The following is a 115,049-nucleotide window of genomic DNA, read 5'->3' on the forward strand; positions in this document are numbered from 1 at the left end:
AGCCGTCCAAGTATTCGTTGACCAGGTTCATTTTGAATTCTTCGCTATATTTTGACATAGAAAAACACCCCAAAAGTTAGTTTTTAACTCTAACTTTTGGGGTGCAGCACCAATAATGTCTTTTTTAGTACCAGCAAAATAGATGGTATTCTCTTATAATCTGTTTGAAAAATAATTAACTATGATATGGATAATTAGAATTGTTATCTCTCTAAACTAGCTTAGTCCGTTTTTGGTCTAAATATCAGCACTTATCGGAAGACAAGAAATTCTAGTAGGAGTTTCTTGTCTTTTTAATTTGCATAATTTTTTGGATCGATAACACCAAACATAGATTTAACCGTTCCTATTCTTTAGCAGCAATAAAAAAGCTATAATTAAATTAACAATATTTTGAAACTTGAATTAAAGTGGTTAGTTAAATGAAAAAGAAGGAATGGGGATATGGCTATGGATGTAGCAATCAGAAGAACGAAAGAAACCGAAGCCCTGCAGTTATTGGAGATACAAAAGGAAGCCTTTTTAGAGGATTTAAAACGCTATGAAGATCATGAGACCAATCCAGTAAATGAACCGATCGAAATACTGCTGCGGAAAATCGAGGTCTTCCTTCATTACACAATTTGGTTGGAAGATGAAATTATCGGAGGAGTGGATATTCGCAGCTTAGACGGAAACAGATACCGTTTGAATCGAATTTTCCTATCGAACAAGTTCCAGAACCAGGGGTTAGGAAGTGAAATTATGCAACTGATCGAGAAGGAGTTTCCTTCAGCAGCCGAATGGCATCTGGATACCCCTCATTTGAATAAACGAAATCACCACTTCTATGAGAAACTGGGCTACCGGAAAGTTGGCCAGCACCAATTGACCGATAAGCTCTTTCTCTATGACTACGTGAAGAAAATGGGAGCCAATTAAGGGGGGAAAAGAACGATGTGGCGTTAACCGCATTATTCAACGCGATGTTTTGACTCCCGCATGATCCTAATCTACAAACTGTGCGTTATTGAAAGCGGACATTGAGAAAATGAAAAAATCAAAGAAAGCAGGAAGAGCTTTTGAGAAAAGTTGTAGTTTCGCCATACGATGAACAATGGGTTTTATTATTCACTAAAGAAGCGGATGAATTAAAGATGATTCTGGGCGAAGAAATGGTTTCGATCCATCACTTTGGCAGCACGTCGATTCCAGGATTAGAAGCTAAGCCGATTATTGACATATTGGCCGTTGCGAAAGACATCACCTTGGTAGATGGATATAACCCGGTATTAGAAGCATTCGGTTACGAAGGAAAAGGCGAAAACGGCATACCGGGACGCAGGTATTTTCAAAAAGGCGAGGATGATCGGACGCATCATCTCCATATTTATCAAATCGACAGTCCCGAAATTGAACGACATTTGGCGTTCAGGGATTATCTGCGCACTCATTCGGATGTTGCGAAAGAGTATGGAGGGTTAAAAAGACGGTTGAGCCGGCAATTCCCGTATGATATCGAGTCTTATATTAGGGAGAAAGAGGAACTGGCCTTAAAAATTCAAGAAGAAGCTTTAGCATGGTATCGAAAAGCCGGAAATAAGAATGCTTTGTTTTAATTGAATGTCGCTTATGTGCATTTAAATTACATTCGGTTCCAGAGAATTCCGAAGGGAGAGTTTTTGTGAGTACAAAAATCGCCGTAATCACAGATGTACACGGGAATAGTACTGCTTTGCTTGCCGCATTAAATGAGATAGATAAGGATTCCGAAATTCATCATATTTATTGTATCGGAGACATGGTTGGAATCGGGTACGAAACCAATGAAGTGCTTGAAATTCTTTTTTCTAGAGATGATGTATCCTTTGTAATGGGGAATCATGAGGAAGAAATTCTAGCGATTTTAGAAGGCGAAGAAAGTAGCAGCCAAGGGAGAGAAAAAATTCATCACGAATGGCTTGCAAATCGGTTAGAGAAGAGATTCATTCCACACATCAGTGGTATGCCTAAAGAATTAAGTGTGGTGTACGAAAGGCAGAAGCTCTTGTTTACGCACTATCATTTAGATGCTGAGAATCAATTTATCCCCATTGACACCGAACCTTCTATCGAAAAGCTGGATGACTTATACAAGCAGTCTCCATTTGATTTAATTTGCTTTGGTCATCATCATCCGATGCACTATTATTCATCAGAAGAAAGAATCTATTTAAACCCTGGATCGCTAGGATGTTACGACAAGCCCTTTGCAAGATACGCCACCATTTTAATAACGACTGATGATATCAAAGTTGAATTAGAAGAAGCGGCTTATAACAACCAAGATTTTTTAAAGGGATACGAAGTGTTGGAAGTGCCGGAAAAAGATTTTATTTTAAACATTTTTCATGGAAATCAGCATCAGAAATAAAAAATAATCTGTATCTTGATAATAAAAATCTTAATTTGAATGTGACTTATTGGTAATTAAGTTACATTCAAAACGCTAGAATCTAAAAGCTTAAGGAGGGATGAAACATGAGCTTAGCACATGAATTTTTCTTAGTACCTAATACAGTTTCTTATCAAGAGTTGATGGGGAGCAATGAGAAAAACCCAGACATTATAGACTCCATTGATCTCCCCGATAATTTGATTCAATACATAGCCGATTCAATGAACTGGATTCCATGTAAAAATCCAGCGGTATCAATGACAAGAGAAGTAAAAGGAATACATTATCATGGCGTCACTCTTTTTGATCAAACGTCAGCAGCAACTATGAAAAGTATCTTTACGGCTTGGCACTCTTTATTTTCAAACTCCCTTGAAAAGCTGGAGCTGACTGGGGAATTTGTGCATTCTTCCAACAAAAAAGTGCTATGCGGGCGTGAACGTCTATTATTTTGTAGAAATGATGTACTCGAATTATTGGAAAGGTTACTGTCTATGATTGAGAGATTGAAAGAAAAGAATCTCTATCTTTACCATTTGGGAATATGAAAAACGAATGTAACTTATTGTGAGGTAAATTACATTCAAAAGCTGATAAACTAGAAATTTAATTTTGAGAAGGGGATTTTTATGAATTATTCTGACCTACTTCAATACCAAGGCTATCTTTATTTGAATTCATTGCTCGAACCTGAGGACAACGCCTTGATCGTCGATATTGACCGTTGTAAAATACCTGGAACTCCAATTGGTGAGAATGATGCTTTTTCGTCTTATGACGCCTTCAATGTGGATGAAACCCTCCCCATTCTACGATTTGAATTTGATTGGTACATTGCTTATTCGGTTCTAAACGAGAGTTTTACTGCTTTGGACAAGTACGAGGTTTATGAAGGGCGGGGGTTTTCACTTTATTCAAAATCCCGATACCTGGACTTTATTGAGATCGGGACCACAGCTGACGAGGTGCATCCTGGGCCATACAAACACTATGGGATAAATGCTTTAAATCACACAATTGATGTGATCTCGACGGAACCTCCAAGGATTTCCGTCATACAAAGAGATGTTCCACAAAAGTAATTTGTCTAGATTTATATGAGGGTTTTGAATGTAACTTAATCTAAATTAAGATACATTCGAAATCTTCATTCTAGTGAACTTTGAAGAGGAAAAGATAAAGTGAATTTCCTAGAAAAAATGTTACATTCAATTGGTTGTTCTTTATGACCTGTAGGGAAGAGACTTCGTGGAAGGTTTCTTCCTTTTTGGGTTCGTGTAAGTGTACGTTTACGAACGGATTCATTTCCAAAATTATTTAGATATTATTTTAAGTTCTGATTATACTTAATTTGTAAGCTGAAAAAGATGTGTAAATAGCTTTGTAAGCATGCATTTGTCCCTTTCTCTAAAATTCAGGAAAAATACGGAGGATTACATGAAAAAAGTACTTTTAGTTTTTGGAACTCTTATTCTTGCTCTTGTTCTTACATATATCCTTATTGGCTATTCGACGGGGTGGGACAGCTCAGAAGACCGGGAGCTGGTTTATACTTATCTGATTCCTGAAGATTTTACGGGATGTGCTTGGATACGGTACGGTCAACCAGGAGCAAAACCATTGGAAATTACAAACAATGAAGTCATATTCGAAATTCCTGAAAACGGCATATTGCATACCAGTACAGATTATGATTCTGTGGCGTACGTGTATACCACCAAGGTTTTTTCTGTAAACGAGCAAGGTGAACCGATAAAACAATTGATAAATGAATATGATCTTCCCCCTTCTACAGGCTATCAATTTGATGATCAAAATCCCGGGGATGTGACCTCTATCAATTTTGATTCAAGCGAAGAAGGTTGTCGGTTCATAGAAGGTGTCAGCAATTAGCTGCAACTTTCTGCCAGCTCTTTAGTCTTTAATCAAAAATTAAAAGGGGTTTCCAATAGTTCTAAATATTACATGTGAAATGAATTTTTTGAAGTTCGAATTTATAAGAGTCCAGGTATATATCAGCAGTTATCGGTAGCTTTTTAGGAATGACCTAAAATTTGAAAGGAAGTACGGGCAATGCCAACTATAAAGACTGACAGATTGACGTTAATTACTTTTACTGCGGACATGATGAAAGCAGCCATTTCAAATAAAGGGGATTTGGAAAAAATATCGACGTATCGAGTTGCCGATGAATACCCGTCGGAAGTGTATAAAGAAATCCTTCCTTATAAAGTTCAACGGTTCAGCCAATATCCTGACGAAAACGACTGGGAAGGGATCATCATACACACTGAAGATCATACCATCATGGGGGACATGGGTTTCAGACGCAGTACTGAGGATCCAAAAGAGCTGGAGTTGGGTTATAGCATCGTTCCCCGCTACCAGGGTCATGGATATGCGACCGAAATGGCAAAAGCGATGGTGAAGTGGGGGCTGAAACAACCCGGTATAGAGAGGATTATCGCCGGGTGTGATAACGATAACTTCGCTTCGATTCGAGTGTTGGAAAAAGCCGGGTTAAAACGGTTTGAAGAAAAAGAGAATAAAATTCACTGGTCTTCGTAAAGGGGATGAATTGCAGAAAATTCGATTTTACATATGAGGGGTTTATCGGAAGAGAAGAACTTAATATCAAGTGGGTGCTTTTCTCTTTTAATGGTATGATACCTTTTTACATAGTGGAAAATATACAGACAATTAAATATAAGGAAAAGGCGACTCTAGTGGAATCAAATGCTCGATCTTAAAAAAACGGGCAGTTTAACATCAGTTTCTTCAGCAGGAAGAAGATATAAGGAGCCGAATCCATGGTCTTTAAAAAAAATCGAATTAATTTGATGACACAAATTACGCTTTTGCTCGCTTTTGTTGTTATTCTTAGCACCTTTCTAATCAGCATACTTTTTACAACAATGATTGATGAACTAGTCGAATCCTATATGGGTGACCAAGCGATGACGGTAGCAAAACTGGCTGCTCAACAGGAAGAAATTAGAACAGCGTTTGAAGAAGACAATCCATCGATACAGGTGCAGCCAATCGCAGAGAAGATCCGTAAAACTTCAGAAGCCAGTTACGTTACGATTGCAAATATGGAAGGAATCCGCTATTCGCATCCTAATCCCGAATTTATTGGAAAGCATACAGCGACCAGCAACGAAGCCTCTTTGGAAAGAGGGGAGTCGGTAATCTATAAGGATGTGGGCATCTCAGGTCCGGCAATCAAAGCGAAGACGCCCGTCTGGAATAGTCAGGGAGAAGTCATTGGGGTGTCTTCGGTAGGGTTTTTGCTTAATGACATCGAGGAACAAGTCTTTTTATACCGAAAAAAAATCATTGGGCTTTCTGCTATTCCTCTTTCGTTAGGCATTATCGGCGCCATTGTCATTGCGCGAAGAGTACGGAAAATCATATGGGGTCTTGAACCTGAGGAAATTTCCCTTTTATTTAAAGAAAAAGAAGCTACACTCGAATCCATCCATGATGCAACAATTTCCATAGATTCTTCAAATAAAATTACATCCATGAACAAAAAAGCACGGTTGCTTTTCGGAAGTCAGGGCTTAAAAAAAGGTTCTTTAATCAAAGATTCCCAGTTGAAAAAGCTATTGAAGGATGTTTTCGAATTTAATAAAGAACAAGTGAATCAAACGATTCTTATAGAAAACCAGCTCCTTATTGCTGATATTGCACCGATTCTGCAGAATATGGAAGCAGAAGGCGCCGTATTGACGGTTCGTCCCATTTCAGAAGTGGAAAAGCTAAATGAAAAATTATCGCGGATGAAAGAGTTCTCTGAAAATATGCGAGCTCAGAATCACGAATTTCTAAATAAGCTGAATACACTTTACGGTTTGCTTCGTCTGGGACATTACGAACGAGCCATCAGTTTGATTTCGAAAGAGGTGACAGAACGGCAGAATGTGATTTCTTTTCTCGTTTCTTCGGTATCTGACCCGATTATTGCGGCATGTCTTCTTGGAAAACTCAATCGATCCAAAGAACTTGGGGTCTCGCTGGAAATCGAAGAAGAAAGCAGCCTTTCTGTTGCGTTGACTTCAGAAGAGTCACAAGAACTGGTTTCTATTATAGGAAATATTATTGAAAATGCTTTAGAAGCTGCTCATCAAAACAGGGGGGATCAAGGCAAGGTATCCGTTTCATTTACTGATTTGGGAAAAGATATTTTATTTGATATTGAAGACAATGGACCCGGCATTTCTCCTGAAATGGAAGTACTTATTTTTAAAGAAGGTTATACTTCAAAAAAGGAAGAAAACCATGGTCTCGGCTTGACGATTGTCCGTCATGCTCTTCAATTGCTCAAAGGAAATATTTATCTTACTGAAAGCGAAATGGGAGGCGCGCGATTCACTATTGTGGTCCCTAAAAGAAAGGAGGCAGAATATGCCAGAGACCATTAAAGTAATTATTGTGGAAGACAATCAAGAAGCTGCTTCCATTTATAAGCAGTTCACTGATCAGCTCGATCATTTTGAAGTGATTGCAACCGCGGGGTCCGGAAAACAAACCATCGATTTGCTGGAAGTGGTTCAGCCTCATCTTATGCTATTGGATGTGTATTTGCCGGACACAAACGGCATCGATCTGCTTAAAAAAATCAGAACGCATTACTGGGGAATCGATGTTATTTTAATTACTGCCGCTAATGATACGGAAACGGTAAGCCAAGCGATCCGCGGAGGAGCATTTGGTTACTTGATCAAGCCAATCATCATTGATAAGTTCATTTCCACACTTCAGGAATACGATTTGATGAGAACTCAACTCCACCAGCGAGAAGTCGTCGATCAGGAGAAAGTGGATTCGATGTTTCGGTCCTCTCCAAGCGACAAGCAGCCTGCAGAACCGGTGCAGGCACAATTGCCAAAAGGGATTGATAAGCATACATTGAAATTAGTCAGGGACAAAGTAAACGTGATTGAAGAAAGCTTGAATGCCGATACTTATAGTCAGTTGCTGGGTATCAGTTATTCGACTACCCGAAGATACTTGGAGTACCTTGTCTCTCGCGATGAAATGGAAGTCGAAGTAGTTTATGGCAGTATTGGACGTCCTGAAAGAAAATACAAACCGCTCTAAAACCGTGAATGTTTGATATTCACGGTTTTTTTCGTAAATAATATGAAAAAAACGATTTTTATACCGAAAAGTCTTTTAACTGTTTTTAACTGTTAAGAAAAAATAAGAAGTGCTACTATTTCCTAAAGAAAGCGCTACCATATAGTGCGGACGAAGGAGATGGTCGTATGTTGGCATTACTAGGATTCACAATGGTTGCAGTATTTATGTACTTAATCATGTCAAAGAAATTATCTGCGTTAGTTGCAATTATGCTTGTACCTATTGTATTTGGAATTATCGGAGGCTTCCTTACAGAGCTTGGCCCAATGATGCAGGCGGGCGTTGAAGGCATCGCGTCTACAGCTATCATGATTTTATTCGCTATTTTATACTTCGGTATTATGATTGATTCCGGGTTATTTGATCCGCTAATTGCTAAAATTTTAAAAATCGTGAAAGGCGATCCGTTAAAGATTGTCCTTGGTACAGCTATCCTTTCGATGACAGTTGCACTCGACGGCGATGGCACCACGACCTACATCATTACCGTGTCAGCCTTGCTTCCATTGTACAAGCGTATTGGCATGAACCCGTTGATTCTTGCTACGGTTGCGATGCTGTCGATGGGGGTTATGAACATGACTCCCTGGGGGGGCGCCTCAGCCATGGCGATGGCATCATTAGGGTTAGATGCTTCGGAAATCTTTATCCCGATGATTCCTGTAATGGGATTCGGCTTGGTGTGGGTTTTGGTAGCGGCATTCATCCTAGGGAAAAAGGAAAGAAAAAGACTGGGAGTCGTGGAGTTGAATTCTACACATCCATCCGGGGAGCATGCTGAACTAGCAGCGACCGCAATGATGTCAGCGGATCATAAACGTCCCAAGCTGGTATGGTTCAACTTTTTATTGACAGTTGTCTTAATGGCTTCACTGATTATCGATTTCATGTCACTTACGATCTTATTTATGATTGCTTTCGGAATCGCTTTGCTGGTCAACTATCCAAATCTGAAAGATCAGCAGGAACGCATGGCAGCGCACTCTAAAAATGCTTTGGCCGTTGTATCAATTGTTATCGCGGCCGGTATTTTTACAGGAATCATGTCAGGAACCAAAATGATAGATGCGATGGCGATTTCACTAGTGTCTATTATTCCGGAATCTATGGGACCTTTATTGCCGGTAATTGTCGCATTTATAAGTGCACCATTTACATTCTTCATGTCTAACAATGCATTCTATTTTGGTGTATTGCCTATAATTGCTCAAGCAGCAGAAGCCCATGGTATTAGTGCAGTGGAAATTGGAAGAGCTTCTTTGATGGGTCAACCCATTCATGTATTAAGCCCACTTGTCGCAGCGGCTCATTTATTAATTGGTTTAGTAGGAATTGAATTTGGCGAATTGCAGCGCTTTGCGGTAAAGTGGGCACTGGGGACAACTACTGTTATGGTAATTGCGGCTGTCCTATTAGGAGTCATTTCAATTTAAGGGCTCAGTACTATTTTAATATCGGATAGGAGATAGGAGAATTTGTGTTTACAAATCCTCACTCTGCCAGAACTAATGAATTTCAAACTACAAAAGAAGGGGAGATAGCTTACTATGGGTTATCTTCTTTATCTTTATTTTTTATTTGTTCGCAAAATCTCAATTTAACGAATAAGTTATAATCTAATTAAGTTTATATATGAGGGATTAACAGAAGTAATTATTTTAATAGAAAAATACAAAGAGGAAAGCAGGGCTGATCAGCCCTGCTTTCCTCTTTGTTTGTATATGGGTACTTTTACGAACGCTTTTTCTTGCTTCTCATACTTATTTAAAAGGGTGTATACTAAAAATTAGGCTAGAGGAATAAATTTACATAATAATGTTAAAGTTCTTAGAAAAGAACCGAAATAAAAGATAAGCAGCAAGGCCTCTTACGACGTACACAAGGTATTGATCTTTCATGTCGTATCAAAGTTCCAAACGTTAAGGAAGGCAATATATGGTTCTGGCTTTTCTGTATTTAAATGAGAGAAAGAAGCAAGTGGTTTTCCTTGTAGTGCAATTGAATTTGAAAAAGTCTCAAATCTTAAAGCTAAAGGAGGTTGTTGAATGAAACAAAATATTCAAAGCAAATTGATGGAGATGAAGAGCTTGCGTTCTTTTTTTGAAAGCACCCAGCAAGACAACCTGGATTTTGTGGGGGAAAATAACCATGTGATCTTTTGGTCGTATGAGTTAAGCACAGGGGAAATGACCGTGACGGAAGGGCTGGAAAAGTTGTTTGGTTATTCTCCGGACGAATTGCCACAGTCCGGTCTTTCGAACAGCTTCTTCTGCCCGGAGAGCGAAAGCATGGAAGAAAACCCGGATGACTATATTTCCAGACAGGTCCCGTTTGACCTGGAGTATAAAGCGGTACGAAAAGATCGCTCAACCATCTGGGTAAAAGTAAAAGGAAATCCCGTTTTCGACTCCAACAAGGAAGTCATCCGCTATAACGGCGTTTCCCGGGATATTACGGCCAAGGTCAAGAAAGAAGAGGAGCTGGCAGAAGCGGCAGCTCAGTACCGGACCTTGCTGGAACAGAGCGCACAAGCGGTGTATATCTCGCAGGACGGGAAGTTTCAATACGCCACCCCGCAGATGGCGGAAATCACCGGGTACCGTATGGACGAATTGATCGGCATGGATTTCGACCAGATCCTCGATGAAGAAAGCATCCAATTGGTCTTGAAAAGAGTGGAATCCTACTTAAACGGGAAAGAGCCTGGAAGCCAGGAACTCACCGTTGTCAAAAAAGACCAGACAAAACGCATTGTGAAACTCCGCTCTTCTATCATCAACTACAAGGGCAAACTGGCACTGATGGGAACGCTGCTGGATATCACCGAGAAAAAGCAGGCGCTGGAATTGGCCAACCGCTTGGCCTATTACGATGTGCTGACGGGTCTTCCAAACCGCAACTTGCTTCATAAAAAGATGGATTCGTTCCTGGAAGCGGCGCAAGAAGCGGGGGTGATGGTAGCTTTGCTGTTTGTGAACTTGGACCACTTCAAGACCATAACGGATTCATTTGGCCACCAGGCTGGAGACGAAGCCATCAAAGAAGCCGGCAGTAAAATAGAAGAAGTGATGCCTGAAACCGGATTTATCGCAAGGTATGGAGATAACGAGTTTGTGGCGTTGCTTTCATACGCTGACATAGCTGAAATCGAAGAATTGGCGGAAAAAATGATACGAGACGTTCCATTAGCGCTTTCCGGAGAAATAAAGGATGCGCCCACCATCGGCATCAGCCTTTTTCCGAAACATACGGACAGCGCCGAGTCGCTGCTGCACTTCGCCGATATTGCGGTGTATCAGTCGAGACGCGATGAAAACCGGCAGCAACACTACCGGTTCTTTAGCCCGTGCATGGAGGCGGATGTCCTGAGAACCAATAAATTGGCCAATGACCTGAAAAGGGGCGTGGAATTGAAGCAATTCCACCTGGTGTACCAGCCGAAGGTGCGGCTGGATTCGGAAAAACTGGAGGGAATCGAGGCACTCATCCGCTGGGAGCATCCCGAGTATGGCCCTATCTCCCCGATGGAGTTCATTCCCCTGGCAGAAAAAAGTGACCATATCATCGGAATCGGCGACTGGGTACTGGAAACCGCCATTCAGGATATGCAGAAAGTGGACTTGCCGCTCATACTGAATGTCAATGTCTCCATGAAGCAGTTGCTGCAAGCTTCATTTGTCCAGAAAATAAAAGACCTGATCGAAAGAACCGGTTTTCCGGCAGAACGCTTAAATCTGGAAATCACGGAAAGTGTAGTCGCTTACAATATCGAGGAAACGATAGAGAAACTGGAGCAAATCAAGGAACTGGGAACCAAGATTTCCTTGGACGATTTTGGCACTGGTTACTCTTCGTTGAGTTATCTGACCAGGTTGCCGATCGACTGCTTAAAAATAGATCGTTCTTTCGTAAGTGAACTGGAAGTGGATGACGCGAAGAAGACGCTGATCCAGGACATGATTCGGGGAGCCCATGGTTTGAACATGGAAGTCATCGCGGAAGGCATTGAGACGCGGGAACAGGCAGAGTTGTTAAAAAGCTACAATTGTGAAAAGGGGCAAGGCTATTACTTCAGTAAGCCTCTGCTTTTCTCAGATCTTCTAAACTACATTCATTCTCAGAAATAATCTCTTTGCATACCAACTGTGAATTGCTTTTCCTAAGGAAATGAGTCATTCAGTTGCTTCTTCCTTAGCTTCTTTTATTCGTTTAAGTATATGTTTACGGACGCTTTAAAAAACGAAAATATCGGAAATTTAGCAAATAAAAAGCGGATCCCTTACTGATTGTAAGGGATCCGCTTCATTGTTTCTTCAGTTAGTTCAGTAAATCATTCAAATCTTCCAGTAAGCCAATTAAATCAAGCAGGTCATCAAGTAATATTAAGAAACCATTGGCATCCAGTAACCTGGTACGGCTAGCTAGGCTCCGTACAAGGAATTCGGAATGTTTAGGGCGAAAGGGAATGCGGGTAAATAATCACTATTCACTTACGACAAGATCGATTACGAAAAGGAGGACGATACGATGGCTCGAAAAGAAAATACGTTTATCGGCGTATTCAATTCGCAGCGGGAAGTAGTAAGCAAGGTGAGGGAACTGAAAGCGCAAGGCTACCAGGAAAGCGATATGTACGTGGTCGGACAGGACCGGGACGCCTTCTCGACGGTGCAAAACCAGACAGACGTGCATGTCGATGCAGCCGGCCAGCAGCAAGACCAAGGATTCATGGGGAAATTCATGTCCGCCCTTTCCGGTGAATCCTCTTCAATGGATGCATTCAGCGGCATGGGGTTGAACCGGGCAGAATCCGAAGAATACTACCGCCAAGTCCAGAACGGCAAACTGGTGCTCTATGTGGACAGCGATTATGGCGATTCCTACGATCGATACCGCCGTTCAACGGGAAGTGATCCGGCTACCGGAACGGGAGCCGCGCTTGGATCAGGCAGCACGGTGGACTCGACTTCTCAGCGGGACAGCACTTTCGGTTCGACTCCAGAGACCAACCGCACCTCCCCTCGGAATGACGAGGAACGCCTTCGCCTTCATGAAGAACAGTTGAACGTGGGCAAAGAACGGGTGCAGACGGGGGAAGTAAACGTCGGCAAGCGCGTAGTCGAAGAGAATAAAACCCTCGAAGTACCGGTAGAACGTGAAGAAGTGTACGTAGAGCGCCATCCAGTGAACGAGGAAGCCTCCGGCACTAAAGCTTTCAATGAAAACGAAACAATCAATGTGCCGCTTTCCGAAGAACGGGTAAACGTCTCAAAGCAAGATGTGGTCACAGAAGAGATCGTAGTCGGCAAACAGAAAGTCCAGGATACGGAACGAGTGGACGAGACGGTTCGCCGGGAAGTGGCGGATGTTGACGAGGATGACAATAATCTCACGAACAAGAATAACCGCAAACCGCTTTAAGGCTTTAAGGGATCAGACACATAAAAAAGGAGGCCTGATGGGCCTCCTTTTGCTTTGAAATCTCGTTTTTTGATTCCTTCCTTGAAAAAGTCCCTTGAAAAGTCTGGGACATTGACTGATACATATGCCGGTTTATCGGAAGGAAAGAGGCTAGTAGAACTTCTTCTCTTTTTTCTAGGTAGGTGTTTTTAAAACGATTTGAAGGTGAAATGAGTTTAACAGTTTTTATATAGTATGGGAACTTAAAGTTAGCATTCAAATGCAAATGAGCGAATTTAATGAATGATACAGGTGAATCAAATTACTTGTGCGGAGTTTTAAACCCATCAATGTAAAATAATGAACCGCCCTTTGTGGAATAGAGAGCCACTAATTAAAATTATTATAGGAGTGCTGAAATGAAAAAGAACTATTTAATCATCCTTTTAACGGCCATCTTTCTGGCTGGTTGTACCGACGTCGAAGAGGCAGCCGTTACCGATGTAGAAACCGATACACAAGAAGTCGCCTCAGTCGAAACCGGTAAAAGCAGCGGAAAAGAAGAACCGGTCCCTACCGCTGGCGAGGAACCCACAGCAGAGGAAACGCCAACCCAATCCAATGATGAACGGTTCGCAGGATACGAACTGATTGAAGTGGATGGCGGAGATTTGTCTGGAACTCGTGAACCGAACGTCGTCGTGGACATTGGGTATGGGGACCGTGAATATTGGGCCTTTACGAATGAGCACGGGCAGCTGGTGCGTGTCATTGCAGACGAAATCGTTCTACAAGATGAAAGCAACGAACCTGTAGAATCGTCTGGCCGGTACTATGCGGATGAGGCAAAAGTTCCGGGTGTCGGACGCGACGAATTAGATGAAGGGCATGTCATTGCAGATTCCCTCGGTGGGGTAGCGAATGCTTATAATATTACCCCACAGGATGGCACACTCAACCGCCATGGCGATCAGGCCTATCTGGAAGAGGTCATTCGCAGCGCAGGCGGGGCGACAAATTTTGAAGCCATCATCACTTATCCGGATACGGAAACGCAGATCCCTTCCAGATATCAATATACCTATACGTTAAAGGGAACCGAGATTGTGGAAACGTTTGACAACGTGAACCCGGATGAAGTAAATGCTGAACTTGATTTAACCGACAGCGAGCCTTCTAAATCCACCGCTTCAAAAACCAACGATGATGTAAAGAGTGTCGATACAGATAACAATGGACAGGTGACGATTAAAGAAGCCAAAGCAGCAGGTTTTAACATGCCGATCACGAATGATCATTGGTTATACCCCTATATGCAAGACAGCGATAACGACGGCCTGGTAGGAGAGTAAGCCTCTAGAACTTTGAAGTAAAATAAATGGACAGTTTCCTCGTTGGACGAATTAAACAATTTGCGAGTGAGTGTCTGTGCAGGAACAACTCATCTCAAGGTAAACTATGAAAAGGCACAACCAAGCGTCTCGTAGCTTCAAATGAAATTAAAACATACTCAAATTTCAAAGGTGGAGAAATGACAAAAATGAAGTGGATCAGCAGGCAGGAAGAAGCCAAATTGCCGCTATTTAAAAGCCATGAAGAAGCGAGCGATTATTTTGAAGAGAAGTATGGAGAGAAATTCGTATTTGAAGAGTCTTCAGATGTCGGTAATGGAATTTGTTTCTTCTATCGATTAATTACAGATGAAGAGGCCTATATAAAAGGGGTAACGGATTTAAATGCTAATGGATCTGTAAAAATGGAATTCATAAAGAGTTATCAGCCGATTCAAATTATGGAGGACGGAAGCGTCCATATCGTTTATCAAGAAAAATGAAAGTCGAAGCTCGCTCAGATTAAAGACACGAGGGTTATCGAAGCGATCGTACATATGCCGATGACTCTGGTGTTTTTTGACATTCTCTTAATGTAGGACCTCGGAGTTGCAATTTCGATCATTTTTAGATGGAAGTTCACTCTTTGAAGCTAGAGAAGATTCCACTCCAAAATTCTTTAATAAAGTGTTATATTACAGCATAGGAGTTACATGTAAAACCGCGCTCATTTAAGTGGAAATCTGCTATAATTTATTCAATATCTGTACTTTTAATAAATTGAAATTTGGTGAATCCCATGAAGGAAAAAGATAGACGAAGCAGCGATAACACTGCTTTAAAGAAAACCTTATTGCGATATAAAGAAGAAGCAAATGAGGATCGTTTGCCGCAACAGGCTTATATAATTATTCAAAAAGCGATCCGAAATTTACAGCTTCACCCTAATGAGGCTTTTTTGGAACGTGAAATTATCGAAATGTTGGAAATGAGCCGTACGCCTGTTCGTGAAGCATTAATTCGATTGGAGATGGACCGCTGGATTAGGTTAATCCCTCGAAAAGGGTTTAGTGTTGAACCCATCATTAAAGAAAATATTGAGCAAATTTGCCAAATAGCCGAAGCGCTAGATGGAGTGGCAGCTGAGTTAGCCACATTAAATATTGACGAAGAGCATCTCGAAATTCTGGATGCCCTTATTGCGCGTCAAGAAAATCATCTGAATGAAAATAATTTAAAGGCTTATTTAGATGTCGATAATCAATTTCATAATTTAATCGTTGAGTACTCCCAGAATGAACGGCTGAAAAATATAATGGATAGTCATTCTGATCAATTGTATCGGGCTAGGTTGTTTACCATTAATGAGCGAAAGCTTCCTGTTCGGTCCATTAAGGAACATCGGGCAATAGTAGCTGCCATGCGGGCCCAAGATAGCAAAGCAGCTCAACTCCTGATGCATTCCCACAGGCATCGTGGAGGACAAGAAATCTTAGGGATTATCGAAAGCAAGCCAACGAATAAGATGAAAAAATAGTGTAAGACGTTTCTTAACAAGAAGCGTCTTTTTTATTTGTATAGAAATTTAAAAAATTTATTATTTAGCTATTTACGTTATTTTGATTAATTTAAAGCTTTATATTGACATTAATAAATTTATTAATTATGCTGTAGACAAATGAAATATACGAAATGGGAGGTTTTAAGATGAAAATAATTGATATCAAAGAAAAAGCGGTACCTATTAAATCGAGTATCAGCAATGCTTATATTGATTTCTCGAAAATGAATGTTTCTGTCGTAGCAATCGTCACAGATGTGTTTAAAAACGGCAAACGGGTGGTAGGGTATGGGTTCAATTCAAATGGGCGGTATGCTCCAAGTGGGCTGCTTCACGAACGGTTTATCCCTCGTTTATTAGAAGCGGAAACAAATGACATTCTAAATGATGAGGGATCAAATTTTGATCCGCATAAAATTTGGGATATTTTAATGACAGGTGAAAAACCAGGCGGACACGGGGAAAGGTCGGTTGCGGTAGGAACTCTTGATATGGCAATTTGGGATGCCGTAGCAAAAATAGAAGAGAAGCCCCTTTATCAACTGCTGGCTGAACGCTACGGGGATGGAAAGCCGGACGATAAAGTATTTGTATACGCTGCAGGCGGCTATTATCAGCCAGGAAAAGACGATAAAATGCTTCAAGAAGAAATGAAAGGCTATCTGGACTTAGGCTATTCAGTTGTGAAAATGAAAATCGGGAACGGTTTAGAAGAAGATCTTCGTAGAATCGAAGCCGTACTGGAAGTGGTGCCATCTGGCCAATCTCTGGCGGTGGACGTAAACGGCCGATTCGATTTGGAGACAGCGATTCGGTATGCAGAAAAGTTAGAGCCCTATAATTTGTTTTGGTATGAAGAAGTAGGAGATCCGTTGGATTATGAGCTTCAAGCGGAGCTTTCCAAGCATTATAAAAACCCGATGGCAACTGGCGAAAATCTGTTTTCCATGCAGGATGCCCGAAACCTCATTCGCTACGGGGGAATGCGGCCGGATCGGGATTATCTGCAATTTGACTGTGCATTGAGTTATGGACTTGTGGAGTATATGAGAATATTGGACATGTTAAAAGAACATGGTTGGTCTTCACGCCGCTGCATTCCGCATGGTGGGCATCAATTGTCGCTGAATATTGCAGCGGGATTGGGTCTAGGAGGGAATGAATCTTATCCCGGAATTTTTGAACCATTCGGTGGATTTGCCGATGATATTCCGGTTGAAAATGGGTATGTTGGTTTGCCTGACGTTCCAGGAATCGGTTTTGAAACAAAAGCACCGTTAATTAAATTGCTTCGCTCGGTAGCTGAATAATACATTAAAAACAATGGTTTTTTTTAATGAGCACTAACTCTCAGGCAATTTCAAGAAAAAAGGCCACTGAAGCTTTTTTCCAATGCGATGACATCGACACGGTGGTTTTCCACGGTGCCAGTGTCATCGTTTTTTAGTTTCACAGCTTTCGTGTTATAAAGGAACTGTAATCATCTAATTCATACCGGACAATTCTCTTTTTGTCTTTAAACGTTTACTTTTACGGACTCTTATTAATTTTTTATTTCGCCCTCTCTTTGATTAGAATTGAAAAGGGAAAAAGAAAAATGGAAACTTGTAGAAAAACAAGTTTCCATTTATATTGAAATCAGCGTGTTTATAGGACAGCGGTTTTCTGTTGCAAGAAATCCTCGGTCGATGTTACTTCAGCATACATACCTTGAAGTGCGCCGACAAACGCATAATGAACCTGTTCTGCTGGAACGACTTTATCTTGATAAGCCAATTCTCTAGTCGCACAAGCATCTTCGATCAATGTCGTTTCGTATCCCAGATCAACAGCCGCTCGCACAGTGGCATCAATGCACATATGTGTCATCATACCTACCACTACTAACTTGGTTATTCCTTTTTCTTTTAATTGGCTTTCTAATTCCGTTTGTAAAAAGCTGTTTGCGAAATGTTTAACGATGAGGCTTTCGTTTTCTAATGGCAAAACCGCTTCATGTATTTCAGCACCTTCCGTGTCTGGAAGAAAGAATCCCATTGCGGGGTTGCTTGCAATATGCTGAACATGAAAAATATTTTCTTTGTGATTTTGTCTGAACCATTCAAGAACTTTAGCTGCATTGGCAGATGCGCTTTCAGGATTGCTTAACTCCATCTTTCCATTTGGAAAATAGTCTTTTTGAATATCGACAATGATCAAAGCTGTGCTCATTTTTCCACCTCATTCATAAATTTTTCGTACAAAGTAATGATATACAAGTTCCCGGTTTTTATCGATAGGCTGATGAAGCATTTTTGCGTTAAATCATTTCACCATGAAAGGAATGCATTATGGAACTTAACAATATTGATTTTCAAATCCTTCACTTGCTGTCGGAAAACTCGCGTATTCAATGGAAAGACTTAGGGGAACAAATCCATATGACCGGACAGGCCGTTGGCAATCGCATCAAAAAACTGGAGGACAGCGGCGTCATCAAAGCTTATTCCTTAATCGTGGACGACATGAAGTTGGGGCTTTCTTATACTGCGTTTGTCATCATTTACATGAAAACTGCCAACCACGAGCAGTTCATCGATTTTCTTAATGGACGACAAGAAGTGATTGAAGCGCATCGGGTGTCGGGAGAAGGCTGTTACCATTTGAAGATCAAGGTGGCTTCCCAAGAACAATTAAATCTTTTTTTGAATGCCATTCTTGATTACGGGAATTATGCCTTGTACCTCTCCATAAAAGAAATCAAACAACGCAGCTCATTGATTGACAGCATTTAACTCCATGTGTTTTATTCAGAGGATTGGGCTTGGAAACCCTCACTTCGATTTCTTCTTTACACGATTTCCTTATAGGGGGCATTTTTTAGTAAATACAAATTCCAAATTGAGCATTTTTTGCATAACCTTGCGATGTGTACCAAGGCAGCTGAAAAATCCTGTTCGGCTGCCTTTTTAAAGTTAGCCATTTCCGAATAAAAATTACTGACTGACACTATTAAAAAAGGCTGAGATTCTTGATCAAACAAGAATTTCAGCCTTTTATATTTTCAGTAGCTCCCCAAAATTCATGCAGTTTCAATGCTTGCAGATGCTTAGTGAGTCGATATTAATTTTTTATTTTTCTTTATTGAACTCTCCCCATCGGCACATCTCTTGAATGATCGGCCAGAGCGTTTTCCCTTTCTCCGTAAGGCTGTATTCAACCTTTGGAGGGATTTGCGGATATTCCTCACGATGTACTAAACCATCACTTTCCATTTCCTTCAATGTCGAACTAAGCGTCCTGTAAGTGATCTTGCCGATCATACGCTGCAGTTCGTTATAACGCACTGCATTGTTTTGCGACAAGTAATAAATAACCAGCAGTTTCCATTTTCCGTTGATGATGGAAAGTGTATAGCCAAAGAAGGTTTCCTGGTTATCAGCCACATTGATTTTGGATGTTTTCATGTTTACACTATCCTTTCTGATAGTATATGCGAAAAAAGTGCATACTTGTTTATAGATTTGTACTCACTATATAATACATTTAACTTCGAGTAAAGCGTTGCAGCATTTTTAGACATGAAATTTCAGGCAGTCTGCATCTTGCAATTTCTTTTTAACATTCAACGGCGTCGAAAAAGGGATTAAATCGAAGTTCTATCGAGATTGAGGAGCCAGACAAGGAGGATAGGGAAAATGAGTTGACGCAACACTGCAAAGCTTTTATAGACATATTACTGGGAAATTGAAAAAGCTAATGCGGCTCCAGCTGACTGGCTTTAAATTATGACTGCTTCTTCAATCGCTGAAGAACAGTTGGCATACGTTCACAAATATTCGCCGTATACAAGGTTATACCACTAAAGAAACTGGAAAAGTGGTGCCATGACGACAGAAGAGTCAACTCGTATCATTCTGTTGTCAATCTTAATGAAAAAAGGCTATTAAATTTTAGAAAAGAGGATTTATCAATTATGAAGAAATTCAAAAAAACATCTATGCTGACAATGACAATGCTTTTGGCGAGTAGCATATTAGCTGCTTGTGGCAGCCCTCAGAATACTGAGCCAGTAGATAAGCAAAAAAACGTTTCTCAACAACAAGATATGACGATCCAGCAAATACGAAATGCTACAGTAACGGTAGAATATGGTGGTCAAAAGTTCTTGATCGATCCTATGTTTTCCAAAAAGGGTGCGTTTGAATCTTTCGGTCCTGCCGAGCGTGATGACCGGAATCCAATAGTTGAATTGCCGATGACGGTTGAAGAAATTCTTGAAGGTGTAGACGCAGTTATTGTAACTCATACACACGAGGATCATTTTGATGACGCAGCAAAAGAACAGCTGCCTAAAGACATGAAGCTGTTTATGCAGGATGAAGCGGATGCTGAAATGGCCAAGGAATCAGGGTTCACGAATGTCGAAGTCATGGAAGAAGGAGTGGGCATAGGCTTTAATGATATTGAACTGACTGAAGTGGATGGCCGTCATGGATATGGAGAAATGGCAAAGGCCATGGGAAATGTGATGGGGCTTGTCTTCCAACATCCGGAAGAAAAAACTTTGTATCTAGCTGGTGATACTGTCTGGTATGAAGAAGTGCAAGAGAACATCGATGTCTATAAACCGGAAGTTATAATTCTAAACGGTGGCCAAAACCAATTTCTTGAAGGGGGCCCTCTGATTATGGGCAAAGAAGACATATACGAAGTATTTAAGGCTGCACCGGAAGCTGACATCGTTGTGAGCCATATGGAAGCAGTGAACCACTGGGGATTGTCCAGAGAAGAATTGAAGAACTTTATCAACGAAAAAGAAATGGAGTCTAATGTAGTGGTGCCGGATGACGGAGAAGCTTACTCCTATTAAGGTGAAATAGAAAACGTGTAAGAGATTTTAATTTTTATAGCAAGAGCCCCTCTTAAGGGTCTCTTTTATCAGAATTAAAATCAATCGGACTCAAATGATGGCACAAAAGAGTAATCAAAAGGAGACGACGGTATGTATTTAAAACTAGAACCGCTAACAAAAAACTCTAATGAATTCGCTAAGGTAACAGAATTGTATGATGGGTCATTCCCTAAAAATGAACGGATACCTATGAACCTTTTATTGTGGAAAGCAAAAAAGGATTTTGTAGATTTTCTTGTTATTTATGATGAGGAAATATTTGTTGGCTTTACTTATTTAATCACCCGTGAAGATTTGACATACGTCCTGTATATAGCAATAGATAGCAGAGTGAGGTCAAAAGGTTATGGCGGCCAGGCACTTGCTGAAATTAAAAAGAAATACCCGGACAACCGGATCGTACTCAATATAGAAGTTGTTGATGAATCTGCAAGCAATTATGAGCAACGGGTAACGAGAAGGAAGTTCTATACCCGGAATGGTTATGAAGGCTCTGCTTATTTATATCAGGACCGTTGGGGCTTGTACGAGGTCATGATTAATGGAGGCAAAGTCGATGCGGAAGAATTTCATGCTTTATTAAAAAGGTTTGCAGGAGTTTTGCTATTTTCAGTTTTCAAACCTCAAATCACACCATCCGCAGAATTGTAAAACAAGCTCTTAAACAAGTGGCTAAGAACTAAAAAAGGTAAAAGGTAAAGTGTCTGAACGCTGACGAAACTGCCTCCACAGACGGAAAGAAGGCAGGCAATCAGTACAATATCGAAACGAATAATAAATTTTAGAGGTGAAATGATGAAGAAATTTGATGTATCTGTTTTATCTGTTGCTCCATTAAGGAAAGGGGAAACCATGAAACAAGGGATTGATTCTGCAGTATCGTTAGCGAAAGCGGTCGATAAGATGGGCTATAAACGAATTTGGTTTGCGGAACACCATAACCACGATGCCTATGCAAGTGCCGCTACCGTATCAATCGTGCAACATATATTGGCCAATACAGAAAACATTCGGGTAGGTTCCGGCGGGATTATGTTGCCGAACCATTCCCCGGTAGTCGTTGCGGAGCAATTTGGGACGCTAGAAACCTTGTACCCGAACCGTGTGGATCTCGCAATGGGCCGGGCGCCGGGAACGGATCAAAAAACTGCCGACGTGATTCGGCGTTCGAATCATAATGGCGTATTTTTCTTTGAACGGGAAGTGCGGGATATTTTGCGTTATTTGGGGGATACAGAAAACCAAGGAGAGGTGCGGGCTTTTCCGGGCCTCGGGACGAACGTTCCGGTCCTGATTTTAGGATCGTCAACCGGCTCGGCGAAAATCGCTGCAAATCTAGGACTGCCATATGCTTTTGGTGCGCAATTTTCACCTGAGGTGATGGAGGAAGCGCTCGCGATTTACCGGGAAAACTTCCAGCCGTCTGCTTATTTACAAGAGCCTTATGTGATCGCTGCCATTAATGTGATTGCAGCCGATTCCATGGAAGAGGCAGCTTTTATTTCCGCCAGCCATTTGCAGGTGTACATCGATATTTACACAAATAATTTAAGCCAATTGATCCCGCCGACCCAGGACTTTCTTGAATCGTTATCACAAGGTGAATTGGAAATTCTTCACCATCGATTGGGGTATACCATCATGGGGGATGCCGAAACGATTCGCCGTGAAGTGGTTAACTTCCAACAGGTCTATCAAGTGGATGAAATCATTGCTTTGTCCAATATCTATGATCTCAAAAAGGAAATTCGTTCCTATGAAATTTTTAAACAGGTTAGCGATGCCTTATTTGAATAAAAGCTAATACTTCTATTGATAGCTTACTAGAAGTAGAATCCATTACCACTATAAAGTAAGAGAGGGGAAGAGCAATGCTGAATTAGCATTGCTCTTTCTCTTTACGTCAAATTCATTGATGGTCGCAATTACCTGGAATACGAAGGCTAAAGTGGTCAGCATGCTTGTAACCGCTGGTTCACCCAAGCATTATTTGATTGCCGAACAGCAGTTAAAGCCGATTCTGGCGTATATGAAAGCCCAAATTGTCCAGACGTATGTCTTTATCGAAGAAAAAGATTTTCACCGGAAAGAAATTGTCAACGATGATGTGCTGTTCCGCATTGAACGGTTAGCGGAAGATACCGTGATGTTGACCGAGACTTACACCAAACTTCGTCTGGAAAAAGAAGCAAGTTATAATTTTTAATAAAGGAAAGGATCTCGTGGAGGTCCTTTTTCTTTTTAAATTTATGAATGAAATCTAGCTTAAGTGTTTGGCAGGCATAAAGAAGTTAAAGTATAGCTGGATTGGGAATTTATATACTATGACGTTATCAGAGGTAAAATGTAAGAATCCGAAGCAATAAATCTTAAATTTTGAGCTGTGTTATTGATATTCGGCACAGCTCTTTTTATCTTTCTGGATCTGTTCACAGGATTTTTTAAAAATCGTCATCTCTTTAAAGTCCGGCTTGTTTGCCGATGACAGAAATCTTTGAACCGAAATGGAGTTGTAACCGGCTTAGTGATTAATAAATAAGATTAATGTTACCACAATAATAAAAAGTATAATCCATAAATAAGAAATGCACCCAGTTAGTAGGTAAAAGAAGATAAATTAGATGCTATAACAATAATGAAGTTGATAATCCTTGGACCATTTTGAGGATAAACCGATGCAGTATCTAACTTATAAAAGTTTAAATATCGTGGTTTGGGGGAAGAGAAGAAGCTGAAGCTGCTTCTTTTCTTTTTTCACTTGATTCTTATGTTTCTGCGAATACTGTAAATAAAGCAGAAAATCCGCTTTGCATCTGAACCATCTTTTGGTCAGGGAAAGGGAAAACGTAAATTAAAAGCACTGTATGTCAATAATCTCAAGGCTTATGTGTGAATATAAAATCAATATATTGTTATAATGAATTGCTGTAAGGAAGCAGATACAAAATTTGTCGAAGGAGAGAATATATTTATGAAAATTAAAGCTGCAGTCACACCCGAAACAGGACAAGCTTTTGAAATCAAGGACGTTGAATTGCCTGAACTTGGTTCGAAAGATGTTTTAATAAAAGTAACAGCATCCGGGATTTGCCATACGGATGTTTCAGGGAGAGACACAGGCATGGTTAATCCACCCGCAGTTCTTGGTCATGAAGGCGCTGGAATTGTTGAAGAGATCGGGTCTGAAGTTACGGAACTTCAAAAAGGAGACCATGTGGTTGTGTCATTTGCAAGCTGTGGAGAATGCGATAATTGTTTAGCCAATCACCCTGCACATTGCCGGTATTATGGCGACCTTAATTTAAATAGCCATATCGATCAAGAAACCAATCAATTGGTTGCCAGATTCTTTGGGCAATCTTCCTTTGCGACATACTCACTTGTTAACCAACGGAATGTGGTGAAAATTGATAAGGACATGGACTTGGCTTTAGCGGCTCCGCTAGGTTGCGGCTTGCAAACAGGAGCCAGCTCTGTGTTAAATGTGCTGAAGCCTGAAGCCGGCAGTTCGATTGCGGTATTTGGCGTCGGGGCTGTTGGATTAAGTGCCATTATGGCTGCTAAAATTGCAGGCTGCAAAAACATTATTGCAATTGATCTCCATGAGAACCGCTTGGAACTGGCTGAAGAGCTGGGTGCCACAGCGACGATAAAAAGTGGCAAAGGTGTAGATGTTGCCGAAAAGATAAAAGAAATCACTGGGACAGGCGTGCAGAGTGTACTTGATACTACTGGCGTAGATGTGGTAATCGAACAAGCCATCCTATCATTGGATACTTTTGGGAAAATAGTTACGGTCGTTACTGATTTTAATCTTTCTATACCGTTGGAAGCTTTAGCCTTAAAAGGCGGCAGTATTACAGGAACCAGTCAAGGCGATGCAACTCCACAAAAATTCATTCCGGAAATGATTTCTTACTATAAAAACGGACAATTTCCATATGACCGGATGGTAAAATTCTTTGAATTTGATGAAATCAATAAGGCTTTTGAAGAATCAGAGAATGGATCCGTTATTAAACCGGTTCTAAAAATTAATTATTAAATTCTAAATGTAAGTAATTGAAATGCACCTTTTGAGCAGTTTTAAGCTGTTCGAAAGGTGCTTTTTTAGGTATCTGATCCTAACTCTTGCTTGGAAATCAGAAAGGATATCGATATGCACTTGAACATATAAGCATATGCTGATATGATATTATTGGTTTCGGGAACAGCAAGTAAATAATCCTGATAAATAGTAAATCGGCAGGTCTAAATGGAGCGAGGTGAAAAACAAATGGAAGTGAAAGCGAAGGAAATCGAAATCGAGAAAGCCAGCATGGTGCTCAAGCTCTTGGGGGACAAGACCCGGCTTGCGATGATGAAGCTCTTGGAAAAGAACGAGTGCTGTGTCTGCGAGTTTGTGGCGATTTTCAATATCAGCCAGTCGGCCATCAGCCAGCATCTGCGGAAACTCCGCGACGTCGGGTTGGTGAAGGAAAACCGGAAAGGCCAATGGATTTTCTATTCATTGAATAAAAACAGTGATATGTACGTAATGGTCCTGCATATCCTGGCATTCATTCCAAGCCAGGAGGAGCGCATCAAGGAACTCGAGAAACAAGGACTGCGAATCAGTTGTGAATAGTGGAGGGAATTAAATGGTACAAGGAATTTTAGCATCACTGATTTTCCTCCTCACACTGGTGCTCGTCATTTGGCAGCCGCGCAATCTGTCGATTGGGTGGTCAGCTATTGGCGGGGCCGTGCTTGCCTTACTGGTTGGAGTCGTGGATTTTCAAGATGTAGTAGATGTATTTGGAATTGTATGGAACGCCACACTGGCCTTTATCGCCATCATCATCATTTCGTTGATTTTGGATGAAATCGGACTCTTTGAGTGGTCGGCGCTTCACATGGCGCGGATCGCCAAAGGGAACGGCGTGCGCATGTTTGTCTTTGTCAGCTTACTCGGGGCCTTTGTGGCGGCGTTGTTTGCGAATGACGGGGCGGCGCTAATTTTGACACCGATTGTGCTGGCGATGGTCCGGAACTTGAATTTTTCGGAAAAGATGATTTTTCCGTTTATCATGGCCAGCGGATTCATTGCCGACACTACGTCGCTGCCGTTCGTCGTCAGCAACTTGGTAAACATCGTCTCGGCTGACTTTTTCGGCATCGGATTTGCGGAATACGCTTCCCGGATGATCGTGCCGAACCTGTTTGCCCTCGTGGCCAGCATCTTGGTGCTGTATTTGTTTTTCCGCAAGGATATCCCGAAAAATTACGAAGTGGCGAACTTGAAGAAACCGAATGACGCCATCCGGGACCACAAGATGTTCCGTTTGTCGTGGTTCGTGCTCGTGATTTTGCTTGTCGGGTATTTCTCCAGTGACTTTATGGGCGTCCCGGTGTCCTTTGTCGCCGGCACCATCGCCATCTTCTTTTTGCTGATGGCGCGAAAAAGCCCAGCTGTCCGCACGCGGATCATTTTGCGCGGCGCACCGTGGAACATCGTCTTCTTTTCGCTTGGCATGTATGTCGTGGTCTACGGACTCCGCAATGTTGGCTTGACCGGCGTCTTGGCGGATGTGATCCAGGTCGCGGCCGAGCAGGGCTTGTTTGTTGCCACGATTTCGATGGGCTTCATTGCAGCAATCCTGTCGTCGGTGATGAACAACATGCCGACGGTGATGATCAACGCCCTTGCCATTTCCGAGACGCAAACATCGGGAACCATCCGCGAAGCGCTGATTTATGCGAACATCATCGGCTCGGATCTGGGTCCAAAGATCACGCCGATCGGCTCACTCGCCACGCTATTGTGGCTCCACGTCCTGTCTTTGAAAGGCGTGAAAATCTCCTGGGGGACGTATTTCAAAGTCGGTATCATCCTGACGGTTCCAACGCTTCTGGCAACCCTCATCGGGCTGTATCTCTGGTTATTAATAATTTGAAAAATAGATTTCATTCAAAAAGGAGTTTACCATCATGACGAAAAAAACATTGTATTTTTTATGCACAGGCAACTCATGTCGCAGCCAGATCGCGGAAGGCTGGGGGAAAGAAATTTTGGGGGATGAATGGCAGGTATTGAGCGCGGGCATTGAAGCGCACGGGCTGAACCCGAATGCGGTCAAAGCGATGAACGAAGTGGATATTGACATTTCCAAGCAAACATCCGACATCATTGACACCGACATCCTGAACAATGCCGACTTTGTCGTCACACTTTGCGGCGATGCCGCAGACAAATGCCCGATGACGCCGCCGCATGTCAAACGCGACCACTGGGGCTTTATCGACCCGGCAAAAGCGGAAGGCACAGAAGAAGAGAAATGGACCGTGTTCCAAAACGTCCGCGACGAAATCGGCGCACGCATCCGTGAGTTTGCAAAAACAGGAAAGTAACAAAAGAGCCGTGATCTAGTATCGCGGCTTTCTTTCTCTACAGAACATGAGCATATTCTAGTATTGTAATGGAGGAATTCATCATGAAAAAAATTGAAATCTTCGACCCGGCGATGTGCTGTTCCACAGGTGTCTGCGGACCCGTCGTGGATCCGGACTTAACAAGAATCGCGTCAGCCGTCTATTCCTTAGAGAAGAAAGGCTTTGAGATTGCGCGCTATAACTTAGCCAATGATCCAAGTGCATTTGTAGAAAATCAAATCGTCAATCAAGTATTGACCGAAAAAGGACCGGAAGCGCTGCCGTTGGTTCTGATTGATAACGAAGTCGTTAAAGTGGCCGAGTATCCGACAAACAATGAACTGGCCCACTGGTTTGAAATTACGCCGGCCGAATTGCAGGAAAAGCCGCGGGTTCGCGTGTCTGTCAATTTTGGCAAGTAAAGGAGCACATGATATGTATTCGCTATTCAATCCGAAAAAGATGCCCTTGACGCCGTTCCTGTTCTTCACCGGAAAAGGTGGGGTCGGCAAAACGTCCACGGCTTGTGCCACGGCTGTCGCATTAGCCGACCAGGGAAAAAAGGTCTTGTTGGTCAGTACCGACCCGGCCTCCAACCTTCAGGATGTGCTGGAAGTGGGCTTGACGAATGAACCAATAGCCATTTCAAGCGTTCCTAACCTCTCTGCGTGCAACATCGATCCTGAAGAATCGGCACGGGCTTACAAGGAAAACATGGTCGGCCCGTACCGCGGCAAACTGCCGGATGCGGTGTTAGCCACAATGGAAGAGCAGCTATCAGGCGCCTGTACGGTGGAGATTGCCGCCTTCGATGAATTTTCACATTTGTTGGCCGATGAAAACATCTTAGATCGGTTTGATCATGTCTTGTTTGATACGGCACCGACCGGCCATACTCTGCGGCTGTTGCAGCTGCCGATGGCATGGAGCGGATTTCTGGAAGAAAGCACACACGGCGCTTCCTGTTTGGGACCACTGGCCGGCTTGGAAGGAAAAAAAGAGATGTATGCCAAGGCGGTTACGTCCCTGTCCGACTGGGAAAAGACAACGCTGCTGTTGATTGCGCGTCCCGACAACTCGTCATTGCTTGAAGCTGACCGGGCATCTTTGGAACTGAAAGAAATCGGTATTCGGAACCAATTGCTCATCATCAACGGCCTGCTGCAGACGCATCAGCCGGAAGACGCAGTATCGACCGCGTTTTACAGCCGCCAGCGACTCGCTTTAAAAGAAACGCCGGAAGCCTTAAAACAAGTGATGACATATGCACTGCCGTTCGTCTCGTATTCGCTGACGGGTGTGGAGAACCTGCGGCATTTGTTCAGCTCCTATTCCATCATCACATTTGAAGCGGAAGAGGCAACTCCGGAAGTATTGAATCTTCCAGGCTTGAATCAAGTGATTGAGGATTTCTCGGCAAAAAATACAAGGGTTATCTTTACGATGGGCAAAGGCGGAGTCGGCAAAACGTCGATTGCGTCGGCCATTGCGGTGGGCTTGTCCGAAAAAGGACACCGCGTCCATTTGACCACCACGGACCCGGCCGCGCATCTGGCGTATACGTTTGCGGGCAGCGAAACACGCGACAGCCTGTCTATCAGCAGCATCAATCCGGAAATTGAAGTTGGGCGCTACAAACAGACGGTTCTCCAAAATGCAGGAAATGGACTGACCGAAGAAGAGCTGGCCTATCTGCAGGAAGACTTGGAATCACCGTGCACGGAAGAAATCGCGCTATTCCAGGCATTTGCGGCTGTAGTGGAAAAGTCAGAAAACGAAATTGTCGTGATCGATACGGCGCCAACGGGCCATACGTTGCTGTTGCTGGATTCGACGGAAGCCTACCACAAAGAGATGAGCCGTTCGACCGGGGACGTGCCGGAAAGCGTCAAGAAACTCCTGCCGCGTTTGCGCAATCCGGAAGAAACTGGCGTGGTCATTGTGACGCTGGCGGAAGCGACACCCGTATTAGAAGCGGCGAGGCTTCAGGATGATTTGAAACGTGCCGAGATTGAGCCGAAATGGTGGGTCATCAACCAAAGCCTATACGCCACGGACACCGCGGATCCGGTGTTGCGAGGCCGGGCGAGTTCTGAGAAAAAATGGATCAAGAAAGTGGACGAAGAGCTGGCTCCTAAGTGCGCCTTGATTCCTTGGCTGCAGGAGGAAAAGATCGGCTATCACCAATTAAAAGAATTCATATTGTAAGGATGCTTAGTTTACAAAGTCTTTTTTAAGAACTGGGACTTGCGGGCATGGACATTTCAGGTAAAGGAAGGTGGAATTGATATGAACAAAGACTATCAGGAATTGGTAAAAGACCGCATTTTCATTGGCGGCGCGGCGGATGCTAAAAACGCAGCAGAGACGGAACGGATTGATGTCGTCGTGGATTTGCGTGCAGAAGTGACCGAAGGCGAGTACGAGTATTTGCGAGTCCACAGCCCAATTGTCGATAATTCCGATGAACAGCAGGATGATTCGGTCAAAAAAGCGATTGACCAAGTTGTGGATGCCTACAATGACGGCAAGAAAATTTATTTCCACTGTGCAGGCGGCAGCAACCGGACCGGCACTGTGGCGATCGGCACGCTGTTGGCTTTGGGGAAAGCCGACAGCATCGAAGAGGCGGAAGCCCAGGCAAAGTCCGTACGCGAGAAGATCAACGTGAAACCGCCATTGAAAGAATCCCTTCAGCGAATTTTTCCGAACGCCTAACAAATGGTGATATCAAAACGAAAGTAAACCAAAAAGGAGAGATACAACCTATGATGATTACAAATGAAGCCAAACAATACATCCAATCCATTCTGGAAGAGCAAAAAGCGGAAGGTCTGCGGATTTATGCAATAGCTGGCTGCTGCGGACCGCAAATCGGCTTGTCGCTGGATGCACCGGAAGCAACAGATGAAGTAGCGGACATCAACGGCATCCGGATGGCGATTGCCTCGGATGCGAAAGATGCCACAGGCAGTTTGACATTGGATTTTGAAACAGATGGGGAGCAATCGGGCCTGGTGATGGTCGGAGCACCGAATTGCTGCTGAACGAAAAGAGCTCATTTGGGCTCTTTTTTTTTGTACAAATATACTTTTCCGAACGCTTTCTAATAAACTGTTTTTAAGTTATTCTTTCATATTAAAAAGCTGATATTAGTGGATAAAATAATATTTCTATTTGATATTGTTACGATTAAGTTGAGTAAAACCAAAAGGCCATCTATGTGCTATTAGAACGTGAATAGGGAACGAGTATTAGAATTGATTTATACAATTTTCTTATTTGTAATTGCAGGAATAGATGGAATTGTTGGAGTCGATTTGATTTGGCTGTTGCTGCGGGAAGGAAAGTCGTTGCGTTTGGGTATTTTTGGCGTCATCGAATTAGCCTTATATGGTGTCATTGCCACTTTCCAATCATTCGCTTCATTCGACCGGATTTACGCCGCCTATGGCAGGGCGTTCATTATCCTCACGATTTTATGGGGATGGGAAATGGACAACAAGATTCCGGATCTGTATGGCTGGATCGGGGCAACAAGGCTGAAGAACTCTTATTAGTTTGCATAAGATGAAATTATAGGAAGAGAAGGAACTTAGCCGTTTGAACAGAACCGTCTCTTCCTTTTATTCAGTAATGAATTCATTTAATTGGCATCAATTTACTTTTTGTTAACGGAGGATATTTTCTCATTGTTGTGAACTTCCAGAATCGAAGCACTCAAATGGTTCATCTCTTCTTCCAGATTAATGGAAAGTAAGGGAGAAAAGTAAGCATCGGGGTTTAGGCAAATCAATTATTCGAAGTTTAGAATCTTGTTTCAACTATGTCCGTTTCTAGTTTGGGGAAGTATGCTGCTCCGAAAGGCGAAAAATTTAAAGCAGATGTAAATCGCTGAATCGGTCCATGCCAATTATCTTTTCGGATTTCTGAATAATTGTTGTTCGTATATGCAGAAATAACTTTTCGCCAAAATTTTTGTGCGGGAAGATTGGCCTCAAGTTCCGCCACTTCCCATTCTCCAGGGAAGAGATCGAACAAATAAAATGCCGCTTGTTTGCCAATGCCTTCCTTCCGGTATTTTTTCAGGATGAAAAACTCGCTTATTTTGAAATAGGAGTCACACTGTAGATCTGCCGAGTTGATTTCTCTTACCAAGGCAAATCCTGCAAGATTCCCATTAACTTTGATCAGAAATGGAAAGTGCCCGGGAACTGCCCAATAGTAGTCCAAGTATTTGTATCCATATACGCCTTCTTCATTTACATCTTCAGTTTCGAATTCAGAGAAATCGTACTGGTACAACTCCAGCAAGTTTTGCAAAACATTTCTTTGTTCGATAGTTGGCTGCAAGATTTCAATTTTCATCATTCATCCTCCGTTCTGATTGTCCACTGTTTTTGTTACGGTGCTTTAAGCAGTTCTGTTACCTTAACCTACCTTGACTCTATAGGAAGAAAGTGAAATATAGATGAAAATTAGGGTAATGAAGAAATTTATCAGATAAGAAAACATTTCTGGTTGTGTGAAGATTGCGTTAGTTTATATTGAAATTACATACACTGAATTTTGTATAAAGTCGGTGAAAGTAAAGCGGCCATATCAGCAGATTTAAAGGGAAGAAATGTTAAGGAGACAGTAAATTGTCAAAAACTGTTGAAACAGATACGATTTCTGCATCAAAGGAGAGGGAGATATGGCTGCACAAGGATTGTTTGAAAACCGGAGCACGAAAGAAAAACTGCTGGCGATCTTATTTCTCGCCGTCCCGGCGATGATCGAAAACATTCTGCAGACCGTCGTGGGATTTGTCGACACCTTGTTCATTGCCAAAGTGGGCTTGTTGGAAGTGACGGCAGTGGGCGTCGCCAATGCCGTGCTCGCCATCTACCTGGCGATTTTTATGGCGGTGGGGATTGCCACCTCGTCCTTGATCGCCCGCAGCATCGGCGCCGGGGATATGGCGAAGGCGAAGGCGGTGGCGAAACAATCCATGGTCATTGCCTTGGCCGTCGGCGCTTTTTTCGGCCTGCTCACGTTGGTTTTCGCGGAATTTTTGATCGGCTTGTTCGGGGCGGAAGCACGTGTCGTCGCGGAAGGCGCCACCTATCTGCGGATCGTGGGAATCCCTTCGGTGTTCATTTCGCTGATGCTCATCTTCGGCAGCATCCTCCGGGGCGCCGGGGATACGAAAACTCCCATGAATGTCGCGTGGGGCATCAACTTGCTGCATATCCCGCTCGATTACGTGCTGATTTTCGGAGTCGGGGATTGGACTGGCTGGGGCGTGGCGGGAGCCGCCTGGGCCACCGTCATCGTGCGGATGATCGGGGCGATCGTTTTGTATTTCTACATCCAGAAGTCGGCCGTGTCGTTTTCCTTGTGGGAAAAAACAGAGGCACACTCCATGTTTGCCACGATTTTCTCCCTGGCGACCCCAGCGGCTGCCGAACGGCTGATCATGCGTTTGGGGCAAGTGCTGTACTTCGGATTGATTGTGGCGATCGGGACAAAGACCTTTGCGGCGCACACCATTGCCGGCAACATCGAGACGTTTTCGTACATGCCAGGCTACGGGCTGGCGATCGCGGCCACCACCTTGGTCGGCCAGTATCTGGGGGCGGGCAAGATCAAAGAGGCTTATCAGTACGGCCTGTTGACGATGGGGGTGGCGGTCGGGTTCATGAGCGTAATCGGCGTCTTCCTGTTCCTGTTTGCCCCGTGGCTGGCGACCTGGTTTACCCAAGATCCGGAAGCGGTCCGGATGGTGGCCGTTGCGTTGCGCATTGATGCCTTCGCCCAGCCGGCACTAGCTGTCGGGTTGGTGCTCACCGGCGCGCTGCAAGGAGCTGGGGACACTAAGAGTCCGATGTACAGCACAGCGATTGGCATGTGGCTGATCCGAATTGTCGGCATTTACGTGTTGGGGATTTATTTCGGGCTCGGGATTGCCGGAATCTGGCTAGCCATTGCCCTGGATATTCTGATGCGGGCTATTTTCCTATCCTGGAGATACCGTCACCTTTTCAACCGGCTCATCCAGGAGGAAGAAGCGATTGGGTCGTTGGGAACAAAGGAAATAAAATAAAAAATAGATTAATTGCGTTGTGGAAGCCTGACAGTGTCCAGAAAAGACAGATATCCACTTTTGAAAGGGAGAAGGAGAGAAATTTAGAGCGGGATTATTTGTGAGCCCTGTCACGATGTTACCGAATCCATTCTTCGATGGAACGAAGAGGAAGTGGGGATTCAGACCTTGGAACATGAATTTCGTTTAGGGCTGAACTGAAAGAACGAAGTGATTGAGAATGTCCAGGAGGACTTTGTTGAGGAATTGGATAAGTCCACTTCCAACGAGGCACGGAGAGAGAGATTTCAGCAAATTGTCGAGTTTGTAGAAGATTTTTCTTTTTGTTAGATAAAACAAACATAATCCTTTACATACCATAGGGGGGTATTGTATAGTGGACTTGTGAAGTTGATCAGAAAATGAAATCAAGATGGTCTTTTCCGCAACTATCCTTCAGCAGATCATTAGTAGAGAAACAATTTGCTGAAGGGCTTGCTGCCAGTGTTTCGGCTTTTGAACCACCATTAATTATAGAGAGAACCATCTTAAGGAGCACGGACTGATAGAACAAAAACTTGTGATTCTGTCGGTACGCTTTGTGAATATTCTGCAATAACAGCTGCGGAAAGCCAGGGAAGTCTGTTGAATAATTGGCCAGGAGTATGGTTCGGTAAATTTTTTCAACGCTTTATACCCCCCATGTGTATATAAATAGCCATTAATGGAGGTATCGGATTCGGAGCTAACTCAATGCCAGACAACTAATACCCATTTCAAAATACATGAATGAAGGTGAGGGACTGGAATTAATCACCTTTCAACGGCTCTGTATTGAAATGCCCGTTGATAAACAAGAAGAGAATGTCGTTGATTTTATGCTTATTGTAATCGGGTCTCGGTTGGACACTAGGAGGTTCAAACATAAGATTGGCAGAACGGCGACAAAGGGGTCAATGAACCTATTGGTTATTCTCGTCGTTAAGAGGGCACGAAAGTAGGATATAAATGGCATAAGGAAGTAACTATATTGAAGGAGGCGGACTTTATGGCAAAGAATCAGAAAGATTATAACCATGAACAGGCAGATCACAGCAAGATGGATCATTCCAGACATGTTGGGCATAGCTATCATGAAATTCAAGTAAAAGAGGGCATTCATGATCACGGCAATCCTTCCCAGAACCATGATCACCAAGATCATAGTGAACATGACCACCATCAGCATGGGAACTTCAAGGAAATTTTTCTGAAGTCCCTGCCGTTGGGAATTATCATTTTGCTATTGTCCCCAATGATGGACGTTAGGCTTCCGTTTCAATTTACCTTTCTATACTCGGACATTGTAGTCGCTGTATTGGCAACCATCTTATTGGTTTATGGGGGAAAACCCTTCTATCAAGGTGCGATAGTCGAATTCAAGCAAAAAGATCCGGGAATGATGGCCCTTATTTCTTTAGGGATATCCGTTTCATATTTGTATAGTATTTACGCAGTGCTGGCCCGCTATGCGACCGGTGAACACATCATGGATTTCTTCTTTGAATTCGCTTCTTTGCTCTTGATTATGCTCCTTGGCCACTGGATTGAAATGAAAGCTGTCGGAGAAGCGGGGGACGCGCAAAAATCACTCGCTGAATTAGTGCCGAAAGATGCACATGTGGTACTGGAAGACGATTCAATCGAGACGCGTCCAGTAACCGAGTTAAAAGTCGGGAACCTTGTACGTGTTCAAGCTGGCGAAAATGTTCCTGCCGATGGCATCATCAAGAGAGGAGTTTCCCGGATCAATGAAGCCTTGCTGACAGGAGAATCCAAACCTGTTGAAAAACGAGTCGGAGACAAAGTAATCGGCGGTTCTACGAACGGTGAAGGCATCTTGTATCTTGAAGTGCAGGAAACGGGCGACCAATCGTTTCTTTCTCAAGTTCAAACCCTGATTGCCCAGGCTCAAAATCAGCCTTCGAGAGCTGAAAATTTAGCCCAAAAAGTAGCGGGCTGGCTATTTTATATCGCCATTGCGGCAGCCATTATCGCGTTCGGTGTTTGGCTGTATATCGCTGATATTCAAACCGCGATTCTCTTTACGGTCACGACGCTGGTTATCGCATGTCCGCACGCTCTCGGCCTTGCTATTCCTTTAGTGATTGCACGAAGCACCAGTTTGGGTGCAAGCCGCGGGCTGTTGGTGAAGGACCGGGAAGCATTGGAACTGGCAAGTAAGGCCAACGTGATGATCTTGGATAAAACAGGCACATTGACTACTGGGGAATTTAAAGTATTGAACATGGAAACACGGGGTGGCCAACATACCGAAGCTGAAATTGCGGCCCTTATGGCAGGGATTGAAGGCGGATCAAGTCATCCAATCGCCCAATCGATAATCCATTACGCGGAGAAACAAGGGATTCAGCCTGTCCGCTTTGATTCGATTGATGTCGTGTCGGGTGCCGGTGTGGAAGGAAACGTAAATGGACGCAAATACGAATTGATCAGTCAAAAGGCACTTGGAAAAGATGTGGCGGTGGATGTTCCGAAAGGGGCCACATTAAGTATACTGGTTGAAGACGGGAAACCGATCGGTACGGTCGCATTAGGTGATGAATTAAAAGAAACGAGTAAAACTTTGATACAAGCATTGAAACATAACGATATACAACCGATTATGGCTACAGGTGACAATGAAACAGCCGCCCAAGGGGTGGCTGAGGAACTGGGCATTGAATACAGAGCCAATCAATCCCCGCAAGATAAATACAATTTGGTTGAATCACTGAAAAACAAAGGGCAAACCGTTATCATGGTCGGCGATGGCGTAAACGATGCACCATCCCTTGCGATAGCAGACGTTGGTGTAGCAGTCGGAGCCGGAACTCAAGTTGCTATCGATTCTGCTGATGTGATTTTGACTCAGTCGGATCCAGGGGATATAAAATCCTTTATCGAATTGGCTAGCAAAACAACTAGTAAAATGAAACAAAACCTCGTGTGGGGAGCGGGTTATAACTTTATTGCCATTCCTGTAGCTGCGGGTGTTTTAGCCTCCATTGGGATTACCTTAGCTCCTGCAGCAGGAGCGGTTCTGATGTCCGTTTCCACTGTTATCGTCGCTATCAATGCGATGGCATTAAAACTAAAGAATTAAATCTGTTTAATACAGTGTGTAATAGTCGTACATGAAAAGTGGTGCCTCCCAAAAGTTGAATTTTCTTTAACCTTGGGGCACATTTTTGTAAGAAGCTAAAGTCAAACAGAGGTTTGAAGACTTTGTATAAAAAAATATAGTTTATATCGTCGGATTATTGAAAGCAATAACATAATTTAAAGTACGCATCAGTGAAGAGAGAAGAAGCTTATCGGAAGCATCTTCTCTCCCTTTTTGTGTGTTGCATTTGTTCAACTATTGTCCTCCGTTCGTTTGATTCGTTTTTTTACTCACTAACTCCTCGATATAATCGTAATCAATTAAGTGATCTTCTGACATATAGAAAAACCCCTTATACTTTATCGTATCTCTTGAATTGATTGTTAGGTCTTTAATTTCTTTTCCTTCATCATCAAAAAAGACCGTTCTATAACTAAATTTGATATATCCGATTGAGGGTGTCCCTTTTTGAAGAGTGACATTGTTCAAATTATCGACCAGATGATTGATATCCTTTTTTTTGGTTATCTCCATTAATTTCATAGAATTTTCATCAAAAACAGCTATTTTAGAAACATTTGCTGGCTCTATGCTTACAACTTTTTGGGGGATATAAGTCCATGCAAAAGCCAAAAGCAATAAGAATGGGACTGCTATGACAATCCATTTTCTTTTGTTCATAATAAAAACCTTCCTTCTCACTTTATATATCAATGCCATTTTTCGATTTCTAAAAAGTATTTATTGAATCATTCTCCCCGTTCGTTCCTAACACTCTTGCGTCACCGTATGGAGTCGTAATGTCATATAGTTTTAGGTTCTGATGTGGGCCATCGATAATTGTCAGCAAACCCTTTTCCTGTATGCGCATTTTCTTCCCTCCATTTAGAAAAGAATATTCAGGCCAGTCGGATCCGAAGAAGTGCCTAGGCTTTAACGTACCCTAACTATAAAGGCGGAAAATGAAATCTAGATGAAAAAAAGAAGAAAGGGAGAGGAAATGCTAAAAAAAGCATTTCCTCTCCCTTGTTTTATTCACCAGCAGACTGTTATAACACGATTTCAAACGAAAATGCCTGGAAAAACCGAGCAGTTCAGAGCTTGAAAGCTTTATATGCCCGCATTGTCCCGACACCCGTCGAGAATCGAGCCGTTTCTTCGATTGCCGCAAACCCGGTTTCCTTTAACTGTTCTGGAATGATGCCTTTGACATTGAGCGAAGTGGGTTCAAAGCCGTCCAGGAATTGGACGGGGAGAAAGACAGCACACCACATCCCATTTTGCGGGTTTTCAAAATCTAGTACATGAAACTGCATTTTCATCTTTTTCCCCATAGACCCGATTCGATTAGCGGATCGTAGAAGCGCGTTAGCCAAGGGTACTTGAGTGCCGGTATATAGGCTTTCTTCGGGGTTTTTTCATGAAAACCGCCTTCTGTTACGGACTGTTCGGTTCTGCCACTTTTACGATGAATGGAAAGGCGAGAACGCCCGTGTCGATGAAGTGGAATTCCGCCCATAGCTTGTAAAATCCTGCAGACGGAAATTCTGTTTGGAATTCAGGGCGGTCTTTTGACGATGGGTGCACATGGATAAATCGCTTTCCTTGCTCGTCCAGTACAACGACATGTCCCATTGTACCCAAATACGGCAAGGGGATTTCTCCGTTCAAGTCAAAAGACAGTATAGCCGGTTCACCGGCAGTCAATTCCGGGTGCTGAAAAGTGACAGTCTTTCCGCCGATTTTTTTGGCCGGACGGTCCCGTTCCGCGAGCATTTGCCAATCGGTTTTGGCGGTTTCGGGTGCTGTCCCGACGGTCACCATTCTTGGCTCGATGGCATACGTCCCATTGACCGGACTGATGTCCGCGAAAACCAGATAGCGTCCAGAGGGGAGTTCCAACTCCACTTCAAAGTCTCCGGAACTCGTTTCGGTGGGGTGGACGTGTAAAAAGGTTTCCAAGTCGGCACGGACAATCACCAAGTGCATGCTTTTTTCATGGTCTTTCACCAGCTCGACCGCCTTGCCGTTCGCATCCCGGACTTGCACCAGTATACGGCCGGAGTTGTAGACGGCATTTACATAAACGCTCGGCAGCTCGTGATCCCTTTCATGATGCGGATGGTGTTCATGCTTCAAATGAAACGCCTCCTCTTTTTAGGTGAGTTTAGTCGAATTCGATGGCAAAATCAACTGTCTCCCGGTCAGAGGTGGTCGGGAGCTGATAGGATTGCTGGTATTTCTCATGCCCTTTACCGGTGATCACGATCCAATCGCCTGGCTGGCTGTCAGTGATGGCTTGTTGAATGGCGAGTGTCCGGTCCGGCACAATGGATCCTTTCGGGTTACCGTAAACCTCATTTAATCGTTTTAAGACGTCCAACATCTCGCTTCGGGGAACCGTGTTCAGGTCATCCAAGGTCAAAATATAGCGATCACTCCATTCAGCGGATAAGGACAGCATGGCGCTTCGCTTGCCGGGGTCCCGGTCCCCGCGAAAGCCGAAAACATGGATGATCCGTCGGGCGCTTTGTAATTTCACGGCTTCCAAACAGTAAGCAATAGCATCCGGTGTATGGGCATAGTCCACCACGACGGTCGTGCCATTGGCTCGTTTGGTCATCTCAAATCGTCCTTCTACCCCCTTGAAATGCGGAATGGAATCCAAGAGCTTTTCTTTGGGAATTCGCAGCAGCCGCGAAACCCCAACTGCCATCAAGGTATTATACATATTGTGCATGCCGTTCATCGCAGAGTCCATTTGGTACGTTTCGTTCTTTTCCTCCACCAGCATCGTGGAGGTCGTTGGGGTAAAGTGGACAACGCGCAGGTCGCAGTCAGCGGACCTGCCAATCGCATACACCGATTTCCCTTCCCTTTGCAGGGTTTCGGTAAGCTTTCGCCCCCACACATTATCCGCATTCACTACAGCGGTTCCGTGCGCTTTCAACTGATGGAACATCAAAAGCTTCGTCTGGAAGTACTCCTCCATGGAGCCGTGGTAATCCAGGTGCTCCGGATGAAGATTGGTAAACAAGCCGAAATCAAATGTAATGCCTGCCAAACGGTGTTGGGCTAATCCGTGGGAAGAAACCTCCATGATGACGACCTCATCGTGGCTGTGGGATAACAGCTTGTGCAGGGCCAACGAACTGGGCGTGGTGTTGGAGCTTTTCGTCTTTTGGCCATTGATCACGTTTTGAATGGTCCCGATGATGGAACAAGATATTCCGTTGCTTTCTAAAAAATGCCGCAGCATGTAGCTGGTGGTCGTTTTGCCATTGGTTCCCGTAATGCCAATCATCACTTTCCGGTTTGACGGATGGCCATAGAAGTTCCTCGCCATCCTGCCAAGGGCTTTCCGGCTATTCACAACTTGTAGATAAGGGACAGTTAAGCCGGCGATCGCCTGTTCTCCGATGATAAGGGCTGCCCCTTTTTCAAGTGCCTGGTCAATGTAGCCATGGCCATCGCTTTCAAAGCCTGCAATGGCGACAAAGGCAAATCCTTCTTCCACATCCCTGGAGTTGTCGGCAATGCCTTGGATGTCTAATTCTAACGTGCTGGCATCTAACCGGGTGATCAAATCAAGTTTATGCAAAAGTTGACGTATTTTCATGGGTGGGTGACCTCTCTCAAACAATTTAAATTCGATTTATTTTATAAGATGGATGTGGAGAAACTGTGCAGAATTCGTGCGGACAAGCCGGACAGGAAAAACTTAATCTGCTTGTAACACAAATGAAGTTTACCCGTTTCCGGAACGGACAGAAGCCCGGATGGACCAGTACGGTAAAAACCCGAGATCTTGCCGGCAAGATCTCGGGTTCTGGTTTTATTGTTTCGGTGACAATTCGCTTTCGGTCACCCATTTGTGATTGGTGACCGGTTCTCCGCCAGTCGTCGGTGTGAAATCAATCATATAGACGGTTGTGTCCTCCGCTGAATCAATCGTAGCCGTTGCACCGTCCATTCCTTCCATGTGATCGGCAGCCAGCGTCACTTCATCGCCGGGTTTCAACGGTTGGTCCCCTGGGTTTTCAAGCTCCTCGTGGATGACCCATTTGTGGTTTTCCACCGGATCCCCGCCGGTAGTCGGCGTGTAGGTGACGGCATAGGCAGTCGTCTCATAAGCGCCGGCAATTGTGGCTTCCGCGCCTTTCATCCCGTCCATATGCCCCGTTTCGATAATAGCCTGGCTACCCACTGGATAGGTCGGGTTTTCAGCTTCCTGCAGATCCGCCGGCACTTCTCCTGAGCTAGAATGGTCCATATTCTCATGCCCGGATTCCTGGCTCATGTTCTCTTCGGCTGCGTTGTCCACGGGCGCTTCGCTCGTCTCGCTGCCCGTATTGCACGCGCTTAACGTGAAGGCTGCCACGAGCGACAGCAACCCCATCAACCATTTGTTTTTCGGCATTGCGATCTCCCTCTTTCTGCGTTTGTCTGTAGTTACTCTACCCCTGAACTTTGCATATTGTGTGCAGGAACCATGACATTTTCTTGTTCGGGGAATCAGGTTACCGGATTGTGGCAAGTTCGTGAACCGACAAGAGAAGTTCTCATTCATATAGAAGAAACTGCACAAAAAATTGAGACTTGTCCGGTAAACTGATGGAGGAGAACAGTTCTAAAAGAATTTTATGAGTTGGAGGAATAGAGAAATGAAGAAAAAGAAAAGGGCAATCGGTGCACTGATTGCCGTATTCTTGTTGACCGGGTGCAGCGGGGAGGCAGCGGGCTCTTTTGAAGTCCCTTTTGAAGGGGACATGAACCACGTCCACGGGTTAGGCTACGCCGGGAATGATGAAGGCCTGTATTTTGCGTCACACGTTGGGCTGAAAATTTACCGGGACGGGGAATGGTTCGAAACAACGGACAATTTTCATGATTACATGGGCTTCAATGCCACAGAGGAAGGCTTTATTACGTCCGGCCATCCGAGTGCAGACTCGGAGTTGCCTAATCCGCTGGGGATTCAGCGCAGTGTGGACGGCGGAGAAACGATTGAAGAAATTGCGTTCCAGGGGGAAACGGACTTCCATGCCATGGCGGTAGGGTACAACAGCCAAGACATCTTCCTGATCAACCCGGCCCCGAATTCCTTGCTGGAAGCGGGCGTTTACAGAAGCCAGGATGACGGGGAATCCTGGGAACCTGTAAAAGCTGACGGACTGGAAGGGGAAGTGGCGGCATTGGCCCTTCACCCGACGGACTCAAAATTCGTTGCGGCGGCCACTTCGACCGGCATTTATTTCTCAGAGGATGCCGGAGAAACGTTCCAAGCCCTTACCGCTGAAGGAGAAAGAGGGACAGCGGTGCATTTCACCGAGGAAAGGCTGTATTTCGGGAGCTTCGGGACAGCGGCCGCGCTGATGCAGTATACTAGTGAAAATGAGACGCTGGAAAAACTGAACATGCCGGTTCTTCCGGATGATGCCATCGCCTTTATCGGCGAGAATCCGGCCGATGAACAGGAACTGGCCTTCTACACGCTGCGGGGCGATGCATACCTGTCGGAAGATGGCACTAAGAGTTGGGAACCGCTGCTAAAAAACAGCAAAACCCAATAAAAGGATCACACAATCAGATGGAAGTAAGTAAATCGAGTCTGGAAGAGGGTTGCCATGTTCAATAAACTCGCATTGAAAATCGGATTATTGTTTTTTGTCTTTATCCTCATCATCGAATCGGTGTTGTTTCTGATTTTATACGTCAACTTTGTGGAGGAGCGGGTGGAGGAAGTCATGTCCAATCTGTTGGCCCGAGGGAACACGCACAGCGAAGTGCTGGAAGACAGTTTCGTATCCACCACTTTGAATCACGTGGCCATGATGGAATCGGCTTCCGATTTCATCGTCATCATCACGGATGCGGAAGGCAACGAGTTGACTCATTCCGATAGGATTGAACCTGAAATGCGGGACGTGCTGCAGCACACTGATTTTGGACAGGTTCCGCAAAAAGGGGAAATCGTGGAGGGCCGCTGGAACGATAAACGGTTTATTGCGACCGACAGCCCCATTACGGTGGCAGGCGAGCACCGGGGGCATGTGTTCATGTTTGCCGAAACCAACCACATCAAAGGGATGGTCGAACACCTGCGGAATCAGTTTCTGCTCGTCGGCCTGATTGCGGCTGCCCTTACCATCGCTACGATTTTCGGGTTGTCACGCTTGATTACGCTTCCGCTGATCCGGATGAAGGAAGCCACGGAGCAGTTGAGCAAAGGGCATAACGAAGTCCGGCTCAATCTCGACCGGAACGATGAACTGGGGGAGCTGGCGAACGCCATCACCACGTTATCGACAGATCTGGACAGCTTGAAACAAGCCCGCAATGAATTCCTGGCCAGCATCTCGCATGAATTGCGTACGCCGCTGACTTATATCAAAGGGTATGCCGACATCGCGGGCCGGCCGGATACTTCCGATAAGGAAAAACGAGAATACATTGCCATCATCCGGGAAGAAACTGCACATTTGACAGAACTGATCCAGCAATTGTTTGAATTAGCTCAGTTAGATCATCACCAGTTTTCCATCAAGAAAGAACTGGTTTCAATCGATATGCTGTTTCAAACGGTCGTCGGATTGGTCGGGCCAGCCTTCGACAAAAAACAAATCTCCTTGGTGGTCGAGTGCCCACCGGACGTGACGGCCTTCATCGATCCCGACCGTTTTCAGCAGGTGCTGTTGAATGTGCTCGACAATGCCCGGAAATATTCGCCGGAATGGACGCTGGTGACGCTTTCGGCTATGCAAGAGAAGGACGCGGTATTCATCACTGTCAGCGATGAAGGGGAAGGCATTCCAGAGTCCGATCTTCCTTTCATCTTTGACCGGCTGTACCGGGTCGACAAATCCCGATCTAGACAGCATGGCGGCAGCGGGCTCGGGCTCGCCATTGCCAAGGAAATCGTCGAGTCGCACGGCGGCCGGATTGCGATTCAAAGCAGACGAGACAAAGGGACAACGGTGCGCATTGAATTGATAAGGGGGGATTCACTTGCAGAAAGTGCTGTTGGTGGATGATGAAAAACGGATGCTGGATTTGGTGGCGTTGTATTTGAGGCCCCACCAATATCTTTGCACAAAAGCATTAGGGCCTTATGAAGCCTTAAGCTACTTGGAAAAAGAGGCCTATGACCTGGTGCTGCTCGATGTCATGATGCCGGAAATGGACGGCTGGGAGCTGTGCCGGGAAATCCGGAAGGTCTCGGATGTGCCGATCATCATGCTGACGGCACGGGAGCAACAGGAGGATATCATCAAGGGATTGAAACTGGGGGCCGATGATTATGTGACCAAGCCGTTCAATGAAGAGGAACTGCTGGCCCGCATGGAAGCGCTGCTGCGCAGAAGAGCACCGAAAAAAAGCATTGAAACGAAGGGGCTGTTTTGGGACGAAGACCGGTTCGACCTCAGCTATCAAAAGCAATCCATCAAGCTGACGCCGAAAGAGTTCCTGATGCTGGGGCAGCTGCTGAAAAACCCGAACAAAGTCTTCAGCAGAGATCAACTGATTGAAATAATCTGGGGATTCGATTCGGAGACGGAAGGGCGGACCATCGATTCGCATGTGCGAAATATCCGCGAAAAGATCCGGCAAGCCGGGTTCCCCATCGACGACCATTTCATCACCGTCTGGGGCATCGGCTACAAATGGATCAATGAACCGGAATGTTGATTAAAAAGAAAAAGGCCTGAAGGAATAATCATTCCTTCAGGCCTTTTCGACTGCTTACGCGATGCTTCGGCAGGCTTCCGCGCATCGGCGGCAGGCTTCTGCACAGCGTTTGCAATGGTCATGGTGATCGGCGTGCTTCGCGCATTCGTCGCCGCACGCATCACAGATTTTCGCGCAAACTGCCGCCAGTTCCGAAACAAACGGCGAATTGCGGGAGATTGCCTGTTCCAAAAGGGCGCAGATATCCGCACATTCCCGATCCAATCGAATGCACTGAGCCATCATTTTCACATCTTCTTCCTGCAGGCAAGCATCAAAACAGTGATTGCATTCCGCTACGCAGTCATGCAAAATCTGAATAAGTTCCTGATGTTGTTCATGAGCCATGTTTAAAACCTCCACTTTTTATTTATTGTCTCATTTCTACTTCTTCCCTTTGCCTTCACCATTAAACAGGAATTCCGAAACTCCATAGAAACTGCACACGTTGAAAGGCACTTCGATAAAACTGAATTTCTCCATAATTTCTCGACAGTTACTTTTTATAAACAAAAGAGGAAGAACCAATACTCAAGAGAAAAAATCTGTTGAAGAAGTGGACCGCAATGGCAAAGCATTAAGAGCATCACCAGTATCAGGAACCGGCACAAAAAGGCAGCAGCCAAGGAAACTATGAACGGTTTGTACAGAGATACCTTCAGAAAAATGGGCTTAGCGTTGTAAATTCACATTTTCCTGACGGTACCCCAACTGCAACCTTTTATTTATTATGTGCACTGTGATAAGGAGTTTTTTGTTAGAAAGGAATTTGTAACTTTTGAATAGAATAATTAAGAAGAAGATCAGGTCATAAATTTTTACCCATAAGGAGATGGAATTATGGAGAATAACAAATTACTAAGAATGGATAATGTCGGAATCGTTGTAGAATCCCTTGATGGCGCCATTTCTTTCTTCGAGGAGATCGGCTTGAACCTCGAAGGGCGAGCCACTGTCGAAGGTGAATGGGCTGGCCGTGTAACCGGATTGGGTTCTCAGCATGTAGAAATTGCTATGATGGTTACCCCAGACGGCCATAGCCGACTTGAACTGTCACGATTTCTCACCCCGCCTGCTATATCCGATCACCGGACGGCTCCTGTAAATGCCCTCGGTTATCTGCGCGTCATGTTCACCGTTGAAGACATTGACGAAATGGTATCCAGACTTACTAAGCATGGTGCTCAGCTCGTTGGCGAGGTGGTCCAGTACGAGGACTCGTATCGGCTCTGCTACATTCGTGGACCCGAAGGACTTCTAATCGGTTTGGCAGAACAACTCGGCAACAACTAATTATGTGACGCTTTATAAAAGTCTTTACTGAAATATGCATTACTGAAGTAAAAATTGAAACAGAAAAGCAGTGTTAAAGCATCTTGAAGAAGTCGGGTATGTCATTAAATACAGCCAGAAGATACAGTGGATAAGTTTGGTAAAGCTGATTTATGGTTAAACTATAATAATACGGACGGCTGTATTTTGCGAAGTGAAATGATGCATGAAGCAAGGTTCATTTTAAACATCCTACCTCAATAGATTGTACACAAAGAGCAAGAAAGCGTAGACAAAGTCATGAGCGTACAAGAAGAAGAATAGCAATAATGCCACTTCACTTAATGAAGGGAGGAAGATAGCAGTGGGTAAAATCACAAAGTTAGTTGGAGTAGCGGGAGCGGTTGCAGGTTCGGCGTATCTTGCAAAAAGCGAGAACCGGAAAAAAGTAAAAGGACAGCTGAACAAAGCCGTCGAAAAATTAAACACAAAATACGTGCGGAATTTAGGCAAACCATCGGATATTCCTGATGCCGAAATGGTAGATGAAGGCGCCATGACAAGTGTCCAGTATTATAATAGACTGCAGCAAAAATCCATAGATTCTTAACTGTTTACAAAAAACATGCCGCAAAAAATACCCTTTCCCTCTAGGTGGAGAAAGGGTATTTTTATATCCATTTGAAAGTACGCAGAAAGACTTTTGTTTTGATTAACATAAGAGCACTTATCAAAGATGCATGAATACAAAAGGAGAGAAGAGGCTGAGTAGAGTAGGGGGTGCAGCACCGCTTCTTCTTTCTCTTTTCATCTATAAACTTGTGCTTTTACAAATGCTTTTTAAATTCAGTATTTGCAAAGTTATGCTCAATTTTTTTATTCCAATCATTTTTAAAAGTAAGAAGAGTGTCAGACTGTAAACAAAGTGGACTAGGAATGAATAAAACTGTATAAACCCCAACCGGTTCGGCCACTTCGCTTTCCGTGGGCACGGCCTTAGCCGCTTCCTTCGCTTCGCTCCGTCCAGGGTCTTCGGCTCGTGTCGCTCCGTCGCTTTGCTCCTTCACTGCTCCAACAGGAGTCTCGTGGCCGTACCGATTGGGGGGTGCCGCTTCCCAACAAGGACTCATTTCCATCCCTGATCCCCTTTTTCAAGCGAGTGAGGAAAAGGAGGATCCGATTTTTACGTCACTCCAGGTTCCGCAGCGGAAACCGGCGACTCCTGCGGGACAGCGAAGTGCCGAAATCCACTTGGGCGGCAGTCCAAGTTAGTTCGGCGCGAGCCCGCGGAAAGCGTCCGGTTGAAGCGCAGGAACCGGGGGGAAAACCTTATTTTTTGTATTTATTCCTTTGATTGAAAGTATATTCTTTTGCCTCGTTCTTATTATCGCTGTCTCTTCTTCAAACTTTAAAGAGAAATAAAAAAAGCAGCTCTTAAGCCGCTCTCATCCTTCATTTTCGTCTCCAGCCCTGGAATTCAGCTGCCTTGAAATTATAGACAGGTTTCAGGACGGATTGGATTTCAATGGTCTCTTTTGTATTATTGATGATTTCTTCCATCGTCTTATAGGCAAATGGCGACTCGTCGATGGTGTCCTGATTCACACTCGTAGTATAGACATTCTTCATCGTGTCTGTGAAATCATCCAGCTGAAGAAGTTCTTTGGCTTTCGTTCTGGAAAGGATGCGTCCAGCGCCATGCGGTCCGGATTGGTTCCAGTCGTCATTGCCTTTTCCTTTTGCGAGAAGCGAGCCGTCCCGCATATTGATCGGAATCAAGACCAGCTCATCTTTTCTTGCCGAGATGGCGCCTTTCCGCAATATCATATGCTCGAGATCAATGTAGTTATGGACAGTATCGATTCGCCCGGCTTCTTCAAATTTCATCGCTTCCATTAAAACCTGCATCATCGCTGCGCGGTTCCATTTGGCATAGTCTTGGGCAATTTTCAAATCATTAAAATAATCTTCCATGAGAGGTCCCTGCAGATAAGCGAGATCATTCGGAATTACAGGCTTTGCAGATTTAAAAGACTTTATGGCTGCATGGATTTCCTGATGCCTGCCTTCAGTTTTCAGCTGGGCAATCAGCTCATTCAATCCTTCTTTATCGCTTGTCAAACTTTCAATGGCTTTCTTTTGGTGGAAGTTCGCGACTTTGACGCCGAGATGGCGGCTCCCGCTATGGATGACCAAGAACAGGCGGCCATCTTCTGTTTCATTCATTTCGATAAAATGATTGCCGCCGCCAAGGGTGCCAAGTGAAAGTGTGGCGGCGTCTTCTGAAAAATTCGCCAGTACATTGTCCAGTTGGACATTGCCAATATAATTATGCGCAGTTGTACGGATCGACTGGCCGGAAGGGACTAAAGCCCGGACCGCCGCATCCAGTTCGGCAAAATCAATATCTTTCTTTTTGATTTCCACACACAGCATTCCGCAGCCGATATCCACTCCGACCAAATTCGGAACCACGCGATCCGTCACTTTCATCGTTGTCCCGATGACCGCACCTTTTCCTGCGTGGCAGTCCGGCATGATTCGTACATTTGCTTCCTTCGTCAGTTCTTCATCCAAAAACCCTTCTATTTGAGACACGGTCACGTCATCGATATTATTTGTAAAGACTTTTGCGTCGCTGTATTTGCCTTTAATGATTTTCATCTTCATCCATCCCCTTACATCTCGTTTCCAAATCTATCTGTTATTTCCTTTTTAACGCTTTTAAACCCTTTATTGTAACGGAATAAATAAAAAAAGAAAGAAAATTTGTACAAAATTTATTGGAAGAGATGAGAGGGAAGGAGAAAACAGCAGCGAGAAGGAATCTACTAACAAGAAATGAAATCCTGGTATTGCGCAAAAAAAGAATTATGAAAAAGCATCCAATAAATAAGTAGAAGAAAAGGAGGGAGCAAGGTGGCAAAAATCTGTTTTGGAATGATTATGTCGCTCGATGGATTTGTCAACGACCGGGACGGGGAGTTGGGCAAGCTCTATGCCAGTTTTGAGCCGAATGAAGAAATCAATGCCGTCATGGCAAGGACCGGAGCGGTCATATTGGGACGCCGTACTTTTGATTTGGCAGAAGCGGATTCCTATGCAGTGGACTACGAGTTTCAAGTGCCAATCTTTGTGGTGACCCACCATCCGCCGGCTAAGCATCCGAAGGAAAATGAACAGTTGACGTTCACCTTTGTCACCGACGGCGTAGAAAGTGCAATCCGGCAAGCAAGAGAGGCAGCTGCGGAAAAAGATGTCCTGATTCTCGGAGTGGATGTTTTCCGGCAAGTGCTCAAAGCCGGTCTGGTGGAAGAACTGCAGATTGCGATTGCCCCAATCCTTCTTGGAAAAGGGCTTCGGCTGTTTGAGCAGTTGGATGATCTTGAAATCAGTTTGGAGAAACTCCAGGTTATTGAAACCAACCAGCAAGTGGAGATTTGGTATAAGGTGCTGCGCTGATGATGAAAGAGAAGAAGCTGCAGGGCCTGGGTTTCTTCTTTTTTATTTATTTAATCTTTTATGCCGTTTACTTTCTTCATCTAAAAATCATAAGACTGAGGCGCGCGATGGAAACAAAGACGATGGTATGCAGGATAAGCAGTATCTTACATAGAAGCGATTGTTCTGGAATGATAGCCCGATGAATGTCTAGAAAAACGATAATAAAAAGATCTCAACAGTAACTGCTTAGATACAAAGGGAGAGGAGATGTGCTTTAATCAGCGCCTACTCTCTCTTTTGTCTGTAAAGCCAAGATTTCTACGAGCTCCTTACCATGTGTAAGCTAAGTGAACGTTCATAAGGTGCACAAGTGTTCGCGATATGAACACTTTTTTTATTTCCTTATACCACGGTTTTTTTTGCAAAAAATAAAATCATGCTTAGCTCCATCACGGTTAACCACGATTTTTTAAAAGATTATAAAAAGTTGGCACGGTTCTTGCTTTATATAAAGTAATACTAGATATTACAAAAAGCAATTTGTAATAATGCTAGGTATTAAAAGTGAGAACGCTTACAAAGGAGAGGAGTAAAAGAAATGAAAACTGAATACTTGATTTCTCAACTGGCGCACGTGGAACTTATCTCAACAAATTTAGAAGAAACAGTGAAGTTCATGCAAGATTTTATGGGGATGGAAGTAACAGAGATTACAGAAGAGGCAGCGTATTTACGGGCATGGGGTGATTTTTTCCATCATTCGCTTAAGGTCACTCAAGGTGAACAAGCCGGGTTAGGGCATATTGGTTGGCGAGCAACTAGCGAAGAAGGGCTGCAGCGGGCTGTATCGATTCTAGAAGAAAAAGGGCTGGGAATCGGTTGGATTGATGGGGATCGCGGCCATGGACGTGCTTATCAATATGAAACGCCGGGTGGCCACAAATCAGAAGTATTCTGGGATGTAGAATGGTACGAAGCGCCGGAAGAAATGAAGAGCAAGTGGAAAAACCGGCCGCAAAAAATTGTCCGCCGTGGTGTCGGGGTTCGGCGCATTGATCATCTTACTTGTGCCACTCCAGATACAACAGCGGACCGCGAATTCTACGAAGATTTGGGCTTTAGATACCATGAAGGGATTTATACGTCCGAAACAAACCGTGAAGTAGGAGCTTGGCTTGCAGTAAGCAACTTGTCGCATGATATTGCTTTTTTAAATCCAGGTCCCGGTGTAGGAAGAGGAGGAATACATCACTTAGCTTATGCTGTGGACAGCAGAGAAGAAGTTCTGCTAGCAGCCGATGCAATCGTTGATTACGGATACAAATTAGAAGGCGGACCGACACGTCATGCGCTGGCAGAAGGATTTTATTTATATGTAAGAGAGCCAGGCGGCAACTTGATCGAACTTTATGCTTTGTCTCATCTTGTATTTGCACCTGACTGGGGTCCGTTCAAATGGAAAATTTCAGAGAATCCAAACAGTGCTTGGGATGAGCAAAACATCATGATTCCATTGGATGATAAAAAAGTAACTGCAGATAATAAATAATCACACGGGGGAGTAAATGATATGTGGTATTTCTGGCCTGAAAATTATATGTGGTCCTACCAAGTTTCACGGATTCTGGGACACACATCAGTATACGGGGGCAGTCAGTTCAGTGAGTGCCTGGAAGCGGCACAGCGCATTAAGCTAGGAGACTACAACAGTTGGTTTAAAGAGTGGAACCGGCTTGGAGATCGTGTGCTAGCTCAAGCAAACGAAGCTAAGGAAGATGGGAATTTAGAAACAGCACGCGTCCATCACTTGCGGGCCGCAGACTATATCCGCTTAGGGGAATTTTTCTTACAGCCCGAAGATTCAAGAAAAATGGAAACGTACTTAAAAGGAATAGACTCTTTTAAAAAAGGGGCGGAGTTACTGCCGAACCCACCTGAAGCAATTAAAGTTCCTTATGAAGATTCCTATCTTCCAGGTTATTTCTACCAAAGTCCCAATGGAGATAATGGGCCGGTAGTTGTGATGTTTGGCGGATTAGATTCAACTGCCGAAGAAATGTACTATGCTTTAGCACCCTATTTACTGGAACGCGGCATTGGACTGATTGCGATGGATGGTCCGGGTCAAGGCGGGGCATTGCGAATTAACAATATTGCTTCTCGGTATGACTATGAAAAAGCAGGGACGGCTGTATTGGAATGGGCCATTCAGCAACCGACAGTGAATCCAGAACGCATCGGCATAATGGCTTGGTCAATGGGTGGCTATATGGCTGCACGTATTGCCGCGTTCGAACCGCGTTATAAAATATGCGGCATTTTCAGCGGCGTCTATGACTACAGTGAAATGTGGGAAAATCGGCCAGATGACCATCCATTAGCGAATATTCTCAAACATGTAATGGGTGTCAATGACATGAAAGAAGCGAGAGCAAAGTTACAAAAATATAATTTGCGCAACGGAATTGCGGAACAAATTCAATGCCCAACCTTTATCCTTCACGGGGAGGACGATCGCCAAGGAAATGTAGATCATGCCTATCGGGTTTATAATGCCTTAACTTGTCCAAAATCCCTGCACATTGTACCGACTGGCCAAACAGGAGATGTTCACTGCCAAGCAGATAATCATGCGCAGGCATTCCCATTATTTGATTGGCTGAAAAATAATTTATAAAGGCAAAATGAAACATTTAAGAACAATTAAGAGAATTTTTTTAGAAATGACTGACAGAAAATTCTGTTTTCTGATACCATTTTCCTATGCGATGAAATAGTTTGCAGCTCAGTGATGGATGTACCTTCATATGGAATAGGCGTTTATACGATACTGGATCAACGCGTCAATTTTTCTGGAGCAGATAAATTACTCTGCAAACATTACGAGTATAGGAAGGCGTGATATGGATGAACAAAAATAACGATATTATCTATACGCTTAAACAATTAATCGATGGACAAAAGTTCCATCAAGATGAGTTAATACAAACCTTGTTTGTATTGAACGCAGAAGATGTGATTATCGGGAAGTTTGATCTTAAAAAAGGAAAATTGTCTGCAGACAAGATTGACTTGGATATCGAGCAATTCATGAAATTCAATCACTTCGCAAAAAATGAAAGCGTTGTCAACTGTTATCCGAGAAATGAGCAGGGTGATTATATTTATATGGCGCCTGTCAATAGCGGTAAAGTTTTTGATCATCACTTAGTTTGCCTTTCTCCAATTGCAGACAGCGCTAACCTGCTGCAACTCCTTACCGTTATTGCAGAGTTGCTGAATACGAAGTTAGTCACCTACAGAACTGTGGAATCTGATTTTTTAGCGAGTGATATTCAAAGTCAATTATGTGAAAATTTCTCCGAAGGATATATCACCATCAACAAAGATGAAATGGTCATGTATGTAAACAAAATGGGAACCGACATTTTGGATGAAAAGGCTGAAAATATCACTGGAAAAAAACTTAGTGAATGCATGGAATTATCTATTGATCCGCTCGAACCTTTACAAACAGGAGTAGGCTGGTCTGAAAGAGAGGTATATGCTAAAACGCATAAAGGCCGACTGCATTTAGTAACAACAGCAATACCCATAAATTCTGCACCCGGGGAATACATTGGGGTCATTTTATTATTCAAAGAAATTAAAAGTGTCAGAAAGAAATTGAATGACATGGTCGGCGCAAACGCAGCATTTCAATTTGAACAAATTCTGTACCGCAGTCCTGAAATGAATCAATTGATTCACCAAGCCAAAATAAGTGCTCAAAACGAAGCGAATATTTTAATTGAAGGTGAGAGCGGAACCGGAAAAGAGATGGTTGCCCAAGCCATTCATAATTACAGCAATCGATCGAAAGGTCCATTTGTAGCCATTGACTGTTCATCCATACCTAGAGACCTGGTGGAAAGTGAGTTGTTCGGCTATATAGAAGGGGCCTTCACTGGAGCGATTAAGGGCGGCCGGATGGGGAAGTTTGAGCTGGCAAACGGAGGAACGATTTTTCTGGATGAAATAGGTGAAATGCCTTTGGAAATGCAAGCAAGGCTATTAAGAGTTATTCAAAGCCGCCAAGTTGTGCGTGTTGGCTCTAACGAACAATTACCGATTGATATTAGAATTATTTCCGCGACTAACAGGAATTTAGAAGAAGAAGTAGAAAAGAAAAACTTTCGTCTGGATCTTTTCTATCGGCTAAATGTCATTCAACTCTCTGTGCCGCCTTTAAGAAAGCGGAATCACGATATTTTATTGCTGGCACAATCATTTGTACAAAAGGCTTCTGCTCGAGAAATGAAAAAACAAGCCCGTATTACACCCAGCGTAGTGGAGGTTTTGGAAAACTACTCATGGCCGGGCAATGTAAGGGAACTTGAAAATGTGATCGAACGGGCAGTCGTCTTAAGCGACGATGTCATTGACCTCGTGCACTTGCCAGAACGATTGCATCGGCAAGAGCTATCAGCTGGAAAACAAGAAGCCCATCTTCCTGCTGACTTTCTAACACCAACAATTTCAGCTTCGTTGAAAGAGGTTGAAATTAACACGATTATTGACGCGGTGAACAGTTGCAAAGGCAACATTACACTTGCAGCTAAGAAATTAGGTATTTCCAGAACAACGGTTTATAAACGGCTAAAGCAATTTGATTATGACTTTGACCCAACAGCAAGGCTTATCCAGCAAAAAAACAAAAACAGGTAAGAAAGACTTTTCCGGAAGTGATTTTCTATAAGGCGATTCATGTAATTTAGTGGTTTTTCAAGAAAAGCGAAAGAGAGAATAAAATTGTTTTAGTAAACGGAGGAATACAAATGTTCAATTTTGATTTTAAAGATAAGGTAGCTTTGGTGACAGGTGCGGGGAATGGCATGGGGAAATGTACAGCTCTTACATTTGCGAAATTAGGAGCATCCGTTGTCGTAGCGGATATTAATATAGATAACGCGACAAAAGTCCGTGATGAAATCAGAAGCGTTGGCGCTTTGGCTGAAGCAGTCCAAGTGAATGTGACGCAAGAAGAGGACGCCGAAAAGATGGTGGCCTTTACCATTGAGAAATTTGGCCAAATTGATTTTTTAATCAACTGTGCTGGAGTAAGTAAAAACATGAAGTTAGTCGAGACAACTGTCGAAGACTGGGAACGTATTTTTGCCATCAATGTAAAAGGTACATTTTTAGGGATCCGCGCAACATTGCCGCATATGATTAAACAACAGTCAGGGAAAATCATCAACTTTTCATCGATGACTGGAAAAGAAGCGTTCGCTAATGCGGTCGCTTACTGTTCGAGCAAATTTGCAGTAATGGGCATCACTCAAGGGGTCGCAAAAGAGGTCGCAAAAGACAATATAAACGTAAATGCCGTTTGTCCAGGTGTTGTCATGACAGACATGATGCATAAAGCGACCGAAGATATGGCTGAACTTCAAGGAGTTACAAAAGATGATATTATTCAGCAATTCAGCGACAGCATCCCCTTAAACCGGCTTCAAACACCAGAAGATATTGCAGGTGTAGTAGCGTTCCTTTGCTCGGACTTAGCAGTGAATATGACAGGCCAAGGGATTAACGTTACGGGTGGGGCACAATTGCATTAAGAATCAATCAGCAATAAACATTTGGGGAGGCGAAGAAGATGGCAGCTTTTGATTATGAAGCAATTAAAGTGGATGAGATTCTGAGTAATTTAAGTGAAGGGTTGAAAACCGGGGTAGTCCCCGCTGAAATGTATGGGAGTCCGGACCTTTATCAAGCAGAGCTGGAACGAATTTATGCCCGTTCTTGGTTGATCATGGGGCTTGAATGTGAAATTCCAAATGCAGGCGACTATATGCTCCGTTACATTGGCGAAGACGAAGTAATTGTTAGCCGAGATGAAGCGGGAGAAGTTAATGTCATGCTCAATCACTGTCGCCACAGAGGTACCGCTGTATGCAAAGACATGAAAGGAAACACTTCCCATTTCGTTTGCCCTTATCATGGCTGGACGTATAAAAATAGCGGAAAATGGATTGCTGCGCCTAAAAAAACGGTCAGTTTCCAGAAGCTAGACGGCGATGAATGGGGACTTTTGAAAGCCCGCGTGGAAGTGCGCTGGGGAGTGATTTTTGCCAATATTGATCCCGAAGCGCCTTCCCTAGATGAGTATTTAGGGGACTCCAAGTTTTTCTATGAACTGTTCTTGGGATTAGATTCTCGAGGTTTACGAGTACTTGGGGAACCAAGCAACTACGTGATGAAGAAAAACTGGAAGATGGGGCTTGAGAACGCTGTCGGGGATAGCTATCATATTTTCTTCGGCCATACTTCCATGGTGGATGTTGGGTTGCTGCCACCGGTAAATGCACTTAACAATAACTATACAAATTGGCACGCCAAAAACAGCGCGACGGGGATTATGTGCAAGGAGTTGGATAGTGTGGAAGGGTTTAAACCAGCCCATACAAAATTCAACGGCTACACACCAGAAATTTTAGATCTTTTTGACAAGAAGGATTTAGACGACCGCCATTGGAAATTTTTGAATGAATATCAGCCATTTATTATTGGTCATTTCCCAAATGCATACATTTTCAGATGGTATTCCCCAGATCCACAGACAGGTGCAATTGCGACATTTTATCAGTTGCGTCTTTTACAGCCGCACGGACCGGGTGAGACAGAAGTGTGCAATATTATGTTTAACTACGCAATTGAGCCTGAGGAAAACTCTGAACTAGCGCATGAAGGGGCATTGTTAATGATGGGAGCAGCAGGAATGCTTGATATGGATGATGGGGCTAACTGGGAAGGCTCAGCTGAAGCTGGAAAGACAATTTTTGCTAAAAAATTAAAAATGAAATTCAACTACCAAATGGGACTGGATGGAATGGGCACATTAAAAGAAGAACATTTTGATCCATCCCTGAATATTATCGGACATCGTACCACTTCCAATGATGCGAATTTACGGAATTTCCACGAAAACTGGTTAAAAGCAATGAGTACAAAGGAAGGTGAACCGGTATGAAAACGTTGAAAATTGATAGTTCTCCTGCAGCAGTCGGCTTTATTTCAGGGCAAGTGCACAAGGAGGTTCTTGATGAAATTAAAGAATTTCTTGATTATGAAGCGATGCTGCTGGATGACTACTTTTTACTGTGGGACTGGTTCAATTTCTTAACAGATGATTTCTCTTATGAAGTTCCGGTTCGAGTTGCGCGTGAACGCCATTCAAGCCAGCCGCTTTTTCCGCCCGGATCGTTTCATCAAAAAGATAATAAGTTTTTTGTGATGAAACGCCTGGAAAGATTGGAAACGGAAAAAGCTTGGGCGGAAGAGTCTCCGTCACGTATTCGACGAGTTATTTCAGGAGTTATGGCAATGCCTGGCGAAGATGAGAATCACTATAGAGTCCGCAGTTCGTTTATATTATATCGCGGTGTCGACCGTGTTGATGGGGACATTCTTTGTGGCCAACGCCACGACATTCTCAGAAGAGATGGAGACGGCCTTAAACTGTCTCGACGTGTAGTGTATTTAGACCACACTGTACTGCCAACCAGAAATTTAGGCTTCTTCTTCTAATTACATCTCAATCAAAAATAACTGTCAGGAGGGGTGAAGATGCAAAACCCGACGAATGGAATGCCCTACGATTCGGACAAAAGCAACCTTGAAATTCTATCCAATGAATTTGCGATGGTTCGTTTCGGTAAAGTAAAAGTGGGCAACGGAGAACGTCTTTTAATACAGGTTCCATCAAGTGGAGACTTTGTGCTGTTAGATCCGATTGTTCTTGAGGCTATTGCGGAATTGGGACATGATGAGCTGTCTCAGCTGTTGGTCAAGGTAAGCGAAGAGTAACTTCACCTGACATAAATAGTGAACTAGGAGTTGGATAAAAACTAGAGTGCTCTGATTACAGATCTTACGAAAATGGTAGATAAGTGTAATTAATAAATAACAGTTTGTGTTAGTTACACTTATACACTTTCTGAAATGTTGAAACGAAAGTGAAAACTAAAAAATAAGCATTAACAAAGAGAGGGGCTTCAAAATGTTTACAAAGAAAATTCGAATTCAATTCGTCGATACGGATGCCTCAAAGCGTATACATTATAGTGCTGTTTTTCGTTATTTTGAGACTTTGGATCATGAATTCTTTCGGTCGATTGGTTGTTCTTACAAAGACCTTTTTGAAACAGGTTATGAAATGCCGCGAGTTCACTTGGATTGCACGTATTTAGGCAGTGTGGAATATGACGATGAATTAGAAGCTTGCGTATCGGTAGCCAAAATAGGCAATTCTTCGTTTACGTATTCCTTCAATTTTTATAAAGCAGGCCAAGTCGTTATAAAGGGTTCATTAACAGTAGTATTTATTACCAGTGCAGACGGCAAAAAAGTGACGATTCCTCCATTTATCAAAGAGGAACTAGAGAAACACTTAGACAAGTCTGCAGTTACATGACTGAATATTTGGAAAAAAGGGGGTCTGAGAATGACCAAAATTTTCGAATCAATCGAAGAGGCAATCGGCGATATTCCAGATGGTTCCACATTAGTAGTTGGCGGATTTGGATTATCCGGTATACCAGAAAACTTGATAATGTCTTTAAGAAATAAAGGAAGTAAGGATTTATCCATTGTCAGCAATAACTGCGGTATAGATGGCTGTGGGCTGGGCTTATTGCTGGAAAATAAGCAGATTTCAAAAATGACCGCATCATACGTCGGGGAAAATAAGCTGTTTGAGGCGCAATTTTTAAATGGCGAAATCGAAGTTGAGTTAGTGTCACAAGGGACATTGGCTGAGAAAATCCGTGCCGGTGGTGCCGGTATCCCGGCATTTTATACAGCTACTGGCGTTGGAACACCGATTGCTGAAGGCAAAGAACACAAAGACTTTAATGGACGTACCTATGTGATGGAAGAAAGCATTGTTGGAGACTTCGCACTTGTTAAGGCATGGAAAGCAGACTCTTATGGGAACCTCGTTTTTCGAAAAGCTTCCCGTAATTTCAATCCATTAGTTGCGACGGCAGGAAAAATAACCATCGTGGAAGTTGAAGAAATTGTGGAGATAGGGGAATTAGATCCTGATGAAATTCATACACCTGGAATCTATGTGCAAAGAGTTGTAAAAGGCAGCAGCTTTGAACGTCGAATTGAACGGTTGACGGTTCAAAGTGCGACAGGGGGAAGTAGCAAATGACGAATGATCGTTTACTCGTTGTCAATCGGGCTGTAAAGGAAATTGAGAATGGTATGAACGTTAACTTAGGCATTGGGATGCCTACATTAGTTGCAAACTATATTCCAGAGGACTTCCAAGTAATGCTGCAATCTGAAAACGGTCTACTCGGAATTGGTCCCTATCCTTATGAAGGAGAGGAAGATGCCGATTTAATAAATGCAGGGAAGGAAACGGTCACCATCGTACCAGGCGGCTCATTCTTTGACAGTGCAGAATCTTTTTCAATGATTCGAGGAGGACACATCGATTTAGCGATTTTGGGAGGTATGGAGGTTGATGGAGAAGGGAATTTGGCAAATTGGATGATTCCTGGAAAGCTGGTAAAAGGCATGGGTGGCGCTATGGATTTAGTTGCCGGTGCTAAACGAGTCGTTGTCATTATGGAACATGTGACTAAACATGGAGAATCCAAAGTCAAAAAACGATGCACATTGCCTTTGACAGGAAAAGGTGTGGTTCATCGACTGATCACTGAATTAGCCGTTTTTGATTTTACTTCAAATGGAATGGTGCTTACTGAGCTGCAAGGAAAAACTACTCTTGAAGAAGTGAAGGCGAAGACTGAAGCGGATTTTACAGTGAGCCCCAATTTAAAACATTGGCTGGAAAGTAAGTTGAGCCAGGAACTGTTGGCCAAATTTAGTGTGTTTTATTGATGGAGAAGGGCCGTTCCAAACAGTGAAGTACAAGACATTATAAAAGGCAGTTTACCGTTTATTGCAGTAGACATTGTGATCCTGATTATTTTAATTGCCTTTCCCCAAATCACTTTATTTTTACCGAGTCACATGTAGGTAGACTAAAAGGCTTGAAGGTGGTGATGTCTAAAATCAGTTGATTTACAATTCGATTTTCAAATTATCAATACAAAATTACTTTACATTCTGAGGAGGATTTTATAATGGCAAAACGAAAAATTATTGTAACTGTAGCACCGACGAGTAATTTCCATGCAAAAGAAGCAAATCCGGCACTTCCAGTTCATCCGGATGAAATCGCGGAGGAAGTATACCGCTGCTATAATGCGGGTGCAGCAATCGCACATATCCATGCGCGTGATAAAAAGGGTATTCAAACAAATGATGTGAACGTATTCAAAGAAATCAATGCTCAAGTAGGGGCGAAAAGCAATATCATTCAGCAGTTCAGCACAGCGCCTGCGATGATTCCAGAAAGTACCATTGACGATGGTTTAGGTGTACTGGATGCAGGAGCTGAAATGCTTTCATTAGACTGTGGGTTGGCAATGGCCCAATACAAAGGGATGGACAAGCCAACTTTGTGGACGCGTGACTGGTTGATCAGTGCTGCGAAAGAAATGCAAAAGCGTGGGATTAAACCGGAGTTGGAAATCTTCAATCACGCACAATTAGAAGACGTAGTGAATATCTTTATGCCGCTTGGAATCATTGATGGTCCGCCATCCTTCAACTTTGTAATGGGGATGAACCGTATGAATCAGGGATCTATCGATTATAGTATTGAAAATATCACACACTTGGTTCGGAAATTGCCACCGAATGCATTGTTTGGCGCCATGGGTATCGGAGCCTCGCAGCATCCAGCGACAATTGCTTCACTTCTGTTAGGCGGAAATGTACGCGTTGGTTTTGAAGATAACGTTTTTTATCGGAAAGGCCAGTTAGCGGAGAGTAATGCCCAATTAGTAGAGCGTATTGTTGGAGTTGCAACGGATTTAGGTTATGAGATTGCATCACCGGATGAGGCCCGTGAAATCTTAGGCATCAAAAAGACCGCAGTTACAAAAGGTTGATAGATAAAAGAAAAATGAGAAATTAGAAAACATAATAAAAGGAAGTAAGCTATTTAAATCTACAAATGCGGATAGATAGTTGCTTACTTCCAGTTTTTTATCATCAACGTTAATCGTTGAAATGTCTGGAGGGGTACTTAAATGAAGATTTACGATCTAAGTTCATACTGGGAGGCAAACCCGATGGCCGAGCCTTGGGAACTGAAAGTTGAGTTTTCAAGCAGTGAAGAACAAGCTGAACAAATGGCAGACCGGTTAGGTTTAAATGTTGATGATTTTCCAGATAGAATGGCCATGTCTGGAGAACATGTGAGCGGAGAATTTTTATTTCACATTGGGACGCATTGCGATGCGCCATTTCACTTCGGCCCAATTTCGGAAGGAAAGGCAGCGCGTACGATCGATGAGTTGCCTTTAGAAGATTTTTATGGAGATGGTGTCGTTTTGGATATGCGCCATAAAGAACCTAGAAGCGGAATTACTGTGGAGGATATAGAAGAGGCTCTTAGAGATATGGAGTATACGATTAAACCCGGTGATATTGCACTTATTATGACGGGCTATGATAAATACATTTATACGGAAAAGTATCTTAAAGATCAGCCCGGAATGACTGGTGAGGCAACAGAATGGTTGATTGATCGAGGCGTTAAGTTAATGGGAATTGATACCTATACTTTTGACCGGCCATTTGGCGCTATGGTAGAAGACGTGAAGGCAGGCAATAAAAGCGCCTTGTTTCCAGCACATTTTTTATCCCGTAAAAAAGAATATTATCACATCGAAAAATTAGCAAACTTAGATTCTCTTCCTGTGAAGCACGGTTTTAAGTTCTGTGCATTCCCGATTAAAGTGAAGAACGGCACAGCAGGATCTGTACGAGCTGTCGCAATGATGAATGAATAATTTCTAAAACTTTTTATTGAAAAGGTGCATTCAGTGAATTCCATCTATATAGATTCCTTTTTTATATAGATGGTTTAAGCACTGTGATCAATTTGAAACCACTCATTAAATCACTTAATCCATTATAACCAAGAAAATTAGTAATAAGCATGGACTATTATGGGGGGAATTGAGCCAAAGAAAGAAGGCCTCGTATTTGGCAGAAGCAGTGTCAGTTCATATTGGCCATACCAGTCAGCGGAAATTTTAGCAAAAGAATTCTTTCTATTATTATACGAGGAGGCAGAATTATGCCGAAATTCACCATTGTAAATCAAAAAACATGTATTGCCTGTGGAACATGCGGAGAGGTAGCACCTAACATTTTTGATTACCTGGATAGCGGAGAGGCCTATGTAATCCTTGATGAAAATCAAGGGAAACAAATTGTTCCAGAAGACCTGCATGATGATCTTGAAGAGGCTTTTGAAAGTTGTCCATCAGATTCTATCAAGGTGTCGAGTACTCCTTTTGACGATGCTGATTAATGCGGAAGTTTAAAGTCTATGCTCATTACCTGTATCCAAAGAAACTAATTAAAGTCTCTAGTTCGTTAGTTGGTTTCTCTAGATACAGAGTACTTATTGAGTTGATGCCAAGTATGAAAAGACTTATTTATAAACTTGAAGACTTCACTGCATCTAGTTAGGCAATTTCAAGAGAGAAGCGGCTATTAAAGGAGTGAGAGTATGAGTGGGAAAATGATGGATATCACTATTATTGGTGGTGGGCCGGTTGGAATGTTTTCAGCTTTTTACGCAGGAATGCGAGGGATGAAGGTGAAAATCATTGAGAGTTTGCCTCAGTTAGGCGGACAACTTTCGGCTCTATATCCAGAAAAGTATATTTATGATATCGCAGGGCTGCCTAAAGTAAAGGCGCAGGATTTGATTAACAACTTATCCGAACAGATGTCTGCATTTCCTGTAGAATTGGCATTAAATGAAACGGTCCAAGAAGTGGAACGTCAAGAAGATAATAATTTCAAGTTAAAAACAAACGCAGGAATACATTATACAAAAACAATTTTAATTACTGCGGGCAACGGGGCGTTTAATTTTAGAAAATTAGAAGTTGAAGGCGAAGAAATCTATGACAACATTCATTATTTCGTCAACAATTTAGAGCAGTTTAGAAATCGCCGATTGGCAGTGTTTGGCGGAGGAGATTCAGCGGTAGATTGGGCATTGATGCTGGAGCCAATTGCTGAAAGTGTGAAAATTATTCATCGGCGAGATAAGTTTCGTGCGCATGAACATAGTGTCTCTCAATTGGAAACTTCAAATGTAGAAAAGTTAACGCCTTATAAACTACATGAACTTATTGGTGGAAACTCTGCGGAATTAATTCGTTTAAAACATGCAAAAGAGAATATAACAATGGAACTGGAAGTAGATGATATTTTAGTTAACTATGGTTTTGTTTCTTCGTTAGGGCATATTTCATCCTGGTCCCTTAACATTGAAGGAAATTCAATTGTTGTAAATTCTCGCATGGAAACAAACATTCCCGGAATATATGCTACTGGAGATATTTGTACGTATGAAGGAAAAGTTAAATTAATTGCAAGTGGATTCGGTGAAGCTCCAGTAGCCATTAGCAATGCAAAAGTCTACATCGACCCAAATTCATCATTCCATCCGCTTCATAGTACTACGATAATGGAGCAGAAAGAAGCTGCATTAAACACTGTGAAATAAGCGTGAATACTTATTCCGGCTTTTCAGAAGCTGCATGAATACAAAGTGAGAGAAGAGGCTGGCAAAGCACATCTTCCCTCCTTTTTTTGTGGGAAAAGTGTACTTTTACGAACGGTTTAATTAAGTAAGGCATAAGAATGGTCGCTTACAAAATAAGTATTTTCTGAGTTATCTCGGGTTCATTTTTTCCGCCTCCCAGGATCCATATAATGGGGACCACATGGTTCTGGATGTCACGATAGTTTTATGCTAATTGGTCAGCAAGTCTAGTCGGAACGCTTATGGGCGGTAGACTGCTTACAAAGAATGCCATGAAAACGGTCGTGTTTTCCCTATCATATTAGGAGCCGTTTTACTGGTATCGCTCGCCACCGCAACATCAACAGGATCGATTATGATTACAATCTTATATGAGACATTTTTTATAAAACTAGCACCCTGTCAAGGTTGCTGGTTTTATTTAATTTGAGAAAATAATGGTTTATATTTCATCACTTGTCGGTAGGTGTATAAGCGGCGTATATAATTTAAGAGTTGGTTGAATCTGTTGCAAAACTGTATCGATTCTGATAAACCTTTCACCGTAAAGCAACTTGTGTATCAGTGAAGTATATGATCGCCGTCTCTTTCAGATTTGGATATGGGAATTTTGTAAGACGCGGTCACACAGGGCTCTCCACACAGATATAGATACTTAGATCAAGTCGATAAAAGACATCAATATATAATGAGATGCGAAACTAACAGCAAATGAATGGAAAAAAGATAATAAATACAATGTATTTACAGAATAAGGTTATATTTAGTTGAAAAGGGTAAACATAAATAACGATCAATGTTAACTAATGAATGGAGGAACTTCTATGCCGCACCAACTGACCTTTTATGAAGTTCTTAAAATCAATGAATTGCTTGCCTTTCAAACAACTTCTCTTGTAAAAAGCAAATTATTTCTTGCAACGGTAAAAGGCAAAACTAATACGCGCCTTTTAGAAAGGGATATTGATTTATCGACCCAAGAAATCAAAAATCTTCGGAGTTTATTATGTCCTGCTTTTTAAATCAGTGAAAAATATAAATTCCCTCAACATTGCAGGGAATTGTTCAAAACTAAGATGATCAGTTGCCATATGACCATTTATCAGAAGTTTTTTAAATACGAGGAAGAGAAGAGGCTGAAAAAGCACCTCTTCTCTTCCTTTCTTTGTTTATAATAGTATATTTTTATGAACAATTTTATTTTATCAATTCCATTTATTTCGTTATATGCTATAAAAATTTTCGGTTTTATAAAATAATGCTTCGGACTCATCTGCACTTAGACAAGGTGAAACGAGCTTTGTTTATTGTAAAAGAAAAAATTTCACTTAATTTTCACTTAAGTTTTATATTATAGATATATATACAGGTAGCTTCAGAGAATCAATACACTGAATGGCTTAGAAGCGACGCATGAAAATTCTCGAATAAATATAAAGAAGCATAAATCCGCAAAACGCATGAGTCGTTCATTTGCAGAGAAAAGGGGGGAATGAGATGAAAGATATCTATTTTGAGGAAAATTATGGCCGTTTATTTGAAGAAATCGAAAACGGAATTTTTCAGGTTTTCAATTTCCAACATAAATTTGGGGTAGTGAAGCATTCGTTCATTAAACGGGAGATTCCTGAGCGGATAGAAGGGCAAGCATATTACGATCTCGTAACGCCTTATGGCTATGGAGGACCCCAAATCCTAAAATGTGAAAAAGGGCGCACCTCTGACTTGATTAAGGCGTTTGAGGCCGCTTTCCAGCAGTATTGCACTGAACGGCGGATCGTCAGTGAATTTATCCGTTTCCATCCCGTACTCAATAACGCGGAGGATTTTCATACTTGTTACGATGTCACTCATCTGCGCTGCACCGTCGGGACCAATTTGAAGGATTACGAACAGCCGGTTGAGATGGAGTTTTCAAAGTCAGCCCGCAAAAATATCCGGCAGGCTTTAAAAGCAGGCGTGGAATACCGCGTGACATTGAACCCAAAAGATTTGACCGAATTCAAGAAAATCTATTATGCAACGATGGAGCGCAATCATGCCGATACGTATTATTTTTTCGGAGATGAGTATTTTAATAACTTGATCTTGCTTTTAGGGAAAAATATACTGCTCGTTGAAGTGCTGTATGAAGGGCGGGTAATCGGTGCTGGATTGAACTTTGTCTATGAAAATTTTGCACATACCCATCTGTCGGGGACCTTGTCGGAATTCCATTGTTTTTCGCCAGCGTCCATTTTAAATTATGCACTGACGCTTTGGGGGAAAGAGCATGGCATAGACTTAATACACGGCGGCGGCGGAAGAACCAATAGTCCAGAAGATAATCTTTATATTTTTAAAAAGCAATTTGGCAGACAGACCGCTTTCAAATTTTATACCGGGCGAAAAATCTGGAATGAAAAAATTTATCAAGAACTGTGCGCTTGCCTAGGTGTTAGAGAGGAAACGGAATTCTTCCCAGCCTATCGGTCAAAATCAATTGTCTTATCCAAATCGTTGTGAATAAAAAACGAGGTTTCGAAAAGGTTGATACAAATCTTGTAATAAAAGCAGACAATTCAAAAGCTCATTATCATAAATTGGATGGAATTTGGAATGTAGAAATTGAAAAAAATTATAATTTCCGGCTTTATCGGATATTTCGCTTATAAATAAAAAAGAATGAAGCTGACCGAGCACTTATCCGTCAGCTTCATTCTTTTAATATCTCTGTATAATCCAAGAATCCAAGTTAGCTGGACATCTAGTTAACTTGGCTTCTTTGGAACTTAGAAGCAAGAATCCGCCACATTATTATTTAAGATCAGCTCTTTTTTGATCTTCTGCTTTCTCGGATTCACTTCTGCGGACGACTAAAACATCACAAGGGCTGGAACGTACAATATGTTCAGACACGCTTCCCATCAAAAAATGCTCAACCGCATTCATGCCTTGGGCTCCGCAGACAACTAGGTCAGCCTGCACCCGTTTTGCATAATCGCGCGAAATGACCTTACTGGGGGAACCTGGGGTGACAAATACATTTACTTCAGGAAGGCCGGCTGCTTGGGCTTCCTTTTTGTAATTATCGAGAAGTTCTCTTCCATGCGCAAAGACTCGATCATCCTCTATACTTGGTACACGTTTTGTCATGGCTGAGTAGGAACGGGTATCAACTACATAAATCAGATTAAGAATGGCGTTGTTTCGCTTGGCGATTTCAACTGACGTTTCAAATGCACTTTTAGCTTCATTTGATCCATCAACAGCTGCAAGAATGTTCTTATATTCGAATGTCATCTGTACCTCCTCCTGTCATCATTAATGTTAGTACGTATTATTTCTCCAATTCAAAGATGATATCCTGCAAGTAATCAGAATAACTTTTTTCTGCTTTTAGGGTATAAAAGAAACGCTCAAGACCCGGTTTTTGCTGGTTCAGCAAAATTTTATCCAGACTAATTGCGGAGTTGGTTGTGGGAAACGGAGTGAACTTGGAGGAGGAAACTTCATGGGTCTTGTCCAATCGCAGCGAACAAACAAAAACTCCCTTTTTTAAGGAAGTCAGTTAGTTTTATTGGCATGAATTTTTTCATAGAGAGCTTCAGCTGCTTGATCGATCGACGTATAATATTCAACTTGCAGATTTTCACTTGATGTCACTTCAAGGATGAACGTACCTTTTATGCACTTCACCATGAGCGTATCATCCACGCCAATCGAGAAGGAATGGCTGATAGAAGAAGTATTAAAATTGCACGAAATCTGCAAGAGATTCTTAATGTGTTCCAGCTTCATAAATATCGCGCTCTTTCCATCTGTGACTTAGTTGATACATGTTTATAGGAATTCCAGGGTTCGGCTATATAGATTTTACCCTGTTTTCCAGTTTTTAATCGAAAAAAAACCCCTGAAACATCAGGAGTTAATGCTCAAATCATAAGAAGCTAAAAAAGCAACGATGTACTCAGCTGTTTTTTCAAGTGAATCGCTTTGAATAACCTCTTGCGTATGTACATTGGAAATTTCAAAAGTAGTGGTGCCTGCCAGACAACGAACAGATAAGCTTTGACCGTCTTCCATAGTGAATACCTGATTGATGTTAACGGTATTGTATTCACTCATTGTCTCTAGAAAAACCTTAATGCTGTTATATTTCATATGAGAAATCTCCTTTCCAACCATGGAAAGTGACTAAGAAAAGTCTGAAAGAATCCATTTGTTTCTGGACATTAAGCGTAACATGGAAGAATGCCAATCTCTAGCAAAAAGGCTCTTTATTTTTAACTCTTGAAGGCTTGCAGATAAAAAGGATTTAGAGACGAGAAGTTACTATTGAAGAATAAAAGAAATTAAGCTACCGCATGTGGGGCTTTTAACTATTTCGCAAAATATGGATTAGTTTTTGGAACTGGGCCGGGCGGATTACGACCGCTTTGAGCAATATGTAATTGGGAGATAATGAAAGAGAGCTTGTCAGGCCGTTTTAGCGGCGAGACAAGCTTTCTTTTTTTCTTTCAGGAACAACTAGCCTTTTTGCCGGCATAAACTATGGACACTTCGCTGCTTTTATTCGTTATGCCCAAGTTCAAGAAGGTTATGCCCAACTTTCAATCATTTATGCCCAAGTCTCGGATGGTTATGCCCAACTGCAGGCACTATATGCCCAACTCGCCAAAACAATGGGTGCCTATTTAATTGTTGCTTTTTTATTTCATTAATTTTTTTGCATATTCTTTAAAGGAAAGTGAAAAAATGAATAAATATTTATTGTTAATCGATAAATAATGTGTTAAATTCATAATGAAAATAATTACATAAAAAGCTGCCACAGTTAGTCATCATTTCTAATCCTATTGAAAAAAGAAATGTCTCTTAAATTGTCATAAAATTATGAAATCCGGTGTCTTTATAATAAGGGCTTTTTGAAGGGAGGAAATAATGATGGAGGTGAAGGCGAATTTGTCCAATGACAAAAACAATTCGTCAAAAGAAGATACATTTCAGAATTTATTCAAACAACATTACTCTCTTGTCGTCCGGAAAGCTCTCGTTATTGTGAAAGAACAAGCCATTGCAGAAGATATCGCCCAGGAAGTATTTGTAAAGTTGTATCATACGGATCGAAAAACAATTGAAAATATACATGGCTGGCTGACAAAAGTTACTGTAAATACAGCCTATAATCATATTCGAACTGAAAAACGCCATCATGCCCGTAAAGACAAACAAAAAATCTATGAAAACAGTGCATCTGGCTCTGTTGAAGAGCGGTACATGGAACTTGAAGACATCAATGAAGTTCAAAAAATATTAATGAAATTATCTGAGCGGGACCGCGATATCTTAATCATGAAATTTTCAGGATACAGTTATGAGGAAATTGCAAAAGACAAAGGCGTAGAAAAAATATCCATTGGCACTTTATTGGCTCGCGCTAAAAAACGGTTTAAAGATTCTTATATGGAAGAAAGGGGAGAAGATAAATGACGTCTCATGATTTAGGAGTGCTGCAGGCTTATTTAGATGGAGAAGTTAGCCGTGAGCAGAAAAAACAAATTATGAAGCATTTAGAGAGCTGCCATACTTGCCGTGAAAAAATCGATGAATTACAAAAACTGCAGTCTTTTTGTGAACAAACCTTAGAGGTAAAAGACATCCATGTTAATACGAATCAGGCATGGTCAAAGTTCGAGGGAAATCTTAAGCATGCTGACAATCAGAAACTGGCAGAAAATAGAGAAGTGAAAAACAGAAAGGGATGGAGTACATTGAAGACGAAAACGAAACGTTTACTCTTATCAGGAGCCGTAGCAGCAGCGTTATTCAGCTCATTTGCCCACCCTCAAGTCCGGGTAGAAGCCAATCAATTTCTATCCTTATTCCGTGTGAATCAGTTTGAGGTGGTGACATTGACACAGAATGATATAAGTGAAATCGAGAACTGGGTCAGTGAGAATAAGGAAGGATCTCTCGACTTGAAAGGCATCGGGCAATTGGAAATGTCAGAGGCTGCTGGAGAGACAACGTATTTTGAAAGCCAACAAGCAGCTGAAGCAGCCGGCCATTCAGTACCTGCGCTACGGGAAGTTGACGTCGAGGGTGTAAGTGTGATGCCGGCATCCACGATCACATTTACTTTGGATGTAGAAAAAGCGAATCAGTTATTGGCTCAGTTAGGTTCAGACCAGCAGTTTGAAGCCCAATTAGATGGAAAGCCTTTTTCCGTATCAACATATGAAGCTGTTCACACAGATTACGTGATGGATGGCCAATACATCTCTTATATGCGCACGAAATCTCCGGAAATCGATGGTCCTGAAAGCGTGTCGATCGAGCAGTTGAGAGCTACGCTGCTTTCTCTCCCGTTCTTGCCTGAAAATGTGAAGACGCAGCTGGCCGGTATTGACAATATTGAATCGACATTGCCAATTCCTTATGCTGCAACAGAAGGATCCACCATGACTGAAGTCCGTGTAGGCGATGCTCAAGGTTTTGCCATTGAAAGTGAAGAGCATTCCTATATTGTTTGGCAGGCAAATGGTGATATTCATACAATTTTTGCTGAAGGCAAATTGGGTACAGATGAATTGATTGGTTTAAGCGAACAAGTAAATTAATGTGAAATTAAAAGTTCAGAGTGGCCACGTTCCGCTCTGAACTTTTTTCTGAACATGAGGGAGGAAGAGGATGAACGTAATTCAGACGAATTCGTTAACGAAAACATACGATGGAAAAGGCGGCATATCAGATGTGACCTTGTCCATAGGAGAGGGAATTGTCTATGGTTTTTTAGGTCCGAATGGCTCTGGAAAAAGCACTTTTGTCCGGACGCTTCTTGGCTTGCTGCAGCCGACAAGCGGAGAAGGGTTTATTCTCGGAGAACCGATTGGAACGACAAAATCACGGGAACAGGTGGGCTATCTACCCGAGTTGTTCCGCTATCCTGACTGGTTAACTGGAAAGCAGCTATTGGACAGCCATGCGGAATTGTGTAAAATACCCGTCCGGCATCGGAACAAACGGATTGAAGAAGTCATCGAGTTAGTCGGAATGACCGGAAAAGAAAGAGGCCGGATCAGTGGGTTTTCAAAAGGGATGAGCCAACGAATTGGTTTAGCCTGTGCCATTTTAAATGATCCAAAGGTGATTTTTTTGGATGAGCCCACTTCTGCACTCGATCCGATCGGGCGCAAAGATGTCCGGGATCTCATGGGCTATTTGCGAGATCAAGGGAAGACGGTTTTTTTAAATAGCCATCTGCTGCATGAAGTCGAGTCCTTATGTGATCAAGTGTCAATTATCCACGAAGGAGAAATGATTGTTCAAGGACCATGGCGAGAATTGATGATGACGGAAGCACAAGTGGAAGTCGTCACAGCAGGGTCTATCGGAGCGCCATTTCCTGCCTTTGTGACAAGCTATCGTAAAGTCAAAGCAGAAGAAGGGCGTATGCGTTGGCTGATTCAGCTTGAAAGTGAAAGTGATATACCCAAAATCCTTCATTATTTATCTTCCCAAAGAATTGATGTGTTTGAAGTAAAGCCGATCATCCCGCATTTAGAAGATGTTTTCATGCATTGGGTGAACCAGAAAAAGGAGAGCGCTTATGTGGACAATCGGTAAATTAACCATTAAAGAAATGGTATCAAAGCGTATTTTTTTGATTACCATTATTATGACGCTCATTTTTCTGGCGCTTTATGGAACGGCCATTTATTTTGCTGGAAAAGAAGGAGCAGAAGAAGTCGGGAATGCTGGCCAAGGAACTGAAGTGGTGTTAATGCAGCAGTTTATCGCTTCGCAGCTTTTAGGAGTCGGCCTTTATTTTTCGTCTTTTATTACAGCGTTGCTGGCAATCATGGCCAGTGTCAGTTCAATTTCAGGAGAAGTGGCAAGCCATCAAATTGATACGTGGCTGATGCGGCCGATTTCCCGGTCCCAGTTTGTCCTGGGGAAGTTTATCGGATTAGCTCTTCTGATGATTGCTTATGCCGTCTCCTTATTTTTCAGTATCATCTTGCTGCACCAAGGGATTGGAGCAGACTGGATGGCGTTGGACATTAGCCTGGCACAGATGATCAAAGCCGTAAGTGTGTTTGCGATTCAGCCGTTTGTTTTAATCGCGTTTGGGTTATTGTTGAGCACACGCATGACTACCTTAAATGCAGGGATTGTGGCCATTATCTTGTACGGAGCAGCTTTTATCGGAGGCTTTATCGAACAATTTGGAGCGGTAATCGAGAAAGCGAGCCTCGTAAACATCGGGATTATCATGAGCCTTGTTTTTCCGATAGATTCCATGTATCGCAAAATGACCATTTTGTTATTTGATACAACGGATAACCCATTATCAATGGCGCAAGGAGGGATGTTCACCAGTGTCTCGGTCCCAGGCAATGTGATGATTTGGTATGCGCTGTTGTACGGAGTAGTGGCAGTTCTTTTTTCGATTTACAGTTTTAATAAACGAGATGTGTGACAGGCTTTTTGTTTTAAAAGTAAATGATGTTGGTGTTTTATTCGTCTGTAAAGGGAGGTTCTTTCCTTTACGGACTTTCTTTATTTTGATGCATGAAAACTATAAAATCCTATCAAATTTCTACTTGCAATAAATGAATGAAAAATTTACGTTCTCCATTAAAAGAATATTCAAACCCCTGTATTCGTAACTGTATATATCTGGTATATTTGAAGCGAAAGAGCGCTCCAAAAAGTATGGTTACAGGAGGGATTTAAAGTGAAACGGCTTCTAGTACTCTTCTTTTCAATAATAGGCCTTATCGTTCTGACAGGCTGTGCCGGTTCCTCTGATAAAAACAGCAAAATCGAGGCAGAAGAAATGATTAAGGTTGAAAACTGGAAGGAAAGCCCTCTTTTTGAATCAAATAATTTCTCTATGATTGGTCAAGAAGGCCGAGCAGGGTTTATTTATGAAAACAGTGAGGTAGACCGCTTTTATACAAATCGCATAAATAAGTATATGTGGCATTTCTGGGGAAGTGAAGAAGAACTTTCCGGTGCCTTTCAAGTAATCGGGACCCATGAAAAAAGAAAAGAGCCAATCGTTGTGGTGCCGGAAAGGGAAGGACAATCATCCCTTAGCCCGAATAACGGAGCCGATCATCATATTCCTTCTAATATGGCATTGCCTAAAAAAGGATTATGGAAGTTGGACGTAGTCATTGACGATAAAATAATTGGCACTGTTTTTGTAGAGGTGCATGAGAAATAGCATTGAAATTTTTCATGCTTATCTAAGAAGCAGCATATGAATAAACAAGTCTTGAAGAGGTGTGATTATGTTTTCAAAAGAGATGGTCTGGGAGACCAAAGAAACGTTTGGCTGTGAGTATTTAAATCTTTTTACTAAAGAAAATGCCATTCTTGCAGAAAGTACAGTAATTTATTTGGATAGAAATTCTCCTATACAAATCGATTATCAGATGGAATTCGACGATTTATGGAGAACGAAAAGCGTGACCATCAAAGACAGAAAAGGGAAGGTCTTACAGATCACTTCTACTGGAAAAGGGGAGTGGTTTGATCAGCACGGAAACAGAATGAGTGAGTTAAATGGAGCGATTGATGTGGATTTATCAGCCACTCCTTTCACTAACACGTTGCCCATTAACCGGGTTAACTGGAAGCTTAATCAACAAAGAGAGTTTGAAATGGTCTATGTTTCTGTTCCTGCGCTGGACGTACAGAAAGTGAAACAGACCTATACTTATATTGAAAACAAAGGGATGCACAGGTTATTTAATTTTCAAAGCCAGGATTTCGAGTCATTCATCACCTTTGATGAGTTGGGTTTTGTAGTGGATTATCCCCAATTGTTTACTAGAAGGTATTAAGGTTTAGTCTGATGATTTGTAGATAAATCAGAAGCAATGATTCATCGAGTGGTACGAAACGGAAACTTTCTATGCGCATATTCAATTCCATTTAGGAATTCTTTTATGATGAAACCCAGTGGGTTTTAAATCGTTTATATCTGTTCTTATGTAGATGTCTAGGCAAACCACTTTCTTCTTCAAATGATGATTATAAAAGTGGATGATCAGATTCTTGGACTTCACTAATTGCTCATTGATTCTATGGTTGTTTACTATTGTTTTATGTGAAAGGTACTTCAATAATTTCTTCTTCAACTTTTGGAGTTCTTTGGTAAGTGTCACAGAGACGTATCAAAATCAATAAGAATAAGAGTATGCATAAAAAAAGCGGCTTTCTTTTCATCTGATTCCTCCAATATTTTTTATGAAATTCGTTTCGTTATCTTAAAAAAAGCATAATTCAGCAATAAAAGATTGAAATTAAACGTATGAAATATGTATCACTCATAAATAAAAGAAATGGATTAAAGATTTGGACTTGATAGAAGTGATTTCATGAAACCCAACTAAATATGAAAAAAGAAGGAGGCAATCGCGATTATTCCGATTGCCTCCTTTATATTAAAATTTAATTTTGTACCGCTTGCCATAAATGGAATTTTGCTTTGTAGGCGATTAAACTGACCACAGCTAACAAAAGACCCGACAGTACAAAGACACTGCGAATGCCAAACGCATCTGCCAGAATCCCCATTAAAAGGGAAGCCACACCGAAGATTCCGGTGCCGATTGCTCCGAGTGTCGTAAATACCGTCGGCAATTGGGCTTTCGGAACGCTCGTCTGGACCACGGTCTGCTGCGGAATATTCTTGATCTGGCTCGAAACACCCACCAGAAAAGAAAAAAGTAATGCCAGCGCCGGAAGGCTGTTCACCCCAAAGGCAATGGTTATCACGCTGCTGGAAACAGCACCCAGGAAAATAAACTGGCTAAGTTTCTGTTCGATCCAGTTTGAAAACCGCAGACAGAACAGGCTGCCCGCAATTAAGCCCAAGAAGAAGGCGCCGTTGATGAATCCCCACCATTTTTCGTCTGCCAATAACGCGTCGCTGACAAATACATAGAGGATGGCGGCAATCCACACGGTACTGGCAATCGTCTCCAAGACATCCATCCAGGCAATGCGTTTCAGCACAGGTGAAGTGGAGACGGTCTGCCAGCCTTGGCTAAGCTGCTGCCACTTTCCCTGCTCCTTCGATGGCGTAAAGTCGACAGTGTCCAAACTGTTTAACAGCAGGCAGGACACCAAAAACAATCCAGCTGTCAGCCAGACCAATTCATTGGCAGAGAGCCAAATCAATAGTGAGCTTCCGACAAACCACATGGCGGTCTGGATTAGCTGAGTTATGGTTTCGGTCATCCCATTCGCTTTTAGCAGCTGTTCACTTTCTACATAATTTGGAATAAGTGATCGGGTCACGGGATTGGAGCAGCCGTCCAGTAACGCGACTAGGCTGATCACCAAAAACAGACCGTAAAAATTGGATATAGAAAGGTGCGGCAGAAAGAATGCCAGCGCCATCAGCAGAGCTGTTTTTCCCATCTGCGAACCAGCCAGCAGCCATTTTAAGTTGAAATGCTGCATCAGTAAAGGCGTCAAGGTATTCGAGATGAACATCGAGCTGGTAATGGTAAACGGCACAAATGCAGCCGCAGTGGCAGAGCCGGTCAATTCAAAAATGACGTAGATGATGCTGACAATGTACAAAACGTCGCCAATGTTGGCAAGCGATTGCCCTGTAAGCAGCAAGTTAAAATTTCGATTCGGTTTCATCAATAAATTCCCCCAAGAGTTCATTTCTTAAATGATTTCTTTAAAAGGGAGAATGATCAGATTGGACAATTTGTCATGACGAATGTTCCTTTCCGGTTGCGATAAATCTTGGGGGATTTAGACTTATCTGGAAGTTTGATGATTCTCATTATACGCCAAAAGCTTAAAAACTAAATGAAGTTAATAGAAGAATTTGGATATAGGAAAAGAAACTTTGAAGTGATTGTTGTGAAAAAGGCTTGCGGAGCAGATGAAGGAAGACAAGAAGGGGATATTTTCAAAGTGTCGATAGATAATATAGGACGATATGAAGTTTGAAATAGAGAAAAGAGGAAATTAAGACCTTAAAGAGGATTTCATAATAAGCTCTGACTGTCTTCATTGAAAGTGATTTTTATGGATATTAAGTTACTTTCAGTTATTCTAAAGCCGGCAGTAAAGATTAAGAAATGCTCATATAAAGAAAAATAGAAAGGAGCGTGCAGAGATGACAAAAAAGATTTTATGCATTGTTGCCAATCCGGATACCAGAGCCGATTCTCTTAGTTCATCGATATCGAGAGCATTTTTGGATGAGTTGCGTGCCAGCCAGAGAGAAAGTGAAATCAATGAGGTGAATTTATACGAAATTGATATGCCTGCATTGAATTTTAACGCAATAAAAACATTAGAGCCCATGCATTTAGAAGCAGAGGACTTCAAACGAGTGCTTGATCAAATAACTGATTCAGATGCGATTGTTTTCATTTCCCAAACAATTGCATTTGGCCTTCCAGCGCAGTTAAAATCCTTTATCGAAATATTGCTGGCGACCAAACACATTGAAAAATTGAGTAATAAAAAAGCATTCCATCTGCAAATTGAGGATGATACATTGGGGCCTATCTATCAAACGAACGAACAAGAAGATTTCAGAAATTTTTTAAAGGAAAAGTCAGTAAATATGATTGAGCCACTTAATTTGCCGCATCATCACCTGGAAGCAGGAGAACATGAAAATGTTCTGCTTGAAATCATTGAAGATACCAGATTAGCTGCTCGAGAATTTGCACAATTTATCAAGCAGGAATCTTCATAATTCCTGCATCAGTTTAGACAGCCGAGGGATTTGAGGAATACGGCAGACACATATTTCATAAAGAATACTTAAAGTAGAAGAAGAGCTTCGGTTATAAAGTAAACCACGGCTCTTCTTTTATTGCAAAGAGAGTCTTTTTTACATCTCACCAGAATTCAAAAAGAAGGCAAGGGATTCTAAAATTTCCTTACCCTTCTTTTGGATGACTTGATTTTTATTGAGCATGAACTGTTGTTTTAGTGGGCTTTGACATTCTGGTTCAAGTTAAAAATAAAAGTATATTAGGCGTTCGCTTCTGCATGTTCTTCTGTGCGGACGACAAGGACATCACAAGGGCTATAGCGGACAATATGCTGAGACACACTCCCCAGTACAAATCGTTCAATTGGATTTAGACCACTGGCTCCGCATATGATGAGATCCGCATTCACTTTTCTTGCAACTTCCCGAGAGATTAAATTTTTAGGGGATCCAGCCATGATGATGTTATTTACTTTCTGAATGCCCGCTTTTTCCGCTTCCTGCTTGTATTTTTCAAGAAGATCTTTTCCCACCTTGAATGTATGTTCTTCAATAGATGGATTATATACTTCTGAACTAGTGATGGTCCGGCTATCAACTACATATACAAGATTTAAAGCTGCATTATTGCGCTGTGCAATTCCGATAGACTTTTTAAAGGCCCATTCTGCTTCTTTTGAGCCGTCAACAGCTACTAAAAGTTGATTGTATTCCAATGTCATTTTGATTCCTCCTTCAATTTTTGTTTATTCTTATTGTTTTAATTCTTCAATGTAAAATCAGAATCCTTCATAACAGTATTGAATATCCATAATTTCGCTTAAGAAAAAAGTTCATCAAACGGATTGCGCAGCAATAGAAACGGCGTGTTTCTGAAGCATAAAACCTTATAAAACAAGATAACTAAACTGAATTCGAATGCTGCAGATAGTATGGCTGTATCTCTGAATGGTCTGCTGCAGGTCATTAATATCTGTCCGCTTTCATAGACTTATAGAAAAAGCATCACCCTTTTCTATGTCATTATTAAAAAAAGGCAGCCTGTGCGGCTGCCTTTTTTAGTTCTTTTTATTGTATTCTTAGCTGTTCATTATCTGCCGCAGCTTCTGGATAATAGGAGTCGGTTCTTTTTTTAGCATTCTTCCGGTGTTCCCACAGACCAACAAGGCCGACTACTGTGTTGCTCCATTGATCAACTTGTACAGCGTTCCCCTTGCTCTGATCCACTCTCGTTGTAACATCAACTGTAATTGCCCGAACCGACGAATTTAAGTCAACAACTGAATTCTTTGTTCCTTTTGCTGCATCGATAAATAGGCTGACTTTTTCAGACTTTACTTGCATATCTTCTTTCAGTTCATTTGTAGTATGCTGTAGGCTCGTTGTTTCCAGTTTGAGCTTGTCCACCCGCTCTTTTAAATTGTTTACTGACCCTTTTATTTCTTTCAACGGTTCCTTCATTCCTTTTAGGAATAAGCCAACTCCGATTCCTGCTACGATTAGCCCCACTATTAAGATGGCGAGTGCTATGTACAGCCACATTGTCGAGTCCATGTTATTTCCTCCTCTTTTATTGACGTCTAGGATTGCTATACCCGTTATGCAGTACTAATTAACCTACTGGATGTTGTCTTACTTTTGGTGCAAACTTAGGAGAAGGCTATGAATAAAATCCAATCAAAATTTTAAGGAGCGTGTCTAATTGATGGAAAAATATTTTTTTGAAGCTTTTGATGGTTTGGAGCGTTTATCACCCGGAAGCGCACAATCAACAAAAAGAGCAATTTCTCTAGTAAATATAGCTAAAGAAAAAGAGATGAATATTTTAGATTTAGGCTGCGGAAATGGAATTCATACACTGACTTTGGCGGAAAGCTTTCCGAATGCCCATATTAAGGCTGTTGATACCAATCAGCAGTATTTGAATGGGCTGAAAAATCAACTCCATGTAAAAGAATTAGCAGACAGAGTAACTGTCTTGAATGCTTCCATGCTGGAGCTGGATTTTCCTCCAGAAACCTTCGACTTGATCTGGGCAGAAGGCTCCATTTATATTGCAGGATTCCAAAAAGGGCTCAAAGAATGGAAAACCTTTTTAAAACAAGGCGGCTATCTTGTATGCAGCGAAATTTCCTGGCTGCACGCAAACCCTTCTAAAGAAAGCAGAGATTTTTGGCAGCAAGGATATCCAGAAATCGATACCATCTCTAATAAAGTGAATCAAATTATTGAGACAGAATATGCTTATCTCTTTTCATTTGTATTGCCAGAGGAAGATTGGACTGATGATTATTACGTTCCACTTGAGCGAAATCTTAAGAAGATGGTACACAAATACCATGACATGCCTGAAGCTTTGGCGGTAGTGAACATGCTAAAACAAGAAATAGATCTTTATCATGGAAATTCACGTGATTACAGTTATGTGTTTTATGGGATGAAAAAAATTTAATAAACGCGGAAAAGGAATTGATTGTAAAATCAATTCCTTTTTAACGTTTTAACGAGCTGGGCAAAGTTTGTTTTCTCTTTAGCCATACGGGGGAAAGCAGGGGTTTTTTAAGTTGGAATTTATAGGATGCCATGTTCTTGAAAAGAAACAATGTTTATTCAAATATTCGATAATAATAACTTTACATACTATAGGGGGGTATTGTATAGTGGGGATGTAAAATTAATAAAGTAAAAGAATTCAAGATCAGCACGTTCAAATTACAGTTTCATATGCAGAAGATTCTACTGCCGAAGGGACAAAAAGCATTTCTCATTCAAACTACGTTATAATGCTTAACTTTGAATAGGAGGAGGTGTAAAGAAAAAGGGATAGAGATGCTGATTGGCTAAATGGATATTCTGCATAACTATTGCGTGGTTTGCAGAAGAACTTAATACAATGCCATGGTCGTTAAGTTTTTTGTCATTCCTATACCCCGTACAGGTAAAATACGCAAGTGAAAATTCACGCTGCATTGCCGTCTATTAAAGATAGTCGAACTGAAATAAAGGAGCGCATCAAAATGAAATTTAAACAAAAAATATTTCACTCGTTAATTCTGATGCTTGTTTTTCTTTTAGCAGCTTGTTCCAATGGTGCTCAGGAAGAACAGCACACCACGATGAACCATGAAGAGAATGGACACATGGATCATTCAAGTTCAGGTGAAGTGCCGAAAGGCTTGAAAGAAGCAGAAAGTCCGGCATTTAAAGTGGGAAGCAAGGCTATAATGAATACAGATCATATGGATGGCATGAACGGAGCTGAAGCAACAATTGTCGGCGCGTTTGATACGACGGTATACGCAATTTCGTATACACCGACTACTGGCGGGGAACCAGTGATCAATCACAAATGGATTATCCATGAAGAAATTCAAGATGCAGGCAATGAACCATACCAGCCAGGAGAAGGAGTAGCAGTAGAAGCCGATCATATGGAAGGCATGGATGGTGCTGAGGCAACTATCGATTCTGCTGAACAGGCGACAGTTTACATGGTTGACTACTCGGCAACAACGGACGGAGAACTGGTAAAAAATCATAAATGGGTGACAGAAAGTGAATTGTCAGCTAAGTAGCTGACCTTGTTCAAGATTTAAAAATGATACAAAAACTTCCAGCCACGGGAAGCTTTCTACTTGCAAGCTCAGTGAAATCCCTGAAACCAATCAACTATCAAACCACATGCTTTGACATTCCATAAGTTTACTTGTATAATACGGGTATAGGGTATGTTGAATCGGGAGGTTCAGTTCATGGAAAAAACATTGAAGACCACAGTACAACCCAATAAGCAGCAGCTTTTGAACCGGCTGAAACGGATAGAAGGACAGGTTCGCGGAGTTCATCAAATGGTAGAAAACGACCGTTACTGTGTGGACATTCTGCATCAAGTCAGCGCCATTCAGTCTGCGATGAATAAAGTGTCGCTGGCCTTATTGGAAGACCACACCCATCATTGTGTTTCGAAAGCCATCAAGGAAAACAAAGGCGAAGAAGCAATCAATGAATTGATGGATGTTATGAAAACCATGACAAAATAAGCATGGAAGCAGAATCTTAATCATCATTTTTGATAACATATTAAAAACCATTATTTTAGGAGGAAAAAATCATGAATGAAACATTAAAAGTACAAGGCATGTCTTGCGCGCATTGCGTGAACGCGGTGGAATCAAGTGTCGGTGAACTTCAAGGGGTATCAGCTGTAAAAGTGGATCTTGGCAAAGGTGAAGTTACAGTGGCTTATGACAATAGCAAAACATCATTGAACGAAATTCAAGAGACAATCGAAGACCAAGGGTATGACGTCGTATAAGAGTGCTTTTTCAGCACTCTTTACTTTTAAAAGTTATATACCCCCATGTGGTATCGGTGAGGAGGGAAGCTTTATGGCTACGGAAACAAAAGAAGCAAATTTCCAGATCACGGGCATGACCTGTGCAGCGTGTGCGACCCGGATTGAAAAAGGGATAAGTAAAATGGAAGGCGTCGAACAAGCCAACGTCAACTTGGCACTTGAAAAGTCATCCATTCACTACGACCCGGCAAAACTGAGCGAAGCGGATTTTGAGAAGAAAATCGAAGCGCTGGGTTATGGCGTCGTGAAACAGAAAGCTGAATTTGATATAACCGGCATGACCTGTGCCGCTTGTGCAACGCGCATTGAAAAAGGAATCAATAAATTAGGAGGAGTTGCTTCTGCGAACGTCAATTTGGCGCTGGAGAAAGCGACCATCGAATTCAATCCTTCGGAAGTAAGCATTGGCGACATCATCACAAAAGTGGAGAAATTGGGCTACGGCGCACATCAACAGCAAGAAGATGTGGAACGGGTGGATTACCGTGAAAAAGCAATCCAGGACCAGAAACGGAAATTCATAATTTCAGCCATTTTGTCGTTGCCGTTATTGTGGACGATGGTCGGGCATTTTTCCTTCACCTCATTTCTTTATGTGCCGGAAATATTGATGAATCCATGGATCCAGATGTTGCTGGCCACACCAGTTCAATTTTATATCGGGAAGCAGTTTTACGTGGGCGCTTATAAAGCGCTTCGTAATGGCAGCGCCAATATGGACGTGCTGGTGGTCTTGGGAACATCGGCGGCTTACTTCTACAGTGTCTATCAAGCAATTGTAACTGCCGGAACGCATCACGGGGCAGAGCTGTATTTTGAAACCAGTGCGGTGCTGATCACTTTGATCATTCTTGGGAAATTGTTTGAAGCCAAAGCAAAAGGCCGTTCATCTGAAGCCATCAAGAAATTGATGGGCCTTCAGGCGAAAACGGCAGCCGTTCTTCGTAACGGAGTAGAAAAAGAAGTGCCGTTGGAAGAAGTGATGATCGGTGACACTATTTTCGTGCGACCGGGAGAAAAAATTCCGGTTGACGGCGAAGTGCTGGAAGGCAGCACAGCGGTTGATGAATCGATGCTGACGGGAGAAAGTCTGCCGGTGGACAAGACAGCAGGCGATGCCCTTTATGGATCAACGATCAACAGCAATGGATTCATCCAGATGAAAGCCACGAAAGTCGGACGCGACACCGCGCTGGCACAAATCATTAAAGTGGTGGAAGACGCACAAGGCACGAAAGCGCCGATCCAGCGGTTGGCCGACAAAATTTCAGGCATCTTCGTGCCGATTGTCGTCGGGATTGCTTTCCTCACATTCCTGGTATGGTTTATCTGGGTGCAACCGGGCAACTTTACTCCGGCACTTGAAGTGCTGATTGCGGTGCTGGTCATTGCTTGTCCGTGTGCACTGGGCCTCGCGACACCAACGTCCATCATGGCAGGTTCTGGCCGTTCAGCGGAAATGGGCATTTTGTTCAAAGGCGGCGAGCATTTAGAACAAACTCAAAGCATAGATACTGTAGTCGTTGATAAAACGGGTACGGTCACGCACGGGAAACCGGAATTAACGGATGTTGTAATTGCCGAAGGACAGGACGAAGAACAATTTTTGTCGCTCATCGGTGCAGCCGAAAAGCAATCGGAACATCCATTGGCACAAGCGATTGTGCAAGGGATTCAGGATAAAGGCATCGAGCTTGGCAAAGTGCAATATTTCGAAGCAGTCCCGGGATACGGAGTGCAAGCAACGGTATCCGGACAAGCCGTTGTTATTGGTACACGCAAATTGATGCAGCAATACGGCATTGATATTGCAACCGTTTTGCCGGATATGGAAGAGCTCGAAAGCAAAGGCAAAACAGCCATGTTAGCGGGTATTAATGGCCAATTTGCAGGGATGGTCGCGGTAGCGGATACTATCAAAGACACTTCCCGCGAAGCCATCCATCGCCTGCAGCAGATGGGCATCCAGGTCATTATGATGACAGGCGACAATGAGCGGACGGCGCAAGCCATCGGCAAAGAAGTGGGTGTCGATGCGGTGATTGCGGAAGTGCTGCCGGAAGGCAAAGCAGATGAAGTGAAAAAACTGCAGCTGCAAGGCAAGAAAGTGGCGATGGTCGGCGACGGCATCAATGACGCACCGGCACTCGCTACAGCGGATATTGGCATGGCCATCGGTACTGGTACCGATGTGGCGATGGAAGCTGCAGACATCACGCTGATCCGAGGCGACTTGAACAGCATTGCCGAAGCAATTATCATAAGCCGTAAAACGATGCGCAATATCAAACAAAACTTATTTTGGGCATTTGCCTACAATACGCTCGGAATTCCAATTGCCGCAGTCGGCTTGTTGGCACCTTGGCTTGCAGGAGCGGCGATGGCATTCAGTTCGGTGTCAGTCGTATTAAACGCGCTGCGCCTCCAGCGTGTGAAATTGGAAAAGTAAAATCAGTTTATAGGTTGTCATCAGGAGAGAAGGAACTTCGTTTGAAGTTTTTTCTCTCTTTTTTGTTATGGATGTCTATCTTTTATCTATTTACTGGTATTAAAGTTATTGGCATCCAACAAATAACCCACAGAAAAATAGATAAGAAAATGTAAGCGATTTCCAACCGTTTGCTTCAAAATGAAAAGGAGGAGATTGTCCAAGCTAGCGAGAATGAGTGAAGAAAGTAATGAGAAATTGCAGAAAAAGAATATATTAATAGAAGGGCAGCAGGTGGTTTGATGAGGAAATTGATTGTAGCGGTTCCTTTGCTCACTTTAGTTTGTTTAATTACATTAGTGTTTTCAGTAAATATGAGGGATTCCGAATCTCCCGAAATTCAAGAAGAAGTAGTGCAAGCCACTGAGCCTAAGAAATTAGAAATGTCTAAGCACAATCCGGCGAATCCAAAAGGCTATGGACAGCAAATTGAAAGCAGCTTGTTTGGTGAACCTAAAGATTTGGTACTGTCCATTCATGGGAAATGGAACAGTTTAAGTGTTGAAGAACAATACTTAATCTCTCCCGATTCAGAAAGTTATCGTCTTATTTCTTCTGTCGTTCCAGAAATTAACTTTGCCAGAAGCAATATGGATAGTGAGATGATTCCAAAATTTGATTCATTGCAGGAAACAGCCCACAAATTGACAAGCCCTGTTATAGAGCTGCCAGAAGAGGAACGGAGATCGTTGATTCCGAGGTTTGAGAGTCAATTGGATGAGCTTTATGCCATAATGATGAATCGGTGAAAACAAAGAAGAGAACAGTCAGCTTTTCACATTATGTAAGTTGAACGAAAGAATTAACCTTTACTATACCGCTTCGGCCGCTTTGGGCAGGACTTTCGCAATGAGCCGAGAAGGACACTCGTCTCATCGCTTCGTCTCGCCCCTGGATGCGCCGGCGCTGGATAAGCTTTCTAAAAGAGAGAAAATCATTCAGATAGCTTTTTGATGCATGCTTCCTTCAATATGAAATCTACTGCTTTAAATTATTGAATCAACTTTTATAAGTTGAAAAGATGGTTTTACACACTACCGCTTACACGAAGAGGAAAAACTTGTTTTTAAGTTTTTTCTCTTCTTTAAATTGGATGTATGCCAATAAAGTGAAACAGTTTCAAAAAGCTGTGCAACATTGCTTTATTTTTCAATATATGAAAACATAGAATTCAAAATAGCTTTCTGCTGGTTAAGAAAGAAATGAATAAATGAGATTGAAGGGATATGCAGAATGGACCAAAACATAACCGTTTTAATCTGTGATGATAATGTCGCTGTTCACGAGAGCATCAATGCTTATCTGCAAGCCGAGGGGATGAAGAGTGTATCGGCCTATGACGGAAAGTTGGCACTGGAGCTTCTGGAAGAAAAACATTTTGATTTAGTGGTGCTTGATATTATGATGCCTGGCCTCTTTGGAACGGAAGTATGCAAGGAAATACGCAAAACCAGTGATATTCCAATTTTAATGCTCAGCGCCAGAAGTGAAGAAGTGGACCGGATTGTTGGCCTTGAGATCGGCGCGGACGACTATATCACCAAGCCTTTTTCTCCTCGGGAAGTAGTAGTCCGGATCAAAACGATTCTGAAACGGGTGCAGCCAAAAAAAGAAAGTCCTCACTTCTTGAAAGCAGGCAACTTATCGATAGACATTACTGGATATGAAGTCCATGTCAATCAACAAGCGATTGTGCTGACGGCAAAAGAAGTGGAGTTATTGGCATTTCTAGTCAACCATACGGGGAAAGTCGTGAGCCGGGAAGAATTGCTGTACAAAGTTTGGGGATATGATTACACGGGAGATACCCGGACAGTCGATACGTTGATCAAGCGGCTCCGCCAAAAAATCGCTAAAGCTTCTCCCGATTTTTCCATAAAGTCCGTATACGGCGTCGGCTATAAATTCGAGGTAAATGTATGAAGCAGCTCTTTTCAAGCAAGTTGTGGATTGCATTTGTCATCTTAGCCATTTTTATATCCGGTCAGCTGCTCGGGGCTTTTGCGATTAAGTATTACTTTATCCAATCCAAAATCGAAGAACTTCAGCCGCCTCTCACGCTGATTGGTGAAGAAGTGGCAGATGGGGAAAAAATAACCAGAACCGATGATTTTTTAGTGAAAGCATTTGATGTCCATGGAAAAGAAATCGATGTATACAACGATGAAACTATTCCGCCGCCTTCTGCTGATGCTGAAGTAAACAAGAAATTGGCTGCTTATTTGCCGAAAATCATCAGCGGCAAAATGGCTGTTGAAATCGAGGCCGTGCCGGGGTATTCGGAACGTGCTATCATCATCGGTCAGCCGCTCGTTCAAGATAACAAAGTGACCGGCGGCATTTACTTATTAAAAGAGGCACGCGCTTACCAAGCAGCTCTTAATGGCTTTTACCTAGTCTTCTTTGTAACTTTGGCAATCGGATCGATCATTATCCTCGCTTTTCTTACCGTGTTTGTTAAAGAGAAAAACCAGCTTGAGCAAATGCGCAAAGACTATGTCGCGAATATCAGCCACGAACTGAAAACGCCGCTTGCCTCGATCAAAGCGTTAACAGAGACATTGTCAGACCATGTGGTGACCGATCCTGAGAAAATCGACCAATACTACAGCATCATTTTGAGGGAAAGTGCGAGGCTGGAAAAACTCATTTCTGATTTGCTGGAATTGTCGAGGCTGCAGCACAAAAAAATGGCTTTTGATAAGTCAGTGGTTGATACAAAAGAAGTGATTGAACAAGTGGCCGAGCCTTTCGCTATTTTGGCAGATGACATGGAGCTCGAGTTCCATATTACAGAACGGGCAAAAAATCTTCCTGAGACCTATTCGAACAAAGACCGGATTGTCCAGGTACTGACGATTCTATTGGATAATGCATTTAAATTTACGCCGGTTCAAGGCAATGTAACGATTGATGCGAAAACGACAGGGAGAAAAGCAGAGATAATCGTGTCGGATAATGGACCGGGAATATCTAAAGAACTTCTGCCGCACGTATTCGGGCGTTTTACCAAAGAGGACCTGTCGCATACCAGTACGGGCAGCGGCCTTGGGCTTTCCATTGCATTCGAAATCATGGAACAGCTTGGAGAGAAAATCAATGTTGAAAGCAAGGGCGATTCAGGTACCACATTTACGATTACTCTTAAAAGAGCGTAGAAAGAAACTTATAAAAGTTTTTGGCAGGAAAACGTGCGTTTTGCATCGTTTTTCTGCCATTTTTGTGCCACATTGTTTTGTTATGCTCGGTTTATAAAAGAACAAACAAAACATTGGGAGTGATCTGTAGTGAAGAAATCAGTCTTACCTATTTTATCCATGTCCCTCGCAGCTGCACTATTGGCAGGATGTTCAACAAATGCCGCTGAAGATGCAGCACAAGAGCTTAGTGAAGCAGCGGTAACGACAGAAACAGTCGAAGCGGCAGAAACTAAGCAGCCCTCTGCTGAAACAGTTGATACATCATTTATTGAGAACAAATATTTAGATCTCGATTACGGCAGCAATTCGGAAGCGCAGAAGCTCGATATTTACCTGCCGAATGAAGGAGAAGGACCGTTCCCGGTTATTGTCGCAATCCACGGGGGCGGGTTCAGGGAAGGGGATAAAACGGGTGCCGATCTCACTGCCATGATAGAAGGCGTCAACCGCGGGTATGCGGTCGTAGCGGTCAATTACCGGCTGTCGCGCGAAGCGTTTTTCCCAGCCGCCATCAGCGATGTCAAAGCGGCTATCCGTTATGTGAAGGCAAATGCGGAAGAATACAATGTAAATCCTGAGAAAGTAGCGGCATGGGGAGGCAGCGCTGGCGCCCATTTAGCCGCATTGATTGGGACCACTGGAGATGATGGTTCACTGAATGGTAAAAATACCGAAAACATCAACTTTTCCTCTGAAGTCCAAGCAGTTGTTGACTGGTACGGCCAAATTGACTTTTTGAAAATAGATGAGCAGTTTGCCGAATCGGGAATCACATCGAAATTAGGCAGCCGAAGCACCGCCGATTCTCCGGAAAGCAAGTATATGGGCCGCAATATTCTAGAGAAAACGGAAGAAGTGAAAAAAGCGAATCCGGAGTCTTACATTACTGAAAACGATCCGGCCTTTTTAATCCAGCACGGAACGGCTGATCCGAACGTGCCTGTGCAGCAATCTATTGATTTTGCCGGAAAACTGGCGGATGTTTTAGGGAAAAATAAAGTGGAGCTGACACTTTTTGAAGGGGCGGTCCATGGAGGAGAACCATTTGAATCAGAGGAAAACCTTGAAGAAGTCTTCAATTTTCTTGACCGAGCATTAAAGTGATTCCCTACAGGTGGCGCTAATGCCATCCTTTCAGCACTTTAGTAGAATCAGCTGATCAAAAAAGTCGAATCCTTAGCAAAGGATTCGACTGAGCTTGTAGACAAAAGAATATACTTTCAATCAAGTGAATAACTATCAAAAACAAGGTTCTCCCCTCGGTTCCGGCGCTACAGCCGGACGCTTTCCGCGGGCTCGCGCCTGTAAAAGCTGTAGGTTGATTCCGTTGGAGTGATAAATATTCTTTTGTCTACATGCTCAAACCACTTTATTACTCGAAATCGGATTTTTCCCGGTCCTCTGCTTGATCTGATTCATCCATACGGACTACCAAAACATCACAGGAACTATTGCGGACAATATGCTGGGAAACACTTCCCATCAAATAACGTTCAAATGCATTCATCCCAGTTGCTCCACATATGATAAGGTCTGCCTCAACTTGTTTGGCCAAATTTCGGCTAATGACTTTTTTGGGAGAGCCTGGGGTAACGATAGCATTTACTTGCTCTATGCCAGCTGCTTCGGCTTCTTTTTTGTATTTGTCGAGAAGTTCTCGTGCAAACTCATATGCTTGTTCTTCAATATCCAGTTCATTAAATTTAACGGCAGTGAACGAACGGGTATCAATGACAAAAATCAGGTTCAGTATGGCATTGTTTCGTTGTGCTATTCCAACCGACTTTCTGAATGCCCCTTCAGCCACATCCGATCCATCAACCGCCACCAAAATTCGTTTATAAGCTAAAGTCATTATTATATCCCCCTGTCGTCAAAGTTGCTATGAGGTATTTTCTCTAATGAAAGATCAAAATCCTGCCGGAAATAAAAACGGGTTTTTATTTAATGATTATTCATGGCGGATAAGACTTTTCAAATTTATCTTTGCGTATGGGCGGATTCTGCAAAAAAAGTGCAGTGCCTTGAATGCCTTTTCAATAGTGATACAGTAGACAGTAACTAGAGGAAAGAGGTGAAGCAGCCGATGACGCAATGTTTATGGCCGCAAAGCAGTGAAATGATGCAAGCTTACCACGATGAAGAATGGTGCCGGCCCAATCGGGATGATCGATATATTTTCGAAATGCTGTCGTTAGAGGGAGCCCAAGCAGGATTATCCTGGAGTATTGTTTTATCAAAGCGCAAAGGTTATCAAGAAGCCTTCCGTGATTTTGATATTGATTATTGCTCTAAGCTGACCGACCCTGATTTAGAATTTATCAAAGAAAATTATAATGTGATCAAACATCTATCAAAGCTCCAGTCCGTCCGAACCAATGCAGAAGCCATACTGAAAATACAAAAGGAATTTAATGGTTTTGCCGATTTTTTATGGAGTTTTGTAGATTTCAATCCGATTATCAATCATTGGGAAACCGAACAACAAGTTCCTGCCCAAACCCCTTTATCAGTCCAGCTCAGCAAAGAATTAAAAAAGCGGGGGTTCAAATTTGTGGGACCTGTTACCACATACTCGTTCATGCAAGCCATCGGAATGGTGGACGATCATATCAACACTTGTACTTTCCATACTTCAAAATAAATGAAGCCGAATTAAAAACATGAAAAAAGCGCACAGACTATTTGGTCTGGCGCTTTTTCTATGTCCATGACATTTGAAGATCAAGAGAAATCCCACATTATAAACGGTCGTCTTTATTTGCCCCCAAGGTGAATGAAGAATGCATTGACAGAAGTTTTTATTTTTAAATTCCAGCTGAAAATATTGGATAATGTCTTCTTACTTTAGTCAGCTTGATTTTCTTGTCGATGCGGTTATTACTTCATGTCTTTTTTATTTTTTTCTCCATCACTTGTGCCACTTGTTGTGAGTTCACATCATTTTCTTCGTAAAGCTTAGTAACGATGTTTTGATAATCCTCTTCATTGCGGTTCTGGCTCAGTTTATTGGCAGCCTGGATTTCCTTCACTTGAATCTTGAATCCGACAATCCCTTTCAATTCCTTTTCCAACAGAGAAGGGGAGAGCTTTTCCCATAAAACGGGATTCTCACGATGGCTCTCGTATTTCTGCATTAAGCTTGTCAGATCTTGTTTCAATTCCTCTTCGTTTAAAATGCGGGCCGGTCCATAGAGATGGACAGACTGGTAGTTCCATGTTGGGACATTTTCATGTTCATACCAGGAAGAAGAGATGTAGGCGTGCGGCCCTTGGAACATAACCAGGACCTCTTCTGAAGCTTCGAATGTCCGCCACTGCGGATTCCCATAAGCCATATGCCCGGTTATGTAGTAATCTTCTTCTTCTTTCACCAACTGCAAAGGCAAATGCGTCGCAATGGGGCGCCCTTTTCGGGTCGTGACAAGCGTACCGAACGAATTGTGTTGAACAAATTCCCGGATTTCCTCAAAATCGTTGACTTTAAAATGCTTTGGGATAAACATAATAATCCACCTTTCGCCTGAAGTTTATTAGAGTGTTTTGGTCATGATCAAGTCTGTTTGTTCATCTTCGCCCATATAGAAAGAGTGAGCGCCTGTCTGTACAAACCCTTTTTTCTGATAAAACGCAATGGCATTTTCGTTATCTTCCCAGACGCCCAGCCAAATTTTCTTTTTCTTCTGCTCCAGCGCCAGTTCGAACGCCTTGTTCAGCAGAAGCTTTCCTAGTCCATGTTTCTGAAACTTTCTCTTCACGTAAATCCGTTCGACTTCAAATGAGTCATCGTCCATCGCTTCCGTCTGCGCTTCATCGGTGTTGACCTTTAAATATCCAGCAACTTTTTCATTGAAATAAACTAAAAAGAACTGTGAAGACGGATTGGCTATTTCTTGTTGCAGCTGCTTCAAGTTATAGGCCTTTTCCAAATAGGCATTTAAATGTTCAGGCAGATTATGTTCTTTAAAAGTTTCGGTAAATGTCTCCACGCTGATTGTTTGAAGATCGTGGACATCTGTAAGCGTGCATTTTTTTATCGTCGCCATCATTTGGATAAGTCGCTCCTTTATATCGTTAATAGTCTCGCTTATTGCCTTTTTTGACAAATTCCCAGTCTTTTTCAACGTTTTTTCTGATGCGCTGCAGCAGTTCAAAAGCAGTTTCTGCTTCCATTTTGGAAAAGCCTTCTAACGCCACATGATCGGAATGTTCATTTTCTCTCTTGATGAAAGGATAGACCGATTTCCCTTTTTCGGTAGAAAATAGCTTTTTCGTTTTTTTATTTTGAGGATCTTCTTTCTTCTCAATAAAGCCGTTAGTTTCTAGTTTTTGGATAGCACGTGTTGCGGTGGAGCGGTCTACTTTAATCAGGTCCACCAACTGTTCCTGAATGATGCCAGGGTTCTCGCATATTCGCACCAAGTATAAATACTGCCCTTTGGTAAGGTCAAATTCTTTGAATTCGATGTTGCTGATTGAATCCAAAGCCCTGGCGATCATGCCAATTTCGCGCAAAATTTCTTTCATAAAAAGCTCCTCTGAAAATATTTTTGTTGCATTTGCAATAAAGAAAGGACTATATTGAATTTACTCCATAATTGTTGCATTTGCAATAAAAATTTAAAGGAAGAAGGCGAGAAGAGTGAACTTTCTATTTTATATCATTGGTATTCTTCTTTTAACTTTAGGAATAGCTTTCACTATACAATCGGATCTTGGAACATCGCCTTTTGATGCGGTTTTGGTAGGTCTGGCTGAAAAGTTGGGGCTTACGGTAGGGAGCTGGGAAGTGATATTGGCTATCCTGATCATCGGCTGCAATTCATTATTAATCAGACAACGGCCGGAAGTGTTGGGGTTGATCACAGCTGTTATAACAGGAATCGGAATTGATCTATGGCTTTTCCTTTTAAGCAAGGTGATTACACCTGAACTATGGCAAAGCCAAGCGGTTTGCTTGGCCATCGGTCTTATTGCTATGGGAGCAGGGACTGCTACTTATCTGCATACGAATTTCGCTCCGATTCCTGTAGACCGGCTGACATTAATTTTGAAAGAACTGACTGGGACGAATGTATTTTATTCAAGAACATTTATTTACGGCGTATTTCTGATTATGGCAATGGCATTAAAAGGTCCAATTGGCATCGGAACCATATTAACCGTCTGTTTTGGAGGGCTGATCCTTAATTTCTTTATGCAGCCTGTTGGGCAACTGTTAGACCGAATATCGACAAGCTCATACTCATCATTAGATTAATCCATATAATTGGAATTTTAGATTGCTAATAAAAATATATAAGATACACTTAAAATGAAAAGTCTGAAAATTAAATCTTTTTATTGATTTTGAATTTTGTTCTTGAAGACAGGCACGTTGAATTCAATCGGCAAATTGGTACATGATCTGCATTCAAACCATCCAAAAAATTATGAAGGGAGTTTTTAATATGAAAGCAAGTGTCCATAAAAAATACGGACCGCCCGAAGTGTTGAAGCTCACAGAAGTGGAAAAACCGATTCCTAAAGATGACGAAGTACTGGTGAAAGTGTATGCCACAACAGCGAGCACGGGTGACTGCAGAGTGCGAAGGGCGGATCCATTTGCTGTCCGGTTTTTTTATGGATTGAAAAAACCGAAAGTCGGGATATTGGGAACGGAGCTGTCTGGAGAAGTAGAAGCTGTTGGAAAAGACGTTAAAACATTTCAGAAAGGAAATTTGGTGTTTTGCGGCACCGGAGTCAAGCTAGGCGCAAACGCAGAATATGTATGCGTGAATGAAGAAGGAGCTATCGCCATCAAACCAGCCAATATGACATTCGAAGAAGCTGCTTCCGTTCCATTTGGAGCGACAACTTCTTTATTTTTCCTTAGAGATAAAGGGCATATTAAAGAAGGGCAAAAAGTGCTGATCTACGGCGCTTCCGGTGCATTAGGCACCTATGCAGTACAGCTGGCCAAACATTTCGGGACACAAGTTACGGCGGTCTGCAGTGGCCGGAATGTAGCGCTTGTGAAGTCATTGGGTGCTGACCATGTCATCGATTATACTCAAGAAGATTTCACTAAATCCGGTATGACGTTTGATCTTATTTTTGACACGGTCGGCAAGACTTCATTTTCGAAATGCAAAAGCTCTTTGAGGAAAAATGGTGTTTATCTGGCAGCGGTAGCAGGAATTCCACAATATGTGAAAATGATCGCTACTTCGATTAGAGGCAATAAGAAAATGAAAGGCGGAGTAGCGAAGATGCGCAAAGAGGATATGCTTTTCCTCAAAGAGTTGATTGAATCAGGAAAGATCAAGTCTGTTATAGATAAGCGTTATTCTTTGGATCAAGTTGCTGCGGCTCACAGTTATGTTGAAACCGGGCATAAACGCGGCAGCGTAGTCATCAACTTGATTCCGTCTAATTAATTTTTATTTCGGTGATAATGCATTCTTAGGCTGTCGAGAAACTCTCGACAGTTTTTTCTCATTTCGCTCCAGGGCGGACGCTTTCCGCGGGCACGGCTTCAGCCGCTTCCCTCGCTTTGCTCAGTCCAGGGTCTTCAGCTCGCGTCGCTTCGCTGCTCCCGCTGGAGTCGCCGCCTTCCGCTGCATTCAGCCTCCTTTGTCACCTTTAGAGACTCTCTAAAAGAGTGACGGTTCAAGAAAACCCTCTCTCCTGTTAAATTTAGAATAACTAGCTTCTTTCACTGATTATTCTGGACCGAATGTCTTTGGCATCGGCTGCATTAATTCCTGGCGTGCGAGAGAGGTGTCAAAGTCAGGATAGTGCATTTCAATTAAGGTTAATGTTTCAGCCAACAAATCACATAGTTGTTCGACAGCAATTTGCGGCTGTGCTTTGTACAGATCCCTGAGCCGGGTTTCGGTGTTTTCCGGTTTTAATGGCAATTCACTTAATCGCTTGTAAATCCACTTATAGGTCGGGAAGTAGGATTTATTTAAAGCGAGTAGGATGATAAACAAACTGCAATGGATGTTGCTGAGCATATTATAGAACGCGATAGGGTTATCCCGCTTCGATTCAAAGTAAATATGCCGTAGATGAAAATGGGGCAGATACTCTTTGAAAAATCGTTCGGTCAGTTCACGCGGGTAATTTTCAATACGTTCTTTCCATGGCTGGATAAATTCACTGCCATATAACGGAATGCAAAAGCGCATCGTATCCACAATATTGCTGGCATCTAAATCGGTACTGCAATTGTCGATGACGCTCGCGATACTTTCTTCTTCAACAGAAGTGGTTTTATGCCATAGATCGACCGGAAAACCGTCAATGACCAAAGCGCTGTGATAGGCAAAATGCGCTTCAGGGTATCGATGGTCCGCATTTAATAAAATTGAAATATCGTTTTTCAGTTGGTCTGCCGGCTCTTTGTCCCAGTATAAGATAAGTTCCAGATCTGAATAGCCGTCGGCGTAATTACGTGCTGCGGATCCAGCTGCGACTATAGCTCGGACTCCGGAAAAACGGGATAATGGCTTTGAAAGATTGTGAGCAAGTTTCAATCGCCATTGCGTATGGGCATTCACAGGTGAATTCCTCCTTGCATTTTAGTAGTGGGAGATCGTGAAAAAGTGAACTGTTCCGCATGAATCAATATCAGGAAATAAAAGAAGAATTCAGATGCTGCAAGTTGACTTCTCATTCATTCAATATTATAGTTGTTTTAATTAAAGACAACAAGAGTCTATAATATCTTTGAAATAAAATACCAGGAGGTCTTTATGAAATACTCAAACGCGACAAACTATGCTCTGCATACGATGGTGCATCTTATTCGATTGCCAAAAGGAAGCACGATTGGGGTTCAGGAGTTGGCGGAAATGCAGCATCTTTCACCTACGTACCTGTCCAAAATCCTAACCAAACTGACCAAAGCCGGTTTGATCGAATCCACGCCCGGCGTGAAAGGCGGCTATAAAGTTTCCAGAGCCCCACATGAGATTTCATTTCTGGAAGTCATCAATGCGATTGAAGGAGACACCAATTTGTTCAATTGTTCATTGCACCATAATGAACGTTGTTTGATTGAAAATGTCATGAGGCAGGCGGAAGAAAACATGAAAGACGAGCTTCGTGGTAGCCTGCTGATTGACATTGTAAACAAGATGAATGTACAAAAACAGAACAGCGTTGAAGAAGCTACTTAATAAAAATTTAACGAGGTGGGGATGACATGATAATCGATTGTGCGGTAATCGGCGGGGGACCGGCTGGGTTGAATGCTTCGCTCGTTCTCGGAAGATCGAGAAGGAAAACAATCCTCTTTGATGACGACAACCCAAGAAATGCGGTGACTTCCGAATCCCATGGATTTATGACACGGGACGGCATTGATCCGAAAGAGTTAAGGAGGATTGCCCAAGAAGAACTGGGCAAATATCCTGACGTCAAAATTGAAAAACAGCGTGTGCAAAGCATTCATAAAGAAAATGGACTGTTTCAAATCGAAACTGTGAATGGAGATGCCTTTAAAGCTAAAAAAATCATTCTGGCAACCGGCTTTAAAGAAATTCTTCCAAACATTGAACGAGTAGAAGAATTTTATGGAACCAGCTTGTTCAGCTGTCCGTTCTGTGACGGCTGGGAAATGCGGGACCGGCCTTTGGCGGTCATTGCAGAAACTCCGCGGGGTTATCATTTGGCGAAAGTAGCCTCTAACTGGACAGAAGATTTGATCGTCTGTACGAACGGAAAACAAATCTTTTCGGCAGAAGAAAAAAGAACATTGGAAAATAACGGCATCCAAATTTACGAGCAAGAGATTCTCTCGTTGATCGGGGAAAAAGGTTTCATAGAGAAAATAGCGTTTGCGGATGGAACGGTTGTGGCATGTGAAGGCGGATTTATTGCACCGCGATGGGAGCAGGCCACTTCTTTCGGTTTATCGTTAGGATGCAAGTTGAACAGCCAAGGCGGCATAGAAGCAGATGGTTTGAAACGGACAGCGGTTGAAGGAGTTTATGCATGCGGAGATACATTGATTGCCGGGGCTTCTCAATTGATTATTGCAGCTGGAGAAGGCAGTATGGCTGCTCTTAGTGTCAATGCAGCTTTTATAGAAGAAAAATTTGGGTGATATTGATAGTTAAAGAGGAGGAAGTGGATAGATGCACAATCACCACAGCAAGTCACAAGAAACAAACCATAAAGGGAAAGTGTCATTTCTGGATAGCTCTAAACGAAGAGAACAATTGCCGCCTGAAAAACTATTGAGCATGATTCCGATTAAAGAAACAGATACTATTTTGGACTTCGGTGCAGGAACTGGATATTTGGCGATACCTGCGGCAAAAATGGTGAAAGGCACCGTTTATGCCCTGGATATAGATGCCAGTATGCTGGAAATGATCCGCTCAAAAGCTCTGCAGGAAAACATCGATAATATTGTAACCGTTCAGGCGGGCACCGCTGCACTTCCATTGCCGGATGCATCGATTGATGTAGTGCTCGCTTCCTTGGTATTGCACGAAATTAGCCCGTTGGGACCGGCATTGAAACAGATCACAAATGTGCTGAAAAAAGGCGGCTACTTAGTTTGTGTGGAACTGGAGCCAAAAGGACATTCAGCACATAAAGCCCCGAGAATTTCTTCAGCAGGCATGGAACAAGAAATAACGGAAACCGGGTTGCATGTAACGCAAAAATTCTTTCCTGCAGAATCTTTATATGTTTTGATTGCCCAGAAGCAGTAAGTCTACCAATAAACATTTAATTTTTTTCTTTAATTACAGATAACATATATCTTTAAAGTATTTAATTAGAAAAGTTAGCGCTTTATTAATTAAACAGGAATTGGCAAGGCATATACCAACATCTTGACAAGCAACCAAATGGTTGCGTATACTTTGAGTATGAAGAACAAAGATGCAATATTCAAGGCACTCAGTGACTCGACCCGGCGGATGATATTAGACGAACTTTCCGAACGCAACGAGCTGACGCTGTATGAATTGACCGTGCGCCTGATTACGAAGCACAACCTTAATATGTCGCGGCAAGCGATAGCGAAACATCTTGCTGTATTGGATGAAGCTGGTTTAGTGACATCAGAACGAAAAGGAAAGTACCGCGTGCTGATGTTCAATAAGGAACCCCTTAAAGACTTGTTGAAAGGATGGATAGAGTAAGGTAGTGGCAATATTCCGCGAAAGTTTGAGGAGGCAAAAACAAAATGAATATCATCGTTACGAGTTTATTTGTAGAAAATCAAGACAAAGCCTTAAAGTTTTATTCGGAAACGCTTGGCTTTGTAAAAAAGCACGACGTGCCCATGGGAGAATTCAGGTGGATCACGCTTGTTTCCCCCGACCAGCCAAACGGCACCGAGCTTTTGCTTGAACCGAATAATCATCCCGCCGCCAAAGAATATCAGAAGAAGATATTTGCGGAAGGTATTCCGGCAACCATGTTCGGCGTTGAAGATATTCAAAAAGAATACAATCGATTGGTGGAACTGGGTGTGGAATTTTCGATTGAGCCAACGAAAATGGGGGATACCACAATCGCTGTTTTCGATGATACATGTGGGAACTTCATCCAGATGGCGCAGCAGTAGTTTTTATATTGGAAATCCAGAGTAGAAATTTAGCCTTAAATTTCTACTCTTTTTTGTTGGCAAGTTTATAATTTTGTGTGGCTACTGAAGCTTATATATTTATCTGGCTCCCAATTTTCCAAGTAATTGTTGGTTAGTAAACTAAGAATAGCCTGCATTCTCAGTAAAAAAGAGAGAATTCAAGATTTTTTGCTGGAAATAAATATTGCAACAATTTAAATCCGCCTTATGATAATCTAAATGCTGGTGCTAAAATAAGAGTGGAAATTAGTGTAGGTAACTGTGCCACAGCCATTCTTTTATTAAGGACATAAGGGAGGTGCCTATAATAAACATCAACATCAAATACCGGAATATTATTTTTGCGTTTTTCATGGCATTGTCCATGTCTGTTTTCATCACTTTTGTGTTAGTTTCCTTGAGTACAGGCTTTACTGAGGAATTTTTATCCGAATGGTTCAAAACTTGGTCACAGGCGTTCTTTTGTGCTTTCTTTGGAGCTTACTTTTTCCCGATTGTCATTAAGCAAGTGATGAAAAAGATTAATTTCGTAGAAAATCCATTAGTCATTAAAGACGATTATGTCAATGAGAGAACAAAGCGCTAGAGCAGCTGCTAACTCGCATACACGAGATGCCATTACGGGCGAAGTGGATGAATTGGCGCAAATTAAACATCTTGCCGATGCCATGCTTGTGTTGTTTCTGGTAAATCTAGAAGCCCCGATGACAATTGCTGAAACTTTATCGGCATTAGGGAGTAATGCAGGAAAAATGGATATAGATGCAAAACTAAGCTGTCTTTAATTGGGCAGTTTTTTTAATTGCTCGGAAACGCAGCAATAGCTGACTGCTATTAAATCATTAAGCAACGAACTTTTCGAATTAGCAGCAGCTTATAGGATTAATGGAAAAAACCTATAAGTTTAACAAAGTTAATCTTATTAATAAAGAGAAATAATTACTGAATAATTAAAAAACTCGAATACCATTGCCAGTGGTTTCCGTCTTGTATTAAGGTTATATTTTGTGCTAGCAGTTTTATGTTTTGATGAAGAGTTTCCACTTAGAGCGTAAACCACGTTTTATCCGGAACCCTCTTCATTAAAATTGAAATTCAGAAATTGCTGCAGAAATAAAAAACGAATGAATTTATTCGATAAGGAGGAGTTTTGTAAATGAAGAAAAAAGGATTTACAGTAGCCATCTTGCTTGTTTTCTTGCTTGTAGCGGCAGGCTTTGTCGGCGCCAAATCATTGTATGAGACAAAACCTGTGCCAAAAGGCGAAAGGCACAATATCTCAGAAATCATACCCGCTAAAGCCAAATGGGAAAAAGTTGTAAAAGGTGATGGCGGCTTTATGGAAGGCATTAACTTCGACCGCAAAGGCAACATTTGGATGGTCAGCCCGATGTCTGGAGAACTTCTTAAAGTAAAAGGAAATAAAGTCGAACAGGTTAGAAAATATCCAGGTCCTGTAGGAGCGAAATTCCACAAAGATGGCCGCCTTTTCATCACGGACATTACTGGAGTCATCCATGCTTATGACCCGAAAACCGGAAAAAGTGAAACTGTTGTAAGCACATATGAAGGCAAGCCGTTAAACGGTTTGAACGATTTAGTATTTGATAAAGACGGCGGCTTGTATTTCACTGAGCCAATGGGATCCAGCGCGACCAACCCGGTCGGACGCGTCTTCTACTTGCCGGCAAACAGCAAAGAGCCAGTTTTGTTTGCAGATAAAATTGCGTATCCGAACGGAGTCGCTATTTCCGCTGACGGCAGCCGTGTTTATATTTCCGAGTTCGGCAAGAACAGAGTTCTGGCTGCTCCGGCAAAAAATGCACCTCCATCACCTGAAACGCCGTTTGTCTTTGGACAATATGAAGGCGGAATCGGACCGGATGGATTGGCTGTCGACAAAGCAGGAAATCTATACGTAGCCCATTTCCAGGCAGGGGAAGTCGTTGTCCAAGACAAAGATGGATTCAAATACGGAACAATCCGTCTACCTGAAGGTACGGGAACATTTACAACCAATCTGGCATTCCACGAAGGCTATCTGTATGTCACCGAGTCTTCCAAAAATGAGGTTTGGCGCATCAAAGTGAATAAAGAAGGGCTAGTGCCTTACGGATTGCAATAATATGGTTTGTAAGTAAGAGAAAATGAAAGGGAAGAAAAATTGCGGAGTACTTGCAATTTTTCTTCCCTTTTTTCTGTTTGCTGGATTTTGAAACAAGACAGAAGCATATTTTCCCTCTTCAGTTTCATAAAGGGTTTTCATGGAAAGCTTCCCATAGAGTAGGGAACATATTGCGCAAGCCTTCTTCATCATCTTCATCCCAATCCAAATCAATGCCCAATCCGCTGTCATCCTCCTCCATCAATTGATCATACAACTTCAAGTATTCTTCGAATTCTTGGCCGGTTTTCTCTTCGTAAGCGCTGCTTGCGACAAATAGCAACTCTTCCAATTGGGGAATTCCTTCTTGCTCTTGCAGCAGCAGTAAATAGGGAAGAAGCGACTCCGAATCATCAATCGCCTCGTAATAAACTTCTTTCCCCAAGTACAGAATCCATGCCCGGAAATAATCGAAGCTATCGTCAGAACAGCCGCCCATCGCAATATAGGCAGCGGCCCATAACTCCGAAGTATAAGAATTGGCATAATGCTCTTTCAGGATGGACTCAAATATCAGGATATCCAGTACCGGTTTTTTAGCTAAATGAGAAACCAGCCACTCCATATGTTCAAGGGGATCTTCACCATGATCACCACATTCATCTATCAAATGCCAGAAGTACGATTCTGTCATCATACTTTCTTGCACAACTTGTTCAGCCCTTTCAGCCGGCAGATAACCTTTTTTGAGTTTTGATTGAACGAGCCGGTGGGCTTCCTTTTCGCAGGCTTCCGCCGAAGGGAATTCTTTCACTCTGACAGTTCCGGCAGTGCCGATTCTTCCGTATGTGACCGCAAATGAATTTTCTGCCACAGAAACTTTCCAAAACTTATTTGAATATGAACTTTTAAATACTAGCAGGGTTTCCAATGACATATCTCCTTGAACCATTCAATTGTGGCTCCGAACTATATTTTCTTCACACTTATTATTGTACATAAATGCAATTGTTTTTACTGCGATAAAATTTTAAAAGCATACATCGAAGGTGATAATCAGTCAGGAAAATCTATCACTTTTCTCCTTTTTATTACCAAAAATATCAATCAATTCAGAAAATTACATTTACATTTCAGAAATCTTACCCTATACTTTTCTGTATACAGTATACACTGTGAGGATTAATTATGAGAAAGGAGGATTCATGGAAAAATTAGTAAAAAAAGCCACGTTGGCGGAACAGGCATACGAGTATATCAAGAAAATGATTATCACCGGGGAATTGAAACCCGGCGAAGAATTACCGGAAGAAAAGTTGGCTATTGAACTGGGAATCAGCAGAACGCCTTTAAGAGAAGCGTTAAAAAGACTGGCTGTTGATGCGCTTATCGAATTGAGGAAGACAAGGCCCGCTATCGTCGCCAAATTTACTCGCCAAGATGTCATAGAAATTATGGAACTTCGGAAATTGTTGGAAATTCAAGGGCTTGAAAAATTATCGAAAGCAGATCAGAAGCGTGTCGGCGATGAGTTGAAGGAAAATGCAGCACAGCAATGGAAGACGATCCAGAAAAAAGACTTTGTCAGTTTTATGGATTTGGATCAGGAATTTCATTCCTTGTTGTGCTGGAGCCATAAAAACAGGCGGTTGAAAGAACTCATAAAAGGAATCAACACCGGTGGAAGCAGAGCGTTTATGCTGTTATCCGACGCAATTGCTGACAGTGCGGAAAAAGCATACGCCGAACACCAGGCGATTATTGAGGCGATTGAAAAAGGAAATATCGATGAAGCCAAACAGCAATTGGTGATTCATCTCGACAATATTGAAAACCGATTGCTGAAATACATCTTACAGGAGGAATTATGAAGAAATTACTCGGATTATTACTTATCGGACTATTTATTTTATCAGCATGTGGGCGCCCGGATAGCGGCGGTACAACTTCAGAAAACGGGGAAACGAGCGGTGAGACTTTCACAATCAGGATTGCACATCTAGTTCCGGAAGAGCAATCGTCTCATATTGCGGCTGAAGCATTTAAAAAGAAATTGGAAGCCGAGTCGGATGGCCGCTTAAAGATAGAGCTTTATCCGAACGGCCAGCTTTACGGCTCGGACCGGGAAGCGATTGAAGCTGTGCAGCTCGGGAATGTTGAAATGACGATCCCAGCCGTGGCTGCAATGGCATCGTTCAATGATAAATTTCAGGTATTTGATCTGCCATTCTTATTCAATAACAACGAAGCCGCTTATAAAGCGCTCGACGGTGAATTAGGGCAAGAGTTAATGGCCGATTTGGAAAACAACGGCATAAAAGGTCTGGTATTCGGCGAAAATGGCTTCCGTCATGTATCAAACAACGAAGGTCCGGTTGAAGCTCCGGAAGATATGGAAGGATTGAAAATGCGAACATTGGAAAGCCCGCTGCACACGGATACATTCAATGCATTTGGAGCAAATGCATCACCGTTTGCCTTTGGTGAACTTTACACGGCGCTTCAGCAAGGCACTTATGATGCCATGGATTGCCCGATTTCCTTGTACTACACAAACAAATTCTACGAAGTCCAGGATTACTTGACACTGACAGGCCACGTTTACGCAGCGACTGCATTGTTGGTCAACGATGATTTCTATAACAGCCTGCCTGAAGATCTGCAAAGCTTGATTATGGAAGCGTCTGAAGAGTTCCGCACCGAACAGCGAGAACTGGCACAGCAGCAAGATACTGAATTCCTTGAAAAATTGGAAACGGAAGGCATGCAGATCAACGAGTTGACGGATGAGCAGCGCAACGCATTCCGTGAAGCGGCAGAGCCGGTTTATACAAAATATGAAGAGCAGATCGGCAAGGATCTGATTGATCAGGCACTTGCAGCGAATAAATAAGGAAGATGCTAAACAAATGAAGAATCAAGGAAGCAATTCCTTGATTCTTCGTTTTTGGAAGGAAGTGTGGAAATGATAAAAAAGTTTGAGAAAGCGGAAGAAGCGTTTCTTGTGTTGACGCTTGTAGTTATGGTGGCTCTGATATTCGGGCAAGTGGTCGGGCGGTATGTGTTTTCCAATGCGCCAAGCTGGACAGAGGAAATGGCCCGCTATATACATATTTTCCAAGTATGGATCGGTGCGAGTTATGCGGTGAAATTGCGTGAACACATCCGCGTGGAGGCTTTTATCACACGTTTCACAGGCTTACCTAGAAAAATATTGGAAACCATCACTTTAATGATCTGGTTTGCAATGGCATTATTCCTTGCATATTTTGGAACAGATCTGGTACTAAGCAGTATTTCCAACGGACAAGTTACGCCAGCGATGCAGCTGCCGATGTGGATACCATTTTTAGCAATTCCGTTAGGCGGAATCGGCATGTGTATCCGATTGATCCAGCAATTGATCAAAATTTGGCAAGGCGATTATGAAATGCATAAGGGAGGCGACCTTCCGGCATGACGATAGCCCTTTTATTTGGCACTTTATTTATCTGTTTATTGATTGGAGTTCCGATTGCATTCGCGTTAGGTGTCTCAGCGTTGACAGCGATTTACTTCGGCACCACTTTGCCACTAAGCATCATCACTCAAAAAGCATTTACATCGCTCGATTCGTTTCCATTGCTGGCAATTCCGTTCTTCATGCTGGCCGGTATTCTAATGGGCAAAGGCGGCGTCTCCAAACGGCTATTGGCCTTAGCTTCCGCTTTGGTTGGGTGGATGACAGGCGGGCTCAGCATGGTGACGATTGTGGCCTGTATGTTTTTCGCTGCCATTTCCGGATCGGGCCCTGCCACCGTAGCCGCCATTGGCAGCTTCATGATTCCGGCAATGATTGCACGCAAGTACGACGGAGGCTTCGCTTCGGCAGTTGCGGCGTCAGCCGGTTCGATCGGCGTTATCATTCCGCCAAGTATTCCCTTTGTTTTGTACGGCGTCATTGGTGGCGTTTCGGTTGGAAGCATGTTCTTGGCAGGTATTATTCCAGGGATATTGATTGGAGTGGGATTGTTAATCACCGCCTATTTGATATCAAGAAAACGCGGGTATAAGCCCGAACCAGGAGAAGCGTCGACTTTTGAATTTAAAGATGTCGTAAAAACTTTCTGGGAAGCGAAATGGGCTTTGCTGATTCCGGTCATCATTCTCGGAGGCATCTACGGCGGGATATTCTCCCCGACAGAAGCAGCCGTAGTGGCAGTTGTCTATGCCATCATTATCGGTAAATTCGTCTACAAGGAATTGTCGTGGAAGGGCTTGTATGAAAGCTTCCGCGAGGCAGTTGTCATCAATGCCACGACCATGATCATCATCGGATTGTCTGTATCGTTTGCTTACTTCATGACCATCGAACAGATTCCGGGAGAAATTTCCGATTACCTGACCCAGTTATCAACGAATCCGCTCGTTATTTTAATGGCCATCAACTTATTGTTGCTGGTCGTCGGGATGTTTATCGATACCATTTCAGCATTGGTTGTTTTGACGCCGATCCTCTTGCCAATTGTGGTGGCAGTAGGGGTTGATCCGATTCATTTCGGTGTCATCTTGGTTGCCAACTTGGCCATCGGCTTTATCACCCCTCCGCTCGGCGTCAATTTGTTTGTGGCGTCCAGCGTCGGAGGTGTCCGTTTCGAACGGATAGCTGTCTCTGTATTACCGTTTTTGTTTACAATGATCATTTGTTTGCTGGTCATCACGTTCATACCGGCGCTGTCCATGTGGCTGCCGAATTTATATGAATAACTGATATCAACTGCCGCAACAGGAAACCCCGACGGTTTCCTGCTGCGGTTTTTGTATGGAGACAAAAGAAAACCTGTACAGCGATAACTAGCTGCACAGGCTTCTAACTGGCTTCAGCCATTCATTTCATCATATGACGCTGATTTCTGCTGATTTTAAATCGGTGATGAACATATGGCCGGGTGCATGGGTAATCATGATTTCAGGTTTTACATGCATCGCGATGGCTTGCGGCGTTACTCCACAAGCCCAAAAAACAGGTATTTCCCCTTCTTTGATGGTGACGCGGTCTCCGAAGTCAGGGGCGTTTATATCGTTAATGCCAAGGCCAGCCGGATTGCCGATATGGACAGGGGCACCATGGGCGCTAGGGAAACGGCTTGTTACTTGAACGGCTCGGACTACATCTTTTTCAGCTACCGGCCGCATACTGACAACTGTTGGCCCTTCAAACCGTCCAGCTTTCACCGCTGGGACGGCAGTTCTGAACATCGGCACATTGCAGTTTTCTTCGTTATGCCGCATGGGAATACCGTTGCTGATTAATGCTTCTTCGAACGTGAAGCTGCAGCCGATTAAAAATCCGACCATATCTTCATTCCAGAGATCCATGATATTGTCCTTTTCTTCGGTCAGTACACCGTTCCGGTAAACGCGGTATTTTGGGAGATCAGTCCGCAGATCGGCCGTCGGTGCAGAAAGGGCCGGCACAAACGAGCCCGGTTCAGTGACATCGATCAGCGGGCAGAATTTCGGGTTGCGCTGGCAAAACAGCAGGAATTCAAAAGCCATTTCCTTTGGCAGAATCGCCAGATTGGCTTGCAGATAACCGTTTGCCAAGCCGGAAGTCGGCTGCTGCCATCTGCCTTCTCTAATCAACTGGCGGATATCGGCGGGAGATTGCAATTCAGTCATATTCATTAAGATCCACTCCCTTATTGGGGTACTATTTCACAATGTTCCGGAAGATAAAAATAGCAGAGGAGCCAAACTGACTATAGTTCTATTACCATCGAGTATACCTTTAAGGGAGTTTATTGTAAAATCAAATAATTTAGTTATTCGTCTTAAGAATACTATTTTCATATAATATGTTTACCTATATACCAGATGGGGAATTATTATATGGTTGTAATTCAACTTCCTCTTAAGGAAATATTTAGCATATGGTATAATTGAATCGGTAAAAAATAGAACATTCAATAAAATGAAGAGCTGAGCAGCTCTTATTTTATTGAGTGCTCAAAAACAGAGTAGAAGGTGAATTTGGTATTCTACCTTATGACATGAAAGGGGGGATAAAGTGGAAAAATGGTTGAAATTTCTCGAGGTGAATGCACCAAGAATTTTGGAATTGACCGTAGACCATGCTGTTTTAGTCACGTTAGCAATTGCTGTGGCCTTAGCTATCGGCGTGCCGCTTGGCATTTACTTGACGACGAATGAATACCTTGCAGGAATAGTCCTTCAAGCTGCTTCAATCACCTTAACGATTCCGAGTATTGCACTGTTTGGCGTCATGATTCCTGTTTTTTCTCTTATCGGTCAGGGAATCGGTTTTCTTCCGGCTTTTGTTGCGCTCGTACTGTATGCACAGCTTCCCATTATCCGAAATACATATACAGCTATTAAAAACGTTAATCCGGAGATGCGTGACGCAGCGATTGGCATGGGAATGAAAACACATCAGCGCTTATGGCGGGTTGAAATTCCAAACGCGTTGCCGATCATCATGGCGGGCATCCGGACAGCAGTGGTCTTGAACATCGGGATTGCTGTTATCGCAGCCTATATTGGAGCTGGCGGACTGGGTGTCCTCATTACACAGGGAATTAGCCGGGGCGACAACTATTTGATTATCAGCGGCTCGATTGCTGTGGCAATCTTGGCAATCATTGCGGATGCCATATTGCTAATGATCCAAAAACGTTTTACCAACAAAGGCATAGTCCAGTAATTGCAGAGAGGTGAAAAAATGATAACGTTCAATCACGTAACAAAATCATACAATGGTGAAAAAATAGCGGTCAACGACGTAGACTTCACCGTAGAACAAGGTGAAATCGTAGTCTTATTGGGGCCATCCGGCTGCGGGAAAACAACGTTATTGAGAATGGTCAACCGTTTGGAATCCATTTCAGCAGGCAAAATCAGCATCAATGGACAGGATTCTATGGAGTTAGACGCTATTGAACTAAGACGGAATATTGGATACGTAATACAAAGCAACGGTCTTTTCCCAAATATGACGATAGAAGAAAACGTTATGCTCGTTCCGGATCTTCTCGGATGGAGCAAAAAAGATAAGCGTGAACGCTTTTCTTATTTGATGAAGCTGATCGGGTTAGATGCAGAGGAATACCGTAAACGCTTTCCTTATGAATTGTCAGGGGGGCAGCAGCAGCGCATTGGTGTAATCCGGGCACTTGCAGCCGATCCACCTGTCATGCTGATGGATGAGCCATTCGGTGCACTTGATCCGATTATCCGGGAAAAAATTCAGGATGAATTTTTACAGATTCAGCGGGAAGTCAAAAAAACGATTCTTTTTGTCAGCCACGATATTGATGAAGCAATCAAAATGGCTGATAAAATCATCCTTTTGCGCAATGGGGAAATCATGCAATATGCTACGCCTTCAGAAATGCTGGCTCATCCGGAAAATGAATTTGTTTCTCAATTTTTTGGGCAAGATCGGGCAATCAAAAGTTTAAGTTTGCATACGGTTCAAGATGTTCAAGAAAATATCGGACTTGGACTAGTGAATAATTCCATTCAAGATACCAAAACAGTTAATGTCCACCAGGATTTGCGGAATACTTTATCTATGCTGATGAACCAGGAAGCCGACCAAGTGATTGTGACAGACGGACAAGGGGAAAAAATCGGCACAATTACCATTGATCTTATACAAAAATATTTACATTTTGAAATAAAAGGGAAGTTGTCCGTTTCTCAGAAAGGGTGAGCCGGTGAACAGACAAAAGTTTATAGGGAATAGTGTAAGGTTTTCACTTTATGCTTTGGTCGCAGCATTTTTCATCTGGGCGATCTCCAATCATTATTTCGATTATATTTTTAGTGAAAGAGACACATTTCTAATCCTTTTGAAACAGCACATACAACTGGTTCTCGTATCTTCACTTCTGGCCATATTAATTGCGGTACCAGCAGGAATATTAATCACTCGCCCTAAATTTCGCAAAGCGGAATGGCTGGTTTCCGGAATAGCTAACTTAGGGCAGACGATTCCGAGTCTCGCAGTACTGGCTCTCATGATCAGCGTATTAGGGATTGGGTTTCAAACGGCCGTTTTTGCATTGTTCATTTATTCGATTCTGCCTATTTTCAGAAATACCATAGCAGGCATCGATTCAATCGACAAAAACATGATTGATGCTGCAAAAGGGATGGGCATGAAGCCGCTTCAAATCCTTTTTCGCATTGAACTTCCAAATGCTGCGTATTCAATTCTGGCGGGTATCCGTACGGCTGTCGTCTTGAATATTGGTACCGCGGCCTTGGCTTATGTGATTGGAGCTGGAGGGCTTGGCGTATGGATATTCACGGGCATTAGTTTGTTTGATAATGGCTTTTTGATTTCCGGAGCCATTCCGGTTACGCTAATGGCTATCTTAGCTGATTATCTATTGCGGAAGCTGGAATTTGTGATTGTTCCAAAAAGAACGAGACACCTTGAGTAAAAAGGGTATTAGAAGACGGGAGGCAAAAGTGCAGTGCATAAACCATTCAAACTTCTCCTGCTGATTTTCAGCGCAGTTCTCCTTTCAGCTTGTTCCGGTTTTGGAGGAAAAGAAGTGACTGTCGGGGGAAAAGACTTTACCGAGCAATACTTATTGTCCGAAATGACAGGCTTTTTATTGCAGGAAGAAGACTTTAAAGTGAATCAAATGAACAATCTGGGAAGCAGCGTTGTCCGTTCGGCATTGGAGAATGGGCAAGTCGATATGATGTGGGAGTATACCGGAACAGCACTCATGACCTATATGGGAGAAGAACCCATCCCGGATCCCCAGCAAGCATTTCAAAAAGTCAAAGAGCTGGACAGCTTGAACGGCATCCACTGGATGAATATGTCACCGGTCAATAATACTTTTGTATTGGTGATGCAAAGTGAACGAGCCGAAGAGCTTGGGATTAAAACCATCAGTGATCTTGCTGCCTATGTCAATAAACATCCAGGTGAGTTGACGGTGGCTGCAGGAGCAGAATTCGCCAACCGTGCGGACGCTTTGCCAGGCGTTGAAAAAACGTATGGATTTGAATTTGGTACAGAGCAGATCAAACAAATGGATTTAGGATTGACCCAGCGCTCATTAAATAATGGACTAGTGGACGTTACCGGGGCATCTGCAACAGATGCTTCAATTAAAAGATATAATTTTGCTGTATTAGAAGATGATCAAAAATTCTTCCCTCCTTATTATGCGGCTGTTTCAATCAACCAGGAAGTGTTGGAGGAATATCCGGAAATCGAAGAAATCACAGCCCGTTTGGCTGAAAAACTGAATGATGATATTATGAGAGAATTGAATTACCAAGTGGATGTAGAAGGGCAAAGTGTCTCAGTTGTTGCGCATGACTGGCTCGTTGAAAATGGTTTGCTGGCAGACAAGTAAATTTCTTTTCGCTTAAAAAATTAATATTCATGATGTCTGTATCATATATATTTAGTATAATCAAAGCCTTTTCCATTTTTAATGGGAAGGCTTCTAAGTTGTCGAGAAACTCATATGTTCTTCTTTCATTTCGCTCCAGGGCGGACGCTTTTCGCGAGGTGCGGCCTAAGCCTCCTCGCTCGCTTGCGCTCCCTGTGGGGTCTCAGGACTCGCCCTATTCCCGCAGAAAGCGAATTGGGCAAAAGTACTTTTGCACGATTCGTTTGCGACGAAGCTAGCGCAGCGATACAGGAGCACATCTTTGCCCTTCGCCGCCTTCCGCTACATTCATTTAGTTTCTTTTTATCTCCTTTAGAGACTCTCTAAAAGTGTGACTGTTTGAGTAAGCTCTCTTCTGTTGCTTCCCGCTCTCTGGTTCTGGAAACAAACAGTGGAGACTTCCGCGGCAAGCGTAACTGTTTGGCGGAATATCGGTTAAAGAATAGTAGCTAATACAAGTTAAAATTTCTCAACAAGCTGAAAGCCTTTCCCATTTTAATTGGGAAAGGCTTTTGTCGTTCCGTGTTTTGTTCTGTGAAGTATAAAAAGCAGGTTAGTGACCTGCCTGGTTAAAGGTAATATATATAATTTCAAAGAAAACCGGCTAGCCAGTGGGAGAGATAAAATTCATAAAGTAATGCATAAAACTATTCTAAAAAGACTGAATAAATAATTAATTCATGATACTATAAAAGGGTTAAAAATATTAAAAATATCAATTAATTGATATAAAATGTTGTGACAGATATAGAAGCAGTACAGGGAAATTTACGGGATAAAGAAATAGGCCGAATTTAAAATCCTCATGATGAGCCGGAGCTTATGCCGAGAACGGAGGCGGAAATATGAATGCCAAATCGAAGCGGAAAAAGAGGAAGTGGCTGCTTTGGAGCATAATTGGCATTTTGGTTATAGCAATGCCAGCAGCAGCTATTTTTATGCCAAAAGGAACTGGAGCTTTTCAGGAAGAGGTCGCGGAAATAGGAGATATCAGGACATTTTATAATTTTCCTGGCACAATTGACGCTAAAAATAGGGAATCTGTCATTAGCGAAAAACCGATGCAAATCTGCGACATTAAGGTGCAGCAAGGCGATCAAGTGAAATCTGGGGATGTGTTAATGGTAACAATGACAGGAGAAGAAATAAAGGCTCCGATCGAAGGCGAAGTTTCACAAGTCCTGATTAAGAAAAATTTGCAGGTACCGGCCGGTATTGAAATGATGAAAATAGTGGATTATGTTAATTTTGAAACAAATGTGAAAGTCGATGAATACAGCTTTAAATTCCTGGAAGCCAATCAGAAAGTAAATGTTACCATCAATGCACTCGGCAAAGAACTGACAGGGACCATTTCCGATATTTCCAAAGAAGCGATTAGTGAAAACGGCGTTTCTTATTTTATTGTGGCGATTGATCTTGCTAAAGATGAAGGATTGCGGATCGGTATGAGCACAGAAGCAAAAATCGTCAAGGAAGAAGCGATTGCCGTAACCACGCTGCCGATGGAAGTGATTCTTTTTGATAATGACAACGAGCCATATGTGCTGCTGCCTGCAGAAGAAGGTGAACCAGTAAAACAAGCCATCACGACCGGCATCAATGACGGCATGATTGTGGAAGTGACAAGCGGCGTTTCAGCTGGAGACAGCGTCATGCACTCGACTGGCGAGGAAGGGCTGCTGGAACAGCTTTTCTGGAGGTGATGAGGCGTCATGGCTGAGCAAATATTAAAAATGACAGATATCAGCAAATCCTATTTCTTGGGTGGAGAAGAGCAAGCGGTTCTCAGCCATATCGATTTGTCTGTAAATAAAGGTGACTTTGTGGCGATCCTTGGACCATCGGGTTCAGGAAAGTCCACATTGATGAACTTGATTGGCTGCCTGGACACTCCGACCGGCGGCGAGTACAGCTTGTCGCAGCAAAACGTGCAGGAATTGGATGAAAAAGAACTGGCGGCTATCCGCAACCGGGAAATCGGTTTTGTTTTTCAGCAATTTCATTTGCTGCCCCGCTTGAGTGCCAGGCATAATGTAGAATTGCCGCTCGTTTATGCAGGTATCCGTGAAAAAGAACGGGAACAACTGGCAACTGAAATGCTGGCCAGAGTCGGGCTTGAAGGAAAAATGGAGCACCGGCCCAACCAGCTTTCCGGGGGCCAGCAGCAGCGGGTGGCAATTGCCAGAGCGATGGTGACCGAACCGACAATCCTGCTGGCCGATGAACCGACGGGTGCGCTCGACCAAAAGACAAGCCAGCAAATCATGGAACTCTTCCATCAAATCAATAAGGAAGGAAAATCGATTATCATGATTACCCATGATTCCGAAATTGCGAAAAACGCAGGGCGGATTTTTCGCATCCTGGATGGCCAGCTGCGGGAGGAGGGAGCCGGATGCTAAAAGAAAATCTGAAAATGAGCTGGATGAATGTCCTCCACAACAAAATGCGTTCGGCGTTAACCATCCTTGGTATTATTATTGGAGTGGCATCCATCATTACGCTGATCACCATTGTCAAAGGTGTCACCAGCGACATGACAAGTGATTTCGCCACATTCAAAGCGGATAGAATCATTGTAACGACTTTAGGGACGCCATTAAAAATGGGGATGCTGCATAACGATATTGAGCGCCTTGGCGAAATCGACAATGTGGCCGGAGTGTCCCCGACCGTTACTGGCTTCACTTCAATTGCAGCGGATGGCGCCATTAAAGAAGAAGTGAACGTCATTGGGAGAAACGATGTTTATTTTACAAAAAATGTGGATGTGATCAAAACAGGAAGAGGGATTAATCCATTAGACATCCAAAGTGAAAACAAAGTAAGCTTGATCGGGTCTTCGATTGCTAAAGAAATGTTCTATGGCGAAGATCCCATCGGGAAAAGCGTGTTGATCGGCGGTATGAACTTCACTATTATTGGTACGCTACAGCAATCGCATGCATTTTCGCCAAGTTCGATTAATGAGGCGGTCATCATTCCTTACACCACTTCGATGCAATTGCTTGGAACCAGTTATATCATGGCGGCCGATGTCTATATGGAAGACTCCAAAGAAGCTGAAAAAACGACTCTCGCCATTGAAGCTGAACTGAATGAAGCGTTTAAAGACCAGGGAGAAGGATTTTCGGTCAGGAATACGCAGGATATGCTGGCCACTATCAATCAGATGATCACAACAATGTCTTGGCTGCTGGTAGGCATCTCATCCATTTCCCTGATCGTGGGCGGAATCGGCATCATGAACATGATGCTCGTTTCGGTAACAGAAAGGACGGCGGAAATCGGGCTGCGAAAAGCACTCGGGGCAGAACCGAAGCGGATCCAGCAGCAATTCTTGCTGGAAGCGGTCTTTTTATCGCTGATTGGTGGAATCATCGGCGTTGTAACGGGCATCCTCACGGCATATATTATTTGCTCTTTAATGGATACCAGCTTTTTGCTGTCTCCTTTAACCGTTATTTTGGCTCTTGGCTTTTCGATGACGATTGGCCTCGTTTCTGGAATGGCTCCTTCCAGAAAAGCGTCGAAATTGAATCCGATTGATGCTTTAAGGAGTGTATAAGTGAAATCTTATAGAAATTCAGCTTATCATTGGAAACTCTATATAAAGTTAGGGTCAAGTGCGGAGGCTACAATTAAAGCCTGCGTGCTTTTTTTGCTTATTTTGTCGAACTGATCGTTTTGACATCTTTATTAAAACCAGTTAAGGCAGTCCTCCACCGGTCTTGCGTGGTAATTATCTTCAGACCTAAAGCATTTTATAAGTAAAGACAATGCATAGATATACCGTTAAATTATTTAAATACATTGAATTGTTAGAAAACTAATCTATAATTATATTAAAGGAGGAAGGGATGCTTGCTAAAAAGCATTAAGTTTCAAAAGTTAAGAGGGAGAATTAAGTAATATGATGAGCTGTTGGATTACAAGCGATTCTAAAAAGTCGAAAACATTGTTGCAAGTCCTTAAAGCACAGCCGCATCATGACATATACATAATTTGGTATAACGGTTACTGAATAATTTTTCTCACGAAGCTGTTAAAGAGATGACTTAGAAATCGCTAGTCAGAAACCCAACTGTGCATGTGGGTGGATAGGGTAAAGTGTCGTACTTGTGAAAAGAAAAGTTTCTATTAATTTACATTGAGCAGAAACAGATCTTTCTTTTGAAGAATGGATTGCAGGAAAATGCAATTTTGTTAAAGGCAATAAGGGCATTAAAAGATAACGGGAATTAACAAAGGGGGAAATAATATTGAAGAAAAGTTTCGGATTACTTTCAATGGCGCTTTCAGCAGCATTGGTATTAACGGCGTGCGGAGGATCGGAAGAAGGCGCACCTGCTGATTCTGGTGAAGTCTACACTTTGCAGGCAGGGCATTCTTTGCCAGATGACCACCCATACCATTTGGGCTTCCTGGAGATGGCTGAAAATGTAGAGGAACGTACAGATGGACGTGTGAAAATTGAAGTATTCGCGAATAGTGAAATTGGGGCAGAACGCGAGCTGACTGAAGGCATGGGATTAGGCACTGTTGATTTAGTCGTTTCATCAACCGCTCCGGTCACCAATTTTGTTCCTGAATTAGGGGTACTTGATGTTCCGTTCTTATTTAAAGACCGTGAATCTGCAGTGGAAATTTTGGAAGGCGAAATTGGAGATGAACTATTCACCAAAATGGAAGAGAACGGCATTATCGGTTTGTCATGGGGAGAAAACGGATACCGCCATATCACAAACGCCATCCGCCCGATTAATACTCCCGAAGATTTAAAAGGGTTGAAAATCAGAACGCAAGAAAATGAAATTCATCTTGCGGCTTTCGAAGCGCTGGGAGCACAGCCAACACCTATGGCATGGACAGAAGCCATCACCGCACTTCAACAAGGAGTCGTTGATGCACAGGAAAATCCAGCGATTGTCGCGGATCAGTTTAGTTTATATGAAGCAAACCAAAAATACATGACATTGACGGGGCATGTCTATTCAGTAGCCGTCTATATGATGAGCAAGCAGACTTATGATGAGTTGCCGGAAGACTTGCGTGACATCGTTGTTGAAGAAGGACAAAAAGTCGGCGCCACAGAGCGGGAAATGATCGTTGAAATGGAAAAAGAGTCGATCCAGACACTGAAAGACAACGGAGTGGAAATTATCGAAGAAGTAGATCCTGCACCATTCCAAGAAGCGGTTAAACCGGTTTATGAACAGATTGAACATCAGGATTTATTAAACCGAATTCTTAATGCGCAATAAAAGGTGCAGAGATTAAATGAAAAAAGAGAGAGACCATTCTCTCTCTTTTTTATATCGGGGGGAGATCATGAACAAAATTATTGGCTATATGAATAGTGGAATCAAACATTTTTTAAATGTAATTTTAGCGGTATTGGTGACAGTCGTTTTCCTGCAAGTCATTTTTCGCTTTGTTCTGGGGTCTCCGCTTGCCTGGACTGAAGAATTAGCCCGTTACAGCCTGATATGGATCACTTTTTTAGGAGCGGCTTATGCAATGTCGTTAAAAGCCCATATTGGAATGGAGCTATTCGTAAACTTGTTCGGCTTGCCAATCAGAAAAGCGATTTATATCCTCGCGACCATCGCATCACTGGCCTTTTTCCTGCTGATGGTTATCCAAGGATTCGATTTGGCTGCCCGATCCATGTCTCAATTGTCTCCGGTATTAAGAATCCCGATGGGCGTTATTTACGCTGTCATTCCGTTAAGCGGCATTATTTTGATTATTAATATGGCATCTCAGTTCACTAAAGACTTTAAAAGCGGGGGTGTCTGAATATGGCAATCGTGTTGTTTGTGCTGCTGATTGTTTTATTTTTAATCAATGTACCGATTGCAGTAGCTTTGGGATTAGCGTCAGCACTTGTCTTTTTTATCGACGGAAATGTTTCTCTGATTGTCATTATGCAGCGGATGTTCAACTCGGTTGATTCTTTTCCGCTAATGGCCATCCCGTTCTTTATCCTGGCAGGAAAGTTGATGGAAAGCGGCGGGATTTCCCAGCGCTTGATTCATTTGGCGAATGTGATTTTCGGGCGTGTCAAAGGCGGCCTTGCCATCGTCTCAATTGTGGCTTGTGCGTTTTTTGCGGCAATTTCCGGCTCGGCAGCCGCAACTACAGCTGCGGTTGGCGCTTTGTTGATACCTGCAATGGTAAATAAAGGATACGATAAAAGTTTCTCCACTGCCGTCCAGGCGGCGGGAGGAACCATCGGCATCATGATTCCACCAAGCGTTCCACTTGTTTTATATGGAGTGGCAGCGGGTGTATCTGTCAGTGAATTGTTTATAGCAGGCGTCATTCCGGGTTTGCTTGTTATGGTTTCATTGATCATTTTGGTTTATATCATTTCGCTTATAAAAGGTTACGGAGGAGGCGAAAAATTCGGTTTTGTCGATTTTCTAAAAGCATTCGCGGATGCGTTTTTAGCTTTAATGATGCCGGTGATTATTCTGGGTGGAATTTATGGCGGAATTTTCACACCGACTGAAGCGGCTGTTGTAGCAGTGGTTTACGGCTTGGTTGTTGGTATCTTTATCTACCGGGAAATTAAATTCAAAGACTTGGCGAACATTTTCACTTCGTCTGTAGTAGTTACAGCAGTTATTATGTTCATCATCGCCGGGGCGTCAGTGTTCGGATATTACTTAACAAGAAAGCGGATTCCAGCTGAATTAACGGAATTGATGCTAGGAGTTACGGAAAACTGGATCATTGCTTTATTGATCATCAATGCCATATTGCTGATTTGCGGAATGTTCTTGGAAACGTCTGCAGCAATTATTATCCTGACGCCGATTCTTGTTCCAATCGTCAGTGCTCTGGAAGTTGATTTGGTCCATTTTGGAATCATTATGATTGTTAACTTGGGTATAGGATTTATCACACCGCCTGTAGGGGTCAATCTTTTTGTTGCAGCGAACATAGCAGGCACAAAATTTGAAAGTTTATTGAAAGCGATCGTTCCATTTATCTTTGTCATGATTATCGATGTAATTCTTGTTTCGTTTATACCAAGCATTAGCTTGTTTTTGACTGGTTTCTTAGAATAACTGATTTGGAGGCGAATAAATGGTTGCGTATAAGATAGCGGTTATCCCAGGCGATGGAATTGGGCCTGATGTAACTATTGAGGCCATTAAAGTTTTAGAAGCTTTGCAAGAACTGGACGAAACATTTGGAATAGACTTCAAGTTTTTTGAATGGGGCAGTGAATACTATCTGGAACACGGCAAAATGATGGCGGATGACGGATTGGAACAGTTGAGAAAATTCGATGCGATTTTATTCGGAGCCGTTGGTGATGCCCGGGTGCCCGATGAAATTTCAATTTGGCAATTGATTATGCCGATACGAAAACAATTTCAGCAGTACATCAATATGCGCCCGATCAAAAAATTAACTGGCATTGATTCACCGTTAAAAAATAACAGTCCCATCGACTTTATGGTTTTCCGGGAAAATGCGGAAGGCGAGTATTCAAATATCGGCGGGCGGCTGTATCAGGAACAGGCGCAGGAAATGGCAATTCAAAATACGGTCATTACAAAGCAAGGCGTTGAACGGATTGCAAAG

At 42.7% G+C, this 115,049-nt stretch carries 119 protein-coding genes and 1 pseudogene (1 of these 120 running past the window's edge); 96 read left to right on the forward strand and 24 right to left on the reverse strand.

The genetic code is table 11. The annotated features are described in order from the left end of the window. Positions 1-444: 444 nt before the first annotated feature. The 16 genes from ACSFXN_RS05445 (at position 445) to ACSFXN_RS05520 (ending at position 17,166) form a co-directional block, all read left to right on the forward strand. Positions 445-921 (forward strand): GNAT family N-acetyltransferase, encoded by a 477-nt coding sequence (locus tag ACSFXN_RS05445; protein ID WP_437149171.1) that lies wholly within the window; start codon positions 445-447, stop codon positions 919-921. A 140-nt stretch (positions 922-1,061) separates the two neighbouring features. Then, entirely contained in the window at positions 1,062-1,598 is a 537-nt protein-coding gene (locus ACSFXN_RS05450) for a GrpB family protein (RefSeq protein WP_437149172.1), read from the forward strand. A gap of 65 nt (positions 1,599-1,663) precedes the next feature. Further along, positions 1,664-2,392: a metallophosphoesterase family protein gene (locus tag ACSFXN_RS05455; RefSeq protein WP_437149173.1), complete on the forward strand. Its 729-nt coding sequence runs from the start codon at positions 1,664-1,666 to the stop codon at positions 2,390-2,392. A gap of 107 nt (positions 2,393-2,499) precedes the next feature. Then, positions 2,500-2,964 (forward strand): hypothetical protein, encoded by a 465-nt coding sequence (locus tag ACSFXN_RS05460; RefSeq protein WP_437149174.1) that lies wholly within the window; start codon positions 2,500-2,502, stop codon positions 2,962-2,964. Positions 2,965-3,045: 81 nt separating this feature from the next. After that, complete coding sequence (locus ACSFXN_RS05465) at positions 3,046-3,498, forward strand: hypothetical protein (RefSeq protein WP_437149175.1); 453 nt, start codon at positions 3,046-3,048, stop codon at positions 3,496-3,498. A gap of 355 nt (positions 3,499-3,853) precedes the next feature. Then, positions 3,854-4,309 (forward strand): DUF6843 domain-containing protein, encoded by a 456-nt coding sequence (locus tag ACSFXN_RS05470; protein WP_437149176.1) that lies wholly within the window; start codon positions 3,854-3,856, stop codon positions 4,307-4,309. Positions 4,310-4,489: 180 nt separating this feature from the next. Continuing rightward, positions 4,490-4,984 carry a GNAT family N-acetyltransferase gene (locus tag ACSFXN_RS05475; protein ID WP_437149177.1) on the forward strand — a complete coding sequence of 165 codons (495 nt, stop codon included), beginning with the start codon at positions 4,490-4,492 and terminating at the stop codon, positions 4,982-4,984. Positions 4,985-5,226: 242 nt separating this feature from the next. Beyond that, positions 5,227-6,843 carry an ATP-binding protein gene (locus ACSFXN_RS05480; RefSeq protein WP_437149178.1) on the forward strand — a complete coding sequence of 539 codons (1,617 nt, stop codon included), beginning with the start codon at positions 5,227-5,229 and terminating at the stop codon, positions 6,841-6,843. Beyond that, entirely contained in the window at positions 6,827-7,522 is a 696-nt protein-coding gene (locus ACSFXN_RS05485) for a response regulator (protein ID WP_437149179.1), read from the forward strand. The genes ACSFXN_RS05480 and ACSFXN_RS05485 overlap by 17 nt, the downstream gene beginning before the upstream one ends. Positions 7,523-7,689: 167 nt before the next feature. Then, entirely contained in the window at positions 7,690-8,997 is a 1,308-nt protein-coding gene (locus ACSFXN_RS05490; RefSeq protein ID WP_437149180.1) for a CitMHS family transporter, read from the forward strand. A gap of 612 nt (positions 8,998-9,609) precedes the next feature. Beyond that, on the forward strand, positions 9,610-11,691 hold the full coding sequence (locus tag ACSFXN_RS05495) for a sensor domain-containing protein (RefSeq protein ID WP_437149181.1): 2,082 nt from the start codon (positions 9,610-9,612) through the stop codon (positions 11,689-11,691). Between the two features lie 400 nt (positions 11,692-12,091). Beyond that, a complete protein-coding gene (locus ACSFXN_RS05500) occupies positions 12,092-12,985 on the forward strand; it encodes a YsnF/AvaK domain-containing protein (protein WP_437149182.1) in 894 nt (297 codons plus the stop codon). Between the two features lie 398 nt (positions 12,986-13,383). Continuing rightward, positions 13,384-14,316, forward strand: a complete 933-nt coding sequence (locus ACSFXN_RS05505; RefSeq protein WP_437149183.1) for a DNA/RNA non-specific endonuclease — start codon at positions 13,384-13,386, stop codon at positions 14,314-14,316. 179 nt (positions 14,317-14,495) lie between these two features. Beyond that, the gene (locus ACSFXN_RS05510; protein ID WP_437149184.1) at positions 14,496-14,798 is read left to right on the forward strand and encodes a hypothetical protein; all 303 of its coding nucleotides are present in this window, start codon (positions 14,496-14,498) and stop codon (positions 14,796-14,798) included. Positions 14,799-15,094: 296 nt separating this feature from the next. Beyond that, positions 15,095-15,832, forward strand: coding sequence for a GntR family transcriptional regulator (locus ACSFXN_RS05515; protein ID WP_437149185.1), 738 nt, complete (start codon positions 15,095-15,097; stop codon positions 15,830-15,832). A gap of 170 nt (positions 15,833-16,002) precedes the next feature. Continuing rightward, the gene (locus ACSFXN_RS05520) at positions 16,003-17,166 is read left to right on the forward strand and encodes a mandelate racemase/muconate lactonizing enzyme family protein (protein ID WP_437149186.1); all 1,164 of its coding nucleotides are present in this window, start codon (positions 16,003-16,005) and stop codon (positions 17,164-17,166) included. A 337-nt stretch (positions 17,167-17,503) separates the two neighbouring features. Here the strand turns inward: ACSFXN_RS05520 and ACSFXN_RS05525 are convergent, their stop codons facing one another. After that, positions 17,504-18,067, reverse strand: a complete 564-nt coding sequence (locus tag ACSFXN_RS05525) for a cysteine hydrolase family protein (RefSeq protein ID WP_437149187.1) — start codon at positions 18,065-18,067, stop codon at positions 17,504-17,506. Between the two features lie 119 nt (positions 18,068-18,186). On the opposite strand from ACSFXN_RS05525, the gene ACSFXN_RS05530 reads away from it, so the two are divergent. Continuing rightward, on the forward strand, positions 18,187-18,630 hold the full coding sequence (locus ACSFXN_RS05530; protein ID WP_300989296.1) for an Lrp/AsnC family transcriptional regulator: 444 nt from the start codon (positions 18,187-18,189) through the stop codon (positions 18,628-18,630). Positions 18,631-18,966: 336 nt separating this feature from the next. Here the strand turns inward: ACSFXN_RS05530 and ACSFXN_RS05535 are convergent, their stop codons facing one another. Further along, positions 18,967-19,302 carry a winged helix-turn-helix transcriptional regulator gene (locus ACSFXN_RS05535; protein WP_300989295.1) on the reverse strand — a complete coding sequence of 112 codons (336 nt, stop codon included), beginning with the start codon at positions 19,300-19,302 and terminating at the stop codon, positions 18,967-18,969. A gap of 641 nt (positions 19,303-19,943) precedes the next feature. Here ACSFXN_RS05535 and ACSFXN_RS05540 point away from each other — a divergent pair. From ACSFXN_RS05540 to ACSFXN_RS05600, 13 genes and pseudogenes are all read left to right on the forward strand, one after another. Next, entirely contained in the window at positions 19,944-20,708 is a 765-nt protein-coding gene (locus ACSFXN_RS05540; protein WP_437149893.1) for an MBL fold metallo-hydrolase, read from the forward strand. A 132-nt stretch (positions 20,709-20,840) separates the two neighbouring features. Further along, entirely contained in the window at positions 20,841-21,401 is a 561-nt protein-coding gene (locus ACSFXN_RS05545; RefSeq protein ID WP_437149188.1) for a GNAT family N-acetyltransferase, read from the forward strand. A 144-nt stretch (positions 21,402-21,545) separates the two neighbouring features. Next, complete coding sequence (locus tag ACSFXN_RS05550; protein WP_437149189.1) at positions 21,546-22,547, forward strand: LLM class flavin-dependent oxidoreductase; 1,002 nt, start codon at positions 21,546-21,548, stop codon at positions 22,545-22,547. A 148-nt stretch (positions 22,548-22,695) separates the two neighbouring features. Next, a pseudogene (locus tag ACSFXN_RS05555) lies at positions 22,696-22,956 on the forward strand (NADPH-dependent FMN reductase); the annotation flags it as partial. 765 nt (positions 22,957-23,721) lie between these two features. After that, positions 23,722-24,795 (forward strand): NAD(P)-dependent alcohol dehydrogenase, encoded by a 1,074-nt coding sequence (locus ACSFXN_RS05560; RefSeq protein WP_437149190.1) that lies wholly within the window; start codon positions 23,722-23,724, stop codon positions 24,793-24,795. A 231-nt stretch (positions 24,796-25,026) separates the two neighbouring features. Then, the gene (locus ACSFXN_RS05565; protein ID WP_437149894.1) at positions 25,027-25,377 is read left to right on the forward strand and encodes an ArsR/SmtB family transcription factor; all 351 of its coding nucleotides are present in this window, start codon (positions 25,027-25,029) and stop codon (positions 25,375-25,377) included. Positions 25,378-25,390: 13 nt separating this feature from the next. Then, on the forward strand, positions 25,391-26,686 hold the full coding sequence (locus ACSFXN_RS05570; RefSeq protein ID WP_437149191.1) for an arsenic transporter: 1,296 nt from the start codon (positions 25,391-25,393) through the stop codon (positions 26,684-26,686). 34 nt (positions 26,687-26,720) lie between these two features. Further along, the gene (gene arsC, locus ACSFXN_RS05575; protein ID WP_437149192.1) at positions 26,721-27,140 is read left to right on the forward strand and encodes an arsenate reductase (thioredoxin); all 420 of its coding nucleotides are present in this window, start codon (positions 26,721-26,723) and stop codon (positions 27,138-27,140) included. Between the two features lie 83 nt (positions 27,141-27,223). Then, positions 27,224-27,583: an arsenite efflux transporter metallochaperone ArsD gene (arsD, locus tag ACSFXN_RS05580; protein ID WP_437149193.1), complete on the forward strand. Its 360-nt coding sequence runs from the start codon at positions 27,224-27,226 to the stop codon at positions 27,581-27,583. 13 nt (positions 27,584-27,596) lie between these two features. Continuing rightward, positions 27,597-29,369, forward strand: a complete 1,773-nt coding sequence (gene arsA, locus ACSFXN_RS05585) for an arsenical pump-driving ATPase (RefSeq protein WP_437149194.1) — start codon at positions 27,597-27,599, stop codon at positions 29,367-29,369. An 81-nt stretch (positions 29,370-29,450) separates the two neighbouring features. Then, positions 29,451-29,879: a protein-tyrosine phosphatase family protein gene (locus ACSFXN_RS05590; protein WP_437149195.1), complete on the forward strand. Its 429-nt coding sequence runs from the start codon at positions 29,451-29,453 to the stop codon at positions 29,877-29,879. Positions 29,880-29,929: 50 nt separating this feature from the next. After that, complete coding sequence (locus ACSFXN_RS05595; RefSeq protein WP_437149196.1) at positions 29,930-30,208, forward strand: iron-sulfur cluster biosynthesis family protein; 279 nt, start codon at positions 29,930-29,932, stop codon at positions 30,206-30,208. Positions 30,209-30,421: 213 nt separating this feature from the next. Beyond that, a complete protein-coding gene (locus tag ACSFXN_RS05600) occupies positions 30,422-30,721 on the forward strand; it encodes a YnfA family protein (protein ID WP_437149197.1) in 300 nt (99 codons plus the stop codon). Positions 30,722-30,968: 247 nt separating this feature from the next. On the opposite strand, the gene ACSFXN_RS05605 is transcribed toward ACSFXN_RS05600, so the two are convergent. Continuing rightward, positions 30,969-31,529 (reverse strand): GNAT family N-acetyltransferase, encoded by a 561-nt coding sequence (locus ACSFXN_RS05605; RefSeq protein ID WP_437149198.1) that lies wholly within the window; start codon positions 31,527-31,529, stop codon positions 30,969-30,971. 328 nt (positions 31,530-31,857) lie between these two features. On the opposite strand from ACSFXN_RS05605, the gene ACSFXN_RS05610 reads away from it, so the two are divergent. Together ACSFXN_RS05610 and ACSFXN_RS05615 are read left to right on the forward strand one after the other, a co-directional pair. Continuing rightward, positions 31,858-33,249: an MATE family efflux transporter gene (locus tag ACSFXN_RS05610; protein WP_437149199.1), complete on the forward strand. Its 1,392-nt coding sequence runs from the start codon at positions 31,858-31,860 to the stop codon at positions 33,247-33,249. A gap of 1,027 nt (positions 33,250-34,276) precedes the next feature. Further along, positions 34,277-36,373, forward strand: coding sequence for a copper-translocating P-type ATPase (locus ACSFXN_RS05615; protein ID WP_437149200.1), 2,097 nt, complete (start codon positions 34,277-34,279; stop codon positions 36,371-36,373). A 255-nt stretch (positions 36,374-36,628) separates the two neighbouring features. On the opposite strand, the gene ACSFXN_RS05620 is transcribed toward ACSFXN_RS05615, so the two are convergent. From ACSFXN_RS05620 to ACSFXN_RS05640, 5 genes are all read right to left on the reverse strand, one after another. Continuing rightward, positions 36,629-37,054: a hypothetical protein gene (locus ACSFXN_RS05620; protein WP_437149201.1), complete on the reverse strand. Its 426-nt coding sequence runs from the start codon at positions 37,052-37,054 to the stop codon at positions 36,629-36,631. A 413-nt stretch (positions 37,055-37,467) separates the two neighbouring features. Beyond that, positions 37,468-37,695 carry a hypothetical protein gene (locus ACSFXN_RS05625; RefSeq protein WP_437149202.1) on the reverse strand — a complete coding sequence of 76 codons (228 nt, stop codon included), beginning with the start codon at positions 37,693-37,695 and terminating at the stop codon, positions 37,468-37,470. A gap of 115 nt (positions 37,696-37,810) precedes the next feature. Continuing rightward, entirely contained in the window at positions 37,811-38,512 is a 702-nt protein-coding gene (locus tag ACSFXN_RS05630; protein WP_437149203.1) for a hypothetical protein, read from the reverse strand. Positions 38,513-38,540: 28 nt separating this feature from the next. After that, positions 38,541-39,992 (reverse strand): UDP-N-acetylmuramoyl-L-alanyl-D-glutamate--2,6-diaminopimelate ligase, encoded by a 1,452-nt coding sequence (locus ACSFXN_RS05635; protein WP_437149204.1) that lies wholly within the window; start codon positions 39,990-39,992, stop codon positions 38,541-38,543. A 216-nt stretch (positions 39,993-40,208) separates the two neighbouring features. Beyond that, entirely contained in the window at positions 40,209-40,793 is a 585-nt protein-coding gene (locus ACSFXN_RS05640; protein ID WP_437149205.1) for a YdhK family protein, read from the reverse strand. 244 nt (positions 40,794-41,037) lie between these two features. On the opposite strand from ACSFXN_RS05640, the gene ACSFXN_RS05645 reads away from it, so the two are divergent. Genes ACSFXN_RS05645 through ACSFXN_RS05655 form a run of 3 tightly spaced genes read left to right on the forward strand, consistent with a single transcriptional unit; the run spans position 41,038 to position 44,062 of the window. Then, the gene (locus tag ACSFXN_RS05645; protein ID WP_437149206.1) at positions 41,038-41,946 is read left to right on the forward strand and encodes a F510_1955 family glycosylhydrolase; all 909 of its coding nucleotides are present in this window, start codon (positions 41,038-41,040) and stop codon (positions 41,944-41,946) included. Between the two features lie 54 nt (positions 41,947-42,000). After that, entirely contained in the window at positions 42,001-43,407 is a 1,407-nt protein-coding gene (locus ACSFXN_RS05650; RefSeq protein ID WP_437149207.1) for an ATP-binding protein, read from the forward strand. Then, positions 43,382-44,062, forward strand: a complete 681-nt coding sequence (locus ACSFXN_RS05655; RefSeq protein ID WP_437149209.1) for a response regulator transcription factor — start codon at positions 43,382-43,384, stop codon at positions 44,060-44,062. The genes ACSFXN_RS05650 and ACSFXN_RS05655 overlap by 26 nt, the downstream gene beginning before the upstream one ends. 54 nt (positions 44,063-44,116) lie before the next feature. Here ACSFXN_RS05655 and ACSFXN_RS05660 read toward each other — a convergent pair whose 3' ends face one another. Then, entirely contained in the window at positions 44,117-44,449 is a 333-nt protein-coding gene (locus ACSFXN_RS05660) for a four-helix bundle copper-binding protein (protein ID WP_437149210.1), read from the reverse strand. Between the two features lie 492 nt (positions 44,450-44,941). Between ACSFXN_RS05660 and ACSFXN_RS05665 the strand changes: the two genes are divergently transcribed. Continuing rightward, positions 44,942-45,394 (forward strand): VOC family protein, encoded by a 453-nt coding sequence (locus ACSFXN_RS05665; RefSeq protein ID WP_437149211.1) that lies wholly within the window; start codon positions 44,942-44,944, stop codon positions 45,392-45,394. 343 nt (positions 45,395-45,737) lie between these two features. Then, positions 45,738-45,983: a hypothetical protein gene (locus tag ACSFXN_RS05670; RefSeq protein ID WP_437149212.1), complete on the forward strand. Its 246-nt coding sequence runs from the start codon at positions 45,738-45,740 to the stop codon at positions 45,981-45,983. 217 nt (positions 45,984-46,200) lie between these two features. On the opposite strand, the gene ACSFXN_RS05675 is transcribed toward ACSFXN_RS05670, so the two are convergent. Next, on the reverse strand, positions 46,201-46,509 hold the full coding sequence (locus ACSFXN_RS05675; protein ID WP_437149213.1) for a hypothetical protein: 309 nt from the start codon (positions 46,507-46,509) through the stop codon (positions 46,201-46,203). Positions 46,510-46,825: 316 nt separating this feature from the next. Continuing rightward, on the reverse strand, positions 46,826-48,037 hold the full coding sequence (locus ACSFXN_RS05680; RefSeq protein WP_437149214.1) for an RtcB family protein: 1,212 nt from the start codon (positions 48,035-48,037) through the stop codon (positions 46,826-46,828). Between the two features lie 255 nt (positions 48,038-48,292). On the opposite strand from ACSFXN_RS05680, the gene ACSFXN_RS05685 reads away from it, so the two are divergent. The 17 genes from ACSFXN_RS05685 to ACSFXN_RS05765 all read left to right on the forward strand — a co-directional run bounded on the left by ACSFXN_RS05685 (position 48,293) and on the right by ACSFXN_RS05765 (position 65,024). Further along, positions 48,293-48,835 (forward strand): dihydrofolate reductase family protein, encoded by a 543-nt coding sequence (locus ACSFXN_RS05685; protein ID WP_437149216.1) that lies wholly within the window; start codon positions 48,293-48,295, stop codon positions 48,833-48,835. Positions 48,836-49,415: 580 nt separating this feature from the next. After that, on the forward strand, positions 49,416-50,366 hold the full coding sequence (locus tag ACSFXN_RS05690; protein WP_437149217.1) for a VOC family protein: 951 nt from the start codon (positions 49,416-49,418) through the stop codon (positions 50,364-50,366). Positions 50,367-50,387: 21 nt separating this feature from the next. After that, positions 50,388-51,494, forward strand: a complete 1,107-nt coding sequence (locus tag ACSFXN_RS05695) for an alpha/beta hydrolase family protein (RefSeq protein WP_437149218.1) — start codon at positions 50,388-50,390, stop codon at positions 51,492-51,494. Between the two features lie 230 nt (positions 51,495-51,724). Next, complete coding sequence (locus tag ACSFXN_RS05700; RefSeq protein ID WP_437149219.1) at positions 51,725-53,524, forward strand: sigma-54 interaction domain-containing protein; 1,800 nt, start codon at positions 51,725-51,727, stop codon at positions 53,522-53,524. 110 nt (positions 53,525-53,634) lie between these two features. Next, a complete protein-coding gene (locus tag ACSFXN_RS05705; RefSeq protein WP_437149220.1) occupies positions 53,635-54,420 on the forward strand; it encodes an SDR family NAD(P)-dependent oxidoreductase in 786 nt (261 codons plus the stop codon). Between the two features lie 38 nt (positions 54,421-54,458). Next, positions 54,459-55,832: an aromatic ring-hydroxylating oxygenase subunit alpha gene (locus tag ACSFXN_RS05710; protein ID WP_437149221.1), complete on the forward strand. Its 1,374-nt coding sequence runs from the start codon at positions 54,459-54,461 to the stop codon at positions 55,830-55,832. Next, on the forward strand, positions 55,829-56,389 hold the full coding sequence (locus ACSFXN_RS05715) for an aromatic-ring-hydroxylating dioxygenase subunit beta (RefSeq protein ID WP_437149222.1): 561 nt from the start codon (positions 55,829-55,831) through the stop codon (positions 56,387-56,389). The genes ACSFXN_RS05710 and ACSFXN_RS05715 overlap by 4 nt, the downstream gene beginning before the upstream one ends. 39 nt (positions 56,390-56,428) lie before the next feature. Then, positions 56,429-56,668 carry a hypothetical protein gene (locus ACSFXN_RS05720; protein WP_437149223.1) on the forward strand — a complete coding sequence of 80 codons (240 nt, stop codon included), beginning with the start codon at positions 56,429-56,431 and terminating at the stop codon, positions 56,666-56,668. A 193-nt stretch (positions 56,669-56,861) separates the two neighbouring features. Then, entirely contained in the window at positions 56,862-57,275 is a 414-nt protein-coding gene (locus tag ACSFXN_RS05725; protein ID WP_437149224.1) for an acyl-CoA thioesterase, read from the forward strand. A gap of 30 nt (positions 57,276-57,305) precedes the next feature. Further along, positions 57,306-58,019: a CoA transferase subunit A gene (locus ACSFXN_RS05730; RefSeq protein ID WP_437149226.1), complete on the forward strand. Its 714-nt coding sequence runs from the start codon at positions 57,306-57,308 to the stop codon at positions 58,017-58,019. Then, entirely contained in the window at positions 58,016-58,717 is a 702-nt protein-coding gene (locus ACSFXN_RS05735; protein ID WP_437149227.1) for a CoA transferase subunit B, read from the forward strand. The genes ACSFXN_RS05730 and ACSFXN_RS05735 overlap by 4 nt, the downstream gene beginning before the upstream one ends. A gap of 245 nt (positions 58,718-58,962) precedes the next feature. Beyond that, complete coding sequence (locus tag ACSFXN_RS05740; RefSeq protein WP_437149228.1) at positions 58,963-59,835, forward strand: 3-keto-5-aminohexanoate cleavage protein; 873 nt, start codon at positions 58,963-58,965, stop codon at positions 59,833-59,835. 141 nt (positions 59,836-59,976) lie between these two features. Continuing rightward, entirely contained in the window at positions 59,977-60,741 is a 765-nt protein-coding gene (locus ACSFXN_RS05745) for a cyclase family protein (RefSeq protein ID WP_437149229.1), read from the forward strand. A gap of 290 nt (positions 60,742-61,031) precedes the next feature. Beyond that, a complete protein-coding gene (locus ACSFXN_RS05750; protein ID WP_437149230.1) occupies positions 61,032-61,268 on the forward strand; it encodes a ferredoxin in 237 nt (78 codons plus the stop codon). Between the two features lie 201 nt (positions 61,269-61,469). Further along, complete coding sequence (locus ACSFXN_RS05755; RefSeq protein WP_437149231.1) at positions 61,470-62,480, forward strand: NAD(P)/FAD-dependent oxidoreductase; 1,011 nt, start codon at positions 61,470-61,472, stop codon at positions 62,478-62,480. An 863-nt stretch (positions 62,481-63,343) separates the two neighbouring features. Beyond that, positions 63,344-63,541, forward strand: coding sequence for a hypothetical protein (locus tag ACSFXN_RS05760; RefSeq protein WP_437149232.1), 198 nt, complete (start codon positions 63,344-63,346; stop codon positions 63,539-63,541). 475 nt (positions 63,542-64,016) lie between these two features. Continuing rightward, a complete protein-coding gene (locus ACSFXN_RS05765) occupies positions 64,017-65,024 on the forward strand; it encodes a GNAT family N-acetyltransferase (protein ID WP_437149233.1) in 1,008 nt (335 codons plus the stop codon). A gap of 291 nt (positions 65,025-65,315) precedes the next feature. On the opposite strand, the gene ACSFXN_RS05770 is transcribed toward ACSFXN_RS05765, so the two are convergent. The 3 genes from ACSFXN_RS05770 to ACSFXN_RS05780 form a co-directional block, all read right to left on the reverse strand. Then, entirely contained in the window at positions 65,316-65,801 is a 486-nt protein-coding gene (locus ACSFXN_RS05770) for a universal stress protein (protein ID WP_437149234.1), read from the reverse strand. A 264-nt stretch (positions 65,802-66,065) separates the two neighbouring features. Continuing rightward, on the reverse strand, positions 66,066-66,299 hold the full coding sequence (locus tag ACSFXN_RS05775) for a hypothetical protein (protein WP_437149235.1): 234 nt from the start codon (positions 66,297-66,299) through the stop codon (positions 66,066-66,068). Positions 66,300-66,419: 120 nt separating this feature from the next. Beyond that, positions 66,420-66,662 (reverse strand): hypothetical protein, encoded by a 243-nt coding sequence (locus tag ACSFXN_RS05780; protein ID WP_437149236.1) that lies wholly within the window; start codon positions 66,660-66,662, stop codon positions 66,420-66,422. Between the two features lie 780 nt (positions 66,663-67,442). On the opposite strand from ACSFXN_RS05780, the gene ACSFXN_RS05785 reads away from it, so the two are divergent. From ACSFXN_RS05785 to ACSFXN_RS05810, 6 genes are all read left to right on the forward strand, one after another. After that, positions 67,443-67,991: an RNA polymerase sigma factor SigX gene (locus tag ACSFXN_RS05785; RefSeq protein WP_437149237.1), complete on the forward strand. Its 549-nt coding sequence runs from the start codon at positions 67,443-67,445 to the stop codon at positions 67,989-67,991. Continuing rightward, complete coding sequence (locus ACSFXN_RS05790) at positions 67,988-69,121, forward strand: anti-sigma factor family protein (protein WP_437149238.1); 1,134 nt, start codon at positions 67,988-67,990, stop codon at positions 69,119-69,121. Before ACSFXN_RS05785 ends, ACSFXN_RS05790 begins: the two co-directional genes overlap by 4 nt. A 70-nt stretch (positions 69,122-69,191) precedes the next feature. After that, positions 69,192-70,127 (forward strand): ATP-binding cassette domain-containing protein, encoded by a 936-nt coding sequence (locus tag ACSFXN_RS05795; RefSeq protein ID WP_437149239.1) that lies wholly within the window; start codon positions 69,192-69,194, stop codon positions 70,125-70,127. Beyond that, positions 70,111-70,983, forward strand: coding sequence for an ABC transporter permease subunit (locus ACSFXN_RS05800; protein WP_437149240.1), 873 nt, complete (start codon positions 70,111-70,113; stop codon positions 70,981-70,983). The genes ACSFXN_RS05795 and ACSFXN_RS05800 overlap by 17 nt, the downstream gene beginning before the upstream one ends. 258 nt (positions 70,984-71,241) lie before the next feature. Further along, positions 71,242-71,736: a DUF4871 domain-containing protein gene (locus ACSFXN_RS05805; RefSeq protein WP_437149242.1), complete on the forward strand. Its 495-nt coding sequence runs from the start codon at positions 71,242-71,244 to the stop codon at positions 71,734-71,736. Positions 71,737-71,803: 67 nt separating this feature from the next. Next, positions 71,804-72,358 carry a putative glycolipid-binding domain-containing protein gene (locus ACSFXN_RS05810; protein WP_437149243.1) on the forward strand — a complete coding sequence of 185 codons (555 nt, stop codon included), beginning with the start codon at positions 71,804-71,806 and terminating at the stop codon, positions 72,356-72,358. 610 nt (positions 72,359-72,968) lie between these two features. On the opposite strand, the gene ACSFXN_RS05815 is transcribed toward ACSFXN_RS05810, so the two are convergent. Next, positions 72,969-74,174: an MFS transporter gene (locus tag ACSFXN_RS05815; protein ID WP_437149245.1), complete on the reverse strand. Its 1,206-nt coding sequence runs from the start codon at positions 74,172-74,174 to the stop codon at positions 72,969-72,971. 487 nt (positions 74,175-74,661) lie between these two features. On the opposite strand from ACSFXN_RS05815, the gene ACSFXN_RS05820 reads away from it, so the two are divergent. Then, positions 74,662-75,252 carry an NAD(P)H-dependent oxidoreductase gene (locus ACSFXN_RS05820; RefSeq protein WP_437149247.1) on the forward strand — a complete coding sequence of 197 codons (591 nt, stop codon included), beginning with the start codon at positions 74,662-74,664 and terminating at the stop codon, positions 75,250-75,252. A gap of 281 nt (positions 75,253-75,533) precedes the next feature. On the opposite strand, the gene ACSFXN_RS05825 is transcribed toward ACSFXN_RS05820, so the two are convergent. Continuing rightward, complete coding sequence (locus ACSFXN_RS05825; protein ID WP_437149249.1) at positions 75,534-75,995, reverse strand: universal stress protein; 462 nt, start codon at positions 75,993-75,995, stop codon at positions 75,534-75,536. A 346-nt stretch (positions 75,996-76,341) separates the two neighbouring features. Then, positions 76,342-76,827, reverse strand: coding sequence for a DUF948 domain-containing protein (locus tag ACSFXN_RS05830; RefSeq protein ID WP_437149251.1), 486 nt, complete (start codon positions 76,825-76,827; stop codon positions 76,342-76,344). 151 nt (positions 76,828-76,978) lie between these two features. Here ACSFXN_RS05830 and ACSFXN_RS05835 point away from each other — a divergent pair, with 151 nt between their 5' ends. From ACSFXN_RS05835 to ACSFXN_RS05875, 9 genes are all read left to right on the forward strand, one after another. Further along, complete coding sequence (locus tag ACSFXN_RS05835; RefSeq protein ID WP_437149895.1) at positions 76,979-77,725, forward strand: class I SAM-dependent methyltransferase; 747 nt, start codon at positions 76,979-76,981, stop codon at positions 77,723-77,725. A 565-nt stretch (positions 77,726-78,290) separates the two neighbouring features. Next, a complete protein-coding gene (locus ACSFXN_RS05840) occupies positions 78,291-78,848 on the forward strand; it encodes a YdhK family protein (protein ID WP_437149253.1) in 558 nt (185 codons plus the stop codon). A gap of 177 nt (positions 78,849-79,025) precedes the next feature. Next, positions 79,026-79,313 carry a metal-sensitive transcriptional regulator gene (locus ACSFXN_RS05845; RefSeq protein ID WP_300989259.1) on the forward strand — a complete coding sequence of 96 codons (288 nt, stop codon included), beginning with the start codon at positions 79,026-79,028 and terminating at the stop codon, positions 79,311-79,313. Positions 79,314-79,384: 71 nt separating this feature from the next. Beyond that, positions 79,385-79,588, forward strand: a complete 204-nt coding sequence (gene copZ, locus ACSFXN_RS05850; protein ID WP_437149255.1) for a copper chaperone CopZ — start codon at positions 79,385-79,387, stop codon at positions 79,586-79,588. Between the two features lie 73 nt (positions 79,589-79,661). Next, positions 79,662-82,079: a heavy metal translocating P-type ATPase gene (locus ACSFXN_RS05855; protein ID WP_437149257.1), complete on the forward strand. Its 2,418-nt coding sequence runs from the start codon at positions 79,662-79,664 to the stop codon at positions 82,077-82,079. A gap of 281 nt (positions 82,080-82,360) precedes the next feature. Beyond that, the gene (locus ACSFXN_RS05860; protein WP_437149259.1) at positions 82,361-82,867 is read left to right on the forward strand and encodes a hypothetical protein; all 507 of its coding nucleotides are present in this window, start codon (positions 82,361-82,363) and stop codon (positions 82,865-82,867) included. Positions 82,868-83,351: 484 nt separating this feature from the next. Beyond that, entirely contained in the window at positions 83,352-84,041 is a 690-nt protein-coding gene (locus ACSFXN_RS05865) for a response regulator transcription factor (RefSeq protein WP_437149261.1), read from the forward strand. Beyond that, positions 84,038-85,276: a sensor histidine kinase gene (locus ACSFXN_RS05870; protein ID WP_437149263.1), complete on the forward strand. Its 1,239-nt coding sequence runs from the start codon at positions 84,038-84,040 to the stop codon at positions 85,274-85,276. Before ACSFXN_RS05865 ends, ACSFXN_RS05870 begins: the two co-directional genes overlap by 4 nt. A 129-nt stretch (positions 85,277-85,405) precedes the next feature. Then, a complete protein-coding gene (locus ACSFXN_RS05875; RefSeq protein WP_437149265.1) occupies positions 85,406-86,422 on the forward strand; it encodes an alpha/beta hydrolase fold domain-containing protein in 1,017 nt (338 codons plus the stop codon). A gap of 268 nt (positions 86,423-86,690) precedes the next feature. Here ACSFXN_RS05875 and ACSFXN_RS05880 read toward each other — a convergent pair whose 3' ends face one another. Then, positions 86,691-87,173: a universal stress protein gene (locus ACSFXN_RS05880; RefSeq protein ID WP_437149267.1), complete on the reverse strand. Its 483-nt coding sequence runs from the start codon at positions 87,171-87,173 to the stop codon at positions 86,691-86,693. 231 nt (positions 87,174-87,404) lie between these two features. On the opposite strand from ACSFXN_RS05880, the gene ACSFXN_RS05885 reads away from it, so the two are divergent. Beyond that, on the forward strand, positions 87,405-87,962 hold the full coding sequence (locus ACSFXN_RS05885; RefSeq protein ID WP_437149269.1) for a DNA-3-methyladenine glycosylase I: 558 nt from the start codon (positions 87,405-87,407) through the stop codon (positions 87,960-87,962). A gap of 241 nt (positions 87,963-88,203) precedes the next feature. Here the strand turns inward: ACSFXN_RS05885 and ACSFXN_RS05890 are convergent, their stop codons facing one another. Genes ACSFXN_RS05890 through ACSFXN_RS05900 form a run of 3 tightly spaced genes read right to left on the reverse strand, consistent with a single transcriptional unit; the run spans position 88,204 to position 89,845 of the window. Further along, positions 88,204-88,824, reverse strand: coding sequence for an FMN-binding negative transcriptional regulator (locus tag ACSFXN_RS05890; protein ID WP_437149271.1), 621 nt, complete (start codon positions 88,822-88,824; stop codon positions 88,204-88,206). Between the two features lie 27 nt (positions 88,825-88,851). Beyond that, positions 88,852-89,367 carry a GNAT family N-acetyltransferase gene (locus ACSFXN_RS05895; protein ID WP_437149273.1) on the reverse strand — a complete coding sequence of 172 codons (516 nt, stop codon included), beginning with the start codon at positions 89,365-89,367 and terminating at the stop codon, positions 88,852-88,854. Between the two features lie 25 nt (positions 89,368-89,392). Then, positions 89,393-89,845, reverse strand: coding sequence for a MarR family winged helix-turn-helix transcriptional regulator (locus ACSFXN_RS05900; protein WP_437149275.1), 453 nt, complete (start codon positions 89,843-89,845; stop codon positions 89,393-89,395). Between the two features lie 115 nt (positions 89,846-89,960). Between ACSFXN_RS05900 and ACSFXN_RS05905 the strand changes: the two genes are divergently transcribed. Further along, the gene (locus ACSFXN_RS05905) at positions 89,961-90,578 is read left to right on the forward strand and encodes a YczE/YyaS/YitT family protein (RefSeq protein WP_437149276.1); all 618 of its coding nucleotides are present in this window, start codon (positions 89,961-89,963) and stop codon (positions 90,576-90,578) included. Between the two features lie 190 nt (positions 90,579-90,768). After that, a complete protein-coding gene (locus tag ACSFXN_RS05910; RefSeq protein WP_437149277.1) occupies positions 90,769-91,737 on the forward strand; it encodes an NAD(P)-dependent alcohol dehydrogenase in 969 nt (322 codons plus the stop codon). 285 nt (positions 91,738-92,022) lie between these two features. Here the strand turns inward: ACSFXN_RS05910 and ACSFXN_RS05915 are convergent, their stop codons facing one another. After that, positions 92,023-92,865: a hypothetical protein gene (locus ACSFXN_RS05915; protein ID WP_437149278.1), complete on the reverse strand. Its 843-nt coding sequence runs from the start codon at positions 92,863-92,865 to the stop codon at positions 92,023-92,025. Positions 92,866-93,060: 195 nt separating this feature from the next. Here ACSFXN_RS05915 and ACSFXN_RS05920 point away from each other — a divergent pair, with 195 nt between their 5' ends. The 8 genes from ACSFXN_RS05920 (at position 93,061) to ACSFXN_RS05955 (ending at position 98,040) form a co-directional block, all read left to right on the forward strand. After that, positions 93,061-93,486 (forward strand): Rrf2 family transcriptional regulator, encoded by a 426-nt coding sequence (locus ACSFXN_RS05920; RefSeq protein ID WP_437149279.1) that lies wholly within the window; start codon positions 93,061-93,063, stop codon positions 93,484-93,486. Between the two features lie 26 nt (positions 93,487-93,512). Then, positions 93,513-94,415 carry an NAD(P)/FAD-dependent oxidoreductase gene (locus ACSFXN_RS05925; RefSeq protein ID WP_437149280.1) on the forward strand — a complete coding sequence of 301 codons (903 nt, stop codon included), beginning with the start codon at positions 93,513-93,515 and terminating at the stop codon, positions 94,413-94,415. A gap of 31 nt (positions 94,416-94,446) precedes the next feature. Then, entirely contained in the window at positions 94,447-95,031 is a 585-nt protein-coding gene (locus tag ACSFXN_RS05930) for a class I SAM-dependent methyltransferase (RefSeq protein ID WP_437149281.1), read from the forward strand. Between the two features lie 159 nt (positions 95,032-95,190). After that, complete coding sequence (locus ACSFXN_RS05935; RefSeq protein WP_437149896.1) at positions 95,191-95,466, forward strand: ArsR/SmtB family transcription factor; 276 nt, start codon at positions 95,191-95,193, stop codon at positions 95,464-95,466. A 44-nt stretch (positions 95,467-95,510) separates the two neighbouring features. Further along, the gene (locus ACSFXN_RS05940) at positions 95,511-95,894 is read left to right on the forward strand and encodes a VOC family protein (RefSeq protein WP_437149282.1); all 384 of its coding nucleotides are present in this window, start codon (positions 95,511-95,513) and stop codon (positions 95,892-95,894) included. Positions 95,895-96,213: 319 nt separating this feature from the next. Next, positions 96,214-96,501: a DUF2798 domain-containing protein gene (locus ACSFXN_RS05945; RefSeq protein WP_437149283.1), complete on the forward strand. Its 288-nt coding sequence runs from the start codon at positions 96,214-96,216 to the stop codon at positions 96,499-96,501. Continuing rightward, entirely contained in the window at positions 96,482-96,700 is a 219-nt protein-coding gene (locus ACSFXN_RS05950; protein WP_437149284.1) for a hypothetical protein, read from the forward strand. The genes ACSFXN_RS05945 and ACSFXN_RS05950 overlap by 20 nt, the downstream gene beginning before the upstream one ends. Before the next feature lie 371 nt (positions 96,701-97,071). Next, positions 97,072-98,040 (forward strand): SMP-30/gluconolactonase/LRE family protein, encoded by a 969-nt coding sequence (locus ACSFXN_RS05955; RefSeq protein WP_437149285.1) that lies wholly within the window; start codon positions 97,072-97,074, stop codon positions 98,038-98,040. Positions 98,041-98,164: 124 nt separating this feature from the next. On the opposite strand, the gene ACSFXN_RS05960 is transcribed toward ACSFXN_RS05955, so the two are convergent. After that, on the reverse strand, positions 98,165-98,971 hold the full coding sequence (locus ACSFXN_RS05960) for a DUF4240 domain-containing protein (protein WP_437149286.1): 807 nt from the start codon (positions 98,969-98,971) through the stop codon (positions 98,165-98,167). A gap of 253 nt (positions 98,972-99,224) precedes the next feature. On the opposite strand from ACSFXN_RS05960, the gene ACSFXN_RS05965 reads away from it, so the two are divergent. The 4 genes from ACSFXN_RS05965 to ACSFXN_RS05980 all read left to right on the forward strand — a co-directional run bounded on the left by ACSFXN_RS05965 (position 99,225) and on the right by ACSFXN_RS05980 (position 102,765). Continuing rightward, positions 99,225-99,890: a GntR family transcriptional regulator gene (locus ACSFXN_RS05965; RefSeq protein WP_437149287.1), complete on the forward strand. Its 666-nt coding sequence runs from the start codon at positions 99,225-99,227 to the stop codon at positions 99,888-99,890. Further along, on the forward strand, positions 99,887-100,912 hold the full coding sequence (locus ACSFXN_RS05970) for a DctP family TRAP transporter solute-binding subunit (RefSeq protein WP_437149288.1): 1,026 nt from the start codon (positions 99,887-99,889) through the stop codon (positions 100,910-100,912). Before ACSFXN_RS05965 ends, ACSFXN_RS05970 begins: the two co-directional genes overlap by 4 nt. A gap of 72 nt (positions 100,913-100,984) precedes the next feature. Continuing rightward, complete coding sequence (locus tag ACSFXN_RS05975) at positions 100,985-101,479, forward strand: TRAP transporter small permease (RefSeq protein ID WP_437149289.1); 495 nt, start codon at positions 100,985-100,987, stop codon at positions 101,477-101,479. Next, entirely contained in the window at positions 101,476-102,765 is a 1,290-nt protein-coding gene (locus tag ACSFXN_RS05980; RefSeq protein ID WP_437149290.1) for a TRAP transporter large permease, read from the forward strand. The genes ACSFXN_RS05975 and ACSFXN_RS05980 overlap by 4 nt, the downstream gene beginning before the upstream one ends. A gap of 129 nt (positions 102,766-102,894) precedes the next feature. Here ACSFXN_RS05980 and ACSFXN_RS05985 read toward each other — a convergent pair whose 3' ends face one another. After that, on the reverse strand, positions 102,895-103,686 hold the full coding sequence (locus tag ACSFXN_RS05985) for a putative hydro-lyase (protein WP_437149291.1): 792 nt from the start codon (positions 103,684-103,686) through the stop codon (positions 102,895-102,897). A 382-nt stretch (positions 103,687-104,068) separates the two neighbouring features. Here ACSFXN_RS05985 and ACSFXN_RS05990 point away from each other — a divergent pair, with 382 nt between their 5' ends. From ACSFXN_RS05990 to ACSFXN_RS06040, 11 genes are all read left to right on the forward strand, one after another. Beyond that, positions 104,069-104,722 carry an ABC transporter permease gene (locus ACSFXN_RS05990; protein WP_437149292.1) on the forward strand — a complete coding sequence of 218 codons (654 nt, stop codon included), beginning with the start codon at positions 104,069-104,071 and terminating at the stop codon, positions 104,720-104,722. An 18-nt stretch (positions 104,723-104,740) separates the two neighbouring features. Beyond that, a complete protein-coding gene (locus ACSFXN_RS05995; protein WP_437149293.1) occupies positions 104,741-105,733 on the forward strand; it encodes an ABC transporter ATP-binding protein in 993 nt (330 codons plus the stop codon). Between the two features lie 4 nt (positions 105,734-105,737). After that, complete coding sequence (locus ACSFXN_RS06000) at positions 105,738-106,469, forward strand: ABC transporter permease (RefSeq protein ID WP_437149294.1); 732 nt, start codon at positions 105,738-105,740, stop codon at positions 106,467-106,469. A gap of 33 nt (positions 106,470-106,502) precedes the next feature. After that, positions 106,503-107,405: an ABC transporter substrate-binding protein gene (locus ACSFXN_RS06005; RefSeq protein WP_437149295.1), complete on the forward strand. Its 903-nt coding sequence runs from the start codon at positions 106,503-106,505 to the stop codon at positions 107,403-107,405. A gap of 884 nt (positions 107,406-108,289) precedes the next feature. Next, a complete protein-coding gene (locus ACSFXN_RS06010; RefSeq protein WP_437149296.1) occupies positions 108,290-109,150 on the forward strand; it encodes an efflux RND transporter periplasmic adaptor subunit in 861 nt (286 codons plus the stop codon). 9 nt (positions 109,151-109,159) lie between these two features. Continuing rightward, the gene (locus tag ACSFXN_RS06015) at positions 109,160-109,849 is read left to right on the forward strand and encodes an ABC transporter ATP-binding protein (RefSeq protein ID WP_437149297.1); all 690 of its coding nucleotides are present in this window, start codon (positions 109,160-109,162) and stop codon (positions 109,847-109,849) included. Continuing rightward, a complete protein-coding gene (locus tag ACSFXN_RS06020) occupies positions 109,843-111,015 on the forward strand; it encodes an ABC transporter permease (RefSeq protein WP_437149298.1) in 1,173 nt (390 codons plus the stop codon). Before ACSFXN_RS06015 ends, ACSFXN_RS06020 begins: the two co-directional genes overlap by 7 nt. 691 nt (positions 111,016-111,706) lie before the next feature. Next, entirely contained in the window at positions 111,707-112,711 is a 1,005-nt protein-coding gene (locus ACSFXN_RS06025) for a TRAP transporter substrate-binding protein (protein ID WP_437149897.1), read from the forward strand. Positions 112,712-112,778: 67 nt separating this feature from the next. After that, positions 112,779-113,249, forward strand: coding sequence for a TRAP transporter small permease (locus tag ACSFXN_RS06030; RefSeq protein WP_437149299.1), 471 nt, complete (start codon positions 112,779-112,781; stop codon positions 113,247-113,249). A 2-nt stretch (positions 113,250-113,251) separates the two neighbouring features. Next, positions 113,252-114,526 carry a TRAP transporter large permease gene (locus tag ACSFXN_RS06035; RefSeq protein ID WP_437149300.1) on the forward strand — a complete coding sequence of 425 codons (1,275 nt, stop codon included), beginning with the start codon at positions 113,252-113,254 and terminating at the stop codon, positions 114,524-114,526. Between the two features lie 19 nt (positions 114,527-114,545). Further along, a protein-coding gene (locus ACSFXN_RS06040) for a tartrate dehydrogenase (RefSeq protein ID WP_437149301.1) crosses the window boundary here: on the forward strand, positions 114,546-115,049 show its beginning. The gene runs 573 nt beyond the window's last position; only the first 504 of its 1,077 coding nucleotides appear in the window; its start codon is at positions 114,546-114,548; its stop codon lies beyond the right edge, outside the window.

This window comes from Planococcus sp. 1R117A, from assembly GCF_051417975.1.
In the GTDB taxonomy this organism is placed as follows: Bacteria; Bacillota; Bacilli; order Bacillales_A; family Planococcaceae; genus Planococcus; species Planococcus shenhongbingii.

Bases quoted from the DNA above. Each gene is read 5' to 3' on its own strand.
- ACSFXN_RS05445 (WP_437149171.1), top strand. From the start codon at position 445: ATGGCTATGGATGTAGCAATCAGAAGAACGAAAGAAACCGAAGCCCTG.
- ACSFXN_RS05460 (WP_437149174.1), top strand. From the start codon at position 2,500: ATGAGCTTAGCACATGAATTTTTCTTAGTACCTAATACAGTTTCTTAT.
- ACSFXN_RS05465 (WP_437149175.1), top strand. From the start codon at position 3,046: ATGAATTATTCTGACCTACTTCAATACCAAGGCTATCTTTATTTGAAT.
- ACSFXN_RS05470 (WP_437149176.1), top strand. From the start codon at position 3,854: ATGAAAAAAGTACTTTTAGTTTTTGGAACTCTTATTCTTGCTCTTGTT.
- ACSFXN_RS05475 (WP_437149177.1), top strand. From the start codon at position 4,490: ATGCCAACTATAAAGACTGACAGATTGACGTTAATTACTTTTACTGCG.
- ACSFXN_RS05480 (WP_437149178.1), top strand. From the start codon at position 5,227: ATGGTCTTTAAAAAAAATCGAATTAATTTGATGACACAAATTACGCTT.
- ACSFXN_RS05485 (WP_437149179.1), top strand. From the start codon at position 6,827: ATGCCAGAGACCATTAAAGTAATTATTGTGGAAGACAATCAAGAAGCT.
- ACSFXN_RS05490 (WP_437149180.1), top strand. From the start codon at position 7,690: ATGTTGGCATTACTAGGATTCACAATGGTTGCAGTATTTATGTACTTA.
- ACSFXN_RS05495 (WP_437149181.1), top strand. From the start codon at position 9,610: ATGAAACAAAATATTCAAAGCAAATTGATGGAGATGAAGAGCTTGCGT.
- ACSFXN_RS05500 (WP_437149182.1), top strand. From the start codon at position 12,092: ATGGCTCGAAAAGAAAATACGTTTATCGGCGTATTCAATTCGCAGCGG.
- ACSFXN_RS05505 (WP_437149183.1), top strand. From the start codon at position 13,384: ATGAAAAAGAACTATTTAATCATCCTTTTAACGGCCATCTTTCTGGCT.
- ACSFXN_RS05510 (WP_437149184.1), top strand. From the start codon at position 14,496: ATGACAAAAATGAAGTGGATCAGCAGGCAGGAAGAAGCCAAATTGCCG.
- ACSFXN_RS05515 (WP_437149185.1), top strand. From the start codon at position 15,095: ATGAAGGAAAAAGATAGACGAAGCAGCGATAACACTGCTTTAAAGAAA.
- ACSFXN_RS05520 (WP_437149186.1), top strand. From the start codon at position 16,003: ATGAAAATAATTGATATCAAAGAAAAAGCGGTACCTATTAAATCGAGT.
- ACSFXN_RS05525 (WP_437149187.1), bottom strand. From the start codon at position 18,067: ATGAGCACAGCTTTGATCATTGTCGATATTCAAAAAGACTATTTTCCA.
- ACSFXN_RS05530 (WP_300989296.1), top strand. From the start codon at position 18,187: ATGGAACTTAACAATATTGATTTTCAAATCCTTCACTTGCTGTCGGAA.
- ACSFXN_RS05535 (WP_300989295.1), bottom strand. From the start codon at position 19,302: ATGAAAACATCCAAAATCAATGTGGCTGATAACCAGGAAACCTTCTTT.
- ACSFXN_RS05540 (WP_437149893.1), top strand. From the start codon at position 19,944: ATGACGATCCAGCAAATACGAAATGCTACAGTAACGGTAGAATATGGT.
- ACSFXN_RS05545 (WP_437149188.1), top strand. From the start codon at position 20,841: ATGTATTTAAAACTAGAACCGCTAACAAAAAACTCTAATGAATTCGCT.
- ACSFXN_RS05550 (WP_437149189.1), top strand. From the start codon at position 21,546: ATGAAGAAATTTGATGTATCTGTTTTATCTGTTGCTCCATTAAGGAAA.
- ACSFXN_RS05560 (WP_437149190.1), top strand. From the start codon at position 23,722: ATGAAAATTAAAGCTGCAGTCACACCCGAAACAGGACAAGCTTTTGAA.
- ACSFXN_RS05565 (WP_437149894.1), top strand. From the start codon at position 25,027: ATGGAAGTGAAAGCGAAGGAAATCGAAATCGAGAAAGCCAGCATGGTG.
- ACSFXN_RS05570 (WP_437149191.1), top strand. From the start codon at position 25,391: ATGGTACAAGGAATTTTAGCATCACTGATTTTCCTCCTCACACTGGTG.
- arsC (WP_437149192.1), top strand. From the start codon at position 26,721: ATGACGAAAAAAACATTGTATTTTTTATGCACAGGCAACTCATGTCGC.
- arsD (WP_437149193.1), top strand. From the start codon at position 27,224: ATGAAAAAAATTGAAATCTTCGACCCGGCGATGTGCTGTTCCACAGGT.
- arsA (WP_437149194.1), top strand. From the start codon at position 27,597: ATGTATTCGCTATTCAATCCGAAAAAGATGCCCTTGACGCCGTTCCTG.
- ACSFXN_RS05590 (WP_437149195.1), top strand. From the start codon at position 29,451: ATGAACAAAGACTATCAGGAATTGGTAAAAGACCGCATTTTCATTGGC.
- ACSFXN_RS05595 (WP_437149196.1), top strand. From the start codon at position 29,930: ATGATGATTACAAATGAAGCCAAACAATACATCCAATCCATTCTGGAA.
- ACSFXN_RS05605 (WP_437149198.1), bottom strand. From the start codon at position 31,529: ATGAAAATTGAAATCTTGCAGCCAACTATCGAACAAAGAAATGTTTTG.
- ACSFXN_RS05610 (WP_437149199.1), top strand. From the start codon at position 31,858: ATGGCTGCACAAGGATTGTTTGAAAACCGGAGCACGAAAGAAAAACTG.
- ACSFXN_RS05615 (WP_437149200.1), top strand. From the start codon at position 34,277: ATGGCAAAGAATCAGAAAGATTATAACCATGAACAGGCAGATCACAGC.
- ACSFXN_RS05620 (WP_437149201.1), bottom strand. From the start codon at position 37,054: ATGAACAAAAGAAAATGGATTGTCATAGCAGTCCCATTCTTATTGCTT.
- ACSFXN_RS05625 (WP_437149202.1), bottom strand. From the start codon at position 37,695: ATGAAAATGCAGTTTCATGTACTAGATTTTGAAAACCCGCAAAATGGG.
- ACSFXN_RS05635 (WP_437149204.1), bottom strand. From the start codon at position 39,992: ATGAAAATACGTCAACTTTTGCATAAACTTGATTTGATCACCCGGTTA.
- ACSFXN_RS05640 (WP_437149205.1), bottom strand. From the start codon at position 40,793: ATGCCGAAAAACAAATGGTTGATGGGGTTGCTGTCGCTCGTGGCAGCC.
- ACSFXN_RS05645 (WP_437149206.1), top strand. From the start codon at position 41,038: ATGAAGAAAAAGAAAAGGGCAATCGGTGCACTGATTGCCGTATTCTTG.
- ACSFXN_RS05650 (WP_437149207.1), top strand. From the start codon at position 42,001: ATGTTCAATAAACTCGCATTGAAAATCGGATTATTGTTTTTTGTCTTT.
- ACSFXN_RS05660 (WP_437149210.1), bottom strand. From the start codon at position 44,449: ATGGCTCATGAACAACATCAGGAACTTATTCAGATTTTGCATGACTGC.
- ACSFXN_RS05665 (WP_437149211.1), top strand. From the start codon at position 44,942: ATGGAGAATAACAAATTACTAAGAATGGATAATGTCGGAATCGTTGTA.
- ACSFXN_RS05675 (WP_437149213.1), bottom strand. From the start codon at position 46,509: ATGGAAATGAGTCCTTGTTGGGAAGCGGCACCCCCCAATCGGTACGGC.
- ACSFXN_RS05680 (WP_437149214.1), bottom strand. From the start codon at position 48,037: ATGAAAATCATTAAAGGCAAATACAGCGACGCAAAAGTCTTTACAAAT.
- ACSFXN_RS05690 (WP_437149217.1), top strand. From the start codon at position 49,416: ATGAAAACTGAATACTTGATTTCTCAACTGGCGCACGTGGAACTTATC.
- ACSFXN_RS05695 (WP_437149218.1), top strand. From the start codon at position 50,388: ATGTGGTATTTCTGGCCTGAAAATTATATGTGGTCCTACCAAGTTTCA.
- ACSFXN_RS05700 (WP_437149219.1), top strand. From the start codon at position 51,725: ATGAACAAAAATAACGATATTATCTATACGCTTAAACAATTAATCGAT.
- ACSFXN_RS05705 (WP_437149220.1), top strand. From the start codon at position 53,635: ATGTTCAATTTTGATTTTAAAGATAAGGTAGCTTTGGTGACAGGTGCG.
- ACSFXN_RS05710 (WP_437149221.1), top strand. From the start codon at position 54,459: ATGGCAGCTTTTGATTATGAAGCAATTAAAGTGGATGAGATTCTGAGT.
- ACSFXN_RS05715 (WP_437149222.1), top strand. From the start codon at position 55,829: ATGAAAACGTTGAAAATTGATAGTTCTCCTGCAGCAGTCGGCTTTATT.
- ACSFXN_RS05720 (WP_437149223.1), top strand. From the start codon at position 56,429: ATGCAAAACCCGACGAATGGAATGCCCTACGATTCGGACAAAAGCAAC.
- ACSFXN_RS05725 (WP_437149224.1), top strand. From the start codon at position 56,862: ATGTTTACAAAGAAAATTCGAATTCAATTCGTCGATACGGATGCCTCA.
- ACSFXN_RS05730 (WP_437149226.1), top strand. From the start codon at position 57,306: ATGACCAAAATTTTCGAATCAATCGAAGAGGCAATCGGCGATATTCCA.
- ACSFXN_RS05735 (WP_437149227.1), top strand. From the start codon at position 58,016: ATGACGAATGATCGTTTACTCGTTGTCAATCGGGCTGTAAAGGAAATT.
- ACSFXN_RS05740 (WP_437149228.1), top strand. From the start codon at position 58,963: ATGGCAAAACGAAAAATTATTGTAACTGTAGCACCGACGAGTAATTTC.
- ACSFXN_RS05745 (WP_437149229.1), top strand. From the start codon at position 59,977: ATGAAGATTTACGATCTAAGTTCATACTGGGAGGCAAACCCGATGGCC.
- ACSFXN_RS05750 (WP_437149230.1), top strand. From the start codon at position 61,032: ATGCCGAAATTCACCATTGTAAATCAAAAAACATGTATTGCCTGTGGA.
- ACSFXN_RS05755 (WP_437149231.1), top strand. From the start codon at position 61,470: ATGAGTGGGAAAATGATGGATATCACTATTATTGGTGGTGGGCCGGTT.
- ACSFXN_RS05760 (WP_437149232.1), top strand. From the start codon at position 63,344: ATGCCGCACCAACTGACCTTTTATGAAGTTCTTAAAATCAATGAATTG.
- ACSFXN_RS05765 (WP_437149233.1), top strand. From the start codon at position 64,017: ATGAAAGATATCTATTTTGAGGAAAATTATGGCCGTTTATTTGAAGAA.
- ACSFXN_RS05770 (WP_437149234.1), bottom strand. From the start codon at position 65,801: ATGACATTCGAATATAAGAACATTCTTGCAGCTGTTGATGGATCAAAT.
- ACSFXN_RS05775 (WP_437149235.1), bottom strand. From the start codon at position 66,299: ATGAAGCTGGAACACATTAAGAATCTCTTGCAGATTTCGTGCAATTTT.
- ACSFXN_RS05780 (WP_437149236.1), bottom strand. From the start codon at position 66,662: ATGAAATATAACAGCATTAAGGTTTTTCTAGAGACAATGAGTGAATAC.
- ACSFXN_RS05785 (WP_437149237.1), top strand. From the start codon at position 67,443: ATGATGGAGGTGAAGGCGAATTTGTCCAATGACAAAAACAATTCGTCA.
- ACSFXN_RS05790 (WP_437149238.1), top strand. From the start codon at position 67,988: ATGACGTCTCATGATTTAGGAGTGCTGCAGGCTTATTTAGATGGAGAA.
- ACSFXN_RS05795 (WP_437149239.1), top strand. From the start codon at position 69,192: ATGAACGTAATTCAGACGAATTCGTTAACGAAAACATACGATGGAAAA.
- ACSFXN_RS05800 (WP_437149240.1), top strand. From the start codon at position 70,111: ATGTGGACAATCGGTAAATTAACCATTAAAGAAATGGTATCAAAGCGT.
- ACSFXN_RS05810 (WP_437149243.1), top strand. From the start codon at position 71,804: ATGTTTTCAAAAGAGATGGTCTGGGAGACCAAAGAAACGTTTGGCTGT.
- ACSFXN_RS05815 (WP_437149245.1), bottom strand. From the start codon at position 74,174: ATGAAACCGAATCGAAATTTTAACTTGCTGCTTACAGGGCAATCGCTT.
- ACSFXN_RS05820 (WP_437149247.1), top strand. From the start codon at position 74,662: ATGACAAAAAAGATTTTATGCATTGTTGCCAATCCGGATACCAGAGCC.
- ACSFXN_RS05825 (WP_437149249.1), bottom strand. From the start codon at position 75,995: ATGACATTGGAATACAATCAACTTTTAGTAGCTGTTGACGGCTCAAAA.
- ACSFXN_RS05830 (WP_437149251.1), bottom strand. From the start codon at position 76,827: ATGGACTCGACAATGTGGCTGTACATAGCACTCGCCATCTTAATAGTG.
- ACSFXN_RS05835 (WP_437149895.1), top strand. From the start codon at position 76,979: ATGGAAAAATATTTTTTTGAAGCTTTTGATGGTTTGGAGCGTTTATCA.
- ACSFXN_RS05840 (WP_437149253.1), top strand. From the start codon at position 78,291: ATGAAATTTAAACAAAAAATATTTCACTCGTTAATTCTGATGCTTGTT.
- ACSFXN_RS05845 (WP_300989259.1), top strand. From the start codon at position 79,026: ATGGAAAAAACATTGAAGACCACAGTACAACCCAATAAGCAGCAGCTT.
- copZ (WP_437149255.1), top strand. From the start codon at position 79,385: ATGAATGAAACATTAAAAGTACAAGGCATGTCTTGCGCGCATTGCGTG.
- ACSFXN_RS05855 (WP_437149257.1), top strand. From the start codon at position 79,662: ATGGCTACGGAAACAAAAGAAGCAAATTTCCAGATCACGGGCATGACC.
- ACSFXN_RS05860 (WP_437149259.1), top strand. From the start codon at position 82,361: ATGAGGAAATTGATTGTAGCGGTTCCTTTGCTCACTTTAGTTTGTTTA.
- ACSFXN_RS05865 (WP_437149261.1), top strand. From the start codon at position 83,352: ATGGACCAAAACATAACCGTTTTAATCTGTGATGATAATGTCGCTGTT.
- ACSFXN_RS05870 (WP_437149263.1), top strand. From the start codon at position 84,038: ATGAAGCAGCTCTTTTCAAGCAAGTTGTGGATTGCATTTGTCATCTTA.
- ACSFXN_RS05880 (WP_437149267.1), bottom strand. From the start codon at position 87,173: ATGACTTTAGCTTATAAACGAATTTTGGTGGCGGTTGATGGATCGGAT.
- ACSFXN_RS05885 (WP_437149269.1), top strand. From the start codon at position 87,405: ATGACGCAATGTTTATGGCCGCAAAGCAGTGAAATGATGCAAGCTTAC.
- ACSFXN_RS05890 (WP_437149271.1), bottom strand. From the start codon at position 88,824: ATGTTTATCCCAAAGCATTTTAAAGTCAACGATTTTGAGGAAATCCGG.
- ACSFXN_RS05895 (WP_437149273.1), bottom strand. From the start codon at position 89,367: ATGATGGCGACGATAAAAAAATGCACGCTTACAGATGTCCACGATCTT.
- ACSFXN_RS05900 (WP_437149275.1), bottom strand. From the start codon at position 89,845: ATGAAAGAAATTTTGCGCGAAATTGGCATGATCGCCAGGGCTTTGGAT.
- ACSFXN_RS05910 (WP_437149277.1), top strand. From the start codon at position 90,769: ATGAAAGCAAGTGTCCATAAAAAATACGGACCGCCCGAAGTGTTGAAG.
- ACSFXN_RS05920 (WP_437149279.1), top strand. From the start codon at position 93,061: ATGAAATACTCAAACGCGACAAACTATGCTCTGCATACGATGGTGCAT.
- ACSFXN_RS05925 (WP_437149280.1), top strand. From the start codon at position 93,513: ATGATAATCGATTGTGCGGTAATCGGCGGGGGACCGGCTGGGTTGAAT.
- ACSFXN_RS05930 (WP_437149281.1), top strand. From the start codon at position 94,447: ATGCACAATCACCACAGCAAGTCACAAGAAACAAACCATAAAGGGAAA.
- ACSFXN_RS05935 (WP_437149896.1), top strand. From the start codon at position 95,191: ATGAAGAACAAAGATGCAATATTCAAGGCACTCAGTGACTCGACCCGG.
- ACSFXN_RS05940 (WP_437149282.1), top strand. From the start codon at position 95,511: ATGAATATCATCGTTACGAGTTTATTTGTAGAAAATCAAGACAAAGCC.
- ACSFXN_RS05950 (WP_437149284.1), top strand. From the start codon at position 96,482: ATGAGAGAACAAAGCGCTAGAGCAGCTGCTAACTCGCATACACGAGAT.
- ACSFXN_RS05955 (WP_437149285.1), top strand. From the start codon at position 97,072: ATGAAGAAAAAAGGATTTACAGTAGCCATCTTGCTTGTTTTCTTGCTT.
- ACSFXN_RS05960 (WP_437149286.1), bottom strand. From the start codon at position 98,971: ATGGTTCAAGGAGATATGTCATTGGAAACCCTGCTAGTATTTAAAAGT.
- ACSFXN_RS05965 (WP_437149287.1), top strand. From the start codon at position 99,225: ATGGAAAAATTAGTAAAAAAAGCCACGTTGGCGGAACAGGCATACGAG.
- ACSFXN_RS05970 (WP_437149288.1), top strand. From the start codon at position 99,887: ATGAAGAAATTACTCGGATTATTACTTATCGGACTATTTATTTTATCA.
- ACSFXN_RS05975 (WP_437149289.1), top strand. From the start codon at position 100,985: ATGATAAAAAAGTTTGAGAAAGCGGAAGAAGCGTTTCTTGTGTTGACG.
- ACSFXN_RS05980 (WP_437149290.1), top strand. From the start codon at position 101,476: ATGACGATAGCCCTTTTATTTGGCACTTTATTTATCTGTTTATTGATT.
- ACSFXN_RS05985 (WP_437149291.1), bottom strand. From the start codon at position 103,686: ATGAATATGACTGAATTGCAATCTCCCGCCGATATCCGCCAGTTGATT.
- ACSFXN_RS05995 (WP_437149293.1), top strand. From the start codon at position 104,741: ATGATAACGTTCAATCACGTAACAAAATCATACAATGGTGAAAAAATA.
- ACSFXN_RS06010 (WP_437149296.1), top strand. From the start codon at position 108,290: ATGAATGCCAAATCGAAGCGGAAAAAGAGGAAGTGGCTGCTTTGGAGC.
- ACSFXN_RS06015 (WP_437149297.1), top strand. From the start codon at position 109,160: ATGGCTGAGCAAATATTAAAAATGACAGATATCAGCAAATCCTATTTC.
- ACSFXN_RS06020 (WP_437149298.1), top strand. From the start codon at position 109,843: ATGCTAAAAGAAAATCTGAAAATGAGCTGGATGAATGTCCTCCACAAC.
- ACSFXN_RS06030 (WP_437149299.1), top strand. From the start codon at position 112,779: ATGAACAAAATTATTGGCTATATGAATAGTGGAATCAAACATTTTTTA.
- ACSFXN_RS06035 (WP_437149300.1), top strand. From the start codon at position 113,252: ATGGCAATCGTGTTGTTTGTGCTGCTGATTGTTTTATTTTTAATCAAT.